The organism is Edaphobacter sp. FHG110511_03, assembly GCF_059115365.1.
This window is the reverse complement of record NZ_JBZYWL010000001.1, coordinates 57672-173014: the sequence shown is the minus strand read 5'-3', so window position 1 is coordinate 173014 and position 115343 is coordinate 57672. Positions and strand designations below refer to the sequence as shown.

At 56.0% G+C, this 115343-nt stretch carries 76 protein-coding genes and 1 riboswitch (2 of these 77 cut by a window edge); of the genes, 36 read left to right on the top strand and 40 right to left on the bottom strand.

Annotated elements, in window-relative coordinates:
- On the bottom strand, positions 1–1495 hold the 5' portion of the coding sequence (locus AC5S26_RS00595) for a carboxypeptidase-like regulatory domain-containing protein (RefSeq protein ID WP_494182903.1). Its footprint begins 2099 nt before the window's first position; 1495 of the gene's 3594 nt are visible here — the first part of the coding sequence; the start codon lies at positions 1493–1495; the stop codon falls past the left edge of the window.
- 487 nt (positions 1496–1982) lie between these two features.
- Here AC5S26_RS00595 and AC5S26_RS00590 point away from each other — a divergent pair, with 487 nt between their 5' ends.
- From AC5S26_RS00590 to AC5S26_RS00570, 5 genes are read left to right on the top strand one after another with little or no spacing between them, the layout of a single operon-like run.
- A complete protein-coding gene (locus tag AC5S26_RS00590) occupies positions 1983–3272 on the top strand; it encodes a mandelate racemase/muconate lactonizing enzyme family protein (RefSeq protein ID WP_494182902.1) in 1290 nt (429 codons plus the stop codon).
- Entirely contained in the window at positions 3269–3712 is a 444-nt protein-coding gene (locus tag AC5S26_RS00585; RefSeq protein WP_494182901.1) for a hypothetical protein, read from the top strand. Before AC5S26_RS00590 ends, AC5S26_RS00585 begins: the two co-directional genes overlap by 4 nt.
- 44 nt (positions 3713–3756) lie before the next feature.
- A complete protein-coding gene (dctA, locus tag AC5S26_RS00580) occupies positions 3757–5064 on the top strand; it encodes a C4-dicarboxylate transporter DctA (RefSeq protein WP_494182900.1) in 1308 nt (435 codons plus the stop codon).
- Between the two features lie 9 nt (positions 5065–5073).
- The gene (locus AC5S26_RS00575; protein WP_494182899.1) at positions 5074–6360 is read left to right on the top strand and encodes an alpha/beta hydrolase family protein; all 1287 of its coding nucleotides are present in this window, start codon (positions 5074–5076) and stop codon (positions 6358–6360) included.
- Positions 6361–6372: 12 nt separating this feature from the next.
- Positions 6373–7968, top strand: a complete 1596-nt coding sequence (locus AC5S26_RS00570; RefSeq protein WP_494182898.1) for a rhamnogalacturonidase — start codon at positions 6373–6375, stop codon at positions 7966–7968.
- A gap of 139 nt (positions 7969–8107) precedes the next feature.
- Here AC5S26_RS00570 and AC5S26_RS00565 read toward each other — a convergent pair whose 3' ends face one another.
- From AC5S26_RS00565 to AC5S26_RS00555, 3 genes are all read right to left on the bottom strand, one after another.
- Positions 8108–9418 carry a hypothetical protein gene (locus tag AC5S26_RS00565; RefSeq protein ID WP_494182897.1) on the bottom strand — a complete coding sequence of 437 codons (1311 nt, stop codon included), beginning with the start codon at positions 9416–9418 and terminating at the stop codon, positions 8108–8110.
- Between the two features lie 82 nt (positions 9419–9500).
- Positions 9501–9983, bottom strand: coding sequence for a DinB family protein (locus AC5S26_RS00560; protein ID WP_494182896.1), 483 nt, complete (start codon positions 9981–9983; stop codon positions 9501–9503).
- Positions 9984–10045: 62 nt separating this feature from the next.
- Entirely contained in the window at positions 10046–10477 is a 432-nt protein-coding gene (locus tag AC5S26_RS00555; protein ID WP_494182895.1) for a VOC family protein, read from the bottom strand.
- Between the two features lie 74 nt (positions 10478–10551).
- Here AC5S26_RS00555 and AC5S26_RS00550 point away from each other — a divergent pair, with 74 nt between their 5' ends.
- The gene (locus AC5S26_RS00550; RefSeq protein ID WP_494182894.1) at positions 10552–10881 is read left to right on the top strand and encodes a DMT family transporter; all 330 of its coding nucleotides are present in this window, start codon (positions 10552–10554) and stop codon (positions 10879–10881) included.
- A 27-nt stretch (positions 10882–10908) separates the two neighbouring features.
- On the opposite strand, the gene AC5S26_RS00545 is transcribed toward AC5S26_RS00550, so the two are convergent.
- Together AC5S26_RS00545 and AC5S26_RS00540 are read right to left on the bottom strand one after the other, a co-directional pair.
- Positions 10909–11520 carry an NAD(P)-dependent oxidoreductase gene (locus AC5S26_RS00545; RefSeq protein ID WP_494182893.1) on the bottom strand — a complete coding sequence of 204 codons (612 nt, stop codon included), beginning with the start codon at positions 11518–11520 and terminating at the stop codon, positions 10909–10911.
- Positions 11521–11557: 37 nt separating this feature from the next.
- Positions 11558–12025: an ester cyclase gene (locus tag AC5S26_RS00540; RefSeq protein ID WP_494182892.1), complete on the bottom strand. Its 468-nt coding sequence runs from the start codon at positions 12023–12025 to the stop codon at positions 11558–11560.
- Between the two features lie 211 nt (positions 12026–12236).
- Here AC5S26_RS00540 and AC5S26_RS00535 point away from each other — a divergent pair, with 211 nt between their 5' ends.
- Complete coding sequence (locus tag AC5S26_RS00535) at positions 12237–12854, top strand: TetR family transcriptional regulator (protein ID WP_494184587.1); 618 nt, start codon at positions 12237–12239, stop codon at positions 12852–12854.
- 61 nt (positions 12855–12915) lie between these two features.
- Here the strand turns inward: AC5S26_RS00535 and AC5S26_RS00530 are convergent, their stop codons facing one another.
- Together AC5S26_RS00530 and AC5S26_RS00525 are read right to left on the bottom strand one after the other, a co-directional pair.
- Positions 12916–13737, bottom strand: a complete 822-nt coding sequence (locus AC5S26_RS00530; RefSeq protein WP_494182891.1) for a helix-turn-helix domain-containing protein — start codon at positions 13735–13737, stop codon at positions 12916–12918.
- A gap of 243 nt (positions 13738–13980) precedes the next feature.
- Positions 13981–15468 (bottom strand): hypothetical protein, encoded by a 1488-nt coding sequence (locus AC5S26_RS00525; protein ID WP_494182890.1) that lies wholly within the window; start codon positions 15466–15468, stop codon positions 13981–13983.
- 214 nt (positions 15469–15682) lie between these two features.
- Between AC5S26_RS00525 and hscA the strand changes: the two genes are divergently transcribed.
- From hscA to iscX, 3 genes are read left to right on the top strand one after another with little or no spacing between them, the layout of a single operon-like run.
- Complete coding sequence (hscA, locus tag AC5S26_RS00520) at positions 15683–17689, top strand: Fe-S protein assembly chaperone HscA (RefSeq protein WP_494182889.1); 2007 nt, start codon at positions 15683–15685, stop codon at positions 17687–17689.
- Between the two features lie 2 nt (positions 17690–17691).
- Positions 17692–18123 (top strand): 2Fe-2S iron-sulfur cluster-binding protein, encoded by a 432-nt coding sequence (locus tag AC5S26_RS00515; RefSeq protein ID WP_494182888.1) that lies wholly within the window; start codon positions 17692–17694, stop codon positions 18121–18123.
- A gap of 28 nt (positions 18124–18151) precedes the next feature.
- Complete coding sequence (iscX, locus tag AC5S26_RS00510; RefSeq protein WP_494182887.1) at positions 18152–18367, top strand: Fe-S cluster assembly protein IscX; 216 nt, start codon at positions 18152–18154, stop codon at positions 18365–18367.
- A 98-nt stretch (positions 18368–18465) separates the two neighbouring features.
- Here the strand turns inward: iscX and AC5S26_RS00505 are convergent, their stop codons facing one another.
- Complete coding sequence (locus tag AC5S26_RS00505) at positions 18466–19386, bottom strand: hypothetical protein (protein WP_494182886.1); 921 nt, start codon at positions 19384–19386, stop codon at positions 18466–18468.
- Positions 19387–19545: 159 nt separating this feature from the next.
- Between AC5S26_RS00505 and AC5S26_RS00500 the strand changes: the two genes are divergently transcribed.
- The 3 genes from AC5S26_RS00500 to AC5S26_RS00490 all read left to right on the top strand — a co-directional run bounded on the left by AC5S26_RS00500 (position 19546) and on the right by AC5S26_RS00490 (position 22174).
- A complete protein-coding gene (locus tag AC5S26_RS00500) occupies positions 19546–20769 on the top strand; it encodes a glycine C-acetyltransferase (RefSeq protein WP_494182885.1) in 1224 nt (407 codons plus the stop codon).
- A 51-nt stretch (positions 20770–20820) separates the two neighbouring features.
- On the top strand, positions 20821–21654 hold the full coding sequence (locus AC5S26_RS00495; protein ID WP_494182884.1) for a hypothetical protein: 834 nt from the start codon (positions 20821–20823) through the stop codon (positions 21652–21654).
- Positions 21655–21766: 112 nt separating this feature from the next.
- Entirely contained in the window at positions 21767–22174 is a 408-nt protein-coding gene (locus tag AC5S26_RS00490) for a TOBE domain-containing protein (RefSeq protein ID WP_494182883.1), read from the top strand.
- Positions 22175–22200: 26 nt separating this feature from the next.
- Here the strand turns inward: AC5S26_RS00490 and AC5S26_RS00485 are convergent, their stop codons facing one another.
- The 5 genes from AC5S26_RS00485 to AC5S26_RS00465 are packed head-to-tail and all read right to left on the bottom strand — an operon-like array spanning position 22201 to position 26455.
- On the bottom strand, positions 22201–23505 hold the full coding sequence (locus AC5S26_RS00485; RefSeq protein ID WP_494182882.1) for a dihydroorotase: 1305 nt from the start codon (positions 23503–23505) through the stop codon (positions 22201–22203).
- Positions 23502–24500 (bottom strand): aspartate carbamoyltransferase catalytic subunit, encoded by a 999-nt coding sequence (locus AC5S26_RS00480; RefSeq protein WP_494182881.1) that lies wholly within the window; start codon positions 24498–24500, stop codon positions 23502–23504. The genes AC5S26_RS00485 and AC5S26_RS00480 overlap by 4 nt, the downstream gene beginning before the upstream one ends.
- Before the next feature lie 8 nt (positions 24501–24508).
- The gene (gene pyrR / locus AC5S26_RS00475; protein ID WP_494182880.1) at positions 24509–25084 is read right to left on the bottom strand and encodes a bifunctional pyr operon transcriptional regulator/uracil phosphoribosyltransferase PyrR; all 576 of its coding nucleotides are present in this window, start codon (positions 25082–25084) and stop codon (positions 24509–24511) included.
- A gap of 51 nt (positions 25085–25135) precedes the next feature.
- Positions 25136–25801, bottom strand: a complete 666-nt coding sequence (locus AC5S26_RS00470; protein WP_494182879.1) for a hypothetical protein — start codon at positions 25799–25801, stop codon at positions 25136–25138.
- A 45-nt stretch (positions 25802–25846) separates the two neighbouring features.
- On the bottom strand, positions 25847–26455 hold the full coding sequence (locus AC5S26_RS00465; protein ID WP_494182878.1) for a hypothetical protein: 609 nt from the start codon (positions 26453–26455) through the stop codon (positions 25847–25849).
- A 278-nt stretch (positions 26456–26733) separates the two neighbouring features.
- Here AC5S26_RS00465 and AC5S26_RS00460 point away from each other — a divergent pair, with 278 nt between their 5' ends.
- The 5 genes from AC5S26_RS00460 (at position 26734) to AC5S26_RS00440 (ending at position 38051) form a co-directional block, all read left to right on the top strand.
- A complete protein-coding gene (locus AC5S26_RS00460; protein ID WP_494182877.1) occupies positions 26734–27240 on the top strand; it encodes a MerR family transcriptional regulator in 507 nt (168 codons plus the stop codon).
- 892 nt (positions 27241–28132) lie between these two features.
- The gene (locus AC5S26_RS00455; protein WP_494182876.1) at positions 28133–30295 is read left to right on the top strand and encodes an elongation factor G; all 2163 of its coding nucleotides are present in this window, start codon (positions 28133–28135) and stop codon (positions 30293–30295) included.
- A gap of 133 nt (positions 30296–30428) precedes the next feature.
- Positions 30429–31607, top strand: a complete 1179-nt coding sequence (locus AC5S26_RS00450) for an OmpA family protein (RefSeq protein WP_494182875.1) — start codon at positions 30429–30431, stop codon at positions 31605–31607.
- 144 nt (positions 31608–31751) lie between these two features.
- The gene (locus AC5S26_RS00445; RefSeq protein ID WP_494182874.1) at positions 31752–33578 is read left to right on the top strand and encodes an ABC transporter ATP-binding protein; all 1827 of its coding nucleotides are present in this window, start codon (positions 31752–31754) and stop codon (positions 33576–33578) included.
- A gap of 84 nt (positions 33579–33662) precedes the next feature.
- Positions 33663–38051: a glucoamylase family protein gene (locus tag AC5S26_RS00440; RefSeq protein WP_494182873.1), complete on the top strand. Its 4389-nt coding sequence runs from the start codon at positions 33663–33665 to the stop codon at positions 38049–38051.
- 41 nt (positions 38052–38092) lie between these two features.
- Here the strand turns inward: AC5S26_RS00440 and AC5S26_RS00435 are convergent, their stop codons facing one another.
- Together AC5S26_RS00435 and AC5S26_RS00430 are read right to left on the bottom strand one after the other, a co-directional pair.
- Positions 38093–39412, bottom strand: coding sequence for a glucoamylase family protein (locus AC5S26_RS00435; RefSeq protein ID WP_494182872.1), 1320 nt, complete (start codon positions 39410–39412; stop codon positions 38093–38095).
- A gap of 47 nt (positions 39413–39459) precedes the next feature.
- A complete protein-coding gene (locus tag AC5S26_RS00430) occupies positions 39460–41103 on the bottom strand; it encodes a GH39 family glycosyl hydrolase (protein WP_494182871.1) in 1644 nt (547 codons plus the stop codon).
- A gap of 503 nt (positions 41104–41606) precedes the next feature.
- On the opposite strand from AC5S26_RS00430, the gene AC5S26_RS00425 reads away from it, so the two are divergent.
- The 3 genes from AC5S26_RS00425 to AC5S26_RS00415 all read left to right on the top strand — a co-directional run bounded on the left by AC5S26_RS00425 (position 41607) and on the right by AC5S26_RS00415 (position 47915).
- Complete coding sequence (locus AC5S26_RS00425) at positions 41607–44870, top strand: outer membrane beta-barrel protein (protein ID WP_494182870.1); 3264 nt, start codon at positions 41607–41609, stop codon at positions 44868–44870.
- A gap of 84 nt (positions 44871–44954) precedes the next feature.
- Positions 44955–46139 carry a tetratricopeptide repeat protein gene (locus tag AC5S26_RS00420; RefSeq protein WP_494182869.1) on the top strand — a complete coding sequence of 395 codons (1185 nt, stop codon included), beginning with the start codon at positions 44955–44957 and terminating at the stop codon, positions 46137–46139.
- A 36-nt stretch (positions 46140–46175) separates the two neighbouring features.
- Positions 46176–47915, top strand: a complete 1740-nt coding sequence (locus AC5S26_RS00415; protein WP_494182868.1) for a CRTAC1 family protein — start codon at positions 46176–46178, stop codon at positions 47913–47915.
- Here the strand turns inward: AC5S26_RS00415 and AC5S26_RS00410 are convergent.
- Positions 47904–48980, bottom strand: coding sequence for a LacI family DNA-binding transcriptional regulator (locus AC5S26_RS00410; protein ID WP_494182867.1), 1077 nt, complete (start codon positions 48978–48980; stop codon positions 47904–47906). The two genes, AC5S26_RS00415 and AC5S26_RS00410, sit on opposite strands and share 12 nt — an antisense overlap.
- A gap of 365 nt (positions 48981–49345) precedes the next feature.
- Here AC5S26_RS00410 and bglX point away from each other — a divergent pair, with 365 nt between their 5' ends.
- The 4 genes from bglX (at position 49346) to AC5S26_RS00390 (ending at position 57277) form a co-directional block, all read left to right on the top strand.
- Positions 49346–51571 (top strand): beta-glucosidase BglX, encoded by a 2226-nt coding sequence (gene bglX / locus AC5S26_RS00405; protein WP_494182866.1) that lies wholly within the window; start codon positions 49346–49348, stop codon positions 51569–51571.
- A gap of 20 nt (positions 51572–51591) precedes the next feature.
- Positions 51592–52809, top strand: a complete 1218-nt coding sequence (locus AC5S26_RS00400) for a glycoside hydrolase family 5 protein (RefSeq protein WP_494182865.1) — start codon at positions 51592–51594, stop codon at positions 52807–52809.
- 64 nt (positions 52810–52873) lie between these two features.
- Positions 52874–54271: a glycoside hydrolase family 30 protein gene (locus tag AC5S26_RS00395; RefSeq protein ID WP_494182864.1), complete on the top strand. Its 1398-nt coding sequence runs from the start codon at positions 52874–52876 to the stop codon at positions 54269–54271.
- Positions 54272–54298: 27 nt separating this feature from the next.
- Positions 54299–57277, top strand: coding sequence for a glycosyl hydrolase family 28-related protein (locus AC5S26_RS00390; RefSeq protein WP_494182863.1), 2979 nt, complete (start codon positions 54299–54301; stop codon positions 57275–57277).
- 302 nt (positions 57278–57579) lie between these two features.
- Here AC5S26_RS00390 and AC5S26_RS00385 read toward each other — a convergent pair whose 3' ends face one another.
- The 3 genes from AC5S26_RS00385 to AC5S26_RS00375 all read right to left on the bottom strand — a co-directional run bounded on the left by AC5S26_RS00385 (position 57580) and on the right by AC5S26_RS00375 (position 63149).
- Positions 57580–59091 carry a GH39 family glycosyl hydrolase gene (locus AC5S26_RS00385; RefSeq protein WP_494182862.1) on the bottom strand — a complete coding sequence of 504 codons (1512 nt, stop codon included), beginning with the start codon at positions 59089–59091 and terminating at the stop codon, positions 57580–57582.
- Positions 59092–59164: 73 nt separating this feature from the next.
- Entirely contained in the window at positions 59165–59557 is a 393-nt protein-coding gene (locus tag AC5S26_RS00380) for a hypothetical protein (protein WP_494182861.1), read from the bottom strand.
- A 100-nt stretch (positions 59558–59657) separates the two neighbouring features.
- The gene (locus AC5S26_RS00375; protein ID WP_494182860.1) at positions 59658–63149 is read right to left on the bottom strand and encodes a TonB-dependent receptor; all 3492 of its coding nucleotides are present in this window, start codon (positions 63147–63149) and stop codon (positions 59658–59660) included.
- A gap of 644 nt (positions 63150–63793) precedes the next feature.
- Between AC5S26_RS00375 and AC5S26_RS00370 the strand changes: the two genes are divergently transcribed.
- The 3 genes from AC5S26_RS00370 to AC5S26_RS00360 are packed head-to-tail and all read left to right on the top strand — an operon-like array spanning position 63794 to position 65941.
- Positions 63794–64579 carry an ABC transporter ATP-binding protein gene (locus AC5S26_RS00370; protein WP_494182859.1) on the top strand — a complete coding sequence of 262 codons (786 nt, stop codon included), beginning with the start codon at positions 63794–63796 and terminating at the stop codon, positions 64577–64579.
- Between the two features lie 21 nt (positions 64580–64600).
- Positions 64601–65347: an ABC transporter permease gene (locus tag AC5S26_RS00365; RefSeq protein WP_494182858.1), complete on the top strand. Its 747-nt coding sequence runs from the start codon at positions 64601–64603 to the stop codon at positions 65345–65347.
- Complete coding sequence (locus AC5S26_RS00360; protein WP_494182857.1) at positions 65348–65941, top strand: TetR/AcrR family transcriptional regulator; 594 nt, start codon at positions 65348–65350, stop codon at positions 65939–65941.
- A gap of 59 nt (positions 65942–66000) precedes the next feature.
- On the opposite strand, the gene AC5S26_RS00355 is transcribed toward AC5S26_RS00360, so the two are convergent.
- The 3 genes from AC5S26_RS00355 to AC5S26_RS00345 all read right to left on the bottom strand — a co-directional run bounded on the left by AC5S26_RS00355 (position 66001) and on the right by AC5S26_RS00345 (position 68771).
- Entirely contained in the window at positions 66001–66975 is a 975-nt protein-coding gene (locus tag AC5S26_RS00355; RefSeq protein ID WP_494182856.1) for a PfkB family carbohydrate kinase, read from the bottom strand.
- 42 nt (positions 66976–67017) lie between these two features.
- Positions 67018–67953 (bottom strand): hypothetical protein, encoded by a 936-nt coding sequence (locus AC5S26_RS00350; RefSeq protein WP_494182855.1) that lies wholly within the window; start codon positions 67951–67953, stop codon positions 67018–67020.
- 140 nt (positions 67954–68093) lie between these two features.
- Positions 68094–68771: a D-lyxose/D-mannose family sugar isomerase gene (locus AC5S26_RS00345; RefSeq protein WP_494182854.1), complete on the bottom strand. Its 678-nt coding sequence runs from the start codon at positions 68769–68771 to the stop codon at positions 68094–68096.
- Positions 68772–69003: 232 nt separating this feature from the next.
- Here AC5S26_RS00345 and AC5S26_RS00340 point away from each other — a divergent pair, with 232 nt between their 5' ends.
- The 3 genes from AC5S26_RS00340 to AC5S26_RS00330 all read left to right on the top strand — a co-directional run bounded on the left by AC5S26_RS00340 (position 69004) and on the right by AC5S26_RS00330 (position 77602).
- Positions 69004–70185 carry a sugar ABC transporter substrate-binding protein gene (locus AC5S26_RS00340; protein WP_494182853.1) on the top strand — a complete coding sequence of 394 codons (1182 nt, stop codon included), beginning with the start codon at positions 69004–69006 and terminating at the stop codon, positions 70183–70185.
- Positions 70186–70760: 575 nt separating this feature from the next.
- Positions 70761–74486 (top strand): outer membrane beta-barrel protein, encoded by a 3726-nt coding sequence (locus AC5S26_RS00335; protein ID WP_494182852.1) that lies wholly within the window; start codon positions 70761–70763, stop codon positions 74484–74486.
- A 128-nt stretch (positions 74487–74614) separates the two neighbouring features.
- Complete coding sequence (locus AC5S26_RS00330; protein ID WP_494182851.1) at positions 74615–77602, top strand: hypothetical protein; 2988 nt, start codon at positions 74615–74617, stop codon at positions 77600–77602.
- 804 nt (positions 77603–78406) lie between these two features.
- Here the strand turns inward: AC5S26_RS00330 and AC5S26_RS00325 are convergent.
- From AC5S26_RS00325 to AC5S26_RS00280, 10 genes are all read right to left on the bottom strand, one after another.
- Complete coding sequence (locus tag AC5S26_RS00325; RefSeq protein ID WP_494182850.1) at positions 78407–81880, bottom strand: carboxypeptidase-like regulatory domain-containing protein; 3474 nt, start codon at positions 81878–81880, stop codon at positions 78407–78409.
- A gap of 312 nt (positions 81881–82192) precedes the next feature.
- Positions 82193–83395 carry a substrate-binding domain-containing protein gene (locus AC5S26_RS00320; RefSeq protein ID WP_494182849.1) on the bottom strand — a complete coding sequence of 401 codons (1203 nt, stop codon included), beginning with the start codon at positions 83393–83395 and terminating at the stop codon, positions 82193–82195.
- 157 nt (positions 83396–83552) lie between these two features.
- Positions 83553–85241, bottom strand: coding sequence for a sensor domain-containing diguanylate cyclase (locus AC5S26_RS00315; protein ID WP_494182848.1), 1689 nt, complete (start codon positions 85239–85241; stop codon positions 83553–83555).
- A 51-nt stretch (positions 85242–85292) separates the two neighbouring features.
- A complete protein-coding gene (locus AC5S26_RS00310) occupies positions 85293–89807 on the bottom strand; it encodes a cellulose synthase subunit BcsC-related outer membrane protein (RefSeq protein WP_494182847.1) in 4515 nt (1504 codons plus the stop codon).
- Positions 89795–90919 carry a cellulose synthase complex periplasmic endoglucanase BcsZ gene (bcsZ, locus tag AC5S26_RS00305; RefSeq protein WP_494182846.1) on the bottom strand — a complete coding sequence of 375 codons (1125 nt, stop codon included), beginning with the start codon at positions 90917–90919 and terminating at the stop codon, positions 89795–89797. Before bcsZ ends, AC5S26_RS00310 begins: the two co-directional genes overlap by 13 nt.
- Entirely contained in the window at positions 90916–95283 is a 4368-nt protein-coding gene (gene bcsA, locus AC5S26_RS00300; protein WP_494182845.1) for a UDP-forming cellulose synthase catalytic subunit, read from the bottom strand. The genes bcsZ and bcsA overlap by 4 nt, the downstream gene beginning before the upstream one ends.
- Complete coding sequence (locus AC5S26_RS00295; RefSeq protein ID WP_494182844.1) at positions 95280–96182, bottom strand: nucleotide-binding protein; 903 nt, start codon at positions 96180–96182, stop codon at positions 95280–95282. Before AC5S26_RS00295 ends, bcsA begins: the two co-directional genes overlap by 4 nt.
- 645 nt (positions 96183–96827) lie before the next feature.
- A complete protein-coding gene (locus AC5S26_RS00290) occupies positions 96828–97190 on the bottom strand; it encodes an STAS domain-containing protein (RefSeq protein WP_494182843.1) in 363 nt (120 codons plus the stop codon).
- 1 nt (position 97191) lies between these two features.
- On the bottom strand, positions 97192–97653 hold the full coding sequence (locus tag AC5S26_RS00285) for an ATP-binding protein (protein ID WP_494182842.1): 462 nt from the start codon (positions 97651–97653) through the stop codon (positions 97192–97194).
- A 14-nt stretch (positions 97654–97667) separates the two neighbouring features.
- Positions 97668–98837: a PP2C family protein-serine/threonine phosphatase gene (locus AC5S26_RS00280; protein WP_494182841.1), complete on the bottom strand. Its 1170-nt coding sequence runs from the start codon at positions 98835–98837 to the stop codon at positions 97668–97670.
- Between the two features lie 178 nt (positions 98838–99015).
- On the opposite strand from AC5S26_RS00280, the gene AC5S26_RS00275 reads away from it, so the two are divergent.
- From AC5S26_RS00275 to AC5S26_RS00255, 5 genes are all read left to right on the top strand, one after another.
- Positions 99016–99360 carry an STAS domain-containing protein gene (locus AC5S26_RS00275; protein WP_494182840.1) on the top strand — a complete coding sequence of 115 codons (345 nt, stop codon included), beginning with the start codon at positions 99016–99018 and terminating at the stop codon, positions 99358–99360.
- 254 nt (positions 99361–99614) lie between these two features.
- Positions 99615–100199: a PEP-CTERM sorting domain-containing protein gene (locus AC5S26_RS00270; RefSeq protein ID WP_494182839.1), complete on the top strand. Its 585-nt coding sequence runs from the start codon at positions 99615–99617 to the stop codon at positions 100197–100199.
- A 222-nt stretch (positions 100200–100421) separates the two neighbouring features.
- Positions 100422–102497, top strand: coding sequence for a PP2C family protein-serine/threonine phosphatase (locus AC5S26_RS00265; protein ID WP_494182838.1), 2076 nt, complete (start codon positions 100422–100424; stop codon positions 102495–102497).
- Between the two features lie 431 nt (positions 102498–102928).
- Positions 102929–103159: a hypothetical protein gene (locus AC5S26_RS00260; RefSeq protein WP_494182837.1), complete on the top strand. Its 231-nt coding sequence runs from the start codon at positions 102929–102931 to the stop codon at positions 103157–103159.
- A gap of 258 nt (positions 103160–103417) precedes the next feature.
- Entirely contained in the window at positions 103418–104161 is a 744-nt protein-coding gene (locus AC5S26_RS00255) for a hypothetical protein (RefSeq protein WP_494182836.1), read from the top strand.
- Between the two features lie 244 nt (positions 104162–104405).
- Here the strand turns inward: AC5S26_RS00255 and AC5S26_RS00250 are convergent, their stop codons facing one another.
- The 7 genes from AC5S26_RS00250 to AC5S26_RS00220 all read right to left on the bottom strand — a co-directional run bounded on the left by AC5S26_RS00250 (position 104406) and on the right by AC5S26_RS00220 (position 115136).
- Positions 104406–105200: a helix-turn-helix domain-containing protein gene (locus AC5S26_RS00250; RefSeq protein ID WP_494182835.1), complete on the bottom strand. Its 795-nt coding sequence runs from the start codon at positions 105198–105200 to the stop codon at positions 104406–104408.
- Between the two features lie 78 nt (positions 105201–105278).
- The gene (locus AC5S26_RS00245) at positions 105279–105668 is read right to left on the bottom strand and encodes a carboxymuconolactone decarboxylase family protein (RefSeq protein ID WP_494182834.1); all 390 of its coding nucleotides are present in this window, start codon (positions 105666–105668) and stop codon (positions 105279–105281) included.
- 685 nt (positions 105669–106353) lie between these two features.
- On the bottom strand, positions 106354–108042 hold the full coding sequence (locus AC5S26_RS00240) for an ATP-binding protein (protein ID WP_494182833.1): 1689 nt from the start codon (positions 108040–108042) through the stop codon (positions 106354–106356).
- On the bottom strand, positions 108039–112400 hold the full coding sequence (locus AC5S26_RS00235) for a cobaltochelatase subunit CobN (protein WP_494182832.1): 4362 nt from the start codon (positions 112398–112400) through the stop codon (positions 108039–108041). The genes AC5S26_RS00240 and AC5S26_RS00235 overlap by 4 nt, the downstream gene beginning before the upstream one ends.
- A gap of 2 nt (positions 112401–112402) precedes the next feature.
- The gene (locus tag AC5S26_RS00230; RefSeq protein ID WP_494182831.1) at positions 112403–113410 is read right to left on the bottom strand and encodes a FecCD family ABC transporter permease; all 1008 of its coding nucleotides are present in this window, start codon (positions 113408–113410) and stop codon (positions 112403–112405) included.
- Positions 113407–114174 carry an ABC transporter ATP-binding protein gene (locus tag AC5S26_RS00225; RefSeq protein WP_494182830.1) on the bottom strand — a complete coding sequence of 256 codons (768 nt, stop codon included), beginning with the start codon at positions 114172–114174 and terminating at the stop codon, positions 113407–113409. The genes AC5S26_RS00230 and AC5S26_RS00225 overlap by 4 nt, the downstream gene beginning before the upstream one ends.
- Entirely contained in the window at positions 114171–115136 is a 966-nt protein-coding gene (locus tag AC5S26_RS00220) for an ABC transporter substrate-binding protein (protein WP_494182829.1), read from the bottom strand. Before AC5S26_RS00220 ends, AC5S26_RS00225 begins: the two co-directional genes overlap by 4 nt.
- 22 nt (positions 115137–115158) lie before the next feature.
- Positions 115159–115343, bottom strand: a riboswitch (cobalamin riboswitch) (it continues 6 nt past the right edge of the window).

Sequence of the window (115343 nt, the reverse complement as noted above, 5' to 3'; positions counted from 1 at the left end):
TGTTCGAGTTCACAAAGCGAGTCCACGTCAGATGCGCTTCAACTACCGTCGTGGGATTCACGATGAAGTTGTACCCAAACGCAACCCCCTTGTTCGCATACGTCAGGGTGGTCCCGCTCACTGGATAGAAATACGCATTCGTCTTCGACTGCAGGCGGTTGCTCAGGACGAAGTGCCCGAACAGGGATTGGCGTGGAGTCATGGTGTAGTCAACCCGGCTCGCCGCAGAGTAGTAGTAGTCCGGTTCAGACCCGGCATAGACGTAGTTGCCTGTGCCGTCAGAGTTTCCCGGAGCGTTGGGCTCGGGATAATAGCCCAGGATCTTCTGCGCGATGGGGGAGATGTTCCGGATGATGTTTCCGGGAATCGGAGTCCGCGTGACGACTCCGCCCGCACCTGCCGTTCCGCTCGTTGGCTCGTAAAGCTGATATTGATTGGTTACTCCGGCGGGATGGGCAGGATCCTGCGCGTACAAGGCGGAGAAATCCCCATTCCGTTCCGGTAGCGTCGGTACGGTCAAGGTCTGCGGGTTGGGAGCGGCCTGGCGGCTGCGTTCGTAGCCAACGAAGAAGAACGCCTTGTTCTTCACGATAGGGCCGCCCAGTGTACCGCCATATCGCAGCCAGGTGGGCGAGGCATTTGGGTTCCCCGAAAGAGTCCAGGTCTTCGAGTTCAGGGTTGGGTTCTGATAATAGGCGAACGCGCCGCCGTGAAAGGCATTCGTCCCCGACTTGATGCTGGTATTCACGAAGCCCCCGGAGGCATGCCCCTGGCTGGAATCGTAGGTTGCCGTCTCCATTCGATACTGCCCGACGAATTCGGTCGACGGAGTGTATGCCGAAAGCCGAATCCGGTTGTTCGGAGCGCCATCCAGGCGGTACTCAAGGGCGTTGAGCATCGATCCGTTCACCGAGACGCTCGCCGTAGTGCTGTCATAGGTGTGGATGTTGGGGTTCACGCCGGAAGGAGACACCCCGGGTGCAAGGGTCTCCAGCGTAAAGGGGTTGCCATAGATCAGGGGAAGCTCCTGCATGCTCCTCTGCTCCACAATCAATCCTATGGAGGCGCTCGTCGTGGCGAGCTGCTGGATGCCTTCCTGCACATTCACCGTCTCGGTTGCGCTGCCCAGCTCCATCGCCGCGTTCTGCTCATTGGTTCCATTGACGTCGACGTTGATGTTCGTGCGCTGCAACTTCTTGAACCCCTGCATCTCGACGGTCAGGGAGTACGTCCCGGGGATCAGCGACTGGAAGTTGTAATCCCCCGCCTCATTTGCGGTAGCAGTCTGGGTGACTCCTGTCGCGGTGTTCTGCAAGGTCACGGTCGCTCCCGGCAAAACCGCGCCCGTCGAATCGGCGACTCGTCCCTTGACCGCTCCGCGGTCGTTCTGGGCCAGTGACACACTGGTCCCGATTAAGGAGAAAACAAAAGCAAGTAGAACCCGGACAAACAAATGATTGTGGCGCATGACGACCCCCTGAAATCTCTCACTCAAGCCGGCATGGCTCCACTGCGCGAGCCGCCGGACTTCATTTTTTGGAGCGGCACCAACCATACGCGGCAACCGATACTGTTCGGACCATTCCGTAGGTAAGCAACATGTTTCCGACGCGTTATAGACCGCCTAATAGGGTCAGAAGATCGACACTTGTTGCCTGTCTTGCATAGCCAGATGAGATCTCAGGAAGATCCGACATCGGCCTTGAGAACGAGCGAGACTCGGCCGTGCGCCGGAATGCGAGCGCGATCTCCCGTATGTGGATGATTAAAAAGGGAAAATTAGGTCTGATACATGTTGACTACACACCTTCTCCCAGCAGTCCATGGCAATCGGCTATAGTTTTGTTCGGTTTTAGCCTCCTGTTTCGCCGGTAGCGAAACGGAGAAGCAAATTCCGGTTGAAGTTGCCGTTCGGAAGATTTCGCTAAAGAAAGATCGGACCAATATCACCCGGTTGTTCCAAAAAGAGGAGAGATATAAGGATGGAACTGAATCGTCGTCATCTGATTAAAGGGGTTCTGACCGCAGGAGCGACGGCTGCCATGCCGGGTATCGCCTCAGGGCAGTTTCTGAACGCTCCTCGCCACGGACTTCCCGGAACCCTCCAGGAACGCTACGCCAAGCTCGACGCCATCCTTAAACAGCCGGTCTTCAAGCGGGAACTATTTAAGGATCCCGTCATTATCGAATCGGTCGATCTGCTCCACTACAAAAACTCCTGGATCTGCCGGGTGCGGTCCAAAGATGGCCACGAGGGAATCTCGGTCTCGAATGCGCAGCAGATGGAGATCTTTTATCCCGTCCTGGTGAAACGGATGGCGCCGTTCTTTGTCGGGAAGGACGCTCGCGATCTTGAAGACCTCGTCGAGGCGGTCACCGTCTATCAATCGAACTACAAGGCTCAGAGCCTGGCGATCTGGGTGCCGCTGGCGACCATCGAGTTCGCGATCCTCGACATGTTCGGCAAGATGTCGAACCGTTCGATCGGTCTTCTCATCTCCGACAAGATCTATAACCCGAAGATCAACGTCTATCAGGCAAACGGCGAGCGAGATAACTCGGCCGAAGAGGTCATCGAGCACCTGAAGCGCGACCTTGCCCTCTCCCACGCGAAGGCCATCAAGTTCAAGCTCGGCGGCCGTATGAGCCATGTGGAGTACCCCGTCGGCCGCAGCGAAAAGCTCATTCCGCTGGTGCGCAAGACCTTCGGCGATGAGATGGTCATCTCCGCTGACGCGAACGGCTCCTATACTCCCGAACAGGCGATTCCCATCGGGAAGCTGATGCAGGAGTACAAGTACGCCTTCTACGAAGAGCCGGTGCCGTTTGACTGGTACGAGGAGACCCGGCAGGTCGCCGACGCGCTCGAGATTCCCATCGCGGGCGGCGAGCAGGAGCCCTCCATGCACAACTTCCGCTGGCTGGTCGCCAATGGCGGCCTCTCCATCACCCAGCAGGACATGTTCTACTTCGGCGGCATGGTGCGTTGCATGCGCGTCGCCCGCATGGCCCACGCCTTCGGCAAGCAGACCATCCCCCACATCTCGTCCACGGGGCTTGGCTACGTCTACATGATGCACTTCGTCTCGGCCATCCCGAACTCAGGCCCGTATCACGAGTTCAAGGAGTTCAATAATACGCTCCCCTTTAAGTGCGCGACCTCCACGCTCCTCTCCGACGAGAATGGGACCGTCAAAGTGCCGACCGGCCCAGGGCTCGGCGTCGACATCGATCCGGCTTACATCGCAAAGCATGAGGTCGTAAAAGGATGAAGTTGTTCCTTCTCTTACCCTTGGCTCTGCTCGGTATAGCCCCTACCATCGGCCATGCTCAGCAGGAGGCACTGCCCCCGGGAGTAGCGATCTGGCCTAAAGGCACGCCTCCTCAGGGCATCGGCCACAAAGACGATTACGGCCGTTATATCCTCTCCGTATCGCACCGCGAAAAGAGCGGGGTCGTCGAGCTGCACGAGGTCAAGGAAGACGTCATGATCGTTCAGAGCGGTGAGGCAACCCTCATCGTAGGAGGCAAGGGGACAGGTATGCATCCCTCGGCTCCGCAAGAGCAGCAGGGTACGAGCATCGAAGGCGGGACCTCGCGGCATGTCTCCGCTGGAGACGTTATCCGTATCCCGGCCAGGACGCCGCACCAGTTCCTGCTTGAGCCAGGCCGGCAGATCACCTATACCCTTGTAAAAATCGTCGACCGCTGAAAGCGCGGAGCGAACTCGCTCGACCTGATGAGGATCTGTTGATTATGGCGCCTTCGAAGCGGTCCTTTTTTCGAACCCTGTACTTCCGCGTGCTGGCTGGTGTGATCCTTGGCATCGCCATGGGTTTTCTCTGGCCGCACGCGGCACAGGCGATGAAGCCTTTCGGCGACGGATTCATCAGGCTGGTTCGGATGATGGTGGCGCCGATCATCTTCCTGAGCGTCGTCCTCGGCATCGCGAACGTCGGAGACCTGCGCAAGCTGGGCCGCATCGGCATCAAGGCGCTGATTTATTTCGAAGTCGTGAGCACCTTCGCCCTTCTGCTGGGAATGGTTGTCGCCAGCGTCGTTCAACCCGGGCGCGGCATGAATGTTGACGTCCGCACCCTTGATGTCAAAGGGGTCCAGCAGTATACCTCTCAGACAGAGAGCCTTGGTGGCGTCGATTTCGTCCTGAACATCATCCCCGATACCTTTACCGGAGCGTTCAGCAAGGGGGAGATCCTTCAGGTCCTTTTGCTTGCCATCCTCACCGGGATGGCCCTCCTGATGCTCCCCTCCGAGAGCCGCATTCTGCAAGCCGCGCAATCCGCGAACAAAGTCTGTTTCAAGATCATCTCCCTCATCATGGAGGCGGCCCCATTTGGCGCCTTCGGAGCCATGGCCTTCACCATAGGCCGCTACGGCATAGCCACGCTTCTTTCCCTGGGCAAGCTGCTTCTTTGCGTCTACCTCACCAGCCTTGGATTTGTCTTCCTCGTCCTCGGTGCGCTGTGCCTGGCCAATGGCATCAATCTGTGGAAATTCATCGTCTACCTGCGTGAAGAGCTGCTCATCGTCCTCGCCACCTCTTCCTCTGAGTCCGTCCTTCCCCGGATGCTTATCAAGATGGAGAACCTCGGCTGCTCCCGCGTGGTGACCGGCCTCGTCATCCCTGCCGGTTACTCCTTCAATCTCGATGGCACCTCGATCTATCTCACCGTTGCCACTCTCTTCATCGCGCAGGCTACCAACACCCACCTCACCTTAGCGCAGGAGATCTTCATCCTCTTCGTGCTCATGCTCAACTCCAAGGGATCGGCGACGGTAACGGGTGGTGGATTCATCACGCTGGCAGGAACCCTCTCCTCCCTCGGAACCCTGCCCGTAGCCGGAATCACCCTCCTGCTCGGCGTCGATCGCTTCATGTCGGAGATGCGGTCCTTCACCAACCTCATCGGCAACGGTGTAGCGACCATCCTGGTCGCCCGGTGGGAAGGCGAGTTCGACTCGGAGCGAGCCCAACTGGTTCTCAGTGGCAATCTCGACAGCTCCCAGCAGCCTTCGACTCCGCTCGAGAAGGTGCAGGCCTGAGTGATCCGCGTGCATGTATCTCGTCTTGTCGTGGCCACTGCATTCTGGACTCTGGCAGCTCCGTTCTGCGGAGCCCAGCCAGGCCGGCAGGGCGCATCACCGCAACAATATACGCAGTGGAGGGCACAGATTCGCCGCGCTCTCTTCATCCCGGACAAACTCCCCGCAATTGAGCCTGCCTCCTTTGGCACCTTTTCTCCGGCCCCTGGCATTACCGCCGAACGCGTTACCTACGCCACCACCAACGGCATGCGTATTCCCGCCATCGTCTACCAGCCTCAGAAGCCGGTTCGCGGACGCATGCCCGCCATCGTCATCGTGAACGGCCATAGCGGCGACAAGACATCCTGGTACGCCTTCTACTCCGGCATCCTCTACGCGCGCGCTGGAGCCGTCGTCGTCACCTACGACCCGCTCGGCGAAGATGAGCGCAACTCCAATCGCCGCTCCGAGACCAAGGAGCACGACACCCTCCTTCCCGGAACAGATTCGCCGCGTCGCCTGGCTGGCCAGATGATCGCCGACATCCTGCAGGGAGTCAGTTATCTTGCCCAGCGCCGCGATGTCGATCCGCAGAGAATTGCGGTCGCAGCCTACTCCATGGGCTCGTTTCATTCGGCCATCGCCGGAGCCCTCGACAACCGCCTCCACGCATTGCTCCTCTCCGGAGGAGGCAATCTCGATGGCCCCGAAGGCTACTGGGACACCTCCAAGCTAATGTGCCAGGCCGGAGCCTACCGCGCGCTCAACGTGCTTGGCGACCGTGGCGCAGTCCTCTACGCGCTCAATCAGCAGCGCGGGCCTACTCTGCTTCTCAACGGCACGGCCGATAAGCTGATCACCAGCAAACACACCGACGAGGCCTTCTTCGTCGATCTTCGCGACCGTACAGCGAAGATCACAGGCACGCGCCAGAACGTCTTTCAAACCGAGTGGTTTGACGGAGCAGGCCATCGCCCGAACTTCGTCACCCGTCGAGCAGCGTTGTGGCTGAACCAGCAGCTTCACTTTCCCAATTGGACCGCGGCATCCATCGCCTCGATGCCCGAGACCCACATCAGTGAATGGGCCGCAAAGACCGGCGCTCACATCGGCCAGAGCTTCCAGAACGAGCTCTCCGAAGGCGGCCTTCAGGCACTCGATCCAACCATCCCGAATGTTCCTCGCGAAAGCCTTCAGGTCTTCTCTGACTCTGAATGGCAACGCCAAAAGGACACCCTCACCTGGACCAGCTGGGTTCACCATGTCGGGATTCCGCTCCCCGCAACGCCCGCAGAAAAATCACCTGTGAACTAAAAGGACGAACGAATGTCATCCTCACGACGCGATCTTCTCAAACTGGGCGGGGCAGGCCTCGCCGCTTTTTCCACTTCCGCCTATGCCGCTCCAACCCGCTCGCATCACGCCGTGCAGACCCTCTTCGACGTGCGCACCTTCGGAGCCACGGGCGACGGCAAGACCGTGGACACCCCTGCCATCAATCGCGCCATCGAAGCCGCTGCCGCAGCCGGTGGAGGCACAGTGCTCTTTCCCGCCGGAACCTACATGTGCTTTTCGATTCACCTGAAGAGCTATGTCGATCTCTATTTAGCCCAGGGTTGCACCGTCCTCGCAGCCGACGGACCCAAACCGGGCGACGCCACCGGCTACAACGGCGGCAAATACGATGCTCCGGAGCCAAAGACGGCATGGGATGCCTTTCAGGACTTCGGCCACAACCACTGGCACAACTCCCTCATGTGGGGCGAAGACCTTCACGACCTCAGCATCACCGGTCCCGGTCTCATCTGGGGCCGCGGCCTCACCGCCGGACATGGCAATCACGTCCTGCCCGATGGCGTCGGCAACAAGGCAATCGCCCTGAAGAACTGCCGCAACGTGATCTTTCGTGACTTTTCGATTCTCAAAGGCGGCCACTTCGGCCTTCTGCTTACGGGAGTCGACAACGTCACCATCGATAACCTGAAGATTGACACCGACCGTGACGGCATCGACATCGACTGCTGCCGAAACGTAAGGGTGTCCAACTGCACCGTCAACTCTCCCGAGGACGATGCCATCTGCCCCAAGAGCTCCTACGCTCTCGGCTACGCCCGCTCCACCGACAACGTCACCATCACCAACTGCTACACCACCGGCAAGTACGAAATCGGAAGCCTGCTCGACGGAACCTTCAAGGTAGGCAAGCTCGCCAATAGCAAAGAGGCGACCGGCCGCATCAAGTGCGGCACCGAATCGAACGGCGGCTTTCGCAACATCACCATCTCCAACTGCGTCTGCGAGGGCAGTCGCGGCATCGCCCTCGAGAGCGCGGACGGCGCACTGCTCGAAGATATCGCGATTACCAACATCACCATGCGCGAATGCACGGTCGCTCCTCTCTACATTCGCCTCTGCGCTCGCATGCGCGGACCGGCCGAGGCAAAGGTCGGCACGGTGCGGCGTGTCTTCATCGACAACTTCATCAGCTACAACTCTTACTCGATTCAGCCAGGAATTGTAGCGGGTATTCCCTCCGCCCTTATCGAAGACGTTCATCTCTCGAACATCTACTTCCACCAGGTTGGGAACGCCCCAAAGGCGATGGCCGATCTCATCCCCGGCCAGTACGAAAAGAGCTATCCCGATCCCACGCGCCAGGGAGACTTTCCTGCCCATGGCCTGTTTCTGAGAAACATCAAGGGCATCGACGTCTCTCACGTCGAGTTTGCGTTGTCCTCGCCCGATCCCCGGTCCGCCCTATGGGCGCAGAACGTTCAGGGGCTCGACCTCTTCCGCGTCAAAAGCCCGGCTCCCTCCGGTTCAGCAAACTTTGTGTTCAAACAGATCGATGACCTGCAATTCAGTGGAACGCGAGGAGTGAAGGATACTTCCATGGACAAGGTAGAAGACAAGTCGCTCTGAAGATGTCATAGATGGAGATAAGAACTGTCATCCTAAGCGGAGCGCAGCGCAGTCGAAGAGCCTGCCCTGAGCGTAGCCGAATGGGACCTGCGGTTGTATCGCCTGACAAAGCTACGATGCCGGGTTCCAACTCAGGAACCTAGTGCAGAATCCGGTTCAGAACATAAGTCGTCTCGGTGGGAACATTGTCCTTAAAGCGGACCCGCAACAGAACCTGGTAGGCCCTCGGCATCTTTCCGCCGTCGGCCTGTTTCAACTGCTCGACAATCATTCGGGCGGTGTCCGGATTGGTGAAGAAGCGCACCGCACCCACATAGCCGGGCGATCGAATACTCGTAAAGCTGAGTACGTCGTTGTTGCCCATCGGCCCCGTTACATGCGTCACCAGGGCATAAATCACGCCCTGCTCCGTGGGAGCGGTCACATATTCGTCTCTATAGAACACCGGTTCGCCCGCCGCCGGATGCGTATTCTTGATGCCCTCAAGATTGGCCACCAGCTCACTTGCCACGGGCATCCCCTGCAGCTGCTCGAAGAACAGATTCTGGACCCCGACGAACACGATGTTGTTATCGGCGATCTGGTGCCACGAGAGCTGGCTGGTGCGCATAATGGAGATGTTCTGCGCGCGCGACCCCAGCAGTCTCCCCAGGTGAAAGGCTGCCTCTGCCTCGCCAAAGGCCGTGTAATAGCGGCTTGGCTGTACGTTCGCTCGATCCAAATTCTCCGATAGATGCTTAATGGCGGAAGAATCCTGCGCGTCCTTCCATTCATTCAGCGAGCGATCCCGATAATAGATTCCCGGATTCGAACGGACCTCAACAAACAACGGGTCTTCGATGGAAAGAATCAAGGGCCGCGTAGAGGTGGTGAAGGGCTTCCACAACTCATTCATCGCAGGGGGCCATTGCGAAGCTTGCTCCACTGCCTTGCGGTGAGAGTTGTACCAAAGGAACCCGAGAAGGCACAGCAGGGTCGCGGCAAGCCCGGCGCCAAGTCCAGCGGCGAATCCGCGCCATGAATTTTCAGTTACCGGTGGGAGTGGCGGTGTGAGAACAGGTTCAAAGACCGCAGGTGCAACCAGGGCGTTTGTTACCTCATGAATCCGGGGCTCGCAGGTCAGCCGGAACCGTCCCTTGGGAAGGTCAATGATGAAAGGATCGCGTATGCCCTCGGTACGGTAATACTCGGCCAGCTTCTGGCGAAGCCTTCCCACCTGGATACGGACCGTGGAATTCTGTTGCGGATCGTACGATGCTGGCTTGCCCAGGCCTTCGATCGCGACAATATATTCCTTCAGCTGGTCCGCTTCGCCTCCCGCAGCCTTTTCGGCGAGATAGGCAAGCAATTTACGCAGAACTTCGGAGCTGCGGAACCCATCGCTCCGCAGAATTCTCTCAACCTGCGCCTGCATCTCTTCATGAGAGGCAGTCTTTTCTTCAGCCAGCATCTCATCGGGTTATCATTTCGCAACTTGCATTGTCAATGATTGGGCAAAGATGCCGGTCCGGCATCTTCCCGTCCCGCCCTGGTCAAGCCAAGGTAGCGAGGCGTTCGATCTGCTGAAGATGATTCAGGTCATGGCCCGCTATGGTCTCGACAATCGTCCATAGAATCATCGTTCCGCGTTCCGGGTGAGTCGCCGGGTGATGGCGGTCGTCCTCGGTCACGGTGGTAAGGAATTTGAGATTCCAGTTTCGCGCAGCAGAGAACAGCGCCAAGGCCGAGTTCAGATCGTAAGCGGCGTACCGCTCCCCCCAGATCGTCTGGTCGAACGGTTGAATAATGTGGTGTCCTTCCGCCAGAGTCTGCCGCAGGCGAATGGAAAAGACCAGCTCGCAATCCGCCAGATGGGCAACGATCTCGCGGATGCTCCATTTGCCTGGCTCAGCCGGCTGGTCGGCCTGTGCCGGCGAAAGAGGATCGATAAGGTCATGAAGTCGTTTGACAGTGGCGGTGATGACGGAGATCGGCTCCTCTCCGTCGAGAAACTTAGCGTACGGGTTAAGTTCCATGGCCTGACGTTATCACGGAGCAAAGAGGGTGTCCTCAGCGATGTGTCACAGGAATGTTAGGTTTATGGCGTGGGTTGCCACGGGTCATAAGTGCCTATGCTCCAGAGGTGACCTTCCACGTCGCGACAGGTGAAACCCCGGCCTCCATAGTCCATGTCCCGGATGTCGAGAACCATCTCGGCGCCCGCCTGTTTCGCGGAAGCATAGGTGACGTCGGCGTCGGGAACCACAAGGTAGATGCCCTTTGTCTCCCGTAGCCCGACCTCGTCCGGCTGAACCATCAGCTTGCCGTATTCGGTCTGGTTGTCTGCAGAGCCCAGCATGATCATGCCTCCTCCTCCCAGGGTGAGCTGGGCGTGAGCGACAGTATTGTCCGGACCCGGGTAAACCGCATTCTTCTGGAACCCGAAAGCACGAATGAGCCAGTCGATAGCGGCATAGGCATCGCGGTAGCGAACACAAGGAATGGCGGTGGAACCCGTTGGAGTTGTCATGTTGTAAGCATGCCTCCCTCGCGGATAAATATCTTGGAAAAATCGGAACTCGGTATCGGCGTGAAAATAGGGATATGAACTATCTATGGCTTGCCGCCGCAATCTGCAGCGAGGTCTTCGCGACCTCATCCCTGAAGGCTTCGGAGGGATTCACACGTTTGCTTCCGTCCATTGCCGTCGTGGCCGGCTATGGAGCAGCTTTCTACTGCCTCTCGCAGACGCTCAAGACAATCCCGATCGGGGTCGCCTATGCCATCTGGTCGGGGCTGGGCACGGTGCTCATCGCGCTGGTGGGTGTGGTGCTCTACCGGCAGATGCTGGATCGGGCGGCATTGTTAGGCATGACCCTCATCATCGCCGGCGTGCTGGTGATGAATCTGTTTTCAAAGTCAGCGGCGCACTAGATACGCCGCTGACTCTCTCTCGCAGGCTCAGTTGCTCAGGCCAACATACTGATGGATATGGTTCGGGTGGACCGCCTCCTGGAGCATGAAGCCGGCCACGTCGGCGCGCGTGATGGTCATGCCTTTGGGAAGGTGGTTGCTGACGATACGCAGTTTGCCGCTGGCCGGTCCATCCAGCAGGCGTGGCGGACGGAGGATGGTCCAGTCCAGATCGGGCTGGGACATCTCATGGTCGCCGTCGCGATGATCGATCGTGACATTGCGGAAGAGAGTGTTGGTCATCACCGAATAGATCATTCCGCCTTCGCCAAAGACAAAGGCGCTCGAAACATGGATAAAGCGGTTGACCCCCGCCGAGCGCATGGCCTGGACCAGTACCCGGCCGAAGTCGCGGCGCAGGTGAGTGCGGCGCAAAGTGGTAGGGCCGAAGGCGGAGAGCACAGCGTCGCTGCCGCGTATAGCCGTGGCCATCTGATCGGGATCGTAAAGGTCGCCGCCAACGACGCGGAGCCGGGAGCCGGTGCGCTTGATCTTCTGAGGCGCCCGCGCAAAAACCGTAACCTCGTGTCCCTGATCCAGGGCGAGAGGGAGAAGGAGCTGGCCAATTCCGCCGGTTGCTCCCAGAAGGGTGAGTCGCATATCTGTTCTCCTTAACCGGTAAAAGTGAGTTTGGTGGTTACCGCGCTGCTGAGGCTGCGGGCGGCTGGGAGACGGGGATTGAAACGCCGGGCAGCACAACCCCGATCTGGCGAAAGACCCCGACCTGGTCGAGCTGGATCCAGAGCTCGGCGATTTTGCCGCCTTCGAAGCGATAAAAGACGATCGCCTGCTGGGTGATAGGGCGGCCCGTGGGAGCAATCCCCGCGATCGGTGCGCTGTTGGTGGCAGTCATCGTCCACCGGGCAGCGGCCTTGTCGCCGTTGACGACGACATCGTCGACGATGAAGTGATGGCCGGGAAACAGGGTGTGGACACGCTCTACGGTCTGGCCGACAGCGGCGAGACCGGTCGAGTCGCCACTGGGGGAATGGAGGATGACACCGGGAGTGAAGAGCTCGGGAAGGACGGCGGATTGGTGCTGGTCGAGGCACTCCTCATAAAAGCGGTGAATGATGACGGCGTGGTCGGCGGTAACGACGGACATGGGAACTCCTTGGGTTTGGGCACGGACTGAGGTTGGAAGAAGAAGAGCGAGGAAAACTGCTGCGAAAAGAGAAGGAGGAAGACGTGGCATATAGGTTCTCATATTCAATATAGAAACATATATCAAATAGATGTCTATACTTTCGAAAAGGTGTCAAAGGATTTTGAAGAAGAAGCAAACGACTGAAAAGGCCTCAAAGCGTGCGGCCAAGGTGGCCGAGAAACGCGTCTACGACTCCCCGGCCCGGCAGAGGCAGGCCGATGACACGCGTCGGCGGATTGCGGACGCGGCGCGAAGGCTTTTGGAGGAGACGGGCTACGCGGGGATGACAATCCCGGCGGTGGCGAAGGCTGCGGGAGTGGCCGTGCCGACGGTATATGCGATCTTCGGCTCGAAGAAGGGGATCGTCTCGGAGCTGCTGGACGGGGCGCGGTTCGGGGAGGCCTATCAGGCGCTCCTCACCGAGGCCAGGAAGGTGACCGACCCGATGGCGCTGCTGAGGTTTCCTCCACGATTTGCGCGGAAGATCTACGAAGCGGAGATTCCAGTGGAGAACCTGCTGAGTGGAGCGGGGATGGTGGCTCCGGAGCTGGCAGCGGTGGAGGACGAGCGCAACTGCCAGAGATACGACTCTCAGCTGATGGTGATTGATGCCCTGGACCGGGCTGGGCTACTACGGGAGGGACTAAGTAAGGATGCGGCGCGTGCGGTCCTATGGACGATGACGAGCCGTGAGGTCTTCCGGATGCTGGTCAGGGAACGTGGGTGGACGGGGGATGAGTATGAGGCCTGGCTGCATGAGACTCTGCGGCGGGAGCTGGTGGGGTAATTTCTGGGTTCCGCTTCTTGGTGGTCCTTTTATCGCTGCTCCGATAGATATTTAGGACTGTCTATTCCAGCGAGATGTGATTGCTCCAGGGACGGTTCGATGCGGTGTAGCTGGTGGGGCTGAGTCCGGAGAAGGCTCGAAAGTCGTTGGCGAAGTGGGACTGGTCGTAGTAGCCGCAGGCAAGAGCAAGCTCGGGCCAGGGGATGTCGGCACCGGAGTGGAGCTGCCGGACCGCCTGCTGGAAACGCAGGATCCGGCAATAGAGCTTGGGTGGAACCCCGATGTGTTCCGAGAAAAGCTGCGACAGGTAGCGGGAGCTGAAGCCGGTGGTGCGCGCCAGCTCGGCCACAGTGGTTGTGCCGGGTGAGGCATGAAGCGCGTTCAGCGAGAAGTGGATGAGGGGATTACGAGAGCTCGGGCGAGCGCGGTGAAGATGGTCCAGAAGAAAGTCCTCCACGACATCGAACTTTCGGGCAGGGGAGGAAGTATCGCGGAGACGGTCGCGGAGGGAGCGCAGGGAACTACCCCACAGTTCTTCGAGCGGGGTCTCGCGATTGGTGAACAGGGCTGTATTGTGAGGCAGGAAGGGAAGGGTTCCGCCAGGGCGGAAAGAGATTCCGATGAGCTCGGCCAGGTCGATGGTGTCGATCTGCTGGTGGACGGAGTAAAGGCCGAGGAAGAGTGCGGGCGAGGAGCGCGCCAGCGAATCGGTGGCGCAGTTGGCGTCGGTAAGGTAGTCGCGAGCGAGCGAGATGACGATCTGGGCGCGGCCGGAAGGAAGAACGCGCTGGCGGGAGTGAGCAGCATCGGGGTCGCGGACATACCAGAGAGTCTGGATGAAGGGTGCAAGAGCGGGATGGGGGTTGCGCTCGAAGTAAAGCATGGCATCTGCTCTTGGCGAAAGCGAAATTAGACCTCTTATCCCCGGTTCGCTTAGACAGCCTTGCGGTCAAAGGTCGTCTTCTTCATGTTTCCAAACAAATCTTTTGCCTTATTTAAGGATGCCACGGATTGTCCGGAGACCGACTTGTACCTGAACCGCCTGTTGTGCGCCAATTACAGGTTCTGTGCTGCCCAGCCCAGGCACCCATCTCTATTTCGCTTGCAAGCGAATCAGGCACCTGAACTACAACGTCCTCAGAAACGCGATCAGATCGTGCTTTTCGTCAGGTGTGAGATTCAAGCCTTTTTCATGCCCTTCGATCGGCCCCGGGCCCAGATGAAATCCCTTGGGCACATACCCATCCTCCAGTCGTGCCGGATCGAGCCACTCTTCCAGGGTTGCAGCCTGGCCGCCATGGCCGAATGCGTCGCGGTACCAGACACCCCGTAATGAAGGAACCTTGTAAAACCCCGTTCCACGGCGGGTCTTCAGCGCCAACGTTGAATCCGTGCCTAGGGAGATATCCAGGATGTCGTCAGTCTTTCGAAGATCGTCAGGGACCTTGAATCCACGGGCAGGTGTGAGCTTGTTGTTGGTGTAGAGCGGCGGCGTGTGACACATCGGGCATCCCTCGTTCTTAAAGATCTGCTGGCCGCGCTGCGCGTGCTCGTCAAATTTGTTCGGGTTAGGCGGAGGTTTGAGTGACTGGATGTACAGGGCAAGCGCATAAAGCTGTTCATCGCTATAGCGTGTCCCCTCATCGCCGCTGAAGATGGTGGACCCCGGAGCTGGCTGAAAGTCTCCGTAGTGCGCCAGCGTATCGAGTCCCTCGTTGATGACGGCATAACGCATGATGTCGCCAATAGAGCGGTTGCGAACCAAACCGGTGGCATCGAGGTATCGGATATCGGATATGCCGACCAGCGAAGGAACGCGCACGGGATGGGTGTAACTCGTCCCCTGGCGAGCTAATTCCGAAGGCCGCCGAGCTACAAGCCAGCGAATGTACTCCTCCCTGGTGAATGTCTTCTCGAACTCCTCTTTGCTCATCACCCAGGGAGCGCCGACGGTCATCCATACCCGGTCCGTTACCTTGCGGAAGTCCTCCGGCGTGCTCTCGCGTAAAGCGCGCAGTCTTGCTTCCGAGAGAGGCGGATTGCGGACGCCCTGTCCACCTTCGAAAAATGAGCCATCGGGCAGGGTGCGCGTGTGACACCCGGCGCATGCGTTAAACCCAACCTCCAGCATGCCCTTCTTCCGTACGTAGTAGCGAAAACCGGGGAGAAAAAACGGCAGCACGCCATCCTCGCCGACGGACTGTGCAAACGGATCGTCTGCCGAGGGTTGAGCCGCAGGCGCGGGGCGGAATTGAGTCTCCGCTTCGAAGACCAGCTTGCCCGCACGAATCCAGTCTTCCTTGGTATGCAGCTTGGCCGGGTCAAAGATAATCTCCGGTTCTTTCTGTTTCAACGACTCCAGATACCCCGCAGGTTCCCGGCCCTTCGCGTACGCCGGATACGAACGATAGATCGGTCGCACCTTCAGCGCGTAATACTCGGCCGAGCTCATGTAGCGTGGCGAACGGTCGCGCTGTGCCAGCGGGACCTCCATGGTTTCGACAGCCTGGTCGTCCCAGACCCTGGGAATGTCAGGATGAAAAGTATTCTGACCTGCGCCAAGCGCGGCGACCGCGAGCAATATCAGACCAACGGCACAGACAGTTTCTCTCACGCTGCCTCCCTAGAAAACCGGGCCGATTTGCTCCTTTAACCTCTCTTTGTCGCGAGATAGTATCACGCCCCCAACGGGACCGTCATTGGCGAACGTTGATGGATCTGAGATGTCGCAGTCTCGACAAAGCCGGGTCCCTGCTAGAGGGCCATGGTCGCGCTCGAGTGATCGATTGTAGGACAATAGCAAAGAGCTGGCGATAAGGACTTTATTGATGGCAGATGAACGCGTAGTTGGAATTGACCTGGGGACGACGAACTCCCTGGTGGCGTATATGCAGGGTGAAACGCCAACGGTAATTCCGGGTGAAGATGGGGACCGGCTGGTGCCATCAGTGGTGGCTTGGACCGATGACGGCGTAAAGGTGGGCAACGCCGCCCGGGCGACGCTGATGTCGGATTCGGCAAGCGCAGTGTACTCGGCGAAGCGGCTGATGGGGCGCGACATTGCGGATGTCCAGGATGAGCTGAAGTTGTTTCCTTTCAAGCTGGCAGAGGATCTGAAGCCCGGCGAAGTGTTGAAGGTAAGCGTCGGCGGATTGATGCTGACGCCTCCGGAGATCTCCGCTTACGTACTGATGCAGCTGAAAAAAAATGCGGAGAGATTCTTCCAGGCTCCAGTGACGAAGGCCGTGATTACGGTTCCGGCCTACTTCAACGATGCGCAGCGGCAGGCGACGAAGGATGCAGGAAGGATCGCGGGACTCGAAGTGCTGCGACTCGTCAATGAGCCGACAGCTGCCGCGCTCGCCTATGGACTCGACAAAAACAAGGACGGCCTGATCGCCGTGTATGACTTCGGCGGCGGGACGTTCGATATCTCGATCCTGAAGCTGCACGAGGGAATCTTCGAGGTAATCGCGACCGGTGGGGATACTCATCTGGGTGGCGACGATATCGACAACCTGCTGATTGCGATTGCGCTGGACGATATCGCCGGAGACCTGGGCGAGGACGTTCGTGGCAACGGCGAGACCGTGCAGGCGATCCGCAAGGCGGTGATCGAGGCAAAGATCCGGTTGTCGGAGAACGAGAACGCGAAGCTGGATATTGCGCTGCCGAGCGGGAAGCAGTATCTACGCGAGATTACACGCGAGCAGTTTGAAGGTCTGATCGCAGGTGTAATCGCGCGGACGGCGGGACCCTGCAAACAGGCGCTGAAAGATGCCGGGCTGGATGCTGCGGCGATCGATGAGGTGGTGCTGGTCGGCGGCTCGACGCGGATTCCGGCCGTGCGGAAACTGGTCGACGAGGTCTTCGGGCTGAGCGCACGTGGCAAGAAGCCCCACACGGAGCTGAATCCCGATGAGGTGGTGGCGCTGGGCGCGGCGGTACAGGCGGAGATTCTGAGCGGAAGCGGCTCGGCGGCGATTGAGGACCTGCTCCTGCTGGATGTGACCCCTCTGTCGCTGGGGATCGAGGCGCTGGGCGGCGTGGTGGCGAAGATCATCCAACGCAACTCGACGATCCCGGCGAGCGCGACCGAGCACTTTACAACGGGCGTAGATGGGCAGGCGAACGTGGCGATCCACGTGGTGCAGGGTGAGCGCGAACTGGCGAAGGACTGCCGTTCGCTGGCACGGTTTGACCTGAAGGGAATTCCTCCGATGACGGCGGGTCTGCCGCGCATCGAAGTGAAGTTCCTGATCGACGCGAACGGAATCCTGCATGTGAGCGCGCGCGAGCAGAGGAGCGGCAAAGAGGCGGAGGTCGAGGTAAAGCCGACTTATGGCCTGACCGACGAGCAGGTGGAGGAGATGATCCTGTCGTCGTTCGACAACGCCGAGGAGGATATTCACGCACGTCAGGTGATCGAGGCGAAGAATGAGGCGGAGGGGATTCTTTCGCATGTGGAGAAGGGACGGAAGCACCAGGCGTGGCAACAGTTGAGCTCGCAGGAGATTGAAAAGATCGAGCAGACTGAGAATGAGCTGAAGGCTTCGGTGAAGGGTGGGGATTACAAAGTGATTCGCGCCGCCATCGATCGGCTGGACCAGGCGACGCGGAGGTTCGCGGAGCTGATGATGAATGCGACGGTGACGGGAGCTCTGGGCGGCAAGACGATGCAGGCCGCAGGTGAGAGCATAGGAGAGGGGCCAACCGCTCCACATCCGTTTGCAAAGGCGGATATCGATAACTCGCCCGCTGCCGAGGCAGAGGCGAAGAGGATTGAGGATTCGAAAGACGACGAGGCTACGGCCGGAGAGTCGACGGAAGACTAATTATGAGTGAGACGAACAAGGACCAGGTTGTGGATCTGTCGAAGCCTGCGGGTGAGGGAATGGTTCGGGTGACATTTCTGCCCGAGGGCAGGACAGTGGAGTTTCCGTTCGACACGCTGCCGTACGAAGGCCACGGCGAGCCGATGTCGTTTCTGGATGTGGCGGAGAACTATGACATCTTTCTGGATCACGCCTGCGGCGGAGTCTGCGCGTGCACGACCTGTCACCTGTGGGTGAAGGAAGGCGAAAAGGGGATCTCGGAGCCTGAGGACAAGGAGCTGGACCGGATGGAGACCGCAGCCGATGTGCAGCTGAACTCCCGGTTGGGATGCCAGGCGGTGATCGAGAAGCCGGGAACCTACATCGTAGAAATTCCCAAGTGGAATCGGAATTACGTGCAGGAAGGCAAGCCTGCTGCAGTGAAGCAGGACTGACGATTCAGGATGCGTGAGGAGACGAAATATGCCGCGTGAGATTGATTGGACAGACTCGGAGGAGATCGGGATTCAGCTGCAGGAGAAGTTCCCGGACCTGGACCCCTATACCGTGCGGTTCACAGACCTGCACAAATATGTGACCGAGCTACCGGGATTCGTAGGAAATCCGGCGAAGTCGAATGAAGGCATCCTGGAGGCGATCCAGACGGCATGGCACCAGGAGTATGAGGACGCGAAGTAAGCATTTGGAAGAGACGCAGGTCTTCCTCGCAAGCAGAAAACGCCCCGGCAATTTGCCAGGGCGTTTTTCTGCTTGAATGCTTGAAACTGTCCGAAGCATCAGGGTTGAATCGCGAGTGTGTCGGCCAGTTTGAAGTGCACGATAGACTCCGACGGAATGTCGATATCTCCGTTGCCGGTAAGGCCAGCTGCTGCTGTGCCCGCACCCGCGCCAGCCAGTCCGCCGATCAGAAGTCCCGTTCCTCCGGTAGCCAGCCCACCAATCAGCATGCCGAGGCCGCTGCCGCCGCCGATGAAGGCAGCCGACCGCTTGCCTTTGCCCTTTTTGGTGCGCGTCATGCTCCTGGTCTCAAGTGGGTATCGAGTTCCATTCAGCGTCATCGAAGTCAGCTGCAGTTGCAGGATTGAAGCGCCTTTGAAGTGTCCGCGTTTATGCGAAGCCGCGACCACGCCACCTACGGGAGTTCCCTTCGGCACGATCAGGCGGTTATTGTCTCCCATCACCGGCTCAACGATCTCGCCGTCAAAGCGATCGCCTGCTCTGCTGCCTTTCACGCTGATGTGCTGGTTGATGCGAATCGCAAGCGTAGTTCCTGCGGGAATCCGCACATCGGCAGGAACAATCACAGGATTGCCTGGAGTCGGGGTTGCGGCTTGACCGTTAACTGGTGCAGCGCTTTGCGAGGCATCGGCGACAGCAGCCTGGCCCTCGGCGACTGCGGGCTGTCCTGCTGCCACTGCAGGAGAGTTCGCAGGCACTGTGGAGGCAGGGGTTACAGTCGTTGTAATCTGCTGACCATTCTGTCCAGGTAGAGGCGGCTGGACGGTGGTGGTTACAGTGTTGCCGCTCTTATCGACGGAGATAACCTGTTGCGCCTGCCCGGTTGCTGCAGCCTGTTTCTTTGCCTGTTCAAGGGCCTGATCCTGTTTTGATTTGGTGCATCCGGTAAAGATTGCTGCGGACAGGACAGCCGCTGTAATCCATTTAATTGCTGGGGAGGAGTTTTTTATAGCGTTCATCTTTTTACTGCGGGCCTCGTTTCGTTCTGAGTCGCTGTTTTAGCACACGCAGAGTTTGATTCAGCAAAGTATTTCTGAACTCCAGCGTATGCAGTAAGTTGGATGCTGCCTCTAGGACGAAAGATTGCCTGAGAGACATGACGGTTTAGGATGGACTTTATGAGCACTGGTGCGTCTTCTCGTCCGCAACTCGCCTATCTGACGGAACAATTGAACGATCTGAAGCAGCGCGGTACATTCTTCAGGCTGCGCGTCCTTGACGATGAACAAGGTCCGGTTTGCACGTACGACGGCAAGAAGGTCATCAACCTCGCTTCCAACAACTATCTCGGTCTCTGCGATCACCCGAAGCTTCGCGAGGCTGCGATTGCCGCAACGGAAAAATTCGGCGTCGGCTCGGGCGCTGTCCGCACCATCGCCGGAACCATGCGCATCCACATGGAGCTTGAAGAAAAGATCGCCGCCTTCAAGGGTGTGGAAGCCTGCGTCGTCTTCCAGTCCGGCTTTACCGCGAACGCGGGCACGGTCTCGAGCATCCTTGGCAAAGAAGACTTCATCGTCTCCGACGAGTTGAATCACGCGAGCATCATCGATGGAGCGCGACTCTCTCGCGCGAAGATCAAGGTCTTTCGCCACAAGGATGTCGCGCACTGCGAGGAACAGCTCAAGGAGATTCAGAACGAGCCCGGACGCAAGCTCATCATCACCGACGGCGTGTTCTCGATGGACGGCGATATCGGCCCCGTCGATAAGCTCTGCGACCTGGCGGACAAGTATGGCGCGATGATGATGGTCGACGATGCCCATGCTTCCGGCGTGCTGGGAAGAAATGGACGCGGCTCCGTGGATCACTTCCACTGCACCCAGCGTGTCGATGTGCAGGTAGGAACGCTGTCGAAGGCCATCGGCGCGCTGGGCGGATACGTCTGCGGATCGCGGGATCTGATCGACTACCTCTATCACCGCGCACGCCCCTTTCTCTTCTCCACCTCGCACCCGCCTTCGGTCGCTGCTACCTGCATCGCGGCCTTCGACCTTCTCGAAAGCGAGCCCGAGCGCATCGAGCGGCTGTGGACAAACACGCGCTACTTCAAGGAGCAGTTGACCGCAGCTGGCTTCGACGTAGGCGGAAGGTCCACTCCAGCCAGCGAGACTCCTATCACCCCGATCATCATCGGCGACGGCAGGAAGACGATGGAGTTCTCCCGTGCGCTCTTCGATGCCGGACTCATGGCTACAGGAATCGCGTTCCCGACCGTGCCTGAAGGCAAAGCTCGCATCCGCACCATCATGACCAGCGAACACACTCGCGAGCAGATCGACCAGGCGCTGGAGATCCTGACGACCGTCGCCAAAAACACCGGGATTGAAACGAAAGGGTAATCGTGAATAAATCACGAAAAGTGTGACTCGCTCCTGTAGGATTGCGTCACTATGCCCCTCATCACCCGACGTTTGCCTGCTCTTGTTAATGCCTGTGCCTATGGCCTGAGCTTATTGGCTTTCTGTGCGCTTCAAGGGAAAGCGCAGGCCAATCAGAGCAGCAGCTCCCGTGACGATCTCGCGTCTCTGCCGGACGCCCCTCACATGGCCATACAGCAGCCCTCAGGGCAATCCCAGGGAACCACTCCTGCTCCCGCTTCTGCGTCCGCTTCGCCTGCTCCGCAGGATTCGACCGGGCCGAAGCAGACAAAGCGCATCTTGGGGATCATGCCGAACTTCAATGCAGTCTCGGCAGATACGAAGCTCCCGCCCCAGAGTCCCAAAGAAAAATTTGTGATCGCGGCAAAGAACAGCTTCGACTACTCTTCCTTTTTCATTGCTGCAATTCAGTCGGGCATCTCCATGGCCGGCAACTCCTATCCGGAGTTTCATCAAGGCGTGGCTGGCTACGGGCGCTACTACTACCACACGCTCCTGGATACCGCCGATGAGAACTTCATGGTCGCCGGCCTTTGGCCAGTCGTCTTTCATCAGGACAATCGCTTCTACACGATGGGCCATGGCAACCCCGGCAAGCGGGCTCTCTATGCCGCCAGCCGGGTTCTGATTACGCGGAACGATAGCGGCAACAAAACTTTCAACGTCTCGGAGATCCTTGGAGCGGGATCGGCTGCGAGCCTCTCTACGGTCTACTACCCCGACCGATATCAGACCTGGACCAAGGTAGGCCAGAAATGGCTTACAAGCTGTCTCATCGACTCGGCGAACTTTACCTTCAAAGAGTTCTGGCCCGACATCAATCGCAAGCTGTTTCACACAAAATAGAGCTCCCTTGGAAGCGCAGCCTGCACGCGACCTTTACGATGTGCTGAAAATGACACCGAAGTCTGCACTACACTGCTGGAGACGGTTCATTCGCACACCATCGAGGTAACCCATGCCAAACTCCGACATGCTCCTGAAGCCCCGTGAAGCAGCGGACGAGCTCGGCCTCAGCTATCCGGCGATCAAGAAGTGGATCCTGAGCGGAAAACTTGCCACCGTGAAGACTCCCGGCGGCCACCACCTGATCCCCCGCAGCGCCCTGGCTCCACTGTTAAAGACAGCACCCCAATCCAAAGAAAAGCGTGAACGCTTCCAGAGAGTCAGTGGACGCAATCAGCTCATCGGAAAGATCGTCGAGATCAAAATCGACGGCCTGCTCGCCAAGGTCGTTCTCTCGATCGGCGACCAGCGCATCACCTCCATCATCACCGCCGATGCCGTTCGCGAGATGCAGCTCCGCAAAGGGCAGACCGCGGCAGCCCTGATGAAGTCCACCGAAGTCATGATTACGCGAGTCTAGGTTTGCGCAGCTGAGAGAAGGGCGTCTCAGGCGCGATGGACAACGCGTCCTTCGCAGATCGTGTAACGAACCTTGCCCAGCATCGCTGCTCCATCGAAGGGAGTATTCCGTGACTTCGACCGCGAGCTGTTCGCATCGAAGCTCCACTCCGCTCCGGCATCAAACAGAACCACATCGGCGACCTGCCCCGACCCCAAACTGCCGCGTCCTGCCAGCGAGGTAATCGCCGCAGGTGAAGCGCTCATCAGCTCGACAATTCGCGATAGCTGTAGCCCGTGCTCGCGATGCAGCACACGCAGAGCCAGTCCCAGTGCGGTCTCAAGCCCGGTGATGCCGTTCGGAGCGCGCTCGAACTCCTGCCTCTTCTCAAACGCCGCATGGGGAGCATGGTCGGTGGCGATGCAGTCAGCCGTTCCATCCAGCAGCGCCTCCACCATGCGTGTGCGATCCGCCTCCGAGCGCAGCGGAGGATTCATCTTGGCATGCGTGTCGTAGTCGCCCACTGCGGCTTCGTTCAGCACAAAGTGATGCGGCGCAATCTCGCAGGTCACATGCAGACCCTCTTTTTTGGCCTTACGAATCGCGTGGATCGCGCGGGCTGTGGACACATGCTGCACATGCAGATGCGGCCGCAAACCCTCGGCACGCTCGATCTCCCGCAGAAGCTGGATATCGCGCTCCACGATCCGTGCCTCAGCCTCCACCGGCATGCCGCGCAGACCCAGGCGAAAGGCCATCGGCCCCGCGTTCATGCTGCATCCGCCTGTCAGCCGCGTGTCTTCGGCGTGCTGTGACACCGGAACCTCCGCCCGGGCCGCGGCAATCAGGGCAGCCCGCATGACGTCATCTTCCAGCACCGGCTTGCCGTCGTCGGTAAATCCCACGGCTCCGGCAGCGCGCAGACGATCGAAATCCGTCAGCGCGTCCCCCATGCTTCTCACGGTCGCCGCAGGCATGGCAAACAGCTTCACCACCGAGCCTCGCGCCGCATCCAGCATCCACTCCAGCTTCGCCACCGTGTCGTTTACTGGAACCGTATTCGGCATCGCGACCACTGTGGTGAATCCACCTGCAGCTGCTGCCGCCGTCCCCGTGGCGATGCTCTCCTTGTAGGTCTGGCCGGGCTCGCGAAGATGAACGTGGACATCGATCAATCCCGGCGCAACCACCAGGCCGGTTGCGTCGATCGTCTCTGCCGCCTCCACTCCGCGAAAGCCTCCCGGCTGCTCGATCGCGGCAACCCGTCCATCGCGCAGCAGCAGATCGCGATTCGCGTCCACGTGATTGGCGGGATCGATCAACCGCCCATTCAGAATCAGAATCTCGCTCATATCCTCAAACCTTTGGAGCCGCCTAGAGCCCTTGCCATAAGCGCCGAGCGCACCGCCAGTCCATGTCGTACCTGGTCTTCAATCGCCGACTGCGGGCCGTCCGCAACATCGTCCGCGATCTCCATCCCTCGAATCATCGGGCCGGGATGCATCACTAGCGCGGAAGGGGCAAAAGCGGCAAGCCTCTCGCCGTTCAGTTGATAACGACGAATGTAGTCGCCAAGATCCAGCTCCAGACCAGCCAGGCGCTCCTTCTGGATCCGCAGCATCATCGCCACCTGGCACTGCGCCAGCGCGCGATCGAAGTCGTGCACGATCTCAACTCCAGGGCCCAGGCCAAGCGCGTCCTCCGGAAGCAGCTTCGTCGGACCGCAGAGAAGCACACGCGCTCCGAGCCGCGGCAGAAGCATCGCATTCGAACGGGCAACGCGGCTGTGCAGAATGTCTCCGGTAATCGCGACGGTCACCCCGTCGAGCGTATGCTCTCCAACCGAGTTGGCGCTATCTGCCCCGAAGAGTCGCGTCAGGATCGTCCGCAGATCCAACAGCGCCTGCGAGGGATGCTCGTGCATGCCGTCGCCCGCATTCAGCACCGGCAGGCCCGTCTCCCGCGCCAGCACGAAAGGCGCTCCCGAGGCGGGATGACGCAGGATGATGCACTCCGCTCCCAACGCTCGCAACGTCAGGCCGGTGTCCTTCAGGCTCTCGCCCTTTTCAATCGAGGAAGACTTATCGCTGACCAGCGTCGTCGTCGCGCCCAGCGACTTCGCCGCCAGCTCGAACGAGGTCCGCGTCCGCGTGCTCGATTCGTAAAACAGCAGCGCTGCGGTCCGGCCTCGCAAGATCCCACTGCGTTCTGCTGGTGCCAGCACCTCGAGCCGTGCGGCCTCGCCCAGAATAGCCGAAACCTCTTCGACCGAAAGGTGCGCCACACTCAACAACGAGCCTTGTGCATAGGGGGATTGAGCTGTCGCACTCTCGCTTACACTTTGCATCTTCTCGGTCAGTCCACCCGTTCCACCAGCAGCACCTGTTCCTGCCCGTCAACCTCGTTCAGCTTCACTTCGATAATCTCGCGGCTCGAGGTTGGAATCGCGCGGCCCGTATAGGTCGCCTCGATGGGAAGCTCCCGGTGCCCTCGATCAATCAGTGCCAGCAACTGCACGCTCTTTGGTCGGCCATGATCGAACAGCGCATCCAGCGCCGCGCGAATGGTCCGCCCGGTATACAGCACATCATCGATCAGAATGATGTCGCGGCCGGTTACATCGCATCCGATGGTTCCCGGTGTTACCGTGGGCCGCACGCCGCTGGTCGAAAGATCGTCGCGGTAGAAGCTGATGTCGAGCACACCCGTGTCGATGGGGTGCTTCTCGATCTTTTCAATCATGGTGGCGAGGCGTTGTGCGATCGGCACTCCCCGGCGCTTGATCCCTACCAGCCCCAGGTTCTCCCCGCCGTTGTTCTTCTCAACGATCTCGTGCGCCAACCGCACCAGGGTCCGTTCGATCTCCGAGGCCGACATAAGGCGGCCCTTCTCGCGAATCTTTGGCTTCTGAACTTTCGCTTCTTCACTCATAGGCTCCCGCTGATAATACCAGCAGGCGCGGATGTTCGATCTTCGAACCGGTCAGCTTCTTCGAGTCCGAAGCAGGCCCCCGACTGCCCCTCCCACCGTCGACATCAACATCACCATCCCCGCAAGGATGGAAAATCCGGCGAGCATCATTCCGGCACGGAACTCCGGAGAGTAGATGTACCGCATCATCTCGGCAGGCTGCGGATTCGCGGCTGCCGCCTTTTCGATCTGGGAGCGGAGCTCCGCATCGAACGTTCCCATGTTGTGCAGGCCGAACCGCGCCACCAGGCCTGCGATTGCCATCGTGATTCCAATGGAGGTAATCAGAGTAAGCCCCACCACGACGCCGATTCTCGCGCCTACGCCGGCATCCATCCGGGCCTGCGGCTTTCGCCTCTGGTAGATTCCCAACGCAACCACCGAGGCGCTCACGGTCCACAGCCAGCTCACGAACGAAAATGCGGGAACCTTCGTCGAGACGACGCTGAAAACCGCAGCCACCAGGGCCACAAGAATCGCGCAGAGGATTGCCGTCTTCCACTCCACCTGTTGCGGAGGGGGAGGAGGCAAAACTCCGGTCGAATCCTCGCCTGAGGTGGAATCGGCCTCGGCTGCCTCGGAAAGATAGATCTGTGGCGCTCCGCAATGCGGGCAAAACGGAGATGCGCCCTCGCCGGAGACGAGTTCCCCGTTACATCGGTGGCAAAGCTCTTGCATAAGTCAAAGCTATCCCAGCCAAATACCGGGCGGCAAGCGCGGGACTTATTGCCGCTCGTCCGGATCCGATCCCCCGACCGAGAGATTTCCCGGAAGGTCGAGTACGACCAGTCCGAACTTCGTTCCCGAATCTTCCGGATCGATCGCCACAATATGCTGATGCTGCTTCGATCCGGCCTTGAACTCTCTCTTGCCGCTCGCGTCGGCGCTCGCCTCGACGTGCCGGTTGTTCCCGTCGGAACAGGTCAGCCCCTGGTCGGTCTGCGTGGGCGTTCCCACAGGCTTATCGTGATTGCATTCAATCACGGTGCCGTACCGCTTCATGGCGTCGCGGTAAAAAACAGCGACCTTTTCCGGGTCGTCCGGGGTCTTGTAGCTGGCCGCCTTCACCCGCAGCTGAAACCTGCCGAAGCTGAGGTTCACGTCCGCGGATCCGTTATTTTTGTCTTTCTTTACCAACTCCGCACCGGGATAAATAGGAAGTCCAATCCCGCTGACTCCTGTCGAATCGTTGGTCTTCACCTGGACGCCGCCGAAAGGTGTCGCCACCTTAACGTCCTTGTGGTCACCGTGGTCATCGGTAGCCACGCGGCAGCCGCATGTCATCGCCACCGTAAGAACTGCCGCTGCAACAACCGTCTGCTTCGCGCCCATCTCCGTTGCCTTTCTTCAGGAACAATACGTTTCTGCCCGTTGTGAAGTTCATTCCCGTCTGAAGAACTGAGCCTCTCCGAACGAGTGCAAGCAGAGCAACAGGATTTCCTTGCTTGGTTTTTGCTTGCCATTTCACCACGAAGTCTCATGGATGGGAAGCAACAAAAGGGAAACTCTCAGGAGGCTCAAAAGCGGTTCGGCATCAAAAATGCTCTGTGGATCGCTTTTATGCTGTCCTATACTTGGAAGAGCAGAAGTAGGCGTTCTGGAGCTCTGGCATGGCGCAGCACCAGACAATTCGAAGAAACACGCCGTCCTCCGGAGCTGAGATTCCGGATAAGCTCTACTTTCGCATCGGTGAGGTCTCTCGTCTGTGCGACCTTCCGGCCTATGTGCTTCGCTTCTGGGAGAGCGAATTCCCCCAGTTGAAGCCACATAAAGGCGGAACCGGGCAAAGGCTCTATCGTCGCCGCGATGTCGAGGCCGTGCTTCATATCAAATCCCTGCTCTACGACGAGGGTTACACCATCTCCGGCGCCCGCCAGGTGATCAAGAGCGAGCAACGGCAGAAAGCCCCCCAGCTGGCCCTGGATATCGAAGAGACAGGTCCGGCGGGATCGACCAAACAGCTGCGCAAGCTTCAGAAAGAGATGCGTGAGTTGCTGGCGGTTCTCTCCCGGCCCCCCGCACGCTCGACCGTTCAGAGCATTCGTCCCTCCCGCAGCTCCGCGTCCGGTCGTCGTCCCGCCACCGAAGAGCTCTTTACACCCAAGCCCGAGCTATAGTCTGCCGGACGGTTCATCGAATCAGGCCTTGGAGCTCTTTCTCAAAGAGGGATTTTGAGTCCTCTCAGCGATCGATCCGGGGTCGAATCTGTCAAGCGGAAATTCCTGTAAATATAACAAAATAAGTAGATTAGTGGTGCCGGGGAGTTCTCGTCCGCTTGCTACAATATCAATACAGGATCAAAAACAGGGGCAGCAATATCAACGGGCAATTGACGCGCGCTTGAAAAGCCTTGTGCAGGCTCCAGTCCAATAATTTTTGAGACAACCCCTTATCTTTGAAGACTTTGGCGGTCAACTCCTTTATTTAGAAGACTTTACGAATTTGGTCCCTGGCTAAGCTGCCTGTAATGAAGACTTTGCGCAAAATTGGTATAGGGGCCACCACTACAAGGCGATCCTCCCCGAATGGATCGCCCATAGCGAGACGTTGGCCACAACGACCCACAGGATCACCCCTGCAACGGGGGGCGAATTCGAGGAAGATTTACCGATCAACATGGCTTAGATCTTTCCTGTCTTTCAGAAGAGACGTCGTTGACGTGGCGGTTGCGGGGTGTGATAGCATCCCTGTCTCGTCGGTGAGCCAGCAGTCACCGTAGCGAAAAGGCGATGTTTCCGGGCCGATTTCTAGAGCTCAAAAAGGGAAATCGCATCGATTGCGGCAAGGAGCGTTTCACCATTTCGTAATCGACCGAAAGTGGGTGCCTCCTTTGGTGGAACTGGATGGCAGACCGGCAACGCCAGTTGAGATCCACTGGCCAGGAGCAGCGGCGCAGGCTTGCCGCAACGGCATCTCCGTCTTGCCGGAACCAGCAGCGTTCTCTGAAGGGTTCAGCTGGGATTTACCGATCTATCTTGCACAAGAGTGGATTGATACGGAGGGCCACGTATGAGGGTCTATACGGGAAATGACATTCGGAATGTTGCGGTGGTGGGGCACGCTCATAGCGGTAAGACATCGTTGATCGCGGCGATGCTTCATGCGGCGAAGATGACACCGGAGCTGGGACGAGTCGAGGATGGAACTGCCGTCACCGCTTATGACGAGGAGGAAGTCGCCCGGCAGACAACGATGGCGAATGCTGTCGCCTTCGCAGAGTGGGGCGGGGTAAAGGTCAACCTGATCGATACGCCGGGCTTTCATATGTTCGTCCACGAAGCCCGGGCGGCGATGATGCCGGTGGAATCAGCCCTCGTGGTGGTGAATGCCTGCTCTGGTGTGGAGACGATGACCGATCGCGTCTGGCGCTACGCGATGGAAGTGGCCTTGCCGCGGGCGATTGTGGTGAACCAGGTGGATCACCCAAAGGCGGACAGCCGGATTGGCCGGAAGCAGATGATTGAAACGATGCAGGCGAAATGGGGCCGGCAGGTTGTTCCGGTGGAACTGCCGATCGTGGACGAGAAGGGCTTCCATGGAGTGGTGGATCTGGTGACGATGAAGTCTTACCTCTATCAGCCTGGAGGAAACGGAAGAGGCGAACCGGGAACGATTCCTCATGTTCTGGAGGAAGATTCCCGTGAGGCGCATGAGGCCCTGGTGGAGTTGGTTGCGGAAGGCAAGGACGAGTTGATGGAGGAGTTCTTCCGCGAGGGCACCATTCCCGAGGGGCACCTGATCACGGCCTTGCATGAAGCCATCCGCGAGGACAGAATCTTCCCGGTCCTGTACACCAGCGGATTGAGGAACGTCGGGACCGATCATCTTCTGGACTTTCTGAAGGTCTATGCTCCGACAGCGGTGGAGCGGGAGCCCATCGCTGCTCGCGCCACCAGCTCGATGACCGGGGCGCATGGGAATGGAGAGGCGAAGCCAGCCGACGGCTATGCGCAGGAAGAGATGGTGATGCGGCCGATCGATGACAAGGAGCCGCTGGCGCTCTATGTCTACAAGACCATGAGCGATCCATTCGCGGGCAGGATCTCCTTCTTCAAGGTAGTGAGCGGGATCGCAAAGAACGATACGGCGGTACAGAACTTCACGCGCCACGAGATGGAGCGCTTGATGCACTTATCGGTGATGCAGGGGCGAAAGCCTACCGAGATCTCCGAACTGCATGCCGGCGATCTCGGCGCGGTACCAAAATTGCGCACAACGTTGAGTGGCGATACGCTCGGCGACAAGGCGCATGAGATTTTTCTGGAACCTGTGTCTGCGCCGGAACCGGTGATGACCTATGCGATTGAGCCGAAGTCGCGGGGGGATGAGGACAAACTCGCTCCAGCTCTGCACCGGCTGATGGAAGAGGATCTGATGGTGCGGTTCTTCCGTGATCCTTATACCGGAGAGTTTCTGGTGGCAGGGTCGGGGCAAACGCACATCGAGGCAATCGTCTCGAAACTAAAGAAGCGATACCACACGGAGGTTACGTTAAAGGCCCCAAAGGTGCCGTATCGCGAGACCATTCGCAGCCACGCCGAAGCTCAGGGAAAACATAAGAAGCAGACTGGGGGGCACGGGCAGTTCGGCGACTGCCGTATCCGGATGGAGCCGTTGCCGCGTGGGAGTGGAATCGTGTTCGCAAACAGTATCTTTGGCGGCGCTATTCCGAGGCAGTTTGTTCCCGCAGTGGAAAAGGGAATTCACGAATCAGCGAGTCGTGGTTTTCTGGCAGGATATCCGGTGGTGGACTTCAAGGCGACTGTAGTCGATGGGAGCTATCACGAGGTTGACTCCAGCGAGATGTCGTTCAAATTGGCGGCAAGAATTGCGTTTCGCAGGTGCATGGAGCAGGCGAAGCCGACCTTGCTGGAGCCGGTAATGCGAGTAGAGATTGAAGCCCCCGATGAGTTTGCCGGTGCATTGATGGCAGATCTGAACGGTCGTCGCGGACGAGTGCAGGGAATGGAAAGCGCTGGCTCAGGCACAGTGGTGAGGGCCGAAGTTCCGATGGCTGAGATGCTGAACTATGGCGCGATGCTGACCGCGATCACCCAGGGCCGCGGAAGTTTCAGGATGGATATGGATCACTATGACATCGTGCCGCAACAGCTCTCGGAGAAAATTCTAGCCACCGCCAAAAAGCCCGCAGGGGATGAGACTGAGGAGTGAATTTTAATCCGAGGTAAAGATTTGCTCGCCTCTAAATGAGGAAGGCGCCACGCCTGTTTCGAGCATTTTGACAATTTTGAATATGGGCCCGGAAGAATGCAACGAACTAAAAGCATGACAGGAGGAGTTAGTTATGGCTTCACTCGTTGATAGTGTCATGGGGCTTCTTGGTCCCATAGCGGGTCCCCTTGCCAATCAGATGGGGGAATCGACCGATACAGTCCAGCGCGGGCTTCAGGGAGGAGCGGCCGCGATGCTCTCCGGGATCGCCTCGCGGGCTGATGAACCTGGCTTTCTGAGCCAGATCTTTGGGCTCATCACAAACCCCGCAAACACGGGCGCCGCTGTCTCGTCTCTGACTGCGAATCCAACCGCCGCACTTTCGGGAGGCTCTCCTCTGGCGGAGATGGCGGGAAATTTTCTTTCGACGATCTTCGGCTCTCGCATGAGCGGAGTGACTGACGCCATCGGTCAATTCTCTGGAGTGGGAGCGAGCAAGGCCAGCACACTTTTGACGATGGTCGCCCCATTCGTACTGGGCGGGCTTGGGAAGTTCGTTCGGGATAACAATGTGACTGCATCAGGCTTTGCTGCGAGTCTTAAGAGCGAAGGTCCGAAGTTGCAGGGGCTTCTGCCCGCCGGTTTGTCGGGGCTCTTTTCCAGAGTTCCAACTACGACTGCTGCCGCGGTTCCGGCCCGCGCGGTTGCGACGACAAACCGCTGGTTGTGGCCTGTGGTGCTGCTCGCTGCTTTGCTGCTCGCCGCTTTGTGGTTTTTCAACCGGGCCAAAGCCCCGATGAGCGAGGGAGTTCAGACGGCCTCGAATGCTGCATCGTCTGCCATGTCTGGTTTGGGCGATTTCTTCAAGAGCAAGCTTCCGAATGGAGTGGAGTTGAACATCCCGCAGTTTGGCATCGAAAGCAAGCTGCTCTCCTTTATCCAGGATTCGTCGAAGCCTGTGGATGATACAACCTGGTTCAACTTCGACCGTCTACGTTTTGATACAGGAAAAGCCACATTGGAGGCCTCTTCAGAGGAACAACTTAACAACATTGCCGAGATTTTGAAAGCGTATCCGAATGTTCACATCAAGATTGGCGGATATACCGACAATACTGGCAATCCCGATGCCAACAAAACTCTTTCCGAGTCTCGCGCGAAGACTGTGATGGATGCCTTAACCAGTAAGGGTATCGACGCTTCACGATTGGAAGCGGAAGGTTATGGGGATCAACATCCTGTCGGTGATAACGCGACGGAAGAGGGACGAGCGCAGAATCGCAGAATTGCTCTGCGAGTGACTCAAAAATAGCTGCTGTCCGATGACTGTGGCGCGTGAGCGGCGGGAATTTGGCCGCTCGCGTTCCTGTTTTTGTATAAGACGGGATATCCAACGCCATTCGGAGTTTGGGCATCCATCAAGTAGAGTTGGGGAGATCACTGTTAAAGACCTGATATGAACGAGCCTCTACGTCCTGCAAAAGCTCAGAGCCCCTGGCTGGAGCGTCTGCGGGCGCTTCGCAATGTCCCCCCTGTGCTGCACATCTTGTGGGAGTCCGGACCCTGGGTTGTCACGTGGGGACTGATTATTCGCGTGTTTGTGGCTGTGCTGCCCTTTGGTATAGCGAAGGTTGCGGCAACCATCCTTAATGGCATTGCCAATGCTCTGCATGGTCAGAAGCTGCCCGAGAACTTCTGGGTTCTGGTTGGGATCGAGGTAGGACTCAACGTCGCCCTGGGTCTGCTGATGCGCGTAATCGACTATACCGATGCGCTGCTGGCCAATCGCTATACGCAACATGTGAGTGTACGTGTAATGGATCAGGCGGCTCGCCTGGATCTTACGACGTATGAAGATCCTGTCTTCTATGACAGATTGGAGCGTGCCAGAGTACAGGCCACGGACCGTCTGGTGCTGATCCAGCAGTTGGGCCGCCTGGTCCAGCAAGTCATCACGACGCTTTCTTTTTCTGTCGCGCTGGCCTGGGCGTCTCCGTGGCTCGTCTTGTTGCTTGCTTTGGGTGTTCTCCCATCCTTTGTAGGAGAGACGCACTTCGCCTTTCTTGGATATGCCAAGAACTTTCGCCAGACCCCGGCAAAGCGGCAGATGGATTATCTGCGTCAGGTTGCGGGCAGCCGCGAGGGGGCCAAGGAGGTCAAGCTCTTTGGGCTGCACCGTTTTTTCACGGATCGATTCAAAGCCCTGGCCAGCCAGATTTATCGAGAGGACGTTTCGCTGGCGCGGTCAAAGCTGTTTATCGGAGGGCTGCTCGGAATTGTAAGCACACTGGGCTATTACGGGGCTTACATTTATGTAATCTGGCGGGCCATTGGTGGCCATTATGATATCGGCCAATTCGCCTTTCTAACCGCGGCAATTCAACAGGCCAGCTCGAACCTGCAACAGGTATTCTCGACTGCCTCCGGCATCGCGGATCAGGCGCTGTTCCTGACGGATCTGCTTGCCTTCTTCGAGATGAAGTCGACTGTCGATCCAAATCCGGAGGGACGGCTGATTCCGGACCGTATTGTCGAAGGTTTTGAGTTCAAGAATGTATCGTTTGCATATCCGGGAACTACGCGAACGGTTTTGAAGAACTTCAACATGAAGCTCCGGCGCGGAGAGCGGATCGCTTTGATCGGCGAGAATGGTCAGGGTAAAACGACGGTAGTGAAGCTGATTACGCGGCTCTACGATCCTACGGAAGGTCAGATTCTGCTGGATGGCAAAGACTTGCGCGAGTATTCGCTCGAGGATCTGCACCGGAATATCGGCGTGATCTTTCAGGATTTCGTGCGCTTCGAGATGACAGCGCGCGAGAATATTGCGATCGGTCGAATCGACCAGGTGAATAGCCAACCGGAACTTGAGTTGGCTGCGCATAAGAGTCTTGCTGATACTGTGGTTGCCAAACTCGCGGGAGGCTATGACCAGATGCTGGGCCGCAGGTTCGAAGGCGGCGTGGAGCTTTCTGGAGGAGAATGGCAGAAGATCGCTCTTGCCCGTGCGTACCTGCGAGATGCTGAATTGCTTATATTGGACGAGCCGACGGCGGCGCTCGATGCGCGTAGTGAATTGGAAGTCTTTGAGAGATTTGCAGAGCTGACGGAAGGCAAGATGGCCCTGCTGATTTCACACCGCTTTTCGACAGTTCGGATGGCCGATCGCATTGTGGTTTTATCCGGCGGACGCCTGATAGAAGAAGGAAATCACCAACAGCTGATGGCTGCGGGCGGCGTTTATGCAGGCATGTTCGAGATGCAGGCGGCAAGTTACAGGTAACGTTGGACTGCCGCACTCCGACCTGGTGAAACACTAGTTTTATTTTTGCGACATCTTACGATAGAGAGTTGAGTTAGGGGTTCGATGGCATCTTCTGAAGATCTTACGTCGGTACACGCGACGCCTTTGACGGCGCCGGTGCAGGAGACCGCGGCGACTGGGTTGCCCGAGGAGCCGACCATTGGGGAAACAGCACTCCGGCGCCACGCCGATGATCTGGCGCAGCGCCTTCGTTCGCAGCTGCCGGGAAAGACCCAGGAAGATCTCGTGCGCTATCTGGACCATCTGCGCAAGTGGCTCGCTTCGCGGGTACCCGTTTGGAAGCAGGGAACTTCGACGACGGAGCTGACGCCGAAGCTGGAGCTGGTGGAGAGCGCGCGGATGTTCGAGTCGGTGATTCCGAAGGGGGAGAGCGCCGCGAGTACCTTCCGCGAGGTCCCGGTCGCCGATCTTCAACCCGTGGGCGTGCTGCCCCAGGTGATTCACCTGGCTGGAAGTTATCTGTCTGCGGTGGATGGAATCTGGTCGCCGCGCTCGCTTTCGATCTACGTAGAACAGATGCAGAGGCATCATCCGTTGCGGCTGAGAGAGATTGAGCTGCTGCCGGAGGCGCTGAAGATCTCCCAGCTGGAGTTCATCCTGAATCGCGCAGATGCTGCCTTTGCGGCGGGTGAGCTTCCTCCGATTGAGGAGTCGCCGTTTTCCGCGTCGATTCACAGCCTGCGCCGCATGAACCAGATTGAGTGGCGAGATATTCTCGAGCCGCTGGTGGCGTTCGATGCCGTACTTCGCCTGGACCCGGGCGGAATCTTCGGGAAGATGGAGGAGGAGACACGTGCCGCATACAGGCTACGTATTGCAGAACTGGCGCGTCATGCAGACACCAATGAGGTTCAGACGGCGCAGATTGCGCTTGAGCTTGCCCAGACGGCCGAGCGCACCGAGTATTCAGACCCGCGAATGGCGAAGAGGAAGTCGCATATCGGTTATTACCTGTTTGCTGACGGTGTGCGTGAGCTGAAGCTGCGTATCGGTTTCCGGCCTTCTCCCATGGAGAGACTGCGCGAGCTCATCAGCACTTATAACGAAGAGTTTTATACGCTGGGAACATTCGTCCTGGCTCTTCTGCTGATTACAGCCATCATTCTCCCGTTGGTTCCTCATCATGATTTCTGGCCTGTGATGGCTGCCCTGCTGCTCGCCCTGTTGCCCGCGACGCAGGGCGCTGTCGATCTGGTGAACGGGATCGTGACGATGTTGATGAAGACAGAGGCGCTTCCGAAGCTGGACTTCTCCAAAGGAATTCCCCAGGAAACTGCCACGCTGGTTGTGGTTCCGACGCTGCTCCTCAATGAAAAGCAGGTTGAAGATCTGCTTGATGAGCTCGAGGCGCGTTACCTGTCGAACCAGGATCCGAATCTTCACTTCGCGTTGCTAACGGATCTGCCGGACACTGCGGCTCGCCCGCCGCAGGTCGACGAGGGTCCGCTGGTCGATCTGGCTGCGCGAGCTATAGACAATCTGAATCGAAAATATGCAGGACGCGACGCCGGATCCTTCCTGCTGCTTCACCGCCACCGCGCCTTCAACGCCCGTCAGGGAGTGTGGATGGGGTGGGAGCGCAAGCGCGGCAAGCTGCTCGATCTGAACCGGCTGCTCGAGGAAGAGCACGATAGCTTTCCGCGCAAGGCTGGTCCGCTTGGCGTGCTTGAGCGCATCCGCTATGTGATCACGCTGGACTCCGACACACAGCTTCCCCACGGAACCGCGGCGCGGATGATCGGAACGATGGCCCACCCGCTGAATCGAGCGATCATTCACCCCAAGCTCCGTATCGTTACGGCAGGATATGGAATCCTTCAACCGCGCGTGGGAGTGAGCGTGTCGTCGGCATCGCGTTCCCGGCTGGCGGCCCTGTACTCCGGAGAGTCCGGTTTTGATGTCTATGCCCGCGCGGTCTCGGACGCCTATCAGGACCTTTTTGGGGAAGGTATTTTTACGGGAAAAGGCATCTACGATGTAAGTGCCTTTCATCATGTTCTGAATCACCGTTTTCCGCGAAATGCGCTTCTGTCACACGATCTGATCGAGGGAGCATATGCGCGCGCGGGACTTGTCTCGGACATCGAGGTGATCGACGACTACCCATCGCACTACTCCGCACACATGAAGCGGAAGCATCGATGGGTACGAGGCGACTGGCAGATCCTCCGCTGGTTGTTTAACGTCGTGCCCGATGAGTCTGGCAGGCTGGTCGTGAATCCGATCAGCACGATTTCGCGATGGAAGATTCTGGACAACCTGCGGCGCAGTCTCATTGAGCCGATCGCCTTCCTGTTGTTTGTCTTCGGGTGGTTCTTTCTTCCGGGCGGAGCGCTCTATTGGACCGTAGCCGTCGTGGTGCTGATCCTTCTTCCCGGCCTGGTGCAGCTGGGATTCAACGTGATCCGGGCCGTGTTCAAGGGCAGTTTTGCGGCGCTTCGCGACGGGCTTGTGACCTTTGGCTCTTCACTGGCGATCGCGTTGCAGAATCTTATCTTTCTGCCGCACCACATGCTGCTGTCGCTGGACGCAATTGTCCGATCGCTTGTGCGGCTGTTTCTGTCGGGAAAGAACCTGCTGGATTGGGAGACGGCTGCGCAGTCGGAATCGGAATCCGGTCGCGGCTCGCTGGATATGTACCTGAAGCTGTCTCCCTTGATCTCCTTGACGATTGCGATAGGGCTCGCGCTCGCACGTCCGGAATCATTGTTTGCAGCCTCACCGGTCCTTGTGTTGTGGGCGTTGGCTCCAGCGTTGGCGTCGTGGCTGAACTCGCCTCCCCGCGCAATGGAGGGGCCTCTCAAGGGCGCTGATATTGAGTTTCTGGAGCGCCAGGCGCTGCTCATCTGGCGATACTTTGCGGAGTTTGGCGGGCCTGAGAATCATTGGCTGATTCCAGATAACGTAGAGGAAAAAGACACCTTCCAGGTTAGAAAGCTTTCTCCTACGAACCTGGGCATGCTGATCAATGCACGACAGGCAGCATGCGATTTCGGCTTCCTGACGCCGGCAAAGTTTGTCGAGGCAACACTGGGAACTCTCGATACCTATGAGCGCCTTGAGAAGCAGCGTGGGCACATCTATAACTGGTACGACATCGAGACTCTGCAACCCATTTCGCCGCGTATTGTTTCGGCGGTGGACAGTGGAAATCTAGCGGCATCATTGTATTCACTACATTCTGGAACTCTGGAACTGCTCAAGAAGCCAATTGTGTCTGGAGGGTGGACTTCAGCGCATGAGGCTGGCGCGATTCCTAGAAGCGGGGATTGGGTCGAAGAAGAGAGGCAACGCTGCGGAAACGAATGGCTGAAGTTTGCAGACGCATATACGCCGTGGCTGTCGCCGCGATTCGAAGGCTTGTTCAAGGGCGCCGCGCTGGTTCCTCAACCCGAGCCGCTCACTTTATTGAACGCATCCGGTTATGCGACCGATCTGGAAGACAAATTATCCACGGTGGTTGGAGGCGCGGAGTTGCAGAGCCTGGCCAACGAGCTGCGTGAATTGCTTTCTGCTGCGAAAGGCCGGCTCGCCCAGATCTGCAGGAATTTGGAATCGATCGCGGAGCGAGCGAATCGCTATGCCGACGCGATGCAGTACGGATTCTTGCTGGTCAAATCGCGAAATTTGCTTTCGATTGGCTATGACGGCATAACGGGTGAGCTTTACGGCGCGTGCTACGATCTTCTAGCCTCCGAGGCTAGAATGGCCTTCTTCCTGGCGGTGGCGAAGGGCGATATCGCGCAGGAGTCGTGGTTCCGGCTGGATCGTTCGCACGTCCTGGTAAAGGGACGAGCCTGTCTGCTCTCGTGGACGGGAACGATGTTTGAATACATGATGCCTGCCTTATGGATGCGTCCTTATCCGGGCACTCTCATTACCCAGTCTCTGGAATCCGCGGTTCGAATCCAGCGAGACCATGTGCGAGGGATTCCCTGGGGGATCTCAGAGTCCGGCTTTGCGAAGATGGATGATTCGGGACGTTATGGTTATCAGGCATGGGGAATCCCACAGGTCGCATTAAAATACGGTGCTGAAGATGGGCCGGTGATCTCTCCCTATTCGACGTTCCTTGCGCTTCCGCTTTTGCGGGATGAGGCGGTGGAGAACCTTCGGAAGATGGCTTCGATGGGGTGGATCGGCGACTACGGATTCTATGAAGCAGCTGACTACACCACGAGCCGCGAGCCGAAGATGGTGCGCTCGTGGATGGCGCATCATCAGGGAATGAGCCTGCTGGCTTTAACGAATCTGCTTCGCGACGGAGCATTCCAACGATGGTTCCACGCAAATCCCATCGTGCGAGCGACGGAGTTGCTTCTGCATGAAAGGCCGCTTAGCAAGGAGTCGCGCGAAGCTTTGGACGAGGCCGAACCGACCGTGCCTGGGGAGAGACCGAAGGGGGAAAATGGGCAAGCAAAGGTCGCTTAGGGATATTCGAACGATACGCCTCTAGATTTGTTTGATGCATGCTAGTAGTTTCGAAATCCGGCAAGCTTCATTGCATTCGATGCTTCAGAATTTTGCATGAATGTCTTCCATACAAAACCACTGCGAAAATTTTCAATCATCAGCAGGCTGATGCCGAGATCGATGCCGAGCACGTCGGCATCGTACCAAGCAAGGGCTGGATGAAACGCATCGCACGGGCCATACCTGCCCCACGCGTACTCTCCAAACTTTTCTTTCAGTGAGCGCAGCACGCGCAGGCAATCATTGGGAAGAAAAGGCATAGCACCGGCCGTGGCACAGGGCACAACTGTTCCGTCAATAGGGCCCATGAGCGGTGGACCACCCCACGCTGTATAACCATGTATCCAGTCCGACGCGGTGACACCCCAGTAGTCATCGTTGTAACCCCGGTTAAGGCTGAGGCAGAAGGCCTTGTGTGCACGAACCGCAGTGGTTGAATTGACGAAGTAATCGGCAAATGCATCCCGTTTGCGGTAGAAGTCGAACCATGCGTGGGAATAGAGATGAATGAAGAGCGGATCGTGACCGCTGATGTAATTGAATTTTTCGAACCGGATGCGAGGACGAGAGAAGTTGCTCCAAAAGGATGGATCAATCGGATGGGTAGGCGAGCCGATGGCGAGTAGATAGAGCATCATCATCTCGGCGTAGTGATCCCAGCGCGGCGTAAGAAAACCCGTGGCTGGCAGCCATCCAAGCGCGAATGTCTTGCCGCTATTCAGCATCCAGGGCCAATCGATACGGTTGTAGATCTGGGTGGCGAGATCGGTGATCTTTGGATCCTTGAAGTGTGCCCGGCAGGTGAGGATTCCGCAGAGCAGGATAGCCGTATCGATGGGTGAGACCTCGATATTGAGCAGCGGAAGACCGGTCTTGAAGTCGTTGAAGTGATAGTAGAACCCATGCTCGGTGGGCATAGGTTGCAGGTGAAACTGGAGTGTCGCCAGCACACGGCGGCGAATTCGATCTGAGGGAACGTACCGCCGGCTGTCTGCAATGCAAAGTGCCGTGAGGCCGAATCCTGTTGCGGCAATGCTGGAGGCGAAACGGGGGTCAATCTGACCGGCGGGCATGTGATTGTTTGCGCGATCGAGGATCTGCCCGGTCGCAGGATCGGCTTGCTCGTAGAAGTAGAGACACGCCTGTCGCTCCATTTCGTCGAGAAAAGCTGTAGCGCCTGCATCAAGGGTACCGGGACGCGGCGCAGCAAAAGCATCTTCTTCCATCAGGGAAGGAAATGCGAAGCCGGAAAGAACTGAGCCAGCGATGAGTTGCGTCGCGCTTCGTCGAGTAATCCCACGTGAGGGGACAGCCTTCATGCTGGAGCCACCGTGATCAATTTTGAGACTGCCCCACACTATGCAGTTTAGCGCGTAGCCTTTTTGTTGCCGATGATGACAACGGCAAGTCCCTGGGGAGGAACCTGGATCGTAAGACTCCCATTACGGAGCCTCGCGTGTTCCGGCTGGGCTGCCTTGCCGGCCTCCCGCAGTTTTGCAATCTGATCGCGGGAGAGGAAGGCGGGACGTCCCATTGAATCGTAAGTCGAGATGACATTGCCATGGGTCTCGTCGAGCCTGAGAATTGTCGCCGTCGCATCGGACGAAACGCCGGTCAGCTCTAGTGTAAACGCTTGGCTAGGGCCACGGTTGGCAGGTGGTCGGGTGTAGGAGGCGCGGGTTCCATCTGGGGGGGCATAGTTCCAGATTGCAAGAGCCAGGGTGCCATCCGACCGGTGGGTGGCAAGGGCAGAGTCGGAGCTGAGCGCGATGCGTTGATCGCCGAGCTGATGGAGCATCGCGAAAGCGTTGAATGCGGGTTTGGGAATATTGTGCTCTGCCAGCAAGCCGAAGCCCCCATAGAAAGGTGTCCTGACAACGCCCTGTTCTTCAAAGACGTCGGAGAAGGACCAGTAGCTCATGGATTCGGTGAGGCCGTCGCACTGGCTCACCGTGGTTGCAAGCCAGGGTCCCATGTAGATGGAGTCTGTGACGTTAGGTTCGTTGGCGTAGCTGGCGTTGTACTCACTGAAGAAAAGCGGTGTGGAGGGAAGGGGAGAGGCCTTGATCTCGTCGTGGACTTTGCGGACAGCTCGGCAGACCATGCGATCGCGAGGAATGACTTCCTCGGTGTGAAAGACGTCTTTTGCGGTGTCGTTGGCGTAGACGTGGCTGGATGCGAAGTCGACCGGAATGTTCTTCTCCTTGCAATGGCGGAGAAAATCGCCGGTCCACGCAGCCTGTGCCGTAGAGGGACCTCCCACGCGAAGGCGCAGACTCACTTTCTTGAGGGCGAGAGCAGTGTGGTCGTAGAGCTCGAAATAGGAGGCCTGCGCCGGCTTCCCTCGCCAGAAATCGATGTTGGGCTCGTTCCACACTTCGAAGTTCCATTGCGAAACCTCCTCGAGGCCATAGCGATCAACAAGGTGTTGCGCGAAGGCTGTGATCATGTCGTCCCATTGCGCGTAGTCGCGAGGAGGCGAGACGTTCGGCTTATACCAGAAAGCGTGGAGAGCGTTTGGGTCGGAGGCCATCTCCTTCGGCATGAAGCTAAGTTCCACGAACGGCCGGACGCCTTGGTCGAGGAGGCCGTCATAAATCTGGTCGATGTAGGAGAAGTTATAGATGCCGGCGTTGTCGGAGGTCGTGGGAGCCGCATTCTTCATCTGGGCGAACTGGATCGGCTTGCGATCAGGATCGTAGAGACCGACCTCGTCATTAAAGATGCCATGGAAGCGGACCGCCTGAAAGCCGGTGATCTCTTTGACCTCGCGGAGATCTCTGCGGTAGCTCTCACGCAGTGAGAGGATGGCGCGACCAGAGCCAAAGTCTCGCTCCCAGTAGTGGGGAAAGGGAGTTGTCTTGGCCCGTGCGTCTACTCGAAGGACACTGACTGAGGCTGGAGCATCGGTTTGAGCCTGTGCTGAGATGACGGCCATGGTCGTAAGGAATAAGGCAATCGTGCGCAGTCCGAGGCTGGGCGCAGGCCGCCTCTGCTGACGGAAAATCATTGAAAAGAGGTCTCCACTCTCATATTTTTCGCGCTCCTAAAAAGCAGTTCTTAACTAGGATGCGTGTGGCGAACAAGTTGAGGCTAAAAATCTAATTGGTCCATCCTCTTACTGAGGATCAGCATGATCAGTAGGGGGTTGATATTGCGTTTGTCAGAAGATAAAAGACTTGGCCTCGAAACAGCGGTCTTTTTCTGTCGTGCTCTCGTTGCAGTGTTGGTTTCCCCTGAAATGAATACTTGACGAAGATTCTCTGGTTGATGCTTAATGGCAGGCGCAGTTCTCCAGCGAGTTTAGACAAACGTTTGTCTTAGTAAACGATTTACCGCCCCAGAAGGCATGAGGCGCGGTGTTGTGTAGAAGTTGAAGTTCTTTTTTCGGAGGCAGATCATGAAACGGATTTCTAGAAGGTTTTTGGCTGCGTTGGCTATTTTCTTATCGGTGGGATTCGGTTTTAGCGCGTTAGCGCAGAGAGCAGGAACGCCGGCGATATTCGAGGCGTTGTGACTGATCCCGGCGGCGCGGCGATTCCCGGAGTGACGGTCACGGTTTTGAACAAGAATACGGGAGTCTCTAAGGATTACACGACAAATGGGGACGGTTTGTATGACACGTCCTCGATCGTTCCGGGGACGTACGAGATTACGTTTTCGAGGGACGGATTTCAGAAGTTAGTGAGGTCGTCGATTACGCTGGAGGCAGAAGACGTTACCGTCAATGCGCAGCTGACGGTGGGCGCCGTGACGGAGCAGGTGGTGGTGAATACGGACCTGCCGCTGCTTTCAACGGAGAATTCAGAGCAGACGACGACGCTGGACGCCAGGCAACTGGGGTCGCTGCCGCAGGTGGGAACTCCAACCTGGGAGAATTTTACGGTTCTGATCCCGGGATCGGCGGGCTCGCCGATGGGAAACACGGGACAGAACTCGAGTAATCCCGGACAGGTTGCTTCAGTAAACGGCAATCTCCCCTACAGCACGGTTCTAGCCGATGGAGCGGCAATCACGCTGCCGCACAGCGCCAATGCCGACGTAATGATTCTGGAGACGATCCAGGAGGTAAAGATCGGCGCCTCGAATTTTTCCGCGCAGTATGGCATTGGCGGCATCATGTTCAACCAGATCAGCAAGGGCGGCAGCAACGGTTTTCACGGTGCGGCCTATGAGTACTTCCAGAACGACGCGATGAACGCGGCGGACTATGCGTTTACGCAGGCGACGCGAAGACAACAAGTCTCTCCGCTGCGCTACAACAATTTTGGATTTGGCGTTGGCGGTCCAATTATTAAGAACAAGCTGTTTTTCTTCTTCGACTACGACAAGGTGATCAATCATGGCGCCGCGAATACCGGAACTACGACGGTTCCGACGGCCGCGATGTTGAATGGAGACTTTACAGGACTTCCGACGATCTACGATCCGGCGACGACGACGGTGGTTAACGGCAATGTTTTCAGAAGGTCGTTTGCCGATGTGTATGGCAACGGCAATCGTATTCCGGCGAGCCGGATCGATCCCGTAGCCTTAGCGATTTCGAAGTATTATCCGACGCCGAATGCTCCAGGAACGATTGCCGGAAACGGCATCGTTCAGAACAATTTCCGCTTCAACGTTCCGAATTCGCAGCCCTTTCAGAAGTTCTTCGGCCGCGCGGACTGGGACATTACGGGGAACAACCGGCTGACCATATCGGAAACGGCCAGCAACAATCCTGCTTACGGCCAAGGGGAGGGAATCTGCCCGATCAATTGTCAGTCACAGACTGTGAGTCGGCACAATGCGCAGATTACGGATGTCTGGACAATCTCGCCGCATGTGATCAACGAGCTTCGCATCGCCTATACAAACCAGATGAATTACTTCGTTCCGGCGTCTCTCAACGAGGGTTTTCCGGCGAAACTGGGATGGCAGTTTGCTAAGGCGGATCTCTTCCCGACGATCAATCTCACCGCCGGAGGTTATTACTCGCTGCAGCCGAACACGAACGCGGTGTACAAGGAACATGTCTATGACCCCTCGGATGTCGTGACGATGATTCGGGGCAAGCACATTCTGCACTTCGGAGGCGAGTTCCTGTTCTTCCGGGATAACTCCACGGCGTGGGGAAATATCGACGCTGGAACCATGAACTTTACCGGCCAATACACGAATTCGAGCGATCCGGGTAATCCCGGCAACAAGCTTGGGGGCATGTCTTACTCAGACTTCCTGCTGGGACAGGTGCAACGGTGGGGTGCGCAGGTGACGCCGGAGGCGGGAGCCAGGATGCGCGTGCCCCAGGTATTTATTCAGGACGACTATAAGATCACTCCAAACCTGACCGTGAATCTTGGCCTGCGGTACCAGATTCAGTCAGGATGGGGCGAGGTGAAGGGCAACATGTCCACCTTCGATCCGACGGTGCAGAATCCTGCCACCGGAACCCTGGGTGCGACGTGGTATGGAACGACCAAGGCGAATGGCCGCGACAGGCTTCAAGAGCCGGTCTATACCACGGTGCTTCCGCGAGTGGGCTTCGCATGGCTTGTCGACCCTCGCACAACTCTGCGAGGCGGATTTGGCCTCTACGCTTATAACTGGAGCCTCGACACGTATGCGCCTGGAATGGGTCAGGCCTTTGGGACTCGAGGAAATATCCAGGACAATACCAGCGTAACCCCCGTCGTGACCTTAGCGAGCAGCGGGTCAAATCTGAATTATGTAGCTCAGAGTACGAATCCAGCCGCGTTCAATGGACAAAACGTCACCTACAACCAGTTCAAAGCACCGGTTGGGGGAAGTTATCAGTGGAACCTGGCTATGCAGCGTGAGATTACGAACGACATGGTGTTCGACCTTGCGTATGTGGGAAGCCACGGTCATGACCTTCCGTTCACGGTGGATATCAACCAGGTTCCAGAAAATCGTCTCGCGCCAAACGATCAGCAGTTCCGTCCATTCCCGCAGTTCGGCAATGTCCTCGGAAGCACCAATAACGCCATCTCCAATTACCACTCGTTGCAGGCGGCTGTTCAGAAGCGGTTTTCGAATGGGTTGAACTTCAACTTCAACTATGTGTGGTCTCACTTCCTGGACGAGATGGCTTCCTCGGGATGGGGAAGCCGAGCCGGAGCACTGAACTACCAGCGCTCGTTCGATCCATCGGCCAACTACGCTAACTCGAACTTCGATATCAGGAATAAATTTGCAGGGAGCGCTCTCTATCAGCTTCCGTTTGGGCGGGGTAAGCGTTTCATGAACAACAATTTGTTGCTGGATGAGGTCTTAGGAGGCTGGCAGGCCACGGGCATTGTTGTCATACAAAGCGGACAGCCGTTTACGGTCTCCATGGCGACCGACAACTCCTACTCACTGGCACAGAATTCGCAATGGTATCCGAATCTGATTGGCAATCCTCATCTTGCCAACCGTGGTGCGTATCACGGAACCAATCAGTGGTTCAACGAAGCTGCCTTTGCGCAACCAGCCGCTGGAACGTTTGGCAATGCAGGCAGAAACCTGCTGAACGGTCCAGGCCTTGCCAACGTGAACTTCTCGCTAGGCAAGACGTTCACGATTTGGGAGAACGTGAAGCTGCAGATTCGTGGCGACGCGCAGAACGTCTTCAACCATCCGAGCTTCGGACTGCCGACAAGCGGTGGAGTCAACCAGAGCTCGGCGCAGCTTGTGGTGAATCCGGATGGCTCGATCGCGACGGGAACCTCGACAATTCGTTCAGTTACGGTCAAGGGTCGCCTTATGCAGCTGAACGCACGCATCTCGTTCTAAATCCATTCTCGATTGAGATGGCGGTTGAGAGGCCGCCATCTCAATTTGTTTTGAGCGGATTTAAGAGAAGAGTATGGTCATGGGATGAAGATTTTGGCGTTTCTGGTTCTGACCGCGTTGGGGCTCGGCGCTAGTGTGGATGGGATGGCTCAGTCGCCTTCGGAACAGGCAAAGATTCATGAGCAGAGGGCACATCAGCTTCTGAGCGAGAAGAAGCCGGAGCTTGCGGCGAAAGAGTTTGAGGCGGTGTTGGCCGCAGATCCGAACAATCTAGATGCGCAGGGCAATCTCGGGGTCCTGTTTTATTTTCGGGGGAAGTTTGCAGATGCGGAGCCGCACCTGCGTGCGGTGGTGGAACAGCAGCCAAGCCTGACAAAGATTCGCGCACTCCTCGGGTTATGCGAGCGTAGGTTGGGTAAGACGGATGCGGCACGTACGGATCTGGAGGCTGCTTTTCCTGAATTAGAAGACATCAAGATCCAAGCGGAAGTCGGATTTGAGCTAATAGAGATCGATAGCGCAGTAGGGGATCTGGCTCGTGCTGCAACCGTGGTTGAGACGCTGCGACAAAAGGCCCCAACGGATCCTCGTGTTCTTTATGCGGCCTATCGTATTCACACGGATCTGGCGGGGGAGGCGTTGCTGGGTTTATCGGTTGCCGCCCCGGAGTCCGGACAGATGTACCAGGCGATTGCGCATGAACTGATTCGACAGCGCGACATGAATGGCGCGATCACCGACTATCGCAAGGCCGTGGCTGCGAATCCGAAACTGCCGGGCATCCACTATGAGCTGGCAGAGGCACTGCATGCCTCCCCTGACCTGAAGCTGCGAGCTGAGGCTGAGGATCAGTACAAACTGGCTGTCGCCGCGAACCCGTCCGACGAAAAAGCGATAACCCGTCTCGGTGATCTTGCTGTAGACAAGGGAGACCTAGATAGCGCTGCCAACTCTTATAAACATGCGTTGACCCTGGCACCGAACGATGCAGATGCACTTATCGGCTTGGCGCGCGTTTATACGGAGAAGAACGATCCGCAATCCGCCCTTCCCTTGTTGGAACGCGTCGTGGCAGCCGATTCTTCCAACGTGCAGGCTCACTATCGGTTGAGCGTGGTGTATCGCAAACTCAAGCGGCCCGAGGATGCGAAACGCCAACTCGATGAATATCAGAAGTACAAAGGCATGAAGGAAAAGATGAGAAAGCTCTATAAGGATCTGCGTCTGGAGCAGCAGGACGATACCGAATCTGAAAAAGAGGGCCGGTGAGTGGGTGGCAAGGGAGGTTCTCGGTGGTGGGTTTACTTGGGTATTGCGCTCCTGTTTACGCAAGCTCTAGGTCTGTTGGCCCAGAAAGAGCCCGAGAAGACCAAGAAGCGAGTAGATGTTCCTCAGAGCGGCGGCCCACTGAGGACGCCAGGCAAAATCCCTCAACTTGTCGACATTACGGCATCCACAAAGATTCGTTTTGAACATCTGGCCAGTCCGGATCAGCGCTATATTGTCGAATCGATGGGCGGCGGCGTCGCCTTGCTCGACTATGATGGCGACGGCTGGCTGGACATCTATTTTACGAATGGCCCAAGCGTTGCGATGGCGCTTGAGGGAAAGAAGGCCAGAAGCGCGCTGTACCAGAACAATCACGATGGAACTTTTAGCGATGTAACCGATCGGTCGGGTATAGGGTATCCATGCTGGGCGATGGGCGTCGCAGTCGGGGATTACAACAACGACGGTCGTCCCGATCTTGTTGTGAGCTGCTTTGGCGGCGTGGTGCTGTATCGCAATAATGGGGACGGCACCTTTACGGATGTGACCAAACCGTCGGGGCTCGACAAGGATACGGGCTGGGCTGCAGGGGTAACCTTCGGAGATTATGACGGCGATGGCTATGTGGATCTGTTTGTTCCACATTATGTCGATTTCGACATTAAGGATCTTCCGACCTTTGGCTCGCGCAAAACCTGTCAGTATCACGATGTTCCGGTGCAGTGCGGCCCCCGCGGCCTGAAAGGGTATCCCGATACGCTCTTCCATAACAATGGAGATGGCACCTTCACCGAAATGGCAAAGCAGGCAGGTGTGGACGACCCGAAACGATTCTTCGGTCTTGGAGCGGTATGGTCGGACTTCGACAATGATGGACGAGTAGATCTGTTTGTGGCCAACGATGGTGAGCCGAATTACCTGTACCACAACGAAGGCGATGGCCGTTTCCGGGAGATTGGCTATGATGCCGGTGTCGCCGTGAGTGAGGATGGTATCGAACAGGCCAATATGGGGCTTGCTCTTGGCGACTACCTTCATACCGGACGCATGAGTGTTGCCATTACGCATTTCAGCGATGAGTATGCGGTTCTTTATCGAAACGACGGAAATTTGAGCTTCAGCGATGTCTCTCATGCTGCGGGAATTGCGCGGTCAACAGAGCAATTCGTCGGATGGGGCGATGCCTTCGTCGATCTGGATAACTCCGGCTGGCAGGATCTTATCTTGGTCAACGGCCATGTTTATCCGCAGGTCGACAATGCAAAGCTGGGAACTGCATACCGTGAGCCGAAGCTGATCTTTCAGAATCAGAGGGACGGGCATTTCAAGGACGTGAGTGCCCAGGTGGGTACGGTAGTGACAACCCCACAGGTGAGCCGCGGTCTGGCTGTGGGCGATCTCTTCAACCGGGGACGGCTCGATCTGGTGATTGAAAACCTGACCGGAGCGCCGATGATTCTGGAGACAAAACCAGATCCGGCGCATCACTGGGTGAGCTTTGAACTTGAGGGAACACGTTCCAACCGGATGGCATTGAACGCGCGGGTATACGTCACTACTGGAACGATGCAGCAGACGGATGAAGTTCGAAGCGGCGGAAGCTATCTCTCTCAGAGCGATGTTCGATTGCACTTCGGTCTGGGAACCTCAAAGAAGATCGATAAAGTTGAGGTGCGATGGCCAGACGGAAGCTCTCAGAGCTTCCAGGATGTAGCCGCAGATCGTTTTTACACCCTTAAGCAGAGTGGAGAGCTGAAGGCGAAGTTACTGCCGTAGATCTTTGCTTGTCCGGCTTTCTTTCTTTGTGACTAGCCTGCGTGCTGGAGCGGTCGACTCCCGAACGATAAGTTCTGGAGCAATTTGAATGGATTCGGAGATAAGCTCTCCGGCCAGTTTTTTTAAAAGCAACTGAGCCGCCGTGCTGCCCATTTTCTGCAGCGGCTGCCGGATGGTCGTTAGGCTGGGAACCTGATAAGCCGCGGACTGTATATCGTCGAAGCCGAGGACAGAAACGTCATTAGGAACACGCAGGCCGGCTTCGTGAAGGGCTCGTATCGTTCCCATTGCAGAGACATCATTGAAGCACAGCACTGCAGTAAAAGGACGGCCGCTCTTGATAAGCTTTCGTATGCCCGGATAACTGATCTCCGGAGAATGGGAATCCTTGGAGAGATAGATCATCAGCTCCTCGTGAATCTCAATCCCCAATTCACGAGCAGCTTTTAGATTGGCAAGCCAGCGAGTGTCCGAATCTGAGCTGAAGGGCTGGCCATGCATAAACGCAATCTTGCGATGACCGAGATCGCGCAGATGTTGAAGAGAAAGCCTTGCCGCGTGTTCCTCATCAATCAGGATGTTGGAAACGCCCGGCAGTGTCGTATGGCCCGCAACGGTAATCGTAGGTAGCTGTGGTGGTTCGGCAAGGTGAGTGTCGATTGCCAGGATGCCATCCACGCCGCGGGAACGGAGGAGGCTGGGATAGGCATCGATCAGTTCTTTGCGGTGACGATGATGTACGGTGAAATAAAAATAATCTTTGCGCATGAGCAGGTCACCGACTCCCGATAGAACCTGGGAATGGTAACCCTCACCCAGTTCCGGCAATAAGATGCCGATGGTCTGCATGCGTTTTCCCTGCAAGGTGCGAGCGATCATGCTTGGCTGGTAGTTGAATTTTTCAGCCGCAGCTTTTACGCGGGCTCGAGTGGATTCAGGGATAGACCGGCCAGGTGTATTGTTCAGGACAAAAGAAATCGTCGATGGACTAAGGCCAAGATATTCGGCCAGCATCTTGAGATTGGCATGACGGACGCCGGTTGTCGTCGAAGGTGGTTTTTGCATAGGAACGCAAAATTTTTAATAGGCAAAAGCTTTCGTTAACAATACCAGTGGAGAGAGAACTCTGGCGGCGTTCTGTATCTACAGATGGTTCCCTCAACCTAAAAGCAGAGGAAAGCTCTCTGTAAATTTACGATCAGAGGTGGACAATAAGACAAACGTTTGTCTAAACTAGTGCGACTGTAAATTACTAGAAACTGTCGCCTGGAAGAAATTACGCATTCGACCATCCTTCTCATGGTCTTCGAGTTGCGAAATTGTGGAGCCTTGTCTACATGCTGTGTATCTCATTGCGTACTTCTTTGTGTCGATTTCTATTCGGGAGCCTGCCTTTTCTGGCCTTCGCCGTTCCGTGCGATCGAATAGCAATGGCACAGGCTAAAATGGCGCGGCCCGCGAATCTCCCTGAGGCGGATCGGTTTGTGAACGATCTGTTAGCCAGGATGACTCTCGAAGAGAAGATCGGCCAGATGAGCCAGATCGCTCTGAATTCATCTGAGGGGCCAAAACGAGATGAGCGAATCACGCAGGGAGAAGTTGGCTCTTTGCTGTTTGTGCGCGACCCCAGGGAGATCAACCGGTTGCAGCATCTGGCGATGGAGAAGAGCCGGTTGCACATACCGCTTCTCTTCGGCTTCGACGTCGTTCATGGATACCGGACAATCTACCCCGTTCCGTTGGCGCTCGCCGCCTCCTGGGACCCCGCCACAGCCGAGGAAGCACAGCGCATGGCAGCTCGCGAGGCAAGCTCCGTGGGAATCCGCTGGACCTTCGCGCCCATGGTGGATATCGCGCGCGATCCGCGATGGGGACGCATCATGGAAGGCGCAGGGGAAGATCCCTACCTGGGAGCGCGCATGGCCGAGGCTCAGGTACGAGGGTTTCAGGGAAGCAAGCTCGACAACCCGGACAGCATTCTGGCGTGCGTCAAGCACTTTGCGGGGTACGGGGCGGCGGTAGGCGGCAGGGACTATGACTCGTCCGACATCTCGGATGAACAGTTGTGGAACGTCTATCTGCCTCCATTTCGAGCAGCCATTGATGCGGGAGCCGGCTCTTTGATGAGCGCTTACATGGATCTGAACGGCGTCCCGGCGACGGGAAATCGCTGGCTGTTGCACGATGTTCTGCGAGAGCAGTGGAATTTTCACGGACTCGTCGTGAGCGATTGGGATTCGGTTTCCAGCCTGAAGACTCACGGCTTTGCCTCGAGTACAGAGGATGCCGCTGTTCGTGCAGTCAATGCCGGCGTTGATATGGAGATGACGTCTACGGCCTTTCGCGACAACCTGGCAAATGCCCTTAAGAAGGCACTAGTGCAGCAGAGCATGATCGACGATGCCGTTCGATCGATTCTGCTGGCGAAGTATAAGCTGGGCCTCTTCGCGAATCCATACGTCTCTCTCGACCGATCGCAGAAGGAGCTGGTCTCGCAGGAACAGCGCATGGCTTCACGTTCTATAGCGACAAGGACGGCGGTGCTTCTACGCAACGAAGACAATCTGCTTCCTCTCAAGCGAGATCTGAAGTCGATTGCGCTGATTGGTCCATTAGTAGATACCAGGCCGGATGTCATGGGCTCATGGAGTCTCGGGAGTCATCCAGACGATACGGTTACTGTGACCGAGGGCATGCGGCATCATCTCGCGTCCAGCGGCACAAAGATTCTCTCTACCAAAGGAGTCGAGATCGAGCGTGAACAGCCCTCGATCTTTGACGAGCAGTTCCCCAGCCCTAAGCCTGTTCTGACAACGGATGCGGCGAGAGAAGCCGAGTTTCGTCATGCCATCGACCTCGTCAAACAGGCTGACCTTGCCGTGCTGGTCCTTGGTGAGGCCCAGACGATGAGCGGAGAGCGGGCGTCACGGTCTTCCTTAACTCTGCCAGGGAGACAGGAGCAGCTATTGGAAGCCGCGGTAGCCACCGGAAAGCCCGTTGTTCTGGTGCTGATCAACGGGCGTCCTCTCAATATCACCTGGGCTTCCGAACACGTTCCAGCCATCCTCGATGCCTGGTATCCAGGCACAGAAGCCGGAGATGCAATTGCGGATCTTCTCTTTGGAGACGCAGTTCCCGGAGGCAAGTTACCTGTAACCTGGCCGCGCTCCGTCGGGCAAGTGCCCATCTTTTATGCGCGAAACCTTACCCAGATTCCGAATGATCCCGATACCCGCTACTGGGACGGCTCCAGTGCGCCGCTTTATCCCTTTGGCTATGGTTTGAGCTACACCACCTTCTCGCTCGGCGCGATAAAAACAAGCGCCCAGTCCGTGCCGTCAGGCGGTTCCTTTGAGATTTCCGTCGAAGTTCAAAACACGGGTAAGATAGCTGGCGACCAGGTGGTTCAGCTTTATACACATCAACGCTCCGGTTCTGCGTCAAGACCGGTACGGGAGTTGAAGGGATTCCGCCGCATTCAGTTGAAGCCGGGCGAGCGTCAGAAGGTTACCTTGACGCTCGATACCAGGGAGCTTGGCTTCTGGAGCTCGCAGACACATCGATGGTCTATCGAGCCTGGCGTCTTTGATCTTTGGATTGGCACGGATTCGAATGCAAGCGAACACGCGACCTTTGAGGTTACACCCCAACCGTAGTTGGAAACGAGGATCACACCATGTTGTGTCGCCGCCTCTTTGCCGTTGCTGCCCTGTGCTTCGCATCGCTTACGTCCTCTGCTCAGTTCGCCCATACAAACGGCAAGGAGATCGTGGATGCCGGCGGAAAGGCAATCTTGCTGCGAGGGACAAGCCTCGGCAACTGGATGGTCCCGGAAGGCTACATGTGGCTCTTTGAGGGAGGACCGCAATCGGGCAGTGAGATCGAAGAGTTGGTGACAGAGTTGCTGGGGCCGGATAAGGCCCCGGAGTTTTGGCACACCTATCGGGAAAATTACGTGACGCGCGCAGACATTCACCTGCTCCGCGAGGCAGGATTCAATTCCATCCGAATCCCCATGCACTACAAATTTTTTGAGACAGACGATGCCGAAGGCTTTCAGCTGCTCGACCGGGTCATCGGCTGGGCTCACGAAGAAAGCTTGTATGTCATCCTGGATCTCCATGCGGCGCCGGGAGGCCAGACCGGAACCAACATCGATGACAGCCACGGATACCCCTGGCTTTACGACAGTCCCAAAGAACAGGCTCATCTCCTCGAAATCTGGCAGCGGCTTGCCCGCCATTACAAGGACAACCGCACCGTGCTGGGGTATGACCTGCTGAACGAGCCGATCCCGCACTATCCTTCGCTACGACCCCTGAATGCGAAGCTGGAACCTCTCTATAAGAAGCTCACGGTCGCCGTCCGTCAGATCGACAAGCACCACATCCTCTTCCTCGGCGGAGCCCAGTGGGACTCGAACTTCTCGGTCTTCGGTCCTCCGTTCGACTCGAACACCGCCTATACGCTGCACAAGTACTGGATGCCGGTTCAGCAATCGGCAATCCAGGATTACATCGACTTTCGCCAGAAGAACAACGTTCCCCTGTGGCTTGGGGAATCGGGTGAGAATACCGACGAGTGGGTCGCTCAGTTCCGCGAGCTTCTGGAGAAGAACGATATCGGATGGGCCTTCTGGCCTTACAAGAAGATGGAGAAGAGCTCGGCCATCGTTACGATCACGCCTCCCGAAGGATGGGACAAGATCGTCGCCTTCGCAAAGTTGCCCCGAGCCACCGGGAGCGTCGAAGCCCGTCTGAAGGAGCGTCCTGACCAGGAGACCATCGACCGTGCGTTTCGTGGCTTGCTTGAAAATATCAAGCTCGAACATTGCCGTACCAATGTGGGATATCTCGGTGCTCTTGGAATGAAGGCTGTTTCAGCAGTCAAATGAAGCTCCTGACTCGAGAGCGCACACGCAATCGACGGTTCTTACCTTTCCTTTGGAGAAAATAGAGATGATCCCGAAGCGGTCCCGGCTTTTCCTGACAGTAACGTTGACTCTGGCATCCTTGTCCTTGCGGGCGCAACAGGTCTCCGAATGGCTTACGACTCCAGATCGTTCGTCACTTCTAAAGCAGCAGAGTCCGGGTCTCTCCTTTGCGGATGGAAGCCCGGCGGGTACCGTGATCGACATTGACGACAAAAAGTATCAGACCATCGACGGCTTTGGATTCGCTTTGACCGGCGGCAGCGCGCAGCTGATCGCACACATGGATGCGGAATCGCGCGCGGCTCTTCTCAAACAGCTCTTCTCCACAGAAGGCGATGGTATCGGCGTCAGTTACCTGCGCCTGAGCGTAGGAGCCTCTGACATGAATGATCATGTCTACTCCTACGACGATCTACCGGAAGGACAGACGGATGTGAAGATGGAGAAGTTCAGCATCGAGCCTGACAGGGCCGATGTGATCCCGGTGATGAAGCAGATTCTTGCCATCAATCCGAAGATCAAGATCCTTGCCTCGCCCTGGTCGGCGCCCCTGTGGATGAAGACCACCGGAGTTGCCCGGGGTGGTGTGCTCAAGCCGGAGTACTTCGAGGCCTACGCCACGTACTTCGTGAAGTACATCCAGGCTATGAAGGCCGAGGGTATCAACATCGACGCTCTCACCGTGCAGAACGAGCCTCTGAACGAGAAGAACACGCCCAGCATGTTGATGCTTGAATCCGAGTTGGGCGACTTCATCGAGAACAACCTCGGGCCTGCCTTCCAGAAAGCCGGGATTAAAACCAAGATCGTGCTCTACGATCACAACCTCGACCATCCGTCTTATCCGCTCTCCATTCTCAAAGATCCCAAGGCTAACAAGTACGTCGACGGAACCGGCTTCCACCTATATGGAGGAACGGTGGCCGCCTTCGACCAGGTTCACGACGCCTTCCCGAAGAAGAATCTTTACTTCACCGAGCAATCGATCTCCGACCACCACGAAGGCGCTCCGCTAAACTTGGCCAAGCCGGTTGCGTGGGTTGTCATCGGCGCAACGCGTCACTGGAGCAGGAACGTCCTGCTCTGGAACCTAGCGGCCGATCCGCAGTTCGGCCCCCATACCAACGATGGCGGCTGCACCGGATGCCAGGGAGCTATCACCATCGATGGCAACAATGTGAAGCTGAACCTTGCCTACTATACGATTGCTCACGCCTCGAAGTTTGTGCCCGATGGCTCGGTTCGCATCGGTTCCAGCGGCGCGGACGCGATTCCGAACGTTGCCTTCACGACTCCGATGGGGAAGACGGTGCTGATCGTCGCCAACGACAGCACCTCCGACCGAGGCTTCGATGTTCGCTTCCGAGGCAAGACGTTCAAGAGCTTGCTGGTGGCCGGTTCGGTGGCTACCTTCATCTGGTAACGGCAGGTTCAACATAAAGGATATGAGATGAAAGCGAAGCTCTGGTTAGGCAGGATCGCAGTCCTTGCAGTCATGGGTGTTGCAGTTCCCCTCTGGGCCTCGAGCTCGTACTATCCGTTGCGTCCCGACGATGCAAAGGCTGTTTACCTTACTCGTGGACAAGGTGACTTGCACGGTGACGGTGCGGGTGACGACACCGGTGCGATCCAGCAGGCGATCGACAGAGTGCAGGAGACGACGGGGCAGGGGATCGTCTTCGTCCCCGAGGGACGCTATCGTCTGTCGAAGACCGTCTTCGTCTGGCCGGGCATCCGGCTGATCGGCTATGGAGCCAACCGGCCTGTCTTCGTGCTGGGAAAGAACACGCCCGGCTATCAGGACGGACTCGGTTACATGGTGATGTTCACCGGCAACCGTCCTCCTGCGAATGGGGAGCTTCCGCGCAGGCAGGGCAGAGTGTCGCCGCCGATCCCCGGGATCGTGCCTTCGAATCCGAGGATCGCCGATGCGAACCCGGGAACGTTCTACTCAGCGATGAGCAACATCGACTTCGAGATCGAAGACGGCAATCCGGCTGCGGTAGGTATCCGTCTTCATTTCGCGCAGCATTGCTATCTCGCGCACATGGACTTCCACGTCGGCTCCGGCCTTTCCGCGCTGCATGATGTGGGCAACGAGGCCGAGGACCTTCACTTCTATGGCGGTCAATATGGCATCATGACGCGAAAGCCCTCGCCAGGATGGCAGTTCACCTTGCTGGACTCAACCTTCGAAGGCCAGAGCAAGGCGGCCATCAAGGAGCACGAGGCTGGACTCTCGTTGATCCGCGCACAGATCCGCCACACTCCCACGGCCATCTCCATCGATCCGGAGTACTCCGAGGAGCTGTGGGTGAAGGACTCCCGTTTCGAGGACATCAGCGGCCCCGCAATTATCGTCAGCAACGAGCATGGCCTGCGCACCGAGATCAACCTCGAAGACATCTACTGCCGCAACGTTCCCATCTTCGCCAATCTTCGCGAGAGCAACACCAATATCCCCGGACGCAGTGAGATCTACCACGTCCGCAACATGACCCACGGCCTCACCTTCGAGTCTGTTTCGGCGCCCGGCGAGGTGAAGACTCATATTGAGGGCGAACCTCTCAAGACGATGCCGGAGCCTGTTGCCTCCGACATTCCCGCGCTGCCTGCGCAGAGCACCTGGGTGAACCTCAAGGCCCTTGGAGCGAAGGGCGACGGAACGACCGACGACACGGCGGCCATCCGCCAGGCAATCGCATCGCATCGCACAATCTACATTCCGACGGGCCGTTACATCGTGACCGACACTATTACGTTGCGCCCGGACACGGTGCTGATCGGGCTGCATCCGTCTACGACGCAGTTCGACATTCCGGACTCGACGCCTGCCTTCCAGGGGCCGGGCTCGCCGAAGCCGTTGCTCGAGGCTCCGAAGGGCGGCACGAACATCGTGACCGGAATCGGTCTCTATACCAATGGCATCAACGGCCGCTCCGTTGGAGCGAAGTGGATGGCGGGCAAGGACTCTCTGATGGACGATGTCCGCTTCCTAGCCGGGCATGGCACGTCGATTCCCGGCATGTCTCCGATTTATAACAACACGCATACAGCAGACACCGATATCAATCGCCGCTGGGACAGCCAGTATCCGAGTTTGTGGGTGACCGACGGCGGCGGTGGAACCTTCGCCAACATCTGGACGCCGAGCACGTTTGCTCAGGCCGGGATGATGATTTCGAACACCGCGACCGAGGGGCGCGTCTACGAGCTCTCGAGCGAGCATCACGTCCGCAATGAGATCAAGATCGATCACGCATCCAACTGGAAGATCTATGCTCTGCAGACGGAGGAGGAGCGCGGTGAGGGGCCGTTCTGCCTGCCGCTCTCGATCGAGCACTCCAGCAACATTACGGTTGCCAACTATCACAGCTACCGCGTGGTCAGCAGCTACCAGCCGTTCCTGAATGCGATCCATGTGGCGGACTCGCATGACATCCGCTTGCGGAACATTCATGTGTATGGCGACAACAAGGTTTCCTTTGACAACGCAGTCATCGTGGATGCGGACGGGCAGCAGCTGGTGCGGAACCGCGAGTTTGCCGCGATGACGATCGATACCTCGCAGAAGGAGGGCAAGGCTCCGTCGAAGTCCTCGCCGGTGCTGGCTCCGGGGGCGAAGCTGGAGCGGCTGACGGGCGGCTTCTACAACATCTCGGGTGCGGCGGTCGATCCGTCGGGGCAACTTTACTTTGTCGATGCTCACTGGCAGCGCATCTATCGTTGGCTGCCGGAGGAGAAGAGAGCGGCGATCGTTCGCGACAGCCCGCTCGATCCGGTGCAGCTTGTCTTCGACAAGGCCGGAGATCTGATGGTCGTCTCCTATGACGGCAATGGAACGGTGTACAGCTTCCGTCCGGATGCTCTGGACGACGAGGTCAGACTGTTGAAGCCTGAGAAGGCCGGGCCGCGCGAAGGAATGACCGCGGTACTTCCGGTGAACTACTGGCGCAACGAGAACGATTTCATGAAGGCGATCCCGGTGGCGAGGCCGTTTCAGTATGTCTCTCCGGACGGGACTACATTCATTCCGGCGGGAGAGGACTTCGTTACCGGAGCGTTGTATTACGGCACCAAGATGGCGGATGTGCTCCGAGCCTTCGGGCTGGGAAGAGCTGTCGAAGGCAAGCCGTTTTATGTGAGCGACGAGGGCATGCAGAAGACGTACTCTGCCCGGGTGGGCCCGGATGGAACTCTGAAAGATCTGAAGCTGTTTGCGGAGAATGGTGGTGAGAGCGTTGCCCAGGATGCGGCGGGCAATGTCTACATCGCGGCGGGCCAGGTGTATGTCTACAACCCTTCGGGCCAGCTGATCGATACGATCGAGGTTCCGGAGCGGCCGATCGACCTGGTGTTCGGCGGGAAGGATGGCCGGACGCTGTACATTCTGGCGCGGACTTCGCTGTATGGGGTTGAGGTACGGTAGATACCCCCCCCCCATACTTTTTGCGCAAAGTCTTCAATAAATTGGGCTTAGGTCCGGACTTCCCGTGATGCGCCATTCGGGAAGGCTGGTTTAAAGTTTAACGAAATGGCTCGAACTAATCGGCAGATTCGAAGTGAAGCCGTTTGTTTTATTTACGGGGTGCGAGGGCTTGACAGGGATTTTATGTCCGGAGCTTAACCGCAGATCCTTGGACTGCGTCTGGCGCGGAGACCGCGCCAGATTGCGCTCAGGATGACACTTTTGTTTGGCTCAGGGTAATGCTTGTTCTTCGCCGGGACAGTTCAGTGGGAGTTCACGGTTACGAGGGCGAGGGCGTTGGGTTCGAGGTTCAGGGTCAGGCGGTTGTTTTCGAGGTGGGTTTGTTCGGGTGGAGGCAGAGCCGTGGCACGGTTGAGCTGTTCGACCTGTTGGGGAGTGGGGTAGTCGGGCTTGCCGATTTTGGCGTACTCGGGGAGCACGTTGCCGTGCTCGTTGTCGACCCGTTCTATCGAAGCCTGCGCGTTTGCGGAGGGTCCCTGGAAGGTGAGGGTGACGGTGCGGGTCTTGCCGTTGCGGAGGGATTCAGGGTCGGGATCGACGAGGTTCCAGACGGCAACTTTCAGTTGCCCGTCGGCGGCTTTGGTGACGATGACGTCCGGTGAGTTGTTGGCGATGCGTTTGTCTCCGAGCTGGTGGAGGAGGGCGAAGTCGTAGTAGCTGGGTTTGTTGATTCCGAACTCGGCGCGCAGACCGAACTGGCCGATGAAGGGGCGAGGGCTGACTCCTCCCTCTTCGAAGACGTCGGAGAAGGTCCAGAAGGACATCATGTCGACGTGGCCGTCGCACTGGCGGACGGTGTTGGCGAGGGCGGGTCCGACATAGGTGGTGTCGCGGGACTGGTTGTGGCCGGGGACGTTCCACTCGGTCCAGAAGAGGGGCATCGTGGGCTTGCCGGCTGCCTTCATCTGGTTTCGGACCTTAACGATGGCGCGGCAGACGCGCTGGTCCATGGGAAGATCTTTGGGCACGCTCGGGTCGTCGGGGAACATGTTTTCGACGGTGTCGTCGGCGTAGCCGTGGCTAGAGACGAAGTCGACGGGAACGTTATTTTCGGTGGTGTGCTTGAGGAAGTCCGGGACCCACTGCGCGGCTGCGGTTGCGGGGCCTCCGACACGAAGGCGAGGGTTGACCGCTTTGAGGTCGCGAGCGGTGTGATCGTAGAGCTCGAAGTAGCTTCGCTGACTAGGGACGCCGCCCCAGAAGTCGATGTTGGGTTCGTTCCAGACTTCGAAGTACCACTGGGAGACCTCGTCGATGCCGTAACGCGCGACGAGATTTTTCGCGAAGGCGGTCATGAGGCCGTCCCACTTTTCCATGGACTTCGGTGGGGATACGTTCTGCTTGTACCAGAAGGGATGGAGAGCGTCGGGATTGAAGGCGAGCTTCTTAGGCATGAAGCTGATCTCGACGACGGGGCGGACGCCGTTGGCGAGCAGATTGTCATAGATCTGGTTGACGTAGGCGAAGTTGTAGACGGGGTTGCCGTGCTCGTCTTCGTTGTAGACTCCGAGCTCATCGTGCAGGATGGCGTGGAAGCGAACGTATTTGAAGTCGGTGACCTGTTTTACGGCTTTGAGGTCGTTGAGATAGCTCTGACGGAGCACGAGAGCGCCGCGGCCGGAGCCAAACATCTCCTCCCAGAAGTGGGGAAAGGGAGTTGTGGGGGCGTTGGTGTTGATCTGGATGTTTTGTTGCGCGTGGAGAGAGGTGCAAAGGATGAGGGATAGGAGGATTCGATGAGTACTTCTTTTCATAATCATGATTGATCAATCCATAACTGAGAAGGGGCGCAGAGAATAGATTGCACCCCTTCCCAAATTGGCTAAATTAACTAATTCCACCTCCGCCATCGCCAGCAACCTGTCGTCTGAACTCCGAAGGAGCATATTGAGGTGTTCCCCCATAATCGACGATAAGCCAGTATTCGCCAGGTGAAACATTGACATCCATCTTGCAGCTTCCCTGCCCGGATGCATTTACAGAGCCACCGCAATAATCCATACACGTGTCAGGAGCATTCCATTGGCATAGGCGAATTTCTACTCCGCCAGCGGTAACTGCAGCGCCGTTGAGATCTGTCACACGATATAAAAACGTTACTCCCTGCGCACCCGCTCCGCTGAACGATAGTAGGTCGACTTGAGTTGCAGTTTGAGCTTTAAGTGAGCTGGTTGCCAACCCGAGGGCCAGGAACAAAAATAGACCGGTGATGCTTTTCATTTGTAACTCTCCTAGAAAAGAAGCTGAACCCAGCCTGGGAATACAACGTCACCGTGCAATGAAGCATTCTTCAAGCTTTGAAAGATAGCTATTGGCCTATCTAGAAGCTGAAGCGCGCCTGGAACTCGATGGTGCGAGCACCGAGTGCGGTCTGTGGCTGTCCGAACTGACTACTGGTGATGAGGGCATTGCCGTCGGGGGCGGTTCTGGCATCGCCGTAATTCAATGGCGTCAGATTGGTCTGGTTGAAGATATTGAAGAACATGGCACGGATGGTGAGTCCGGCATTTTCGCCGAAGATCGTGTTGTGCGGAATGCCGAAGGTCTTTTGTGCATCCATGTCGGTGTCAAAGTAGTTGGGGCCGTGAAGACTGTTGCGCCCTACGCCTGGAGGTGGGGGAGCCCCGGTTGTGGGAAAGGTTGGAATGGTGAAGTAGGCGAGACCGCCGTTGGGAAACTGGCCACCCTGGCGCTTGAAGGTGTCGTTGCTGGTATCGCCTGTTCCACGCGCGATCTGGGCGCCGGGACGGAGATTGCAGTATCCGCTGCCGACGTAGACGACGTTGCAACCGGTGTTGGCATAGATGGGAGTCCAAGGGAAGCCGGTGTGGTACTGCAGAATGCCGCTGATCTGAATGCCTCCAAAGATGCCTTCGAGCAGCTTGTTATTGGGGAAGAATTTCGGCGCATAGGTTCCGAAGAGTTTTGCGTTGTGAGTGACGTCATAGTCCGCACGCCCGTAGGCGAAGCGGTTGTCGTAGGGGTATTGATCGATGTAGTAGTCCTGGGAGGCGCTGTCCATGATCCTGCCATATCGATATTGCCCGGTGATGGAGAAGTTACGAGCGAAGGAGCGCCGCGCCTCCGCAAGGAATGCGTGAGAGCTTGCGGTGGAGTCGTTCGAGAAAAAGCTGAAGTTGCTGATGGAGGGATTCAGGTTGGGATAGTAGATCCAGTTGAGGTTGTTCTGGCGAGTGTAGTGACGGGAGATGCTGCCCTGATAGCCGAGGCTGAGGACCCAGTGGGAGGTGAGGGCATACTCCACGCCAAGAGACAGCTTGTAGGTGAGGGGAGTGGGGAGATTCTGTTGAATTGCATTGATGGTAAGAGGAGCTCCTCCAACGGGCAGGCCGTTGGGGCCGAAGGTGGCTATAGCGGATGGATTGGAAGGATATCCATTGATATTCGTGGCGCTGGAGGATGCAGCGTACTGAACACCGGGGCAGTTAACCAGCGCTGTGTCGGTGCATATGGCATTGACGCTGGTGACCAGGGGTGGGTTGGAGCGGCCGCTGAGGGTGACCGCCTGCTGCATACGGTTGTAGGCGATGCCAAATCCGCCACGGACAACGGTCAGATGATTAGCAGAAGGATTGATGGAGTAAGCAAACCCGAACTGCGGTCCCCAGTTGTTGGGACTGGTCTTGTAGAGATCGCCACCGACCTTCATAGTGGCTCCGGTCAGGGTTTGGGCACCCGTGCCGAGGATGGGATTGCTGATGTTTCCGTTCTTTTCCGTGGTCGGTGTGAAGTATTCGTAGCGCATGCCGATGTTGAGAGTCAGATTGGGATTGACGCGCCAGTCGTCCTGAACGTAACCGGCGTAGATAAAGGACCGAATGTATTTGGTTGCGGAGGTCGGGGCTCCGGTACGTGGATCGAAGTTGCCACTCAGCAGCCGCGGCCGGTCATTGGCAAACTCCCACAGGTTGCGGAAGGTGTATGCGGGAATGGCGGCGAAGGTCTGGGTGTCGTTGTCGAGCTCGCGAAGGCCGTCGAAGCCCACGCGGATGTTATGCGAACGCCAGGTCTTAGTGAGGGTGTCGCGGAGGTTGTAGGTGGTTTGAGCAAAGTTACCGGGGCCCGGGGAGCCGAAGAACTGGAAGTCGCCGCCTGAGATACCTCCCATGGTATCGAGGTTGCCACGGGGCAGACCGAAGGGCTCCTGAGGATTGGAGGTGATTTCGTTGAAGTACCAGCGTACGGCGTTTAGGCGGAACTCATTCAGCAGGGTGGGACTGAAGATGTGATTCCAGAGCGTTGAATGAGAGTATGCGAGCCGGTTCACGTTCCAGAGATTGGCGGTGCGATTGGGACCGTTGAAAAAAGTGGAAGAGGTTGGCACCCAGTAGATGGTGTAGGCGATCAGATCCCGAGGATTAAGCTGCCAGTCGAGACGCCCGTTGAACTGCTGGTTGGTGCTAGTGCTGGGATTCACGGTGTTGGCAAAGAAGAGATCGGGAACTCCATCAAAGCCGCCGCCGGTACCGGGAGCGTTATTGCTGACATAGGTGGGATCGGAGGTTCCTAGAGGAGTGGGCAAGGGAGAACCTACGTCGAGAGCGGTTCCGCCGTTGTAGGGAACATCATGGCAGTAGGCGGAGCTCAATCCAGCGAAGGCGCAACCGGAGCTTGCAGCAACGGATCTGTAGTTGACGCTTTCGCCCGGGAAGCCAGTGATTGCAGCGGAGACTCCGCCAGCTTTTCTCGTCGCGACGAGCTGATCGAATTCAGGAGTTTCGTACCACTTTGTGTCCTGCGAGCTTCCGCTGTTGCGAAGCTCTTCATAGGAGAAGAAGAAGAAGATGTGGTCTTTCCAGATAGGGCCGCCGACGCTTCCGCCGATCTGATTGAAGCGGTTGTTATCGCGCTTCAACCGGTCCTTGTCGCCCTCGGAGCCGGGACCGTTGTAGCGCTGAAAAGCGTTGAGGCCGGGACGATGGAACTTGAAGAGGGCGCTGCCGTGGAAGTCGTTGGTGCCGTTTTTGGAGACGATGAGAACCTGCGCGCCGCTGTTTCGACCGTTGGTTGCGTCATAGGGACTGGTCTGGGTCTGGACTTCCTTAACCGATTCTTCATTAGGGGTGATGACTGCACCGCCGCCCCATGCGAGGGAGTTGACCTGGCTGCCGTCGATCTGGAAGGAGTTGCCGGAGGTACGAACGCCGTTTCCCTGACTCTGGGCGCGGTTTTCTACACCAAAGATGCTGCTGGTACCGCTGCTGCCACCGATGCCTCCGTTACCGGGAAGCGAGAAACTGTTACCGCTGCCATCTTGAGAGCTGTCGCCGAGAGCTCCAGGTGTGAGGCGGAGGAGCTGGTAGGGATCGCGGTTGGAGGATGGCAGCGTTTGCAACTGCTGAGCGGTGATCGTACCGGAGATTGTGGCGGTGGCGGTGTTGATTGCGGGAGCGGTATCGGTGACGGTGACGGATTGCTGAGAACCTTCGGGTTCAAGGCTGATGCTCAAGGCCTGCATGGTTTCGCCGGAGATGTTGACGTTGTCGACAGTCTTTTTGGCGAAGCCCGTAGCTTCGACAGTGACGGTATAGGGAGCGGGAGCAAGACGGTTGAAGGTGTAGTTTCCGCCTCCGTCGGTGGTGCCCTTCTGGGTCTGGTTGGTTTCTTTGTCAACGATGGTGACAGAGGCCCCGGGGACTACGGCTCCCGTGGGATCGGTGACTGTGCCTTGAAGGCCGGCACGATATTGCGCTTGGACAAATCTCGCCGGAAGAACCAGTGAGGCCAGGAATAGTAAGACGGCAAGATGTTTGTTGAGGGGAAGAGAAGGGAAGGTAAAGTGCATTTTCATCACTGCTCCTGAAGTGGAGCGGTCCTGCGTACGTGACCGTGGCTCCGGTGGTTCTGGTTTCGTCATGGTCGGCGAATGTTGAATCTGCCGCCAATGAAGCTATGCACTGCCTCTGATGAGGAGTGTCTTTATAAGCTCCAAACCTAGGAGAACCAAGAGCCCTGCAAACGATTCGAGGGCGAAAAAGAACAATCAGCCAGGGCACCGATACAACATCAGCTAAAGGGCCCTGGCACGCAGGAGGCTTAAGCCTTGCGCGGTGAGACAGATGGAATCTTCATGAAAAGAGATGCAGAAATTCTGCAAGAGGGTGATTCGAGGAAAGAAAAAAATGCCCGCTGAAATGTAAGTTGAACAAAAGACATTGATTGTCCGGTGATCTTCGTCATGCGGAGAAAGATGAAAACTGCAGGGAGATGATCGATAACCGGGTGGGCGGTTGGAATCAAAAATTGTTCACAGAGATGGAGACGAGTTGAAGGATGTCTCATGCTCTGGATTTTTGGCCGATATGCGCGATGTAGCTGAGATACTGTCCGAGCTTTTCAGGAATTGCCCGGTAATAGACATGCAAGCCTTCCTTGCGTTCTCATTGACATAATGAACTAAACCGTTCAGTATTTTATTGAGTCAAGGAGACCCTCGTGATTCGTGTCCAGAATCTTGTAAAGACCTTTGGCGACTTTACTGCCGTGAAAGATATCTCCTTCGATGTCGCGCAGGGGGAGATTTTTGCTTTCCTGGGCCCTAATGGCGCTGGCAAAACCACCACCATCAAGATGCTTACCACGCTTCTGCGACCTACCAGTGGGACCATCGAACTAGACGGCCTTGACCCGACCCTCAAAGCAAAACAGGCGCGCCAGCGATTCGGCATTGTCTTTCAGGATCCCAGTCTTGATGGTGAGCAAACGGCGTACGAGAACATGGACCTGCACGGTGTTCTTTACCATGTCCCTCGCAAGCAGCGCGCCGAACGTGCGAATCATCTTCTGAAGCTTTTCGACCTCTGGGAGCGCAAGGACAGTTATGTAAAGACCTTCTCCGGCGGCATGAAGCGTCGTCTTGAGATCGCACGCGGTTTTCTGCATACGCCCAGCATCCTTTTTCTTGATGAGCCTACTCTTGGGCTCGATCCGCAGAGCCGCAATCAGCTTTGGACGCATGTCAAACATCTCAACGAGACGGAGAAAACTACTGTATTCCTCACCACCCATTACATGGACGAGGCGGATCGCGTCGCGCATCGCATCGCGATTATGGACCACGGCGCAATTATCGCGCAGGGATCGTCGGCGGAGTTGAAAGAGCGCACGAACGCGGACTCACTTGAAGGAGCCTTTCTTGCGTTGACTGGCTCAACCCTTCGGGATGAAAGTGCGAACTCATCCGATCGGCTTCGGCAAGTTGCAAGAATGTTCAACCGATAGAAGAAAGAGTGGAGATTCTGCATGGGCGCGATTTATATACTCTGGCTGCGCGAGTTGAAACGCTATGTCCGATCGCGAATTCAGATCGTGGTCTCGTTGGGCCAACCCTGCCTGTACCTCCTGGCTCTTGGCTTTGGCCTCGGACCGGTTTTTCGACAAGCAGGTCAAGGCAGCTATTTGCAGTTTGTCGCTCCGGGCATCATCGGAATGACGGTACTTTTCAGCTCGATCTTCTCCGGCATGGCCATGCTGTGGGACAGGCAATTCGGTTTCTTGAAAGAGACACTGGTCGCCCCGGTATCGCGCCTTCAGATCATGGCGGGACGAACCCTCGGAGGTGCAACGGTCGCTGTGATCCAGGGAGCGCTGATCCTTGTGATCTGCCTAATTGCTGGATTCAGACCGCATACCTGGCTTGGTGTTCCCGGCGCATTTTTATTCATTATGATGATTGCCATCGTCTTTGCCGCGCTTGGCACAGCGATTGGCTCAGTTCTGAAAGAGCTGCAGGGATTCCAGCTCATCATGAACTTTCTCGTAATGCCTATATTCTTTCTTTCGGGCGCCTTGTTCCCGCTTACCAATCTATCGAAAGCGATGACGATTGTTACGGGGCTCGATCCGCTCACCTACGGAGTCGATGGGCTTCGCGGAACGCTTATTGGTCACTGGCAATTCAATCCTATTCTGGATCTATGGGTGCTTGCTGCCATCGCCGTCGCCTTTCTTGGCGGAGGAGCGTTGCTTTTCTCAAGGATTGAAGTTTAGATGGCACGGACGAGAAGCAGAGAGGCGCACCAAAGTGTTTTAGAGGCGGCAGTCTCTTTATTTGCCGACGAGGGCATTGACGCTACCAGCATGGATGCCATCTCCCGGGTTTCAGGGGTCAGCAAGGCTACTATCTATAAACACTGGGCGGATAAAGAAGCACTTTGCATGGAGGTGCTGGTCTATATTCACGGACTTGACCGAGAGCGCCCCGTCTTTGCGTCGGGTGACTTTCGCAAAGACCTCATCGACGGGTTGACCTACCAGCCTGGTGCAGACCGTCAAGCGCTGAAAGACAAGATATGGCCGCATTTGATCGCATACAGTGCGCGCAATCAAGCGTTTGGTGCCGCATGGCGCGAGAAGATTACTGAGCCGACCCGCGCAGGGATCGTTGCCATGATTAAGCGTGGGCAGTCTCTTGGAATTCTGAAAAAGAATATCGACCTCGAACTTGGAATCGCTATTCTTCTGGGGCCTTTGATTTATCGAAATATTTTTTTAAAGCACTTCAAGAAAGCTCCAAGAGATTTCGAAACAAACCTTGCAGACGCGTTTCTTGCCGCGTTCGGGATGGCTAAGGCTTCGAAGTGATTTGCCCCGTCAGCGACGGTGAAGAAGAACATCAAACTCAAGATGAGTTCCTGGACGGTTCAAGCAGTTATCCCAGCGATCCTGTTCAGTAGCCGGGACTGATTGGGGATGCCCGGATGGGAACGCAACAGGGAGATGATGTCCTCCAGAGTTGGAAGAGCATCCCAGCCTCTCTTTGTGCCGTCCCGTCCGGAAGCTTTGATTGCGGCAGCTGCTGAAGCAAAGAGGATGGCATCGTCCAGGACAAAGTCCCGCGCTGTAGCCAGCGCGAAAGCTCCATGAAAGGTATCCCCACAGCCGTTGGTGTCGTGGGTGCTGACCTTAAATGCCGGAAGATGCTTGATGTCCTCCTCCATTCCTTTTGTGTAGTAACAACCCTCTGACCCAGCTGTGACGACGGTGGCGGGGCGTCCCGTCCGGGCAAGGCTGGCGCATGCCTCTCTCGGGCTGATTGAGTTGCTTGCCCATAAGGCAAACTCGCAAGGGACGATCAGATGATCTATGAACGCAAGTAATTGACGAGCAGATGAGGTGCGTCCCTCGATGTCTCCGAGGATCGGTACGCCGAGGCTATGTATCTTCCTTGCGATCTCCGTCAGCGCGGATCCTGCGACGTGATCGAGAAGGATCAGTTTCGATGAAAGAATCAACGAGTCCGCGAGATCTTCGGGAGCCAAGGGGCTAAATCTGGAGGCATCGTAGAACACGTTGCGGTTTCCTTCGAGATCCACCGCTATGACACTGTGGTAGGGGGCGGCCTGTGAATCACGAACGATGTAGGTAGTGTCCACATGCCGTTGTAGTAGCTGATTCTCAATGTAGGCGGAAAGCTCGTCCTCTCCGAGACGGGCGCAATATGCTGATCGTCCTTGTAGCATGCCGACGGCAGCGATTGCGGTACAGGCGGGACCGCCTCCGTGCCGTTCCCTCGCTCGCACGGAAATCTTTACGTTTGGCGGCGGATAGGATGCTATATAGAGCAAATCATCTACTGCCGCGACACCTATCGCGAGTACATCGTAAGCCTTGATCATCTATAAACCCAGAGGTCGGCTGGCTGATTCGGCAATGTGCCTCTATCGCGTGCCATACTTCAGGCATGTCGATGTAAGCTGCATATCCTGATCGATAGAACGATGGGATTTGATATGCAGTTTGGATAACGAGGAGTGATAGGACTTCACCGCTTCTGCCGGCGAGATCTGATCATCCGCAACCCTCCTCAAATGCTCGACGAAACACAGTTGATCCTCTGCGGCGTTGATCTTCCTTCCAAAGAGCGCGACGCGGGCACCGTGTTCTTTTGCGGAACGCAAGAGCTCGAATGCATCATGTGTTGTTCCAGCGGATCCTCCGAGCACGCCTACGACTAGCGATGGATCATAGGTACAGATTTCTTCCATAGCGGCGGGGCCGTAGTAGGGAATTTTAAGAAATAGCGGACGAGCGCCAGAAGGGATGCCGGCCAGCAGACGAACGATATGGTCATTTAGAAAAGATGGAATGACCGCCTCGGGAATTCTGTGAACATCGGCAGGAACATTAGGGCCGAAGACTTCCAGAAAATGATTGAACGCTTTGGCCTCTGCTTCCAAGCGAAACGCCTTATAGGCTGTGAGCGACTCGAGATCTCGCTCAGGATGATTGTTGAATGTTAGCGAATACAGGCCGAGGTTTACATGTGGCCGGGCGACTTCTCCAACGCCCAAAGATCTGCCTGTCTGGATGTGATCAATCGTAGTTGTAGCAAAGGGCATTGATGGAGCTTCCGGATAATCTGATCCGCGAATGACATGGATGTCAGTGGTATCGTTGGCGCGAACCGCGGGGGTAACGGCGGAAGCATCAAAGATCCGTTCCTGGATCGTAAGCAATTCCGATGTACTAGCTGACATCAGCATGATGTCAACCAATCCCTGGGTGACGATCTCACGAATCTGATCGCGAAATTCGGCGAGGGAGCGATACTGCCCGTTGTGAGTTTTGCCCGGTGCAGCAATGCCAAAAGCCATATCGGCGTCTTTGGCATCGGCGATGATAAAGCTTCGATCCGAGGATAATTTCTTAAATGAAGCAAGCTTAGTTGCGAGTGTCTTTTGCATATTTGCGTCGGATATGGCGAGTAGGTTTTGCGCGCTGGTTGTTTTCGGAGTTATGAGTACTCGGTACAGAGCAATCGAAGAGGAGGTTCATCCTCTTCGATTTCGGGAAACCGCAATTGGGGAAGATGGAAATGATTGTCGGTGGCATCATCGTTGACGGACGAGACCTCACCGATGAGAGCGTCGCCATTGATGGCATGAAAGGAGTGATAGATGCGGGGTGGGAGGGTAATCGATTCGCCCGCCCTCAACACGATCGTGTCCCCGGGCTGTACCTGGTGTTGGATGCCATCGCAAGCGACGGTCACGGGGATGTCGGCAATACGGCCATCTTCTGTCGATGGATATAACTGCACGACCAGATCCCCAGCGGCTTTTAGTCCACCTCGGTTGATAATGTCTTCCGTCTTTCGATCATGAAAATGCAGCGGTGTAAGCTGTCTTTCGCGGACCATCATGATTTTTTCCGCATACGGCCGGCTATATCCAACATCGTTGCCTGTGCCATTGCGTAGGGTGAAGAGCGTGAGTCCGCAGGATGCGAAGTTGCCGGAGTTGAAATCGGTCACATCCCAACCCAGTTGACACTTCCGAATTTCATCCGCTTCCTGCCCCTGCTTCCGCCACATATCGAGACTCCAGTTGGCAAACGGAGGCAGAGAGAAATAGTTCGACTCAAAGAAATCGATTGCGTCGCCAAGGAACAAATTGATCTCGGATCGTTTCACGCATTTCCTTCATTGATTTTTAGGCTTCAACTAGCTATTTCGAGGAACAGCAAGTTGAAGTTACGCAGAGAAAGACGGAGAAGTCATTGGGGGATTCCTTGGTTCCAAAACGTTTTATTCCATAAAACAGAGAAGCCTTGCTTTGGAAGGCATCCAACGCCAAGTTTTGTTCGGAAATGTGTTTTGCTGCTCCGATTCGCAGAAGATCAAGGATGCTAGACTGTTTTGCCATATGAAACCTGGCGATCACAACAATCCTCAGAAATATCCTGCCCGCAAGCGTTCGTATACGGTTCAGTCCGTCGTGCGTGCCGTGACCGTATTGAGTGCCTTTTCTTCGACATCCGAGGTTCTCGATCTGCATGTTGTGGTTGGGAGAACGCGCCTTGATCGCGGCACAACCTTTCGTCTCCTGGAGACGCTGGTCGAGACCGGCCTGCTCGAGCGAGCCGGAAAGCAGGGATATCGATCCTCGATTCAGACCACAAGGGCAAAGCGATTTCGACTTGGCTATGCCTCGCAGAGCAATCTTCTCCCCTTCACGTCGGCCGTTACCGATGGGCTGATCACTGCGGCCAGTGCGGCCAACATCGAATTGCTTATCCTGAACAATAAATTCAGTGCCAGGACTGCATTGCAGAATGCGGAGACCTTTGTCTCGGAGAATGTGGACCTGGTGATTGATTCGCAGATCAATCTCAATGTGGCCGCACAGATTGCCGCCAGGTTTTCAGATGCGCACATTCCCTTTATCGCATTGGACATTCCGCATCCAGGTGCTGTCTATTTTGGAGCGGATAATTACAAGGCGGGTCGCATGGCAGGCCGTTACCTGGCACGCTGGACGACGAAGCACTGGAAAGGGAATGCCGAGCAACTCATATTGCTTGGAGTCGATGCCGCCGGTCCACTCCTCAATGCGCGCCTGACCGGAATCGTAGACGGCATTGGGGAGCTGCTACCAAATGCCGCTGGAATACCGCATCATCACTACGACACAAAGGGCGGTCAGTTTGAAGCGACACTTGACCTTGTGAGGAAGCATCTGCGGCGGCGCAAGATTGAGCGCGCGTTGATCGGCGCGGTTAATGACACCACGGCCATGGCGGCTTTGCAGGCGTTCCGAGAAGCCGGTCTTGAAAAGGAGTGCGCGATTGCCGGACAGGACGGCAGTGTCTTGGCGCGGGAAGAAATGAGGAGGCCGTTCAGCAGATTGATATGCTCTGTCGCCTACTTTCCCGAGACGTATGGAATGCGAATTATCCAGCTTGCGCTGGATATTTTGAATCGGAAGTCTGTGCCTCCTGCGATGTTCATTCAACACGAGCTCCTTACTGCCGAGAATGTGAACAAGATTTATCCGAACGATGCCTGGATGAAAAATACTCCAAAGCGTCTCGTGAATTCTCTGTGAGACGAGATTGCGTCATGGCTTGGTGACCTATTTACGTTTTATTCTGTAAAACGTAAACCCCTCGCCGATTTGCCGACGCGGATGGGTCGCTTAGCCTCATGACATTCAGATAACTCCGCAAATTTTCAACGAAATTAAGCAGATGTCCGGGATTTTGCCTAAACCGTTTTCCTGTGAAGTGATCTCGGAATAACGTCGAAAAATAAAACGATAGCCACTCTTTGCGTGAAGAGCTGATTCTGTATTGACACTCGCTCATCGCGCACACTACAACCTTGTCGATTTACGAATCCCTTCAGCCTGGATATCGCCGTCTTTGATTTTTGTTGGGATGGCCTCCGATTCTCGGAAGTGGGCGATTCGATAACGATGCAGAAATGAAGCGCATTTGGGGATACGGCACTCGGGGCCTGCGATTAGCAGCTGCGCCGAGACGATATTCCCCGGGAGGCTACGGGATGGCGGTAATGAAGAATTTGTTGTGCGACCTAGGTTTTAGTTTCGAAACGTACAGTTCGGATGCAAGACGAGGCTTTTTCTCCCTTCTTCCGGATCTCTTAAAAATCTTTATCGTGATGGCATTTCTTCTGCCCGGAAACCTTCAAGCACAGTCAGGGCAGGGTTCCATTGGTGGAACTGTCAGGGATGCAAGTAATGCATTGGTTCAGGATGCGAATGTTGAAGTGATCAACACGGCAACAGGTGTCCAGCAATCGACGAAGACGAATAGTTCGGGCACCTATAGTGTTCTTTCCCTCAATCCGGGAATTTATAACGTTACTGTGTCCAAATCCGGATTTGAGCAAGCGCGCACAAGCACGGTGACGGTCAGCGCCGCGCAGATTACAACGGTAAATACCGCGTTGCAGGTGGGAAGGGCTACCGAAGTTGTTACGGTGATGTCGCAAGACGCACTCTTGTCAAAAGACACCTCGGACGTGACGACGACTGTGGACCATGCAATCGTAGAGAGCCTGCCCTATCCTGAGAGGAGCTCCCTGGAGGCGGCACTGCTGGTTCCCGGGGTCAACGGTGATCCCTTGCAGCCCGGAGGAATCTCCACCGAAAACCCAAATGCATATACGAGTTATGTTCTGCCGGGGGCAAGCATCAGCATTGGCGGCGCACCTCCAGGAACAGGGTCGATTCTTGTGGATGGCTCGGATGTAACGCAAGCCAGCTATGCCAGAGCAGGAGTAAATCTATCGGGGCGCGATGTCCAGGAGACAACGGTTGTCGTAACTGGCCTCTCCGCCAAGTATGGACGAACTAGCAGTGGCGTTATTGTCCAGGCCAGCCAGCCAGGAACGAACGCATATCACGGCGCCATTACCTATCGGCACACAGATCCTGGCTTCAACGCATATCCTCTTGGTTCGAGTGCGCGCAATGCCCTGCATGAGAATTACTACGGCTTCTATGCAGGAGGGCCGGTCTGGATTCCAAAGATCTATAACGGACACGATAAGACGTTTTTTTACGTTGGCGTCGAGCCAGCCCGGATGAGCAATCAGTTTGCATTTCGCGGCACGTTTCAGACGCCCGACGAATTGGCCGGACGGCTGCATAATTCATTGGCTCTTCTGAATCAATCGATCCTGAAGACACAAGGATATGGCGCGGCGCTGGCGGCGCCCCGCATCGGAACGATCAATTATCAGTCGACAGTTGACGCCAATGGATTTCCAAACGGCCCTTATACTCAAGCGCTCATCCGCCCGGTTCCGAATGATGATCTTTCGGCCCAACTGGCGAAGAATCCATTTGCGCAGTTCGTGTTGTCTCAGTTCCCCACGCCAGCCAATCCGGGGCCTTATATCAAATTCGACTCACCCGACGGAGCATCGCAGAATGATGGAACCAATGCCGTTTATAGTCGCGGGGTTCTGAATGAAGATAATCGCTATTCCTTGAGGTTTGATCATCAGTTTAGCAATTCGAATCAGGTTTACGTCCGATATACGGTTATTCCCGTGGTTGCTCAGCGCTTCTTTGCCGTGTCCCCGGATAATCCTTTGACGATTGTTCCATCAGACGCCGCGAGAACACACAATATAGCTTTTGGAGACACTCACGTTTTTTCCAGCGCTGTGGTCAACAACTTTCGTTACTCATTTCTCCGTGTCAATCAGCAACGGCTTGCCCCTCCCAGCACACAGACGCAGGATTACGCAGCGAAGTACGGTTTGACACCGGCCTCCTTTGGCAAGGGTTTCCCGAGCCTGGGAAATCTCAATCAGAACGGCGTCTCGTATACCATGCAGATGGGAATCTCCAATGCAGCGATCCAGGTCGATCAAAATTTTATCGTTGGAGACGATGTAACGTGGACTCACGGAAGGCATCTCTTTCAGTTTGGCGCCGATATCCGATGGATTCAATCCAATCAATATGACCTAAGCGGATCGACCGGCGGACGATATAACTTCACTGCGAAGCAGACGAACGACGGTGCGGCCGGAGGTGCTCCTCTTGGCACATTCATCCTCGGTACTGTCTCTGCCTTCTCGAATACTCCTTTATCTGTCCCTGGCTATTACCGGTGGCGCTATTATGCCGGCTACTTTCAGGATGATTGGCGTATCACTCCCAATCTGACATTGAACCTTGGCCTTCGCTACGAAGTTGAAACTCCCAGGGCGGAGAAGTTCAACAATCAGGCATATGTAAGGCTCAATACTCCGGGAACACTCAACGGGCTTCCCACAACTACCGCGTATTGCTTTTCGAATGCCTGCGGTAATCCGCGAACGTTGTGGCCTACAAATTACTACGGCTTCGAACCCCGGATCGGGTTCTCCTATGCCCCTACTTCGAAGTCGACGATCCGTGCTTCCTATGCAATCTCGCGGCTCCCTCTTACCGGATATGAGAACATTTCAGACCCGAATTTCAATGTAAGTTCTCAAGCGGTAGGCGATCAGACAGGGGGAATAACTCCAAATTCGACGGTCAACTACATCACGAATCCGATAGGTCCTCTCACCTCCGCTTACACCGCGCTCAACGGTAACCGTGGCCCAATCCTATATTCAACGGGGCTTGACCCAGTCTTCGTTTCGCAGACGAGCGCAGTGCCATACTCGCAAACCTGGTCCTTGACGATCCAGTACCAGGCTTCGGCCAAGACTCTTGTACAGGCGACTTATCAAGGGCTGAAGGGGACGCATCTCGTTGGTCCTTTCCCGGGTACTAATACTGGATCGCTGAATACGCCGGATGTAGGGACGCTCATCGCGGCAGTGAAGAATGATGCAAATCTCAGTTACCAGCAGCCTAACCCTTACGGCATCGCGCAGAATGGAACTGTGGTTAATGAAACAAACCTGCAACTGCTCAACCCGTATCAGAATTTTTTCCAGAAGTCATTGCCCGAGATTTATCCGCGTCGTGGAACCTCGGAGTACAACGGTTTTTATGCCAGCGTGAACCAGAGATATGGGAAGGGTCTTTCGCTGCTTGCCACTTACACATGGTCGAAGACTCTCGATAACGTTCCCGACACCAACACAGGAGCGAACTCCGGAGGGTTCGGGTCAGCGCTGCCGCAGAATCCGCTACTAACCTTCAACGAATGGGCGGTGGCCAGTTTCGATCAGCCGAGCAGACTGAAGGCTGGATATGTCTATGAGCTTCCTTTGGGACGCGGCCAGACATTCGATACTCATGTCGGAATTTTGAATCAGATCATCGGCAATATTTCGACCTCGGGAATTCTAACGGTTGCCTCGGGATTGCCAAGCAACATCACGCTTGGCAGCACGGGTTACTTCACCTCATTTACTCCCAATGGGACCGATAACTGTACGACCAACGGAACGAATCGTTACTGCAGCGCGGTGGCGCTGCCTGCAAGTTACGCGCTCCGGCCAAATATCGTTCCGGGAGTGCCACTGATCAACAAGAAGTGGAAACAAAACGTATTCAACCCTCAATTCGTGCCTTATTTCAATCCGGACGCGTTCACAACGCCCGGCTCACCGGGAAACCCCGCACTAGGAAATGCTCCTCGTACCCTTGCCAATGCACGCAGTCCGCGCGAGACCATGTTCGATGCCATGGTTAGCAAAGGCGTCAGTTTTCGGGAGAGGTATAAGCTGAACCTTACGGCAACGTTCAGTAACGCATTCAATCATCCTGTGTATTACGGGGCTAACAGGGTACTGCAAGGTACTGTGACCTCATCAAATGTTACCGGCACGGTCACACCAAACAGATCAGCGACCTTTGGCCAGTTCAACGCTAGCCAAACCGCCGGCATGTCCCGCATCATCCGGGTCGGCGCTGAGTTTATCTTCTAATCCCTGAAGGGATGCGATCACATAGGATGTTGATCGCATCCCCTTCATCGTTGAGATGATGGGCGTCAAAGCCAAAGCCTTGAAGTAATTGTGATTGATTTTTTATGTCGAAATGGATTGCCTTAAGCTTGAAGCGCTTTATCTTCCTCTTCGCATCGTTATGGGCAGTAGTTGCCGTGATCCATGTCAATGCTCAAATGACTACCGGCGCCAAGATGCCGGGATACGCGGAAGCATTTGGGCTTACATCGAACCAACAGGCCGCGGATTACACCGTGCAGGAGATCGCCGTGAAAGCGGGAACCAGCACGATGGCGAACGTCTTGCTTCCCGGCGAGCAGGTGGAACTGACCTACCGCTTCACCAACAATACGAAGCAACGTCTTCGCGCAAAGGGGACACTGAATCTCATTCGGTATCGCACCAGTGTGCCTGCGGGTGATATCTGGATGCCGCACGTTTCTAAGCTGGCAGATGAAGGTTCGACGCCTATTGAAGTCGACCTTCCTCCTTCGGGATTTCGGGATGTGACTGTACGTCCTGTGATCCCACAGCGCTTTGGCGGATATGTACTGGTGACTGAACTTGCAGGCCATGGGCGTATGTTTGCTTCTGCTCTGGTTCGCTCGATGAATCCAGATGCTGGCCGAGTGCAATACCCCACTTATGCGCTGGATGCTACTTGGCCGCAGTACATGAATGAGGGAGTTCTTGTGCTGTTTGAGAAGCTGGGCGTAAAAGGTATGCGTCTCAGCGGTTCGTACAGTCCAGAGAATGCTCCTGAGTTTACGAAGAACATGCAGGACCTCGACCGCTACATGCAGTGGACGCAGAAGCACGATGTAACTGTGATGCTGACGCTCGACAGCGGCAGCATGATGACACAACCATTGGGTAGACCGAGACCGTGGCTGACGACTGATGCAAAGATGCTCAAGACAAAGTCTGATCAGGCGTGGCTACCAAGATACGATCAGGACTTTCAGAATTGGGTGCAGCGTATCTCCACAAATTATGGATGGCCCAAGGGCAATTTGAACGCAGTTGAGCTATGGAATGAGCCATGGGAGAGCATCTCTATATCAGGTTGGGGAGCCGATATCCCGCGATATCAGGAGATCTTCACGCACATGGCACAGGGTGTGGAGGAAGCGCGTGCAAAGGCCGGTGTGAAGGTGTTGATCGGGGGAACGTGTTCGTCGTCCAATGCACGCGATAAGCTCTTCGCCGATGGCTCGACCCACTATCTAAAATGGTTGGACTTCATCAGTATTCACTATCAGGCGCTCGCCGCGGACCCGTCGGAGATACCAGAGTGGGTGAATCGCAAGAACGAATATGGTCCGGTACGTGTGTGGGATACCGAGAGCTGGATTGCGAATTCTGAAGATCGCTTTGCCGGTGTCATCGCTTCTATGCGTGCCCAGGGACAGTCGCGCACGGCGGGTATCTACGGCGGCAATGTATATGACAGCCGCAACATCAAGTTTGGCAATCAGGTTTTTCCCGTAGTGCAGGCCTGGGCGCCAGCAGCGGCTGTCGCTTCGACACAGAAGTTCATCGGGCAGCGCGCCTTTCATCAACTGCTTTTTCAGAATGGCCTGCCGTGGATCTTCGTCTTCGATGGATTGCCATCCAAGGTGCAACAGCCTCAACCCGAAGACGGAACCGTTGTCGTCCTGGGAGACCTGAAGGCGCTGTACGATCCCGATCGGACGGTTTTTCGCTCCATTCAAATATCCCCGGATGCACAGCTAACAGTATCGAATCGAGGGCAATTTATCCGTGCCTACGATTTCTACGGCAACCAAATACAGGATGGGAGCGATACGATTCAGGTGCCGCTTAATGGCCAAGGCTATTTCCTGCGTGGCGATGGCAGGCCAGGATCGTTCGCTAAATTGCTAGCTGCTTTGAAGTCCGCCCGGATGAAGGGCTATTCGCCGGTAGAAATTGTGGCGCATGACATGGTTACTCCCGTGGATAAGGGCTCGACGCTGCGCCTGTCACTGACCAATATTCTGGATCATCCTGTCACAGGTCGTTTGACCGCTTCACTTGGCGGCCTAATGGCAGCTTCAGAGGGCGACACTGTTGCGCTTGCGGCCAATGAAACGAAGGAGGTCGTATTCGCCGTTTCGCCAGGTAAGCCTGCCGCACGCAATCGTTACAGTCTTTCCGCGGAGTTCGACGCGGGTGATGATGGGAAGTCGATCCATTCGGAAGAGATCCACGTAAATCAGATATCCCACCGCACGATTCGTGTGGATGGAGACCTCACAGAATGGAAGGGGGTTTTGCCGCAGGTCCTGCCCGGAACCGGTATCGGCACGAATATGACCGAGGAGGCATGGCTGCCTTTCAAAGACTTTACTCAGGGGAAGGGAGATGGGATCGCGGCTGCATATCTTGCCTATGACGATGACAACTTCTACTTCGCTGCGAGAATTGCGGACACTACGGCCGATGCGGGGATGCTTCGTTTTGAAAAGCGCGATGACGATGCGTACTTTTATCCTGACCAGGTCGAGAATCAGGATGGCAAATCGCTCGTCTGGCCCGACAAGGTACGACACTATTCTTACCGCAAACACTTCGATGTGCCCTCGGGAAGCGGAGAGCACGACAATGTTCAGATCGCCTTCAACGTGCTCAAAGAGAAACCATGGTTGTCGCATCCTCCCGGCGTGATGCCACGTTTCATCACCTACTGGGACACAGATTACGAATACGCCTTAAACCCGGTTGCCAGTCAGTATGGCGGCGGCACAGAGATATGGCGGCTGCAATCTCCAGGAATGCCGCGCAAACATTTTTTCCCACGCCAGCCTAAGTCTCCTATCGATGGTGGACCTGTTGCAGGAAAACTGGTGATCCATCGAGACGGCAACACTCGTATCGTGGAGGCTTCTATTCCGTGGGGGGAGATGCCTGCCGTCCACGAACAGATTATGGAGGGCAAGACGGTTAAGTTTACCTGTCGAGTCAATGACAACAAGGGGCCGGCACGCGAGCTTGCAACCGGCCGCAGTGTCTCGATCACAAACTCCATTACGTTCCATGATGACTGGAAGACGCATTGGGCTAACGAGCTTGAGTTCAGTGCAGAGAAATAAAGACTCTGGAGAGACGTTCTTCTGTAGAAGTTTTGGCCTTAGAAAATCTCTGGCCAAAGCAACTTTGATTTCACTCTGCAAAACCAGAATGGCGTTCACTTTCTTGAACTTTCGCCATCTAAACCTTTCTTCGAAAGAGTTCAGTCTTGGTGAAAAACTCAATCCAAAGATCGGAAGTAAGTCTTTTCAGCAGAGGCTGCGATCCCTAAAAACCATTCTCTAGGTAAAGAGAAGCAACCATTTCTCATTAAAAAATAAAACGAATTCAATTGATTAGTTAATCTCGGTAACCGTATTGACATTGGACCTCGATTGGAACGCGAATCGAGGTTTATCACGGGTGGCTTGCAGGAAACACCACGACCCCAACCCGGTAATCACCTTATCGAGTGATAATCCAGAAGTCCATTGCAGCCGCTGGCAATTACCTGTTCGTAGGATATGTACACACGGTGCCTAATTAGGATATGTACACACGGTGCCTAATATAGACGCGTTCAATCTAACAACTGGGAATCTGGACACTACTTTGATCAATAGCCAATCCAAATACAGTCTATGTGGGAATGATGTGGACTCGATGTATGGCATCAGAGCCTATCAGAAATCAAACGGTGAGTATCTGTTGACCAAAGACAACTACAACGGCTCCAGTGTGGTCCTCTACCGTTGGACCCCGGGATCCTGAGGCGAATCATAGAAAACATTCGTGATCCTGAGACGACGCGTCTGGCGCGTCAAGCTGACAGGTCCGGGTATAAGACCTGTCAGCTTTGGCGAACGAAGGTTGATACGGCGACGAAGTTAGAACAAGATCTTCACTGCCAGCTGCACATTGCGAGGTTGCATGTCACTGGTGATCTGCCCAAAACTCGAGCTCGTGTTTAAGCCGTTGTTTCCAGATGCGGGCACGAAGGTTGTATTTGGTGATCGAAAGTTAGGATGGTTCAGCGCATTGAAGCTTTCAAGCCGCAGCTGTAGCTTTACCGATTCGGTTATCTGCGTGGTCTTGAAGATCGACGCATCAACATTGACATATTTGGGTCCGCGGCTGTTCGGCAAGACCCGAGGGACATTGCCATAGGTCCATGAATCAGGATTCTGGAAGACGCTGGTGTCGAACCATGAGATGACATTGCGGCCTGATTTATTCACGTCTTTCGCGGACTTGCCGGGAACGAAGCTGGGCCGTGTCGCCAGGTTATTGTTGGCTCCTGAGATGGAAAGCGGTAAGCCACTCTGCGCAGTGACGACCGTGTTAGCCTGCCACCCGCTCAACAGTCGATCCATAAATCTGTTCGTATTACTGAAGAAACGACGGCCTCTGCCAAGTGGCAGCTCATAAAGAGCGCTGCCGACGAAGCGATGCTTGATATCTGTCGGATCCAGGCTGTATTCAAGTTGACGATTGTTAGGATCCTGCGGGGTTACCGTGCCACCTTCTCCTCCGATTCCAATGTAACCATCGAGAGGATTCTGAATGCCGTTATCCAGCAGCTTGCTGAAGGTGTAGCTGCTAAGGAGAGTGAGTCCGTGAGTGGCATGACGCTGCGCTGCAAGAATCATTGAGTCGCCGTGAAAGTTTCCGTCGCGAGGACTTGTGACCGTGATGCTGTTGTAATAGGGATACGGAAGCAGACTCTGACGGCGAGTGATGGTCGATGCTCCGAGCGACCCTGGAACCCTGCCAGCATAAGGATTCGCGACATTCTGGCGAAGAGAATCCCCAAGCGAGAGATATTGGTTCGGCAATACATTTAGGTTGTAGTTGCCCGAAATCATGTGGACACCGTGATTGCCGAGATATCCGATCTCAGCTACAAATCCGCCGCGAAACTCATGCTGAACATTCAAGTTCCATTGTTGGGAGGTGGGTGTACTTGCCTTGGGTTGAACCCATGCGATGGATTGGCCTAAAAGAAAGTCTGGTCCGCCCGCCGCGCCAAGTGGCTGCAGTGGGTCATATGGAAATCCTGCGGAGAGTTGGAAGGCAGGAGCGATTCCTGCGTTGGTCGACGTATACGAGGTGGTCGTGGAGGAAAACCCTGCAGTCGGCTGATTGAAAAGTTGATTGTTGAGGCTGATGTAATATATGCCTGCTCCGCCGCGGATCGACGTGCGACCGTCGCCGAACACATCCCATGCAAATCCAAGACGAGGACCGAAGTTCTTGTAATCATCCCCTGTGAAGGTTCGACCGTTGCCGCCAGTGCTGGCGTAAGTTGTTGTTCCCGCTTTGCCTATCGAAGGGCTTATGCCATTAGGGTCGAAGTTGCTGAGACCATCATGGTGCTCTCGCGGAGTTTGCTGAAAGTCATAGCGCAATCCCATATTGAGTGTGAAACGGGGCGAGAGCCTGAAATCATCCTGAAAGAATCCGGAGGTCAGGAAGTTCCAATAACCCGGTTCGCGATAAACAGTAAGGTTTGCACTCTGTACCGCCCCTAAAAGAAAGCTTGCATATGCACTTCCGGTCCCTGCTGTTGCGTTCGGCTGATTGGTCAAAGCGCTTGAGAAGCTGAAGTTGCCCGAGGGTGTCGTCATCTGCGAGTTGTTTGCTTGACTATGCGAAACGCTTGCACCGAATCGAAGATTGTGCCGGCCTCGGACCATGGTGATCGTATCCATGATCTGCGGGTTTGCCGTGTTTCTCACACCAACTTGTCCATTCACAGCGGGCAACCCGGTCCCGGTGATGGTGGGAAAGACATAGTCTGGGACATTAGACGGAAAGCCGAGTTTCGCAGGCCAATCCTGGTTGTAGTTGGCGACTACAAATGGAAATGTGGTTCTGGTAAGCGCAATACGTGCTTCGTTGATCACTGTAGGAGACACGGTGAACGAGAGCTGCACAACAAAGCTCTGGCTACCGAAGGCATCATTGCGTTTGGCCACAATTGGGGAAGGAAGATAGCTTCCGTTTGTACTTCCATTGTCGGTATTGTTCACGTAGTAGGCGTACCGGCCGAATATATTCTGACGGCCGGAGATCCGGTAATCAAGGCGGCCCAAAGACTGATACATGGAGCGAACATTCTGTTTGACGCTCTGAAAGTTGTTGGTATTCGAAAGCCGCTGGCAGGTGTCGGATGCAACGCGATTCGGCTCTGGATAAATTGCGTTTTGAATTGAGATCGAGACTGGATCCAGAGGACGATTGATCTTGTTGTTCGGAAACTGCGTTCGGCGGAAGCTGTTACCGGAGGGCGTAGTTGTATTCGGATCGTAGATTTTTACGGGAGTCACTTTCGCGACTCCGTTTACGATTGCACAGGTTTGCAGATCGCCAAAATCACCAGAGCGCTGTCGAAGCGTTGGCACTGTGCCGATATAAACCGCGCTTGTCACGTACTTGAATTGCTCGTAGTTCGCGAAAAAGAAGAGCTTTTCGCGCATTACGGGACCGCCCACGGCACCGCCGAACTGGTTGTAGCGGAGTGGCGGCTTGGGTGAGGTCTGCTCGAGGAAATAAGGTCTGGCATCAAGATAATCGTTGCGGAAGAACTCGTAGACATCGCCATGATAGGCATTGGTTCCGGATTTCGATGCAAGGGTAATCACGCCTCCGCCAGTCAATCCCAACTCGGCCGACATATAGCCTGTTTGCACTCGAAATTCCTGAATGGCATCCACTTGGGGATTGATCGCAATTTCGCCGGAGAAATTATTCATGTTGTTTGCGCCGTCGAGAATGTTTCCATTGAGAGCGGTCGGCCCGTTATTGATCACGATGGCAGAGAGCGAGGTGCCTCGATCCGCGAAGCCCTGAGGATTATTGGCTGAGTTCGAGCGGACGGCTGGTGTCTCGAGCGTGAGCGCAAGCGCATTGCGGCCATTCAATGGGAGTTCCTGTACAGGGCGTGCTTCGACTACGGTGCCGACTGTCCCACTGGTGGTTTCCATTGCTGGTGCCTGAGAGGTGACTTCCACGGTCTCAGACGTCGCGCCGATCGGTAGCGTAAGGTTGACTGCCGCTCTGCTCCCAACCTGAAGGACCACATCTTGTTGCACTGTTCGAAAGCCCGTTGATCTGATTGCGACGGTATACATTCCAGAGCGCAACGTGGGGCTACTAAAATCCCCTTCTCCGTTCGTCTTCAACTCGATTTCTTCACCGCTTGCCGTGTTCACGATGGAGACGTCTGCATCTTTCAAGGCAGCTCCCCGAATATCTCGAGCATTTCCAAGGATGATTCCTCCTTCTACCTGACCTTCGGCAGAGGTGGCCCACAATAGACCCAACAGTACAACCGACAACAGCTTCCACTTCAAGTGCATATATATCCCCGTCGCGCATGATCCAGGACCGGATGCTATGCAGCAGCACACGTCAGGCAGGGCCTATCTCCCGGTGAAGATTCAGGAGCGAAAGGCTGAGCCCTAAACTCATCTCGTCATGTTCGCGATATGACGAGAGTAAGAGTGAGCCATCTCATCAAGCATGAATGGAGTGTTATTTTTAAGGTTTTAGACGGTGTGTGTTGTGAATGTTTAGTGCAATCATTCTGTTATGACAAGGCTTTTATTAATAGACGTTTTTGAGTGCTTTTCTAAATCACCGCTGTAGATAAGGTTTTCAACGGAGCTCCCCTAGTGGTGGCGCTTTGGTTCAAGAATGCTGAACTTCCTGCGGTATTGACCAGGAGCCAGTCCAGTTCGGAGGCGCATCACTTCACTCATGTATTCCATGTGACGGAACCCACAGCGTGATGCGATCTCGACCAGAGGAATGTCGGTTTCCGTTAGCAGCTCGCGAGCCCGCCCAAGCCTGATCTCTACAATAAAATCGTGTACGGATTTGTTGAGCTCGCGCCGAAAGCGCTCCTGTAATGTGGTCCGGGAGATTCCCAGGTGGAGCAGCACATCTTTTACTTGAATGCCATTCACAGCGTGCTTGCGAATGTATCCGCAGGCTCGCATTACTAGCGGGTCATATATGGCGACTCCATCCGTCGATCGCCGCACGCTCACTTCCAAGGGCTGGAATCGCTGTACGTAACCGGGAGCGACTTTTTCGCCTCGCATCATGCGATCTAAAAGCGCTGCCGCGTGGTATCCCATGTTCCATGCATCGAGCACAACGCTGGAAAGCGGAGGGTCGGAAAGAATACAAGCCAAATCATCGTTGCCGACGCCAACAACCGCAGCCTCTTCGGGAACAGCCATTCCTGACATGCGGCATGCAGCCAGTACCTGCAAACCTCGAAAGTCTGTACTTGCCATGATGCCGACGGGCTTAGGAAGTTGAATTAACCAATCGGTCAATTGATCCAGTTCGGTATTCCATATTCCCTCGCGAAGATCCTGCACTTGAAGTCTCGGACCTGAATACACCGAACAAGGAAAGCCTCTTCGACTCGTAATCTCCAGAAATGTGCGTTCACGTTCGTCGGACCAGAAATGCCCCGGATGCCCAACGAATCCGAATTCACGAAAGCCTCGTTGCAGCAGATGTTCTGCCGCCATCTTTGCGATGACTACATGATCGTTGGAGATTTGCGGGATGCCGAGGTCGGCAGTCTGTTCATTGAGATCGACAACAGGTATTCCTCTTCCGACGACGATGGAGCGAATTGCAGGCGATGGAACGCGAGTAATGATCCCATCTCCTGACCAGTCTTTTAGCCATGACGGCGGCTGGTCGTTCACAGCGCGATCCGTGAACATCACGCTCCACGGTCCCTTCTCGCGGACATACTGCGCAACTCCAGCAAGTAGCGTTCGACCAAATTGAGTAGACGTTTCAATCACCAATGCCACGCGAGGCAACTTCGCCAGCGATATCTCTTTCACGCGGGGTCTCCCAAATTCAACATGGTCGGGAAGGCACTTGCCAAACTATTCCTCTGCTCTAGATGTACGCGAATACGAGAAATTAGTCATTCGATGGGAAGAGCACGAGAGATAAGCGGCCAAAGTAACACGTCGAGATTATGTCGTTACCCAGAACTTATGAGGAGAGGGTGGCAGCGTGGTCGACCATGACAACCTTGTTTCTTCCTTCACGTTTGGCGCGATAGAGAGCAGCATCAGAGTGGCGGAGTAGAAGTTCGGAGGTTTGACCATCCTGGGGGAAGATCGCCGCCCCGATAGAGATGGTAACGCTGCTGTACAGATCGTTATCGAGTTCAGTACGAAGATTCGCAACTGCCTTGCGGATCACCTCAGCTCGGTTAAGGGCGGCATCGGGAGTGATATCGGGCAGGATGATGGTGAACTCCTCGCCACCATACCGGCAGACCAGATCCTCTGTTCGTACGCAGTTGCTGAAGGTATGGGCGACCTCTTTGAGAACGGCGTCCCCGGCAGAGTGGCCGAACTGATCGTTCAATTTCTTGAAGTGATCGACGTCGATCATCAGGACAGCGAGAGATCCTTTACGTCGTGTGGCGCGCGCTAGCTCGCGTTCGAGGGCGATCTCGAGAAAGTGACGATTGAACAGACCGGTGAGGCCATCGCGAATGGACTGGTGCTCCAGCTTTTTTCGCATCTCGAGGGAAGCAAGTGCCATTGCGGTGAGCTGGACAAGTTGGCGAATGCCTTCGGTGCGGCTTTCAACGATCTCCCTGGCTGCTTCGTGGGGACAGCCGATGTAGAGGACTCCGATTGTGTCACCGTGAGCGACGAGGGGGACGCAGAGATAACAGCCAGGAGTGGACCCGATGAAGTGGCTGCAGTCGATCTGTGATGCTCCAGGAGCACGCCAACGAAGCTGCCCGGAACGCAAGCCGCAGCAGGTTTCGGGCGGGAAGATCTCGGCGATGCCGGGGCCGAGGTCGTTTGCACTCCAGCTGGATACGGTTTCGACCATATTTCGAGAACTGTTGATGATGCAGAGGGAACCGTTGGTGCCGGGGAGCAGCTCGGAGAAACGGAATGCTGCGGAGCGGTGGACCTGAAGAGCGTCGGTGCAGAGCTGCAGGTCATCGCGGGTAATCGACAGAAGCTGCACCTCGCGTGCATGGTTCTGGAGCGTCTGAACACTGTCACTAAGCTCTTGATTGGTCTTGGCTGCTACTTCGGCGATGCGACCGCGTTGAATGGCGTCGCGCAGCAGAAGGCCGAAAAGGACGATGAGGGTTGAGAAGCATATACCCGCCAGGGCGAACTCGGTAATGGTTGAGATTTGGGAGCGGTGTTGCGTAGCCTCATCTCTCTGTTTTAGTAGCCCCTGTTCCTGCAGTGCCATGAGAGAGAGTATCTGTTGGCAGTGCAAGACATGCGCATCGACATGCAGCAGGTCCGGAGGATTTGTGTTGAGATCGTGGACAAGCGCGGTAGAACAGCTATCCAGTTCGCTCAGGTTGGAGGCCTGGCTCGTGTTATCTGTAATGAGGTTTCGCAGACGAGTGACTCGAGTGCTAAGTTGTATCGCGTTCCGGCGTGAGTTGGAGAGCTGAATCTCATCCTGTGTTACCCGATAGAATCTACCGCCAGATTCAATACGCTGGGTCAGGTCGGAGGCACTTTGAATCGAGAGCAGGACCTCCTGGGTATGCTCGGCCCATCGGGCCGCAGAGATGAGGCTTTGCGTATTTCGAAAGAGAAAGAACGCGCTGCCTGCTAAAAACAGGACCGATCCCAGGGCAGCCAGCACGATCAGCTTGATAGCCGCGGTCGATTTGGTCGGTTTATCCATGTGGTGGTCTGCAGCCCTCGGAGTTTTCAAAATGATAAATGCGTTTTTACATCAGGGAATAAGAAGAGGCCTCAAACCGGTTCGCCGGTCAAGCCCGGTCGGCCCCATTATGGAATCCAGCGATTGGGGATGAGTGACGTAACGAAGGTAAAAGCCGACACGGCTGTTGACATAGTCGCGAGAGTTATCGACGGTAAAGAATCCGCCCACATGCCAGTGCTCCGTCATCAGGTAAGAGCCTTCCGCTTCCAAGTTGTAGTTGGCACCCACGTTGGTTTGTTCTGGCAGGTAGGGATTGTTGTTTGCGACCTGCATCCCGGGGTCGAGCGGATAGTAAGGCGCGGCATCTTCCTGGAAGGCCTGAAGCCCAATGGATCCAGCAGCGCGATAGTGGAGCCGAGTTCCATGGTGCCCTTCGAAGGTGAGAGGGATGTTGCTGAGCAGATAAGCTCCGGGAGAGAAGTAGCCTCCATTGCCATAGGTGAAGAGGCGTTGATTGTTGGCAAAGTGCATGCCGAAGAGGTTCATTCCGAGGGTCAGCTTGCCATACTCCGGCCTCTCCCAGGCTGACCAGTAAGCTCCAGCGTAACCGTCGATGCGGGTGTTGGAGCGAATGTTCCGGCCGGTGATGTACTGCCCCCCGCCAGCGATGTACCAGCCGGAGGAGGCATTCCCATGGTTAACCTGGATGGAGCCTGCGTTGGCGATGACTCCTCCCCAGATATTCCCATTGCTATTGAGGGAGCTAGAGCCGGGGTCACGGAGTCCGGCGTAGGAGAGTTGCGAGTCTTCGATGGGCTGGCGATCGAAGGTGACGGTGACGGGGCCAGCGTCCGGCTGGATCAGCAGGCGTCCGGTGACGTTTTCAACGAGGAAGCCATGCGGTGTGTAGCCGACGGCGGCTCCGAAGCTTCGAGTTCTGAGCTGCAATTCACCGCCGATTCCTGCGGAGGACTGGGCATTGGCGATGGCTCCGGAGGGAAGGGTTCCAAGCCGAAATGTCGCGTCGGAACTAGTAGCGCCGCCTTGTAGAAGAGTGGGATGGACAATAACGGAGAGTCGCGCTCCGTTGGCGATCATCGAAGACTGTTCGATATCGGCGGTGAAGATGGTGAGGCGGTCGTAGCCAGGTTGGCCGCTGTGGAAGCCTACCCAGGATCTTCCTCCCAGGTAGGGGCTCGACGCAGCCTGAATCGCATCGAGATGCTGCTCCATATCCTCACGAGGACTTAGCTGACGAGGCACTACGACTGCGGAGCCGGTGAGCGGAGGTAATGGCTCTGCAGGCGTGGGAGGAGGTGTGAGCACGGCGACAGATCGAGGGCTGTCGAGAGTATCGAGGCTCTGAGCCGCGCGCGGAGGGAGCCATGCATTCGAGCGCGGAGCAGGCGAGAGCGAGTTCGCAGGTAAGGGATCGGCGAGCGAGGGTAGACCGGTGGCGCGGCTGCTCGTGACGTTGGCAGAGGAGGTTGGCCGCGAACTATGCTGGCGCGTAGGGGCCTGTTCGATTGCATCGAGCGGGAGATCGCTATCGGAGTTATCGCTGCCGTACGTCGGATGGTTCGTCGATAGCGTGGATCGCCTGGCTTTATTGGTTGACTCGAGCGGCGGAAGCACGTCGTCGTTATCCGAAAGCGTGTCGGTTGATGGAGAGCCCCAGTCAGGGTTGTTTCGAGCTTCGCGGGAAGGTCTACGCTGATTTAGAGGAGGGAGAGAGGCCTTCGCTTCTGAAGGTAGATCAGCGAGATTGGATTGGCTCCCGCTGGAGGAGCGCGCAGGCCAGAGGGTCTGCCGGTCATCGGAATTCTCTCTTCCTGAAGAAAGATTTGAACCGGAAGTATTGCCCTGGGAGCTGAGCATACTGAACAGCTCCTGCGTGGCCGATAGCTGCGATGTGTTCGAAGAACGTGCTTGCGATGAGGTTAGCTCATCGATGGTGGGAGGACCGGCAGCCTGCAGGGCTGCGCGATAGTATGCCGCGGCGCGTCGTGAGTCGCCACGCTGCTGTTCGAATTCGCCCGCAAGCTGGAGGATCTGCGCATCGCGTCCGAACCGGTCAAGTGAGGTCTGAAGCCAGGCCTCGGCTTGCTTGCGGTTTCCTGCGGCGAGAGCGGCGCGGACGGCCGAGGCGCAGATGGCTTTATCGGCCTGCGAGATATCTTCGCGGGCATAGAGAAGCACGGCGTGTTTTGGATCGCCTGCCTCGACGTAGGTATCTGCGAGAGCATTATTGACGGAAGTATCGGACGGAAATGCACGCAGCGCTGTAGAGAGGATGAGCACCGCGGCTTGCGGCTTACCCTGCTGCCGGAATTGTGTCGCACGCTTAAGAGCCCAGCTGGTCCACAGGCGTGAAAGCTCTTCCTGTTGATCCGGGGTCAGGTCGTCTTCGCTGTTCAACTGTTGGATAACGTCTGACAGCCGTTTATTAGCGCCGGCCTGAAGGTAGAGCCAGCCTTCCTGAATCTGGACCGAAGCGGGAGGCGCGATGCCCTGTTCGCTGTAGATGTCGTTAACGCGATCGATAGCTTCGGCCGCGCGGCGACTGTTTCCCGAGGCACTGTAGACGGCAGCGGTGGCTTGCAGGTAGTCGGGATCATCCTGCAAAGAGGAGTTGATGTCCTCCGGCATCTGCTGGATCTGAAGGAGGGCCTCACGGTCATGACCCGTAACATGGAGTCCCTGGATATATCCGATCCATGCCTGCTTCGACTCTGGATGCTCATCTGCGATCCGCTGGTAGAGCTGGGCGGCGCGTTCCTGATTGCCACCTGCCATCTCAACGGAGGCGAGCTGAAGTTGCAGAGAGAGAGAGGGATGAATCCGAATTGCCCGCTGAAGGGTAGAGCGGGCCGCGTCGATTTGGGACTGCGATTGATAGATGCCCGCGAGCATTGATAGAAAATCGGTATCGTTCTGAGCCACGGATGAGACCGCGGAGGGCATCGCCTGGAAGGCGCGAAGCGCTTCGGCATCCCGTCCAGCCAGGTGTTCGGCAGTGACGACACCACGCCAGGCGTTGCTGTTCTCAGGATCGGTCGCGAGTACTCTTCGATAACTACGGACGGCGTTGTTGTAGCGTTTGGCCGCCATCATCAAAGAAGCGTACTGAAGCTGCTTCGAAGCAGAGGTTTCGCTTTCGTCGCTGGATTGGACCAGAGCAAGAGCGCGCTTGAGGATGCGATCGGACTGGGCCTGCTGACCGACGCTGGCGTAGTCGGTCGCAAGCGCTCCCAGGAACTCGACATCGGCCTCGAGTTTGGTCCGGAGCTCAGCTGGTGTGAGTTCGGCGGTCTTGACGGCGTCAGCTCGTTGACCAGCCTGCGACTGTGAGAGAAAGAGAGCTCGCCAGGCAGGGAGAGATCTGGCATCAAGCCGAACTGCGCGCTGCAGATACGGGATGGCATCCTTCGGGCGATTGGCGCGGAGAAGAGTTCCGCCAATTGCCGTAAGAGCATCGGGATTGTCAGGCTTCATTGCGAGCGCATTCCGATATTGCACGATAGCCGCATCGTTATCGTTTGCGTCCAGGGAAGACTGTGCCTTGCCCATCGTCTGCCAGAAGCGCGAGGTCTCCAGCGCCTGAGAGACATTCGGGTCCCGGTCACCTTCGGCGCGAGCACGTTCGAACTGTTGCACCGCCTGGTCGAAGTTTTGCTGGCGCATGCTGACGAACCCAAGCCCTGCATAGGCCTGACCATGTGTGGATTCGCGGGCGAGGGATGCGCGGAAGTGCTGCTCGGCAGAAGAGAGATTACCGCTGTTAAGGGCGCGGAACCCTGATGCCAGCTCCGAGGTGGCTGCGGCGGTGGGAGTTCGTGGTGCAGGCAACGGGGTTGCGGCGGCGATCACCGGAGGAGCAGCCTGGGCGCGCTGGTTCCACTGCGCGGCTTGCTTGAGAGCGGACTGCGCTGTGACATCCGATGGATAGCGCTGCAGGATGGTCATACCCTCCTGCCGAGTGGCAGCGTCGTAGGTGAGGACTCGTCCGAGGGTGAGGGAGTATCGCTCGTCGGCTGGGAACTGTTGCGCCAGTTTTCGGAGACCTTCGATAGCATGACCGCGATCAGAGGGTGTGGCGGCTTCGGTGTCGTAGTAGACGAGAGCGATCTGGCCAGCGGGCGGATTGTTGCCGTAGAGCTTGCGATAGATCTCCATTGCCTGGTTGTATTGACCTGCCTTGGAGAGCGCAGACGCCTGCTTAAGGAGGTCCGCATCTGCAGGCCGGGCCTTTGTCCCCTGCAGTTGGCCAATTTCGGTCGAGCTGGCTCCGAGCTTTTTCAACCGTTGGATATAACTTTCTGATTCCTGCTGATGTCCGAGCTGCGCTTCCACAGATGCGAGGCTGCGGAGAGCCTCCATATTGTTTGGTTCCGAGACAAGGACCTGCTTCCAGGTCGAGGCTGCAATATCGAGATGGCCGCTCTGAGCCTGGGTTTTGGCACGGTCGAGGAGGATCCGAATGGCAGGCGAGTCCGCAGCCCAGGCCGTCGCGGGAGGAAGGATCATTGTGCAGGCTGAGACGAGCAATACCCTGCCGAACATCTGTGGGCTTATCTTCGCCATGAGACCTCTAAATCTCCGTTGCTCTGAATGCGATATCGATGTTCTGTGTAACCAAGGGCAAACATGGCTAGATTCTGATCGTAGTAGCGAGGGGGGGTTCCGTAGAGACCTGTACGCGGCGTCCACGCTGATGTCAGCCGCTTCTCCTGCAAGCGAGCGGCATCGGGCTCCTGCGCGGCTTCAAGAAAAGGAATCAGCGCTGCAGAGAAGGAGATAGGGCCGGTGCCGTGAACGGCGGGCGATCCCTCGCCTGCAAATTCAGGAGGAACGGAATGGGATTTCATGTACGAGGCCATTCCGTAGAGGCTCTTCAGAATAGAATTGCGGCCAGGAATCGTTGAGGGTGTGAGCCCTGCCCAAAGATAGACGCGGATCGCGTCGTAGCTTCCGACGGTCTGTGATTCGCCTGAATCAAGCGCGGCAGTTGGACTGATGGTTCCATCGGATTCCACCCTGAGCCAGTCGGTTGCGAAACCCTGCACCGTTGCCTTTTGAATCAGCGTAGGTAGCGATGCCGCCATAGCCTTCCATGGTCCCTGCGGCTGTGCCTTAGCTGCGGCCTCGAAGAGAAACGGCGGCATATAGCTCGCGTTCGTGACGATGGCATCGTCGTGTTCGAACCCATCGTGAGCAGGAAGCAGGATGGGGAAGGCGTGATTACGCGAGACCTCCCTAGATGCGATCTGCTTGAGTAGGGCGTCGCCGGCCATGGTGTACTCGTGACGCTTCCAGAGATGTCCGGCTTGAATCAGGTCGTAAGCAATCCATAGATCGGCGTCGCTAGCGGAGTTGAGGTCCTTCACTCCCAACGTTCCATCGGGTTTGCGACCCCAGCTCCATGCTGGAAGGTTGTTCTGCAGATCGCCGTTGGCCAGATTGCTCACCGTCCAGCGATAGAGCAGATCGAAGCTGGAAGAATCGTTCGCAACCAGAGCAAAGAACATCGCATAGCTCTGTCCCTCGGAGGTGGTCAGGTTGTCGCGGTCATAATCGACGACGCGGCCGTCTTTTTGGATGAAGTGGTCCTGGTATTGCGTCCAAAGCGGCCACGCAGGCTGAGGAGGAGGTGGAGGAAGAACTCCCAGAAGCACCATGGCAAGGAGGATCTTCATGCCATATCTCCGCGAAGTCTTGCTTCTGCCCGATCCTTCAGGCGGGCGTGTACCCAAGGTGCGCACAACATTCCTACAATGAAGGGAAAGAGTACGCCGATCCACGGAGCCTGATGCATCCGGGCGCGGAGCCGGGCGATCGCGGTGATGCGACCTACGTAATAGACTGTCGGATCGATAGAAAACGAATCGAACTCCGCTCCGTGCTGAATCGAGACGTTGCCGTTGATCTGTCTTGAGGAAGAGACATCGAGGAATTCGGGAAACGTATCTGAGGAACCCTTTCCAAGGACGACCATCACTACCGACCGATTTCGCCCGGAAGGAGACTTCGTCATCTCGATGACGGAATCGAAGGGACCGCTCAAACTGCGATCGAGTTTCGATTCCTCCTCAGTTCCCTGTAGATCGGAGAAGGATTCCGGATCAAAGCGAGAGATCCTCGTCCAGAGAGTCTTGAGCAAAGAAAGCGTAGTATCGACGCGATGAGAGAGGCCGCCTTCTTCGATCGAGATCGGTAGAGCTGCGGTGACCGCTGGAGTGGTGGGAATGTCATTCTCGGTCCCGATCACCAGAAGATCTTTATCCTGGTCGAAGCTCTTCGCATTCCCAACCTCGAATCGGGTGGCGGGATATCCGGTCTGCGCGCCGAAGTAGGCAAGCAGGTCGAGCATGGTTGTGATCTCGCGAGCAGAAGGATGCTCGGGCAGCACCACAATGGTGCGCGAGAGACCGGCAAAACGCGTGAAAGGAAAGCCCGCGTTGGCGAAAAGCTCAAGATCCGGCATCGCGGTCCAGTGAGGAAATTCATGGAGGTCCAGGTTCGACGAGGGCAGGATTGTGCCGGACGCATTGGATGGTGGAAGGGCGGCGCAGAGATCACGACGGTCTTTGTTGGCAAAGATGAATTGAAACTGCAGCGTGTTCGCAAAGGGACGAAGATAACCGACCGGCACCGGGATCTCAGTGCTCTGGACTGCGTTGGCGCTAACCTTGTGTGAGAGCGGAAGATACGTCACCTGCGATCCGTTGGCGACGACTCTCATGTATGCACTTTGCGACGGGGAGAGATGAGTGGTGCTGTACTGCAGATGAAGCTTCACCGAATCCTGATCTCCGAAGTAGAGATCGGGAGGAATTCGTACGTAAGAGATGATCGGCTGTGAGCCGTCCGTGCTGAGCTCGTTGGTCTGGGTGTAACTCCACAAGGACGAAGGCTTTGTGGTCTGAACCCAACGCGGAGAATCGCCGACGTGACGCGCCGGCGGTAATGGAGCTGGAACGACATCGGCTATATCGCCGCTAAACTTCTTGCCGATTGAGAGAGTCTGGGCAACAGCAAGAACCTGATCGTCACTGTCCGCGCTCACGATAAGAACCCTGCTGAGGTGATCGACCGGGTTCTCGATCATTTGCAGATGCGCCCCTTGAGGATGCTGACCAAGTGTGGCTAGCAGGGGCGAGTCGCTACGAGCGAGCACCACGACGTTACCGGGAGGCAGAGAGCCGAGAGCAACAGGAAAAGTGAGGTGATGAGAGTTGGCCTGGACGCCAAACCAGGAGGCAAGTGCTCCAGCAGCCTTCAGCAGCGTTGCCGATGGAGAGGAGTCGATCGCAAATTGGATCGGAGTAGAGGATATGGTCTGGTCCTTCTCGTAGAACGGAGCCGGAAGCGCCGAAAGATCATTCGACATCGGCAGCAAAACCCCGCCGATCTCGAAGGTGGAGCTCTGGTCGATCCTGGCCCACAATCGCTCGTCTGTCGGATCTTCGCACTTTGCAACGTAGTGGCCACGAAGATGAATCTCGAGCGTATTCTGCGAGGCGATGAGATCCGCCGGGACGGGGATATCAGCTGTCAGGTCGGATGCGCCGGACTTTGCGGCATCGGGTGGCATCACCAGATTGTTGAGAGTGGTGTCGTTGAAGGAGACCGTCAACAGGCTTCTCTCGGGAATCATCTCGGGAGAGAAGTGATAGCGCAGATGCAGTATGCCGTTTTGCGCAACCTGTGATGCGCTGAGAACAAATGACGTCCTGGCGGAGGCATCCCAGCCCCGTAGCGAGATGCCGTTGTTGTATCCGGCGTCGGCAAGCGAGATGGTGCTGTGGAAGGTGTGCGAGGGAATCGGCTGCGGAATGCGTTGCGCGTGGAGCCTGGGCGAGGCGAGCGGCAGAAGGCACAATAGGAGGGCAGCCGCGATCTCGGCTTCCCGGTTTACCAACTTCTCCTTGCGGCTGGGGAGGAAACCTGTGAAGGAATAACGGACGCCGCGAAGCGAGAGCCGGATAATAGCACCGAGGCTTTTTAGTGGGCGGTCTCGAGGATGATCTTCGGTGAGCCAGGAATCCGCACCCGAATAAAGGACCAAGGTGAGTGCCTCTTCCTGTTCGAGCGTCAGCTGCCTGTACTGAAACCGCAGGCTGGTGCCGTTATTGCTGACAATCTTGGCGGGGAGCACGACCGCATTGTCGCCCGTATAGATGATGTCGATCAGGGCACCCTGCTCGAGCAGGGTGCCCTGATCAAGGCCGATGGCTCCGCCTCCCAGGGAGAGATCAGAGGAGATTCCCGAGATTGTCGCTCCGCTTAGTGTGCGGATGGAAACGATCATCTTACGGTTAAGGCGCACACTGCCTCTCCGCTGCTGAGCCTCCACCGCAACGGCATTGGCCGTGCCGAGGATGACACAGTTGAAGATGATCCAGAAGACGTTCATTAAGACAGCGCCCTTGTGGTCGGCGTTAAGAACGAAGAATCTCCAGGGGGCCATCGCAAGACCGAGATAGTTAAGCAAAAGCAGAACGCCGTAGGGGCGGGCGATGGTCTTATCGAAGTATCGATCCTTAACGACTCCGCCTTTGGCGGTCACGTTGAATTTGCCCAGCTTGGGGTTGACTAGAGCCAGTAGCGTCGGACCCAGGATGTATGGGGCGAGTACAGTTTCGTAGATCTCGTTCCAGAACGAATAGCGATATTTTCCCTGAAGACGCGAGTTCGTCAGGGTAGAAAGAACGAGGTGAGGGATGGCATACGCGGCGATCGTGATCCACAGGCCCGGGATGTTGCGCAGGCCGAAGAGCATGTAGATCAGCGGCGCGGTAAGAAAGATGAGTCGCGGCAGAGCATAAAGGAAATGCACCATCGCGTTGAAGTAGCAGAGCCGTTGGGCGAGCTTGAGTCCTCGCGCGAACAGGGGGTTATCTGTACGCAAGATCTGGATCATTCCCCGTGCCCAGCGGATGCGCTGGCCCACATGAGCCGAGAGGCTCTCGGTGGCCAGCCCCGCAGCCTGAGGCCGGTTGATATAGGCGGTATTCCATCCGCGCAGCTGCATACGCAGGGAGGTATGTGCGTCTTCGGTTACCGTCTCGACGGCGATCCCACCAATCTCATCAAGGGCTGACCGGCGAAGGATGGCGCAAGAGCCACAGAAGAAGGTGGCGTTCCAGAGATCGTTGCCATCCTGCAAGAGGCCATAGAACAGCTCGCCCTCGTTGGGGACGGTTTTGTAGCTTCCGAGGTTCCGTTCAAACGGATCCGGGGAGTAAAAGTGATGCGGCGTCTGCAGCATGCCGAGCTTCTTGTCTCTCAGAAACCACCCGGCGGTAACCTGGAGAAAGCTTCTTGTCGGCACGTGGTCGCAATCGAAGATGGCGACCAGGGGAGAGGTCATACGCTTCAAGGCGCTGTTGATGTTGCCTGCCTTGGCATGCTGATTGTCGGGTCGTATGACATAGCCGATGTCAATCTTTTCGCAGAAGTCACGAAACTCTTGCCGGCGACCGTCGTCGAGGAGATAGACGTGCAGCTTATCGCTGGGATAATCGATGTTGATGGATGCGAGAGCTGTCGAACGAACGACGGAAAGAGGTTCGTTGTAGGTGGGAATCAGAAGATCTACGTCAGGCCACTCGTCGATTTCATCTGGAAGAGGTGCCGGTGGCCGACGTAGCGGATAGATCATCTGGATGAAGCCGAGCAGAAGGATCGAGAAGGCATACATTTCGGCGGCTAGCAGCAGAAATGTGAAGAACAGCTCAAGAATGCGCAAGTTGCTGCTGGGGTCGGTTACAGCCTCATAGACCTGGGTGACGCGCCAGACGGCGTACCGGCAGGTGGTCAGCATCGACGCGACGATGAGCATGAGGGTCGTCACGTAAGCCTGGGAAAAGGTGTAGAGTGCAAGGCCGATAAGGAGAGTCAGCGAACCGACGATGGCCTGTTGTTTCCAGTCAAACCGTAGAGTAACGCACTGGTAGGCAAGCACGGCGACGATAATGTAAAGAATGGTTCGTCCAGTCCGTCCTGCAATACTGTCGTTGGCTCCGAGGTGACCCCACAGCTCACGAGCCTTTTTCATCTCTCGTTCCATCTCCGTTGAGTTTTGGTATTCGCAGCAGGTTTGGGAATCTCAAGCCACTGCGCGATTTCGCTGCATACCAACGTAGCCTGCGATTTTGGAGCGAAGAAGGGCAGCACGACGCCCTCGGAGAGAGACTCTTGGATCTCCACCTGCCGGTAGATGGGTTTTTTGAAGATCTGATGATCGAGTAGCTGGTTCAAGTTGGCGTAGACGGTCTTCGCGACTGGAGATTCATCCATCTGATTGACCACATACAAAACCCGCTCGGGAGGATTAGGAAGCGTGCTGAGCATATCTTTTACCGCTTCGGCATATCTCACGGCCGAAGGGTCCGGAATGAGAGGTATGAGCAGAATTTGGCACTCGGCGAGACAGGTCACAAGCTCCTGTCCGGAGACTCCACTGAGATCGAACAAGATATAGTCAGCGGGATCGGTTCTCAGGTAGTTGTTCATCTCGGGGATTGGCAGATTATTGGGCTCGCGGCCAAGTATGCGAACTGGGAGATCCTTTCCCTCGGGGGGGAAAAATGAACGCATTCCAGGGCGGGTCGTTGTCGCTCCATAGTGAAAGGCGAGCGTGGGCCATGGAGCAGCATCGACCAACAGAACCCTTTTGTTGTGTTGCCACAGGATGCTACCGAGGCTGGCGACGAGCGTGCTTTTGCCTGAACCCCCCATGGGGGAGAAGATTCCAATCCGGACCTGCTCCGGACGTGACGAATCTGCGGCGGCAATCTCGAATTGTTCCGGAGGTTTAGGAGTTCGGTGACGGCCAAAGGTCCTGTAAGACGATTTGTCCAGACGAAAGCTGGAAAACAGTGCGTTTACATCGCGATTTGATTCCGGATCTTCAGATTTCGTAATTGGCGGATCAGGCTGATTTGGTCTTGACATGTTACCTCCCCGTATACGTGAGGTATCCCGAACGGGCTGGGTCACACGAATTTAGTTACTAAAGATAGCACAAGTAACTATCGGTAAAAATCACATGAAAGTTGGAGAGATGGATCGCTTTTAAAAGTCTTACGCGCACGCGATTACTCCATCGAAGCGGACGGAACAGTCGAAGATGGCGGGCACACCTTAAGTTAAGGCGAGGGGTAAATGAAATGTTTGCTTTTTGACTCCTACTTACTTAAGACCTTGGCATTTCGTTTACTAACCCTAAATGAACATGGTCATTGCAGATCCAATTTCCAAGCTGCCCACAAATCTGCGCGTGTATAGAGACTTCAGGGTAGAACTCCAAATTCTCGACACGGAGACATCAATTACATCTTTATATCGGACTATATTTGTCGTAGTTGGTTGGATCCACACCAGTACTGAAAAATAAGAAGACCTATGCGGTTGTCTTTTGGCGAAGCTCCACGAAGGCTCTGAGATCGATAGCCCGAAGGCTGAGATCAACTGGCAGCTTAAAACGTCAACAGCAACTCCGGAACGATTACGTCTGCACCAATAGCACGCGGGTCCAACTCGGCGCAAATTTCCGCTACTGAGCCCAAGAAGCAGCACCAACGATTGATGAATACTTCTTCAGGACGAGAATGCGGCGCAGGCTGTCTTTTCATCGGGGTAGATGGTTGTGTATTTGGTAATGCCGACCATGGTGAAGACCTTCTGGAAGTGGGGCTTGAGGCCGAACGTCTGTATGATCTGACCGGTTTTGCTCGCGGCAATCAGCATCTGGATCACGAGAGCGATACCGCTCGAGTTGAGATAGTCCACGTCGGAGAAGTCGAGAAGGATACGCTTTGTCGTATTGGAGATTCCCTGATAGGTTCCAAGAACGGCAGCCTGGGATGCGCTGGTAATGTCACCTGCGAAACGAAGCACGGTGATCGGAGTCTCCCCGCATCTGATCTCTTCCATCTTCACCTGCGTCATTTTCTCCTGCATATCATTTCTCCTGCGCTTTTGAGTTATTGTTTGCCGGATGCAGGCGAATGATCATACGAGCATAGCTTCCTCGATGGGGCGAGCTGACCCACTCCACCTCGTCGACAAGGGACTCGATCAAAAACATTCCCATGCCGCGCGCCGTTTCCTCTTCGTGCATCTTCTTATCGATGTCAGGCCGGACAGCGTGCTCTTTGGGCCCATCGCCTGTATCTACAACTTTGACTTCCAGCGAATTGGCATCCATGGAAAGGATGACACTGACACACAGTGTCTCATCGAGCTTGTTGCCATGTTCCATGGCGTTGATACAGGCCTCGGAAATAGCTGTCTTAAGATCCTCGATACGGTCAGCTCCGAAGCCCATCAGATGAGCGACGCTCGCGGCGGTATCCATGGCGACCTTTTCAAAACCGAGTCGTGACGGAAGCCTGAGTTCAATACTGCTTCTATGCTCATCCATCCGGTGTCTCTCCACTATCGGTCTCGGAATAATACGAGCGCAGTCATGTCATCGGATTGCTCTCGGCCATCAGAGAATGCTTCCAAAGTTTTCCAGAGGGATTCCAGGCTCTGTTCGGGGGACGGTTCGGAGCCGGATAGAAACGCGTCCAACAGACGAGCCTCGCCGAACTCTTCCTCTCCGCAGAAGACCTCTGTCATGCCGTCAGTGTAGACCAAAAGCCTGGTTCCGGGACGAAATGGGAATTCTTCAGAGACATAGCTAGAGAAGGGCAGCATACCGATAGGTGTGCCCGAGGCAGAGATCTTGCGCACGGTTCCATCGCCTGCGATGAGGAAAGCGGGATTATGTCCCGCATTGACGGTCTCAAGAGTATGCGCTGCCGGGTCGAGTCGCAACATCATGACGGTGACGTAACGGCGCTGAGCCTCCATCCCTTCACCATAATGAAGCAGGTTCATGCGGGTGGCGATTTCGTAGAGGCTGAGGCCGGCATGGACCATGGCCCGAAAGGCAGAGCGAAACGAGGTTCCCACGAGGGCTGAGGCAAGTCCTTTGCCAGCAACGTCCCCTACTACGATGATGATCTCTCCAGAAGGCATGGCCATGATGTCGAGGTAATCTCCCCCGACCTCATAGCAGGTGATAGAACGGGCTGCCAGATGATAGCCAGGGATCATCGGCATCTGTTGCGGAACGAGGCTAAGTTGAACCTGGCGGGCTGCAGCAAGATCGCTTTCCACGCGTTGCCATTGAAGGGCGCGTTTGTGGAAGCTGGCGTTTTCGATGGCCACCGCTGCCTGGACACAGAGCGATTCGAGAAAGTCCAACTCATCAAGGTCGAGCGTGCGACCGACGGGTATCAGTACGACGAGCTCGGTAAACCGTGTGCCCTTTTTGTCGCGAAGGGGAAGCCTCATCACCGGGCCGCAGGAGGGCTCGACATTTAATACGAGAGCGCCGGATGCAACCGCCTCCTGCAGTGCAAGGGGAATGTCGCCGTATGTCTGGGGCCACGTGGAGAAGAACGCACCGGTGAGTTCGAGCTCCCGAACGACAATCTGAAGCGCGATATGGAGGACTTCGTCGAGCTCAATGGTCGAATGAAGTTGCCGGCTGGCTTCCAGAAGAGCCTGCAGACGAATGACTTGTTGTTGAGCCAGAAGCGCTTCACTTATCTCCATCGTGCGTTTTCCCGAGCTAAAGATGTGTGCATGAGTATATGCCGAAAATTCAGACCTTCACCTATGTATATGGGGTGCAGATAAAATCTGCTTCGATCTGACGCTCTCTTGTGTTTACAAGGCGATTCACCTAACTTTCATAGGTCGTCGTCCACTAGTGAGGTCTATACTCCCCGATATGCCCGAACAGGAACTGTCATACAGCATTGCGAGTGGTGCTAAAGAAGATACAGTCATTTTGCACCTTACGGGCCCCTTCACGCTGACCAATATGTTTCAGCTTCAAAGCGAGCTTCGAAGCCTCAAACCAGCATGTCTCATTATGGATATTGCCGGAGTGCCCTATATGGACTCTGCCGGTCTCGGTGTGATTATGAACTATTACGTCTCGGCACAGAACAACGGCCGCAGGTTCTATGTGTGTGGAATGAACGAACGAGTGAGGGCGCTGCTGGAGATGACGAAGGTCGATTCGGTGCTGCATCTTCGTGATTCGGTGGAAGCGGCCGAAGCTGAGGTCTAATACACCGGATTCCGGTGATTCGGGCTGAGCATACCCTGCGTTCGCGAACGAATTTCCTCTGGCCGAGTGCAATTTAATGCATGGTGCCTTATGGCAATGAGTGAAACAGGCCGAATCTATCATTTTATTTCGGCATAGAACGTGCACGCATTTGTTTGTTCATCCATTTCCAATTGGGCTCCTCTTTCTGTTGTGCGATTTAGTGCAATTGCTTTTCATTTAAGTCCCCCTTCTCAAGGAGAATTCGAATGCGAATGATGCGTTGTCTGTTTGCCATCGCTTTGGCCTGCGGAGTAATCGGATCTGCTAAAGCGGATGATTTTCGTATGGTTGTACTTGATCCGCCCCCAGCCAGCTTCCCCACATTTCCGATCTTTGATTCACCGTTTACATTCACCTTTGCACCATGCGCGGTGGGACAGCTGCCTACGGGGACCCTGGGGACGTATGACGGATGCTTCTCTGGCGTCAATCGAACGGGCCAGGACTGGACGAGCCTGACCATGAACTTCAGCAATAACAGCGCACTCTCCAATGCTGCTCCAGCGAATTGCAGTCTGGATGGTGGTGGTCTGGATATCTTTGCGGCTCCCGGAGAAGGCAGTTGCGACCTTCAGAGCAATCAGCAGTATCTTCTGATTTTCAACGGCGGCATTCTTACGAACAATGAGAACTTCGTCATAGCAGAACAGGGCGTTGATCCGAACGATTTCCCCGAGGTGACCGCGTCATTTACGACGGCTTCTGCGGTTCCTGAACCGGAATCGCTCTGGCTTTTCTCCACGGGTATCGTGTTGGCCGGATCGTTCCTCAGCAAACGCCGCGTTTCTCAGTCTTAGGCAAGCTCTGTAACTTGCGCTGTAGAGTGATTTCGTGCCCGGAGGAAGGCGTGACCGCCCCGCAGGTTAGCCTTCTCCTCTGTACTTTAACCGGGTTTCCGGCAGCTTTACTGACGCAAGGCACGGTGCAGCCTTGCTCATGCATAGGCGGGCGGGCATAGCAGAAGCAGCATGTCGTATATTGTTCAGCATTCGCGACGTGAGATCGCAGAAAGCGCTTCTATGCTCCGTATTGCACGAATCCTCATGCAGTCCTTTCTACCGGTGGTCCTGTGCGGTTCACTCTGGGCTCAGGACGCTGTGAGCAAGGTCACACCGGCCTCCCCGCAGGTTGTTGAGATCAATCTGGGAGAATCCTCAGCGGAGCTGGCGGGGCCGTGGAAGTTTCGTACCGGCGATGATCTGGTATGGGCGCATACGGACTACGATGACTCCGCCTGGGGCACGATGGATTTGTCGCCTCCCGAAGGCTCTGTCGATACGAGTTTGGGGATCAGTGGATATATTCCAGGCTGGACAGTTCGCGGATATCCACATTACACCGGGTTCGCCTGGTACAGGTTGAAGGTGGAGGTAAACGGCGCCGACCGCAGGCTTGCTCTTAAGATGCCTGCGGCCGCCGACGATGCTTACCAGGTCTTTGTGAACGGGACCCAGATCGGAGAGTTTGGGAAGTTTAGAGAACACAGGGTAGCGGCATATAGCAGTCTGCCACTGTCGTTTCCTTTGCAGAAGTCGGTCCGCGACGGCGTGGTCACGATCGCAATCCGCATGTGGATGGACAGCGCCACTCCGTTCAATAGTCCGGATGCCGGTGGTCTCCACGGACCTCCCGTACTGGGATATGCCTCGGTCATCGGGGCTCTGGTCCGACTGGATTACGACGACATAGCCCATGACCTCGGTGCGGGTTTTCTGGAGATGCTGATCCTGATCATGGCCTTGGTGATGGCGATTGCTCTGTTCTGCCTGGATCGCCAGGAAAAGGCTTATCTCTGGCTCGCCCTGGTCTGTCTGGCAACCCTGTTGGGAAACTGCATCGTGGTTGCTGCCAATTTTGTTCCGCTTATCCCGCAAACTTTGGGAGTCCTTCTGGCTGACGTGGTCTTGTCGCCCATGCGAATAGGTCTTTGGGTGTTGTTCTGGGGTTATTGGTTTCGGATACGGAGGATGAAACGTCTGCACCAGCTGGTATGGCCCCTGGTTGCGATCCTGATGCTGGGAACGGCGATGTTACGCCCTCCGCTATATGGCCAGTTGATTCCGGTTCACTTCGCCAGTTCAATTCTTCCTTTGTTGCTGGTGGTCAAGTTGGGGCTGGGCCTGTTGTTGTGCGCCGTCGCTTATCGTGGATTCGTTCGCCAGCGGACAGAAGGTTGGATGGCTGCATTCGCTGTGTTGCTCGTGGTGATCTCAAACTACCAGCGTGAGCTTCGTCTCCTCCATATCAGGACGATCTTCCCATTCATGGGCTTCAGTATCTCGCTTGGAACCATATCGACGGTTCTATCGCTTCTGGTGATTACGGTAATGCTGTTGCGAAGGTTCGTCATGTCGCAACGGTTGAAAGAACAGTGGAAGATCGAGATTCAGCAGGCTCGTCATATTCAAGAGTTGCTGATTCCAAAGAAAGTTCCGACGGTTCGCGGACTGCTGATTCAGAGCGAGTATCGTCCTATGCGTGAAGTAGGCGGGGATTTCTTTCAGGTTCTGCCAGCAGACACCCCAGATAGCGTGCTGGTCGTTGTCGGCGATGTCACCGGTAAAGGGCTTCAGGCGGGAATGCTCGTTGCGCTGATCGTAGGTGCCATTCAATCCGCTGCGCAACATAGCTCTGATCCGGCAGAGATTCTCAACGAAGTCAATAAACAACTTTGCGATCATCAAGAGGCGAGCGCTACCTGCCTGATCATGCGAATCGACTCGAATGGGAAGGTCTTGCTGGCAAATGCTGGCCATTTGCCTCCCTACCTCAATGGCAGTGAGATGAGCATGGAGGGTGCCCTGCCGATCGGGATTGTCTCGGGTTCGGATCTATCGATTACGTCGTTCGAGTTGAAACAGAGCGATTCGTTGATCGTGATGTCGGACGGTGTCGTCGAGGCTCAGAATGCTAAAGGAGTGCTGTTCGGTTTCGAACGAACGAACGAACTTCTCCTTCGGCATGCAACTCCTAAAGAGATAGCGGAGGAGGCTCAGATGTTTGGCCAGGAGGATGACATTCTGATCCTCGAGGTGCGACGGGATCTGGCTCAGGTTCTTCAGGTACAAGTGGAGCCGCAGCTCGCAACAAGTTAGCAATGATGATTGTGGTGATGGCATACATCGCGCCATTTACGGCGTACCGCAGTGGAATCCGATAGATGCTCCGGGAAACGAAGGGATGCTGCCGAGTTTTTCTTCGGATGGGAGATGGTTGGCGTTCTCTTCAAATCCGGGACGGACGGAGATTTATGTGATGGATTTTCCCAGTGGTTCGCAACGAGTGCGGATTTCGGCGAGTGGAGGGTTCAAGCCAAGGTGGCGACGCGATGGTAAAGAGTTGTTTTATGTTGCCGCTGACGGGAGCATGATGCACATCTCCCGATAAAGTGGCCTATTACATGAGTTATCGTCCCGACAGACCGAAGACGAAACGCTAGGGCGCTGCACTTCACGATAGATGCTAGACTTGTCGCGGGCCAATCCTTCAGCTGAACTATAGATCTCCCCCGAAGGAGTACCACCTCATGGGCACTCTCTATCGCAGAAAATATCTAGTCCTGCGGCACTGGCTGTTTCAAAAATCCCAGACAGATTTCGCTCGATTCAAGTCCGCCGAAGAAGGGCTAAATGGCGACCTACGTCCTACAGATTCTTTTTTCTTTAGGATAAAGGCTCAAATTGGCACTCACAGCCAGTATCAATATCGCGACAAGCATGTTTCTCAAAACATAAACGCCCATGGCACGGCTTCTTGAGGGTGATTCGGCAGCCATTTGTTGGCGCTTTCTTTTGCGTAATTGCGTTCTTCTGATAGGCAGTATACGCACCGCCTTTGCCAGCGCTGCGGGAATTGCTGTGTTCTTAGGAGAGCGACATCTGTCTCCCTTTCGTTGTTGATCCGACCATCAGCTCACGCCACCCTCTGACAGCTCGTCTACACTATCAATGCGACCAGCCTCCGCCGGAACGCCTCTGTCCTGGCTCGCTCAGGGAACACCCAAGGACGACCCACCATGCAGGAGCCCCTCCCCACCGGAGTCCCCACTCTCCCCGCTCCCCGCTTTTACATTACCGGCCGCCAGCCGCTCCGCCCCGGAGCCATCCTGCTCGCAACCGTTGCCGCCGTTGGTGCGCTCTCCTTGGTTCTCTACGCCCTGCGTCACACCGGACATGCACCTCTCACCCCCGGCGGCACCGGGGCTGCCCGTTCCGCCAGCGCTACATCCGGAGCCACCCCGGCTGCCAACGAGAAAGACGATCCATCCCAGATCGATACCATTGTTCTGGGTGATCCCGCCGACGCTCCTGTACCCTCTCGTCCAGGAGACCACGTCAGCCCTGTTCATCCCACCATCCTCGTTCACCTGCCCCGCTTTGGCGACCAAGTGGGCCTCATCCCCGACACCCCTGCCGGCCGCCTCCTCTATGGCTGGCTTGCCGCCTTCAACCAGGCAAGCTACTCCGCGCTTGGCAACGCTCTGCCCAATGCCGCGCTCGCCTCCGTGGTCGTTGCACAGATTGAGCTCCGGCAACAGACCGGCGGCTTTAACCTGCTCTCTGCCAAAGAGGTCCAGCCCGGAGTCCTCGTCTTCAGACTCCGCGATCAGACCCCCTCGGCGACCGAGGTCCTCGGTACCCTCCAGATGCGCCCGAACTCCAGTCCCGCTGCCATCGCGAGCTTCAGCCTCCGCGCCGTTCCTCCACCCCGCCAGGACGCCACCACTGAAGCTGTCCCACTCTCGACAATCTCGCAGTGATAAATCGGCAATCGCCCTCAAGCCGGACCCCTCTGCACGTTAACTCACACCCTACAGTTTCTCGCGCGGCACAGCTTGCCGCGGTCAATCGACGAACTTCTTCTGTGAATACAAATGACAAAAGGAGTACGATCTGTCGCGTCGTTACTCAATAGCTTCCCCGCTCGTCGGGTTGGCCATCGTGAGCATTTGGGCCTGGCAATTGCAATAAAGGCGTTCAAGGCGTGAATTGGCATGAAAGCAGCTATTGAGAACGACCTGCGTTCTCTTCGACATGAGTCGGAAACATGCACTCCACGCGCAGTTCCTGCGCAGTGACGCACTGTGGTGTACCGACCGTCGTAATCAGCGAGAAGTAAGAGAAACGTTCGTCACCCCGCCGAAAGGTGATAGGCAACACAGGGCTCTGAGGCGCCAGCGGTGGCTTTAACGCTGCGACTCCGGGATATTTCCGTAGCCTCTCCAGCAGCTCGGCGAGTCCCGCATCCACTACCTGCCCAACCGCCTCTCGCCGAACTCTTTGCAGCAGGCTCGCTGCAACCTTGTCCCACTCCTCAACAAAAGGCCGCATTCCCGCTGGATCAAACATCAGGTCGAGAAGATTGCGCGGCTTTGGTCTCGCCTCCAAATCAATGAATAAGCCAAAGAATCGTGGCGCAGATTCATTGGTTCGAATCACATTCCAGTACCGATCCAGCACAAGCGCAGGATGTGGCTCATGTTGCTGCAGCATCCGGTCGATCGCCCGTGTCACGATAGCCATCTGCTCGACATCCATACTCCGTTCGTTGTAAAGCGGAGCGTACCCTGACGCAAGCAACAGAACATTTCGCTCGCGGAGCGGAATGTTTAAAGCATCTGAAACGATCGACAGAAGATCCCGGCTGGGTACGCTCCGCCCACTCTCCACAAAGCTCAGGTGGCGTTGCGAGAACCCGGTGTCCAGCGAGAGGTCGAGCTGGCTCTTGCCGCGCTCCTGTCTCCAGAAGCGCAGCAACTCTCCGAGCTGAGGAACTGCGGAAACAGAGTGTGTTCCCATTCGATTGCCTCCGTCAAAATTGGCTGGTGCGAGTGAAGCCACACCGGCACTGGACTTGCCTGGTCTCTTCTCCCGTCGTCATCCTCGCCAGGCGTACTCCTGAAAACGATCTTCAAGCGTCGGATTGGCTACGTTCCCAGCATAGTTGGTGATCGTCGAGGCCGCGACTACGGTAATGACCTCCAGGACTTGTTCCTTTGTGAAGCCTGCACTAATGAACGAATCGAGCTCCTGCTCGCTCAAATGTCCTCGCTTTTCTATGAGCGCGTTTGCCAGGGTAGAGAGTGCAGCGAATCGCTGGTTGCTGGCCGTCCGCCGCTCGCGAATCGCCTCGGTCTCTTCAGAACCTACTCCCTCTTTAAGCGCCAGCGCGGTATGGAACGCGACGGCATACGTGCAAGAGTTCGCGACTGCGTCCGCCAAGAGAACAATCTGAATCTCCTGCTCAGTAAGACTGGTGCTATGCACCTGTGGAACACTGAAAGGAAAGCGGCCGCGAGTTTCGGCGAGTTCGCGATTACGCCGGCCAAGTTGGGAATAACGCCAAACGAGTGCTGCAACTGTTCGAGCACTGCCTTCGACTTTTCCGGCGCAGATGCGATCGTGTGAATCTGATAGGCCTGCATGTGGTTCTCCCTGTGATCTGTAGCGTCGCAATCAATCCTGTACGTCTACAGCCTCAATATCGAATAGATTGCGAGGGGCAGCAATTACCCCACAGGTAATCGTTTGGCGCAATCAACCCCCTTTGGTGTATCCAGCCTTCTATCGCCAAATCGTCATCAGAGACTCAACTCCGAAATCCTCGGGAAGCACATCTTGTACAGCCAGAGAGAGTCCGTGCAGGTCATTGGTGCTTTGGAGATATGTTCTGCAAGTCGTCAGATGAATAAACAACCTATCTGATGATGACATTTGAGGGAACGGTTAGGGGCGGAAGAGGTGCAATGAGTGATAAATCGCAAACACACTGATTGGCGGCCAGCAATCCACCTCCAGTGATTAACTGCGACGTAATTGTTCTTAGATTCCATTCGTCTAATGGAGTAAAGGGTCAGCGGTTCACATCCACTGGCGGCGATACGCAGAATACGTCGTCGTAAGGTTGTATGGGTACGAAAGGCTACATCCAAGCTTCCAATATCGGTTTGAATCAAGACAATTCAACTGTCAGATCTCCGAGAGTTGCTAACTCGTCCAGAGAGACGCAGCGGGCACGCATAGCCACCGCTAGTTTCTTTGCTCGTTCCAAGGGATACTCCGAAATTTCAGTATTGATGACAAGCGCTGGGCAACTCAATTCGGATGCGGCTCCAAGGGCATCTTGCCATGGATCTTCTCCGCGCAGCGGGAAGTTGGCCCGACCATCCGTTATGACGATGAGTAAGGTTTTGGGTGTCACACAACTTTTTGCTAAAGCAAGGCCGTGTCCCAGTGGTGTACGACCGCCTGTGGGGAGGTATTCGAGGGATGCGAACGCATCTTCAAGACTGGAGGTTGGTTCTAGCACGAGCTCCGCGGAAGAACCGCGGAATACGATGATTGCAGTTTCATCACCGGCCCTGAATGAGCGGGTCAATAGACTTACGGTCGCACCCTTCACCAATCGCATTCTCTCGTGGACAGCGTGTGATCCGCTGGAGTCGATCACAAAGAGATAGCGGGTGCCGGCGCTCGGCTCGCGCACACGCTCGTGCAAATCGATCATTCGCGGTTGAATCAACCCGGTCTCTCGCAAGGAATGCGTTATTGTGGCTCGTACATCAAGCTCTATCGGAGTTTCTGACTGCCTTGATCCGATGACCGGTCCACGGCGTATGCCCGAGGCAGCTGAGCTTTCCTTTCCAGTGGCCACGGTATCTGTGTGCTGTAGGGCAGGAGCTTCCACAGCACGGGGTGGAAAGATGCGCTCTGTGACCTTTTGAATTTCATCTTGGGGTGGGTAATCCGTTTCGGCCGGCGGTTTTTGCGTTTTCGAACTCGGGGTTGAAGGGTGATTGTCGCGAGTCCGATGAGCAAGCGCCAAGGGTAGGACAGTTGCAATATGGCTTTCTTCGACTGTCTCCGCCCCCTCTAGGGCAGTGCAAGCGATCGCAGCTCTCATGACTGCGAGATCGGCTCTTAGAGAGCGAACACCTCTTTCACAGACGCAGGACGTGATGTGGCTCAACATCTCAGCCGAACACCTAATATTGGTTAGTCTCTGTCTTGCATCAGCAATTGTTGTCCTCATTGTCACTTCTTCGGTAGACCAGTCGGCCATGAAACGACTAGGATCGCGTTCGAATGACATACGCCGTTCCATAACGGCCATTCGTTCGGCAGGGTCAAGTGGTGCACCTACTACGACCGAAAGGGCAAAGCGATCCAGTAATTGTGGACGCAGCGACCCTTCCTCGGGATTCATGCTGCCCAGCAGTACGAATTCTGCAGGGTGAGACTCGCTCAGGCCTTCGCGCTCGATCAGATGAATGCCGCTAGCAGCGGCGTCCAGCAGGGCATCACCTAGATGCGCGGGAAGCAGGTTCACCTCGTCGATATATAGAACCCCTCTATGGGCCTCCGACAAAAGGCCCGGCTTGAGGACTGGTTCTCCTTTCATTGCTCGCTCAATATTTAGGCCACCCAGAAGCCGTTCTTCGGTGGCGCCTATTGGTAGGTTAACGAACCGAGCAGGGGAGGGAAGTAGCGATGCGAGCCCCCGCGCGGTAGTGGTTTTACCCGAACCCTTGTCCCCACGTAAGAGAACGCCAAGCCGCCAATCAACCGCAGCAAGCAGCAATGCAAGCTTCATCTCATGCTGACCTACGACTGCCGTAAACGGATAAGTTGGTCGATTCATTGGATCGCCTCCCGTTTGCGTTCACCTTGGGCTTCGAGCAACGTTTCCGTATCGAAAAGAACTCCCCGTAGCGCTTCGAGAGTCTCTGGAGACGGAGACTCCCACAACTCTCGCTTTGCGGCCTCAAGTAAACGCTCCGCAATAGCATTGAGCGCCCATGGATTCGACTTTGCGAAGAACTCACGCATTTCCGGCGCGAGTGCATAATGTTCTGCCAGCCCTTCGTAGACAAAGTCAGGCGCGATTTGTGCAGTGGCGTCGAACCCAAAGATGTAGTCGACGGTCGCAGCAAGTTCTAGGCCACCTTTGTAGCCGTGTCGCTTGATGCTTTCAATCCACTTCGGATTGATTACGCGAGAGCGATAGACTCGCAGTGCCTCTTCTTTGAGATCGCGCACTCTGGCGGCTTCTGGGCGGGAACTATCTCCAAAATATGCTTTGGGTTGATTACCCGTTAGCGCACGAATCGATGCGACCATCCCTCCATGAAACTGAAAGTAGTCGTCGGAGTCAAAGATGTCGTGCTCACGATTGTCCTGATTGTGGAGGGCTACCTCGATGGATTTTAGTCGTTCAGCGAAGATCGGCTGTGCGTCTACTCCATCATTCCCTTTGCCATACGCATAGCCTCCCCACGCCAGAAAGGCTTTGGCGAAGTCTTGGTCATTGAGCCAATTACCGGTCTCAATAAGTGGGAGAATGCCGGCGCCATACGAGCCCGGCTTAGACCCGAAGATGCGGTAACGGGCTTGCGCATCGGCTTCATGTTCGGGGAGCTCTTTGTGAGTTTCCAGATCCGCAAGGTAGTGCTTGCGGGGAAAATTTTGATCGATCGCCTCATCCAATTCGACAACGAGTGAAACTGCTTGGTCGAACAGTTCAATGAGGCGAGGGAAGGCATCGCGGAAGAACCCGCTAATCCGCAGAGTAACGTCAATTCGCGGGCGCTTCAGGCTTTCTAATGGAATGACAGCAACACCATCGAGTCGTCGCGACTGAGAATTCCACACCGGTTCCACCCCTAATAATGCAAACGCTTCGGCGATGTCGTCCCCTTGGGTCCTCATTTGTGACGTGCCCCAAACGCTGAGGCCCATCATCTCCGGATATTTGCCTTCTTCCGCGTAGAAACGTTCAACTGCTTCGCGAGCAAGTTGCTGGCCTACGCGCCATGCGGCTTGAGAAGGCAGAGCGCGAGGGTCGATGGCGTAAAAATTGCGCCCCGTGGGCAGCACATGAGCCATGCCACGTGTCGGCGCTCCGGCTGGCCCGGCGGGAATATACTTGCCGTCAAGGGCATCGAGAAGATGTTCGATCTCGTCTCCCGTTTGTTCTAGTTTGGGGACAAGTTCAGTACACGCAAAATTTAAAGCTGCCGCGATATCATCGTTCTCTATTCCCAGGACGGCACGCTGGACATCGCCAATGATTGACGGCCGAAAACCGAATGTCTCGAGCATCGTGAAGAGATCGAGGGATGCTCGATCCAAGACTTCGAGAGCGTCAGCATGGGTGTAGCAAGTAGCACCTAAAAGATGCCGATCTTCGGCAAGGCGTTCCCCTGTCTGGTCGAGTAGTTTCGACAAGTCAAAGCCAAAGGCGTTCGCGAGGCTTTCCTGCAGGCTTGGTACACCGACATTACGCAGACGTGTAAGCGATCGCAGCATCTCTGGGAGTGGCGGCATCTGCCCAAGAATATGCAACCCATCTCGAATTTGTGCCATACCAATTTCACACAAATAACCGTCAAGATCCTCTATCAGATGGGCTACTTCATTTCCTGTCATCGAAGCTAACGTTGTGGGAACGCCCTCAGGAGTCAGAGCGTCATCCCATTCATGCGTATGGTCGCCGCGCTCGCGGGTGAGCATTGTCTTCATGTCCAGGTCAGTTTTGAGGTTTGTGCGTTGCACCAGTTCCCAAATCTGTTGTTGAAGATATGGAAGTTTTACTGGATCGAGTTTTTCTACTGAGTAGTATTCGTTGACGAGTTGATTCAACTCCGCGAGCGCTCCGTACGTCTCCGCGGTCGTCATCGGTGGCGTTAGGTGATCGATGATGACCGCATGCGTGCGACGTTTTGATTGGCTGCCTTCGCCAGGATCGTTCAGGATGAATGGGTAGACCAAGGGAAGATCCCCTAAAAGAAGGTCGGGGTAACATTCTTCAGAAAGCCCAATACCTTTGCCCGGTAACCATTCGAGAGTGCCGTGTTTACCCATGTGAACGATTGCGTCAGCGCCCCACCCGCCTTCAATTTCCGACGTTGCGAGCCAATGGTAAAAGGCGGTGTAATGATGGGTTGGAGGCAAGTCTGGCGTGTGATAAATAGCATCCGGATCGAGCCCATAGCCACGCGGGGGCTGCAGCGCAATGAGTGCGTTACCTAAGTCCAGCGCAGAGAATAAATAATCACTTTCATCGGCCCACGGTTCTTCCTGGTCAATAGAAACGATCTTTCCGCCGATGGTCGGAAGTAGCTTTTTGTCGGTCTTTTTCTCAGGCCGGATGCTTGGCCCATGTTTCTGTGGCTGTCCCCAAAAATCCTGCATCCTCCGTGCTGGTCGCTCTGGGAAGCCCGCAAATATTTGATGATATTTTGAGCGTGAGAAGCGCTTGGCTTGTGCGGGGTCAAGGGGGTGAAGGTTGTCGTATGTTCCCCGAGAGAGAAGGTTCTCCATCAATTCATCCGAACTCTCAGGCAAAGCCGAGATGTCATACCGTTTCGCTCGCATTGCGCGAAGCGTGGTCAAGAGACTTGCGGGTGAATCGAGACCGACGGCTCCTCCAATCTGTGAAGCTTTTGCCGCAGAGTTTGTGAGCACGAAAGCGATGCGCTTTTCTTGACGAGGCTTTCGACGCAATGCTGCAAGGCGAACGGCGATGCCCGCAACTCTTTGTGCTCGTTCCTCGTGCGCCACGTAAAGACTGTCAACGTTTTCGTTCCGCTCCTTAAACGACATCGGCACTGTAATGATCCGTCCGTCGAATTCGGGTATAGCAACGTTCACGGCGGTATCGAGCGCACTAAGACCGCGACGGGAGCCCTCCCATGCGCCACGTGGCATACCGCTAGCGATCGCTTGTATGACAGGAATACCGAGCTGTTCAAGCGCACCGAGCTCTTTGCCCGGAATTGTTACAGACCCGGTGTCGACCTCGGCAAGAGCGAACGAAAGGGTCGAAATAAGAACGTCAGCTTGTCCTTCGAACAAGCGGAAGACGCCGGGCCGCCCGTCTTCCATGGATTTTAAACTTGAGGTGAATACGCACAGAGTATTGACGCCTTTGTCCTGAAGTATCTGAGATAGGGTGTCGATGAACCCTGTATTCCCGCTCATGCGATGAGCACGATAGAACAAAATGGCAACAGTGGGTTTGGAGGGATCAGATTGCCGCCGCCAGTCCTCATAGCTTGCTGAATCTGTGTCGGACAAATAGATTCCGTGCTCTGGCATTGAACTGGCAGGTCCGTATCCATAACCGGTGAGCATCAAGCGATCGGAAAGAAAGCGAAATAGTTCCGCAAAGTTTGTTACTCCGCCAAGATCCAGGTAGCCAGCTGCAGTTTGCATCACGTCGGCAGGCGTATTGATAGTTTCGGCGAACTCCGAGGTATTCTCACCAGTTCCACTTATCAATACAAGTGACTGGCCGCGCACGATACAAGTCGCTTTAAGTTGATCGAAGCCCGGAATGCAACTGAGGGGACCGTGGCAACGAACAACAATGACTTTTGCCTTACTCATCTCGCCACTAATCAGGACCTTCATCTGGTCCTCATTGCGCAACGCATTAAGAGAGAACCCACTTACCTGAAGACCTTCAGGAAGAGATTCGGAGGCTTTGATAAGAGTGAGGAGATCCGTGTCGGCATGGGAGAGAAGCATGATAGCGCCGTTCGGTTGAACAGCCTCGAGATTCAGTAGACCGTCAGAAGAGCTCGGTAAGCGGACGTCCCAGTCGTAGTAGTTGAATACATACTCACTGAGTTCCGCAGGTGGTTGCACGAATCGATCAGCCTTCAGCATCGAATCGATGTATTCGAATATCTGGCGTACTTGCCATTCACTATTCACGGAGTGAAACCAGATACTCTTGCCATCAAAAACCAGGCTGACCACATTGGCGAGCGCACACGGACCGAGGCACCCGCCTTTCGTGAGATGGACGTCCTGACGGATCTTTCTGCGCAGCCACTCTTCCTGGTAAACGTCGACGGGAACAGCGGCATATCCTCTTTCTGTGATGCCGCAGCAACAGCCGGTATAGCAGTAAGTCAGGTGTGCGCGATGTCGAACGATATTGAATGCCCGTCCATCAGCCCGGATGACGCGTTGGCGATAAGAGGTTGACATAATTAGGCCTCCTCCAGAGGTTTTCGTTGCCGTATGACCCATATCAAATACGGGCCACCAATAAGGGCCAACATGGCGCCCGCGGGAATCTCGGCCGGCGCGATTACTACGCGCCCAAGTGTGTCGCAAGTTGCGAGGAGTGACCCGCCAAAAAAGAACGCGCTTGGGAGCAGAATTCGATAGTCCGCACTGACTTTTGTTCTGACGAGATGCGGGACGATGAGGCCGACAAACCCGATAGGACCGGTGAGCGCAATTGTTGCAGCAACAAGGATGGAACCGGCGATGTAACCCGTTCGCATAACAGTAGTGATCCGAACGCCGCGCGAAGCGGCCCAAAGTTCACCCACCGCAAGCAGATTCCAACTCCGGGCTTGGAGAAGGATCATCGCGCCCAAAAACATGACAACGCATGCAAGTACCGCCAACGATAGATAGCTTGTTGAATCGATACTTCCAATAAGCCAATGGGCAATGGAGAAGGAACGAGACATACCAGCGTAACCACCGAGGATAACAATGCAGGCCGCGCTCACGCTGTTGATAGCAATACCTGTGAGCAGGAGGCTAAACGCCGAAATGCGGCGGCTGTGGAGCGAACTGCCGATTACTAGACCGATGACCGAAAACGCACCTGCAAGCGCTCCAAACCACGTGCCCGGGAGTCCCCAGATTGTTGGCCATCCCCCTGCAATCACCGCTACTGCGCCGAGCGAAGCACCGCCCGTGATGCCAAGGGTGTAGGGTGTTGCGAGAGCGTCGCGCAACATCGCTTGAAAGAGCGAGCCAGCCAAGGAAAGTGCTCCACCTGCTAGCAGGGCGAGTAGCGTCCGGGTTAGCCGAAGCTGGATAAAGATGTCATAGTCGGGCGCCTGGCGATGCAAAACGTTCGCCAGGTTGATAGGCCCCGCACCAATCCATGGAAGTAGCACCACGCTTGCCGCGAACGTGAAGATCGCTACAGCTAGGCTCCGACGGGAGACACTCGACATTTCGTGAAGAGCGCTCATTGATACCAGATCCAGGGCGCATCCGCAGATGTGCGGTCTATCCTCAGACGGGGGGAGAAAATCTTTAGCCAGTCTTGATCCTCATGGGCCTGCGATGGTAGAAAGTCATACTTCACGACACCATCGGCGAGCACGAGTATTCGCGTGCAATGCGTCAAAGCGAGATTTAGATCGTGTGTGACGGCAATGCAGACTTTGCCACGCTGCGATTCTTCTTGGAGCAGTGAGAAACTGTGCAGTTGCTGTTCAATATCCAGAAATGTGGAGGGCTCATCTAACAGCAGGATGGACGCACTTTGAGCAAGGCATGCTGCTAGTAGTACGCGCTGGCGCTCTCCGCCACTGAGTGTGCTGAAGGTACGATGGCGATGTTGCCAGCAGTTGGTTCGTTCCATTGAACTCTGGATTAGTTTGTGGTCTTCCTCGGATTCGAACCATCTATCGGTATGTGGATATCTGCCCATTGCGACGAGTTGTTCGGACGTGAAAGGAAGGCTCGCGTTTACGGCCTGCGGTAGGTGGCTAATACGTTGAGCAAGTTCACGAGGTCTCCACTGTCGCTGATCGCGCCCTTCCACCTCAATTGCGCCGGAATCCGCTTTGCGCAGGCCGGCGAGGATGTCGAGTAACGTACTCTTGCCCGCACCATTGACACCAAGCAGAGCAAGAAACTCTCCTGGAGCTGCTTGGAATGTTGCAAGCTTCAGAACTTCTCGCGTGCCGTGCGAGAAGCTGAGATCGTCAATGGCGAGAACATGGTTCAACTTTGTAGCCCTCCGCCGCTTCCATGAAGGAAATCGAACAACATTTCGGCGGCCTGAGGCGCACGTGGGCCTGGAACCAAAAGAACGTTCGAGGTGCCGAAGTACACACGGCCACCGCATACAGCTTTAAGCGTCTGGTTCTGCCGCCAGAGCGACAAAAGGGCTGGACGCTCTTCTTGTCGCTTCGCCTCAGAATCTTGCATGCTGCTGAGATCGAGAATTACATCCGGGTTCTCGCGGATGATCGTTTCCATCGAAATGTGGGGATACCGTGGGAGTCCAGGTTTTGCGAGCACATTGGTCCCCCCGGCAACTTCCAGAATTTCATTGAGGTAATTGTCGGGGCCCACTGCTGTTAAGTCTGTCAGCGTTCCTTGTCTACGATTAACGATCACAATGACATGGGGGGATGGCGAGGTACGGGCTTTCATTCGGGTGTTTTGCAGCGAGCTTTTGATTCGGCCGACTACAGCAGCAGACCGGTCTGGTACTCCTGCAGATCTTGCGATGATTTGGATCCCCGTTAGAACGTCATTCAATGTGCCGTGCGGAACTTCAACAAACCCAATACGCAAGGCTTTGAGCCGATCTGTCAGATCAACGGGCGCCGTCTGAAGAACTACTAAGTCGGGTGCGAGCCGTGCGATCGCTTCAAGGTTAGGTTTGACGTAGGTACCGACCTTGGGAAGTTTGGCAACCTCAGGAGGAAAATCACAATATTGTGAAACGCCGACGACCTGCCCCCCGAGATCAAGTGCGAAAAGTGCCTCGGTGATGCTAGGCGCCGTGGAAACAATGCGGCGAGGCCGCTGCTGGGCCAGAAGTGAACGCGCGAAGATTAGACAGAGGAGTCCGCTTGTGAAGTTGCGCCGCGAAAGAATATGAGCATTCGGGATCGCCGCCCGAACGAGGGAGCAAGACTGACGCGGGTTATCCTCGAAGAGGTCAATATTGGGGCGCAAGAGTCTGTTCTCCGCAGAACGTTGCAAACATGAACCCCTGGCAGGTCTCCTGGCTCAAAGCGACATTTGCATGTCGACTGCCTTCCTTCCCCGGTTGTTCGACCGAGTGGTATTGCAGGCAGCGTCTCTTTGTTTACAGTGGCGGGACCGCGCCGGTATTTCCCCGGACTTCCCTTTTAAGCCCTATTGGGCACCTCGGGTTAATTC

Excerpts from the sequence above, each read along its gene's own strand:
- AC5S26_RS00545 (WP_494182893.1), bottom strand. The coding sequence starts at position 11,520 with ATGCGACTCACCCTTCTGGGAGCAACCGGCGGAATTGGCCAGCTCCTT.
- AC5S26_RS00470 (WP_494182879.1), bottom strand. The coding sequence starts at position 25,801 with ATGCAAGAGCTTTGCCACCGATGTAACGGGGAACTCGTCTCCGGCGAG.
- AC5S26_RS00230 (WP_494182831.1), bottom strand. The coding sequence starts at position 113,410 with ATGAGCGCTCTTCACGAAATGTCGAGTGTCTCCCGTCGGAGCCTAGCT.
- AC5S26_RS00465 (WP_494182878.1), bottom strand. The coding sequence starts at position 26,455 with ATGGGCGCGAAGCAGACGGTTGTTGCAGCGGCAGTTCTTACGGTGGCG.
- dctA (WP_494182900.1), top strand. The coding sequence starts at position 3,757 with ATGGCGCCTTCGAAGCGGTCCTTTTTTCGAACCCTGTACTTCCGCGTG.
- AC5S26_RS00460 (WP_494182877.1), top strand. The coding sequence starts at position 26,734 with ATGGCGCAGCACCAGACAATTCGAAGAAACACGCCGTCCTCCGGAGCT.
- AC5S26_RS00315 (WP_494182848.1), bottom strand. The coding sequence starts at position 85,241 with ATGGATAAACCGACCAAATCGACCGCGGCTATCAAGCTGATCGTGCTG.
- AC5S26_RS00260 (WP_494182837.1), top strand. The coding sequence starts at position 102,929 with ATGGGCACTCTCTATCGCAGAAAATATCTAGTCCTGCGGCACTGGCTG.
- AC5S26_RS00505 (WP_494182886.1), bottom strand. The coding sequence starts at position 19,386 with ATGAACGCTATAAAAAACTCCTCCCCAGCAATTAAATGGATTACAGCG.
- AC5S26_RS00290 (WP_494182843.1), bottom strand. The coding sequence starts at position 97,190 with ATGCAGGAGAAAATGACGCAGGTGAAGATGGAAGAGATCAGATGCGGG.
- AC5S26_RS00310 (WP_494182847.1), bottom strand. The coding sequence starts at position 89,807 with ATGGCGAAGATAAGCCCACAGATGTTCGGCAGGGTATTGCTCGTCTCA.
- AC5S26_RS00285 (WP_494182842.1), bottom strand. The coding sequence starts at position 97,653 with ATGGATGAGCATAGAAGCAGTATTGAACTCAGGCTTCCGTCACGACTC.
- AC5S26_RS00360 (WP_494182857.1), top strand. The coding sequence starts at position 65,348 with ATGGCACGGACGAGAAGCAGAGAGGCGCACCAAAGTGTTTTAGAGGCG.
- AC5S26_RS00590 (WP_494182902.1), top strand. The coding sequence starts at position 1,983 with ATGGAACTGAATCGTCGTCATCTGATTAAAGGGGTTCTGACCGCAGGA.
- AC5S26_RS00410 (WP_494182867.1), bottom strand. The coding sequence starts at position 48,980 with ATGCAAAAACCACCTTCGACGACAACCGGCGTCCGTCATGCCAATCTC.
- AC5S26_RS00435 (WP_494182872.1), bottom strand. The coding sequence starts at position 39,412 with ATGAAGGCTGTCCCCTCACGTGGGATTACTCGACGAAGCGCGACGCAA.
- AC5S26_RS00235 (WP_494182832.1), bottom strand. The coding sequence starts at position 112,400 with ATGTCAACCTCTTATCGCCAACGCGTCATCCGGGCTGATGGACGGGCA.
- AC5S26_RS00400 (WP_494182865.1), top strand. The coding sequence starts at position 51,592 with ATGTTGTGTCGCCGCCTCTTTGCCGTTGCTGCCCTGTGCTTCGCATCG.
- iscX (WP_494182887.1), top strand. The coding sequence starts at position 18,152 with ATGCCGCGTGAGATTGATTGGACAGACTCGGAGGAGATCGGGATTCAG.
- pyrR (WP_494182880.1), bottom strand. The coding sequence starts at position 25,084 with ATGAGTGAAGAAGCGAAAGTTCAGAAGCCAAAGATTCGCGAGAAGGGC.
- AC5S26_RS00440 (WP_494182873.1), top strand. The coding sequence starts at position 33,663 with ATGGCATCTTCTGAAGATCTTACGTCGGTACACGCGACGCCTTTGACG.
- AC5S26_RS00350 (WP_494182855.1), bottom strand. The coding sequence starts at position 67,953 with ATGGCTTTTGGCATTGCTGCACCGGGCAAAACTCACAACGGGCAGTAT.
- bglX (WP_494182866.1), top strand. The coding sequence starts at position 49,346 with ATGGCACAGGCTAAAATGGCGCGGCCCGCGAATCTCCCTGAGGCGGAT.
- AC5S26_RS00485 (WP_494182882.1), bottom strand. The coding sequence starts at position 23,505 with ATGAGCGAGATTCTGATTCTGAATGGGCGGTTGATCGATCCCGCCAAT.
- AC5S26_RS00515 (WP_494182888.1), top strand. The coding sequence starts at position 17,692 with ATGAGTGAGACGAACAAGGACCAGGTTGTGGATCTGTCGAAGCCTGCG.
- bcsA (WP_494182845.1), bottom strand. The coding sequence starts at position 95,283 with ATGAAAAAGGCTCGTGAGCTGTGGGGTCACCTCGGAGCCAACGACAGT.
- AC5S26_RS00365 (WP_494182858.1), top strand. The coding sequence starts at position 64,601 with ATGGGCGCGATTTATATACTCTGGCTGCGCGAGTTGAAACGCTATGTC.
- AC5S26_RS00355 (WP_494182856.1), bottom strand. The coding sequence starts at position 66,975 with ATGATCAAGGCTTACGATGTACTCGCGATAGGTGTCGCGGCAGTAGAT.
- bcsZ (WP_494182846.1), bottom strand. The coding sequence starts at position 90,919 with ATGAAGATCCTCCTTGCCATGGTGCTTCTGGGAGTTCTTCCTCCACCT.
- AC5S26_RS00255 (WP_494182836.1), top strand. The coding sequence starts at position 103,418 with ATGCAGGAGCCCCTCCCCACCGGAGTCCCCACTCTCCCCGCTCCCCGC.
- AC5S26_RS00280 (WP_494182841.1), bottom strand. The coding sequence starts at position 98,837 with ATGGAGATAAGTGAAGCGCTTCTGGCTCAACAACAAGTCATTCGTCTG.
- AC5S26_RS00250 (WP_494182835.1), bottom strand. The coding sequence starts at position 105,200 with ATGGGAACACACTCTGTTTCCGCAGTTCCTCAGCTCGGAGAGTTGCTG.
- AC5S26_RS00455 (WP_494182876.1), top strand. The coding sequence starts at position 28,133 with ATGAGGGTCTATACGGGAAATGACATTCGGAATGTTGCGGTGGTGGGG.
- AC5S26_RS00550 (WP_494182894.1), top strand. The coding sequence starts at position 10,552 with ATGAACTATCTATGGCTTGCCGCCGCAATCTGCAGCGAGGTCTTCGCG.
- AC5S26_RS00380 (WP_494182861.1), bottom strand. The coding sequence starts at position 59,557 with ATGAAAAGCATCACCGGTCTATTTTTGTTCCTGGCCCTCGGGTTGGCA.
- AC5S26_RS00395 (WP_494182864.1), top strand. The coding sequence starts at position 52,874 with ATGATCCCGAAGCGGTCCCGGCTTTTCCTGACAGTAACGTTGACTCTG.
- AC5S26_RS00480 (WP_494182881.1), bottom strand. The coding sequence starts at position 24,500 with ATGCAAAGTGTAAGCGAGAGTGCGACAGCTCAATCCCCCTATGCACAA.
- AC5S26_RS00390 (WP_494182863.1), top strand. The coding sequence starts at position 54,299 with ATGAAAGCGAAGCTCTGGTTAGGCAGGATCGCAGTCCTTGCAGTCATG.
- AC5S26_RS00295 (WP_494182844.1), bottom strand. The coding sequence starts at position 96,182 with ATGTCAAGACCAAATCAGCCTGATCCGCCAATTACGAAATCTGAAGAT.
- AC5S26_RS00445 (WP_494182874.1), top strand. The coding sequence starts at position 31,752 with ATGAACGAGCCTCTACGTCCTGCAAAAGCTCAGAGCCCCTGGCTGGAG.
- AC5S26_RS00500 (WP_494182885.1), top strand. The coding sequence starts at position 19,546 with ATGAGCACTGGTGCGTCTTCTCGTCCGCAACTCGCCTATCTGACGGAA.
- AC5S26_RS00540 (WP_494182892.1), bottom strand. The coding sequence starts at position 12,025 with ATGTCCGTCGTTACCGCCGACCACGCCGTCATCATTCACCGCTTTTAT.
- hscA (WP_494182889.1), top strand. The coding sequence starts at position 15,683 with ATGGCAGATGAACGCGTAGTTGGAATTGACCTGGGGACGACGAACTCC.
- AC5S26_RS00270 (WP_494182839.1), top strand. The coding sequence starts at position 99,615 with ATGATGCGTTGTCTGTTTGCCATCGCTTTGGCCTGCGGAGTAATCGGA.
- AC5S26_RS00240 (WP_494182833.1), bottom strand. The coding sequence starts at position 108,042 with ATGAATCGACCAACTTATCCGTTTACGGCAGTCGTAGGTCAGCATGAG.
- AC5S26_RS00275 (WP_494182840.1), top strand. The coding sequence starts at position 99,016 with ATGCCCGAACAGGAACTGTCATACAGCATTGCGAGTGGTGCTAAAGAA.
- AC5S26_RS00565 (WP_494182897.1), bottom strand. The coding sequence starts at position 9,418 with ATGCTGGCTGAAGAAAAGACTGCCTCTCATGAAGAGATGCAGGCGCAG.
- AC5S26_RS00585 (WP_494182901.1), top strand. The coding sequence starts at position 3,269 with ATGAAGTTGTTCCTTCTCTTACCCTTGGCTCTGCTCGGTATAGCCCCT.
- AC5S26_RS00495 (WP_494182884.1), top strand. The coding sequence starts at position 20,821 with ATGCCCCTCATCACCCGACGTTTGCCTGCTCTTGTTAATGCCTGTGCC.
- AC5S26_RS00555 (WP_494182895.1), bottom strand. The coding sequence starts at position 10,477 with ATGACAACTCCAACGGGTTCCACCGCCATTCCTTGTGTTCGCTACCGC.
- AC5S26_RS00420 (WP_494182869.1), top strand. The coding sequence starts at position 44,955 with ATGAAGATTTTGGCGTTTCTGGTTCTGACCGCGTTGGGGCTCGGCGCT.
- AC5S26_RS00430 (WP_494182871.1), bottom strand. The coding sequence starts at position 41,103 with ATGATTTTCCGTCAGCAGAGGCGGCCTGCGCCCAGCCTCGGACTGCGC.
- AC5S26_RS00335 (WP_494182852.1), top strand. The coding sequence starts at position 70,761 with ATGGCATTTCTTCTGCCCGGAAACCTTCAAGCACAGTCAGGGCAGGGT.
- AC5S26_RS00530 (WP_494182891.1), bottom strand. The coding sequence starts at position 13,737 with ATGCTTTACTTCGAGCGCAACCCCCATCCCGCTCTTGCACCCTTCATC.
- AC5S26_RS00375 (WP_494182860.1), bottom strand. The coding sequence starts at position 63,149 with ATGAAAATGCACTTTACCTTCCCTTCTCTTCCCCTCAACAAACATCTT.
- AC5S26_RS00325 (WP_494182850.1), bottom strand. The coding sequence starts at position 81,880 with ATGCACTTGAAGTGGAAGCTGTTGTCGGTTGTACTGTTGGGTCTATTG.
- AC5S26_RS00385 (WP_494182862.1), bottom strand. The coding sequence starts at position 59,091 with ATGAAAAGAAGTACTCATCGAATCCTCCTATCCCTCATCCTTTGCACC.
- AC5S26_RS00560 (WP_494182896.1), bottom strand. The coding sequence starts at position 9,983 with ATGGAACTTAACCCGTACGCTAAGTTTCTCGACGGAGAGGAGCCGATC.
- AC5S26_RS00340 (WP_494182853.1), top strand. The coding sequence starts at position 69,004 with ATGAAACCTGGCGATCACAACAATCCTCAGAAATATCCTGCCCGCAAG.
- AC5S26_RS00450 (WP_494182875.1), top strand. The coding sequence starts at position 30,429 with ATGGCTTCACTCGTTGATAGTGTCATGGGGCTTCTTGGTCCCATAGCG.
- AC5S26_RS00265 (WP_494182838.1), top strand. The coding sequence starts at position 100,422 with ATGCTCCGTATTGCACGAATCCTCATGCAGTCCTTTCTACCGGTGGTC.
- AC5S26_RS00490 (WP_494182883.1), top strand. The coding sequence starts at position 21,767 with ATGCCAAACTCCGACATGCTCCTGAAGCCCCGTGAAGCAGCGGACGAG.
- AC5S26_RS00570 (WP_494182898.1), top strand. The coding sequence starts at position 6,373 with ATGTCATCCTCACGACGCGATCTTCTCAAACTGGGCGGGGCAGGCCTC.